This window comes from Collinsella aerofaciens, from assembly GCF_015670795.1.
Taxonomy (GTDB): domain Bacteria; phylum Actinomycetota; class Coriobacteriia; order Coriobacteriales; family Coriobacteriaceae; genus Collinsella; species Collinsella aerofaciens_Q.
In genome coordinates this window covers 1-86,286 of sequence record NZ_JADPCJ010000002.1, presented here as the reverse complement: position 1 = coordinate 86,286, position 86,286 = coordinate 1, and the positions used below count along the sequence as shown (strand labels likewise).

At 61.3% G+C, this 86,286-nt stretch carries 61 protein-coding genes and 1 tRNA gene; 46 read left to right on the top strand and 16 right to left on the bottom strand.

The features are described from left to right. Nucleotides 1-24 precede the first annotated feature (24 nt). From I4W09_RS01430 to I4W09_RS01420, 3 genes are all read left to right on the top strand, one after another. Nucleotides 25-1,572, top strand: a complete 1,548-nt coding sequence (locus tag I4W09_RS01430) for an LPXTG cell wall anchor domain-containing protein (RefSeq protein WP_196031379.1) — start codon at nt 25-27, stop codon at nt 1,570-1,572. Between the two features lie 56 nt (nt 1,573-1,628). Further along, nucleotides 1,629-3,242 (top strand): LPXTG cell wall anchor domain-containing protein, encoded by a 1,614-nt coding sequence (locus I4W09_RS01425; protein ID WP_196031378.1) that lies wholly within the window; start codon nt 1,629-1,631, stop codon nt 3,240-3,242. A gap of 205 nt (nt 3,243-3,447) precedes the next feature. Then, entirely contained in the window at nt 3,448-5,832 is a 2,385-nt protein-coding gene (locus I4W09_RS01420) for an LPXTG cell wall anchor domain-containing protein (RefSeq protein WP_196031377.1), read from the top strand. Between the two features lie 312 nt (nt 5,833-6,144). On the opposite strand, the gene gltA is transcribed toward I4W09_RS01420, so the two are convergent. The 6 genes from gltA to glmU form a co-directional block, all read right to left on the bottom strand. Beyond that, entirely contained in the window at nt 6,145-7,554 is a 1,410-nt protein-coding gene (gltA, locus tag I4W09_RS01415) for an NADPH-dependent glutamate synthase (protein WP_196031376.1), read from the bottom strand. Then, nucleotides 7,545-8,384, bottom strand: a complete 840-nt coding sequence (locus I4W09_RS01410; RefSeq protein WP_006235793.1) for a sulfide/dihydroorotate dehydrogenase-like FAD/NAD-binding protein — start codon at nt 8,382-8,384, stop codon at nt 7,545-7,547. Before I4W09_RS01410 ends, gltA begins: the two co-directional genes overlap by 10 nt. Nucleotides 8,385-8,756: 372 nt before the next feature. Continuing rightward, nucleotides 8,757-9,386, bottom strand: coding sequence for an aminoacyl-tRNA hydrolase (gene pth, locus I4W09_RS01405; RefSeq protein ID WP_196031375.1), 630 nt, complete (start codon nt 9,384-9,386; stop codon nt 8,757-8,759). Between the two features lie 351 nt (nt 9,387-9,737). Next, nucleotides 9,738-10,754, bottom strand: coding sequence for a putative endonuclease domain-containing protein (locus tag I4W09_RS01400; RefSeq protein ID WP_230318604.1), 1,017 nt, complete (start codon nt 10,752-10,754; stop codon nt 9,738-9,740). Between the two features lie 562 nt (nt 10,755-11,316). Beyond that, nucleotides 11,317-12,303: a ribose-phosphate diphosphokinase gene (locus I4W09_RS01395; RefSeq protein ID WP_055285377.1), complete on the bottom strand. Its 987-nt coding sequence runs from the start codon at nt 12,301-12,303 to the stop codon at nt 11,317-11,319. 192 nt (nt 12,304-12,495) lie between these two features. Beyond that, nucleotides 12,496-13,908: a bifunctional UDP-N-acetylglucosamine diphosphorylase/glucosamine-1-phosphate N-acetyltransferase GlmU gene (gene glmU / locus I4W09_RS01390; protein WP_196031373.1), complete on the bottom strand. Its 1,413-nt coding sequence runs from the start codon at nt 13,906-13,908 to the stop codon at nt 12,496-12,498. A gap of 205 nt (nt 13,909-14,113) precedes the next feature. Here glmU and I4W09_RS01385 point away from each other — a divergent pair, with 205 nt between their 5' ends. Genes I4W09_RS01385 through I4W09_RS01375 form a run of 3 tightly spaced genes read left to right on the top strand, consistent with a single transcriptional unit; the run spans nt 14,114 to nt 17,353 of the window. Continuing rightward, nucleotides 14,114-14,992, top strand: coding sequence for an energy-coupling factor transporter transmembrane component T (locus I4W09_RS01385; RefSeq protein WP_161144996.1), 879 nt, complete (start codon nt 14,114-14,116; stop codon nt 14,990-14,992). Further along, on the top strand, nt 14,992-16,635 hold the full coding sequence (locus tag I4W09_RS01380; RefSeq protein WP_196031372.1) for an ABC transporter ATP-binding protein: 1,644 nt from the start codon (nt 14,992-14,994) through the stop codon (nt 16,633-16,635). The genes I4W09_RS01385 and I4W09_RS01380 overlap by 1 nt, the downstream gene beginning before the upstream one ends. A gap of 4 nt (nt 16,636-16,639) precedes the next feature. Further along, nucleotides 16,640-17,353: a DUF6580 family putative transport protein gene (locus I4W09_RS01375; RefSeq protein ID WP_196031371.1), complete on the top strand. Its 714-nt coding sequence runs from the start codon at nt 16,640-16,642 to the stop codon at nt 17,351-17,353. Nucleotides 17,354-17,503: 150 nt separating this feature from the next. Here I4W09_RS01375 and I4W09_RS01370 read toward each other — a convergent pair whose 3' ends face one another. Further along, entirely contained in the window at nt 17,504-18,322 is an 819-nt protein-coding gene (locus I4W09_RS01370; protein ID WP_195239924.1) for an exodeoxyribonuclease III, read from the bottom strand. A gap of 135 nt (nt 18,323-18,457) precedes the next feature. Here I4W09_RS01370 and I4W09_RS01365 point away from each other — a divergent pair, with 135 nt between their 5' ends. The 4 genes from I4W09_RS01365 to I4W09_RS01350 all read left to right on the top strand — a co-directional run bounded on the left by I4W09_RS01365 (nt 18,458) and on the right by I4W09_RS01350 (nt 23,199). Next, the gene (locus tag I4W09_RS01365) at nt 18,458-19,210 is read left to right on the top strand and encodes an NAD-dependent protein deacylase (RefSeq protein ID WP_196031370.1); all 753 of its coding nucleotides are present in this window, start codon (nt 18,458-18,460) and stop codon (nt 19,208-19,210) included. A gap of 95 nt (nt 19,211-19,305) precedes the next feature. Next, nucleotides 19,306-21,048, top strand: coding sequence for a dihydropteroate synthase (gene folP, locus I4W09_RS01360; RefSeq protein WP_195239920.1), 1,743 nt, complete (start codon nt 19,306-19,308; stop codon nt 21,046-21,048). After that, entirely contained in the window at nt 21,049-21,750 is a 702-nt protein-coding gene (locus tag I4W09_RS01355) for a hypothetical protein (RefSeq protein ID WP_196031369.1), read from the top strand. A gap of 252 nt (nt 21,751-22,002) precedes the next feature. Then, entirely contained in the window at nt 22,003-23,199 is a 1,197-nt protein-coding gene (locus I4W09_RS01350) for an ATP-binding protein (RefSeq protein ID WP_196031368.1), read from the top strand. Between the two features lie 106 nt (nt 23,200-23,305). On the opposite strand, the gene I4W09_RS01345 is transcribed toward I4W09_RS01350, so the two are convergent. Continuing rightward, nucleotides 23,306-24,079, bottom strand: coding sequence for a type III pantothenate kinase (locus I4W09_RS01345; RefSeq protein ID WP_196031367.1), 774 nt, complete (start codon nt 24,077-24,079; stop codon nt 23,306-23,308). A gap of 196 nt (nt 24,080-24,275) precedes the next feature. Between I4W09_RS01345 and I4W09_RS01340 the strand changes: the two genes are divergently transcribed. The 9 genes from I4W09_RS01340 to I4W09_RS01300 all read left to right on the top strand — a co-directional run bounded on the left by I4W09_RS01340 (nt 24,276) and on the right by I4W09_RS01300 (nt 41,600). Beyond that, a tRNA-Met gene (locus I4W09_RS01340) sits at nt 24,276-24,352 on the top strand. 286 nt (nt 24,353-24,638) lie between these two features. Beyond that, nucleotides 24,639-26,669 carry a bilirubin reductase, long form gene (gene bilR, locus I4W09_RS01335; RefSeq protein WP_230318603.1) on the top strand — a complete coding sequence of 677 codons (2,031 nt, stop codon included), beginning with the start codon at nt 24,639-24,641 and terminating at the stop codon, nt 26,667-26,669. A 449-nt stretch (nt 26,670-27,118) separates the two neighbouring features. Further along, nucleotides 27,119-27,514 carry a helix-turn-helix domain-containing protein gene (locus tag I4W09_RS01330; protein WP_035136573.1) on the top strand — a complete coding sequence of 132 codons (396 nt, stop codon included), beginning with the start codon at nt 27,119-27,121 and terminating at the stop codon, nt 27,512-27,514. Nucleotides 27,515-27,799: 285 nt separating this feature from the next. Then, the gene (locus tag I4W09_RS01325; protein WP_196031365.1) at nt 27,800-30,682 is read left to right on the top strand and encodes a proton-conducting transporter transmembrane domain-containing protein; all 2,883 of its coding nucleotides are present in this window, start codon (nt 27,800-27,802) and stop codon (nt 30,680-30,682) included. A 12-nt stretch (nt 30,683-30,694) separates the two neighbouring features. Then, complete coding sequence (locus I4W09_RS01320; RefSeq protein ID WP_196031364.1) at nt 30,695-31,315, top strand: NADH-quinone oxidoreductase subunit B family protein; 621 nt, start codon at nt 30,695-30,697, stop codon at nt 31,313-31,315. Then, nucleotides 31,315-32,034, top strand: coding sequence for an NADH-quinone oxidoreductase subunit C (locus I4W09_RS01315; RefSeq protein WP_138113716.1), 720 nt, complete (start codon nt 31,315-31,317; stop codon nt 32,032-32,034). The genes I4W09_RS01320 and I4W09_RS01315 overlap by 1 nt, the downstream gene beginning before the upstream one ends. A gap of 5 nt (nt 32,035-32,039) precedes the next feature. Beyond that, nucleotides 32,040-33,128: a hydrogenase large subunit gene (locus I4W09_RS01310; protein WP_161178024.1), complete on the top strand. Its 1,089-nt coding sequence runs from the start codon at nt 32,040-32,042 to the stop codon at nt 33,126-33,128. 7 nt (nt 33,129-33,135) lie between these two features. Next, nucleotides 33,136-33,477: a 4Fe-4S dicluster domain-containing protein gene (locus tag I4W09_RS01305; protein WP_138113720.1), complete on the top strand. Its 342-nt coding sequence runs from the start codon at nt 33,136-33,138 to the stop codon at nt 33,475-33,477. Nucleotides 33,478-34,196: 719 nt separating this feature from the next. Then, nucleotides 34,197-41,600 carry a Spy0128 family protein gene (locus tag I4W09_RS01300; protein WP_196031363.1) on the top strand — a complete coding sequence of 2,468 codons (7,404 nt, stop codon included), beginning with the start codon at nt 34,197-34,199 and terminating at the stop codon, nt 41,598-41,600. A 576-nt stretch (nt 41,601-42,176) separates the two neighbouring features. Here the strand turns inward: I4W09_RS01300 and I4W09_RS01295 are convergent. Beyond that, complete coding sequence (locus tag I4W09_RS01295) at nt 42,177-42,806, bottom strand: response regulator (RefSeq protein ID WP_148332880.1); 630 nt, start codon at nt 42,804-42,806, stop codon at nt 42,177-42,179. Continuing rightward, entirely contained in the window at nt 42,803-43,948 is a 1,146-nt protein-coding gene (locus I4W09_RS01290) for a sensor histidine kinase (protein ID WP_161115233.1), read from the bottom strand. Before I4W09_RS01290 ends, I4W09_RS01295 begins: the two co-directional genes overlap by 4 nt. A gap of 199 nt (nt 43,949-44,147) precedes the next feature. Between I4W09_RS01290 and I4W09_RS01285 the strand changes: the two genes are divergently transcribed. The 6 genes from I4W09_RS01285 to I4W09_RS01260 all read left to right on the top strand — a co-directional run bounded on the left by I4W09_RS01285 (nt 44,148) and on the right by I4W09_RS01260 (nt 52,307). After that, nucleotides 44,148-45,086: an ABC transporter ATP-binding protein gene (locus tag I4W09_RS01285; RefSeq protein ID WP_152067463.1), complete on the top strand. Its 939-nt coding sequence runs from the start codon at nt 44,148-44,150 to the stop codon at nt 45,084-45,086. A 9-nt stretch (nt 45,087-45,095) separates the two neighbouring features. Then, on the top strand, nt 45,096-46,283 hold the full coding sequence (locus I4W09_RS01280) for an ABC transporter permease (protein WP_196031362.1): 1,188 nt from the start codon (nt 45,096-45,098) through the stop codon (nt 46,281-46,283). Then, nucleotides 46,270-47,475: an ABC transporter permease gene (locus I4W09_RS01275; protein ID WP_196031361.1), complete on the top strand. Its 1,206-nt coding sequence runs from the start codon at nt 46,270-46,272 to the stop codon at nt 47,473-47,475. Before I4W09_RS01280 ends, I4W09_RS01275 begins: the two co-directional genes overlap by 14 nt. A 128-nt stretch (nt 47,476-47,603) precedes the next feature. Next, nucleotides 47,604-48,317, top strand: a complete 714-nt coding sequence (locus I4W09_RS01270; RefSeq protein ID WP_230318602.1) for an ABC transporter ATP-binding protein — start codon at nt 47,604-47,606, stop codon at nt 48,315-48,317. Nucleotides 48,318-48,325: 8 nt separating this feature from the next. Beyond that, nucleotides 48,326-50,992: an ABC transporter permease gene (locus I4W09_RS01265; RefSeq protein ID WP_196031359.1), complete on the top strand. Its 2,667-nt coding sequence runs from the start codon at nt 48,326-48,328 to the stop codon at nt 50,990-50,992. Between the two features lie 109 nt (nt 50,993-51,101). Next, nucleotides 51,102-52,307, top strand: coding sequence for a DUF362 domain-containing protein (locus I4W09_RS01260; protein WP_196031358.1), 1,206 nt, complete (start codon nt 51,102-51,104; stop codon nt 52,305-52,307). 251 nt (nt 52,308-52,558) lie between these two features. On the opposite strand, the gene I4W09_RS01255 is transcribed toward I4W09_RS01260, so the two are convergent. Continuing rightward, complete coding sequence (locus tag I4W09_RS01255; RefSeq protein ID WP_196031357.1) at nt 52,559-53,524, bottom strand: alpha/beta hydrolase; 966 nt, start codon at nt 53,522-53,524, stop codon at nt 52,559-52,561. A 186-nt stretch (nt 53,525-53,710) separates the two neighbouring features. On the opposite strand from I4W09_RS01255, the gene trhA reads away from it, so the two are divergent. From trhA to I4W09_RS01215, 8 genes are all read left to right on the top strand, one after another. Continuing rightward, nucleotides 53,711-54,394 carry a PAQR family membrane homeostasis protein TrhA gene (gene trhA, locus I4W09_RS01250; protein ID WP_196031356.1) on the top strand — a complete coding sequence of 228 codons (684 nt, stop codon included), beginning with the start codon at nt 53,711-53,713 and terminating at the stop codon, nt 54,392-54,394. Between the two features lie 107 nt (nt 54,395-54,501). Continuing rightward, a complete protein-coding gene (locus I4W09_RS01245; RefSeq protein ID WP_196031355.1) occupies nt 54,502-55,875 on the top strand; it encodes a hemolysin family protein in 1,374 nt (457 codons plus the stop codon). Nucleotides 55,876-55,899: 24 nt separating this feature from the next. Further along, nucleotides 55,900-56,733 (top strand): cyanophycin synthetase family protein, encoded by an 834-nt coding sequence (locus tag I4W09_RS01240; protein WP_230318601.1) that lies wholly within the window; start codon nt 55,900-55,902, stop codon nt 56,731-56,733. A gap of 136 nt (nt 56,734-56,869) precedes the next feature. Then, complete coding sequence (locus I4W09_RS01235; protein WP_138113744.1) at nt 56,870-57,259, top strand: YtxH domain-containing protein; 390 nt, start codon at nt 56,870-56,872, stop codon at nt 57,257-57,259. After that, entirely contained in the window at nt 57,259-58,014 is a 756-nt protein-coding gene (locus I4W09_RS01230) for a PRC-barrel domain-containing protein (protein WP_196031354.1), read from the top strand. The genes I4W09_RS01235 and I4W09_RS01230 overlap by 1 nt, the downstream gene beginning before the upstream one ends. 72 nt (nt 58,015-58,086) lie before the next feature. Continuing rightward, nucleotides 58,087-59,493, top strand: a complete 1,407-nt coding sequence (locus I4W09_RS01225) for a polysaccharide deacetylase family protein (protein ID WP_230318600.1) — start codon at nt 58,087-58,089, stop codon at nt 59,491-59,493. 374 nt (nt 59,494-59,867) lie between these two features. After that, nucleotides 59,868-61,712, top strand: a complete 1,845-nt coding sequence (locus I4W09_RS01220; RefSeq protein ID WP_196031353.1) for a magnesium transporter — start codon at nt 59,868-59,870, stop codon at nt 61,710-61,712. Nucleotides 61,713-61,786: 74 nt separating this feature from the next. Then, nucleotides 61,787-62,983: an Nramp family divalent metal transporter gene (locus I4W09_RS01215; RefSeq protein ID WP_196031408.1), complete on the top strand. Its 1,197-nt coding sequence runs from the start codon at nt 61,787-61,789 to the stop codon at nt 62,981-62,983. 505 nt (nt 62,984-63,488) lie between these two features. On the opposite strand, the gene I4W09_RS01210 is transcribed toward I4W09_RS01215, so the two are convergent. Then, nucleotides 63,489-65,732: an acyltransferase family protein gene (locus I4W09_RS01210; protein ID WP_196031352.1), complete on the bottom strand. Its 2,244-nt coding sequence runs from the start codon at nt 65,730-65,732 to the stop codon at nt 63,489-63,491. Between the two features lie 186 nt (nt 65,733-65,918). Between I4W09_RS01210 and I4W09_RS01205 the strand changes: the two genes are divergently transcribed. The 13 genes from I4W09_RS01205 (at nt 65,919) to I4W09_RS01145 (ending at nt 81,568) form a co-directional block, all read left to right on the top strand. Beyond that, on the top strand, nt 65,919-66,881 hold the full coding sequence (locus tag I4W09_RS01205; RefSeq protein ID WP_196031351.1) for a ribokinase: 963 nt from the start codon (nt 65,919-65,921) through the stop codon (nt 66,879-66,881). Nucleotides 66,882-66,912: 31 nt separating this feature from the next. Next, complete coding sequence (locus I4W09_RS01200; protein WP_196031350.1) at nt 66,913-67,887, top strand: nucleoside hydrolase; 975 nt, start codon at nt 66,913-66,915, stop codon at nt 67,885-67,887. Nucleotides 67,888-68,114: 227 nt separating this feature from the next. Next, the gene (locus tag I4W09_RS01195) at nt 68,115-69,125 is read left to right on the top strand and encodes a LacI family DNA-binding transcriptional regulator (RefSeq protein WP_196031349.1); all 1,011 of its coding nucleotides are present in this window, start codon (nt 68,115-68,117) and stop codon (nt 69,123-69,125) included. 258 nt (nt 69,126-69,383) lie between these two features. Next, on the top strand, nt 69,384-70,784 hold the full coding sequence (locus I4W09_RS01190; protein WP_195535695.1) for an L-fucose/L-arabinose isomerase family protein: 1,401 nt from the start codon (nt 69,384-69,386) through the stop codon (nt 70,782-70,784). Between the two features lie 2 nt (nt 70,785-70,786). Further along, nucleotides 70,787-71,623, top strand: coding sequence for a transketolase (locus I4W09_RS01185; RefSeq protein ID WP_199576976.1), 837 nt, complete (start codon nt 70,787-70,789; stop codon nt 71,621-71,623). Beyond that, nucleotides 71,616-72,557: a transketolase family protein gene (locus I4W09_RS01180; protein WP_196031348.1), complete on the top strand. Its 942-nt coding sequence runs from the start codon at nt 71,616-71,618 to the stop codon at nt 72,555-72,557. The genes I4W09_RS01185 and I4W09_RS01180 overlap by 8 nt, the downstream gene beginning before the upstream one ends. Before the next feature lie 56 nt (nt 72,558-72,613). Beyond that, complete coding sequence (locus I4W09_RS01175) at nt 72,614-74,104, top strand: FGGY family carbohydrate kinase (RefSeq protein WP_196031347.1); 1,491 nt, start codon at nt 72,614-72,616, stop codon at nt 74,102-74,104. Between the two features lie 151 nt (nt 74,105-74,255). Next, nucleotides 74,256-74,744 (top strand): S-ribosylhomocysteine lyase, encoded by a 489-nt coding sequence (locus I4W09_RS01170; RefSeq protein WP_055252152.1) that lies wholly within the window; start codon nt 74,256-74,258, stop codon nt 74,742-74,744. Nucleotides 74,745-74,888: 144 nt separating this feature from the next. Continuing rightward, entirely contained in the window at nt 74,889-75,533 is a 645-nt protein-coding gene (locus I4W09_RS01165) for a DUF4867 family protein (RefSeq protein ID WP_196031346.1), read from the top strand. Between the two features lie 344 nt (nt 75,534-75,877). Next, nucleotides 75,878-77,308: a 6-phospho-beta-glucosidase gene (locus I4W09_RS01160; RefSeq protein WP_196031345.1), complete on the top strand. Its 1,431-nt coding sequence runs from the start codon at nt 75,878-75,880 to the stop codon at nt 77,306-77,308. 260 nt (nt 77,309-77,568) lie between these two features. After that, entirely contained in the window at nt 77,569-79,452 is a 1,884-nt protein-coding gene (locus I4W09_RS01155) for a histidine kinase N-terminal 7TM domain-containing protein (protein ID WP_230318599.1), read from the top strand. After that, nucleotides 79,449-80,948: a sensor histidine kinase gene (locus I4W09_RS01150; RefSeq protein ID WP_196031343.1), complete on the top strand. Its 1,500-nt coding sequence runs from the start codon at nt 79,449-79,451 to the stop codon at nt 80,946-80,948. Before I4W09_RS01155 ends, I4W09_RS01150 begins: the two co-directional genes overlap by 4 nt. Beyond that, entirely contained in the window at nt 80,945-81,568 is a 624-nt protein-coding gene (locus tag I4W09_RS01145) for a response regulator transcription factor (RefSeq protein ID WP_196031342.1), read from the top strand. Before I4W09_RS01150 ends, I4W09_RS01145 begins: the two co-directional genes overlap by 4 nt. Before the next feature lie 193 nt (nt 81,569-81,761). Here I4W09_RS01145 and I4W09_RS01140 read toward each other — a convergent pair whose 3' ends face one another. From I4W09_RS01140 to I4W09_RS01125, 4 genes are all read right to left on the bottom strand, one after another. Next, the gene (locus I4W09_RS01140; RefSeq protein WP_196031341.1) at nt 81,762-82,604 is read right to left on the bottom strand and encodes a hypothetical protein; all 843 of its coding nucleotides are present in this window, start codon (nt 82,602-82,604) and stop codon (nt 81,762-81,764) included. Nucleotides 82,605-82,685: 81 nt separating this feature from the next. Then, nucleotides 82,686-83,927, bottom strand: a complete 1,242-nt coding sequence (locus I4W09_RS01135; protein WP_196031340.1) for an SPFH domain-containing protein — start codon at nt 83,925-83,927, stop codon at nt 82,686-82,688. A 48-nt stretch (nt 83,928-83,975) separates the two neighbouring features. Next, the gene (locus I4W09_RS01130; RefSeq protein ID WP_196031339.1) at nt 83,976-85,298 is read right to left on the bottom strand and encodes a hypothetical protein; all 1,323 of its coding nucleotides are present in this window, start codon (nt 85,296-85,298) and stop codon (nt 83,976-83,978) included. A gap of 24 nt (nt 85,299-85,322) precedes the next feature. After that, nucleotides 85,323-86,060, bottom strand: a complete 738-nt coding sequence (locus tag I4W09_RS01125; protein WP_118271011.1) for a DUF4428 domain-containing protein — start codon at nt 86,058-86,060, stop codon at nt 85,323-85,325. Nucleotides 86,061-86,286 lie beyond the last annotated feature (226 nt).

Below are 86,286 nucleotides of genomic sequence, written 5' to 3'. Positions count from 1 at the left end.
ACCCCTTACGACAAGGAGGCTCACATGCGAACGCAAATCCATGACAACCCAATCGACCACGGCCGCGCGTGCGCGCTCTCCCGCGGAACGTGGCGTCGCGTGGGCGCTAAGCTTGCCTGCGCGGGGGCCTGCGCGCTCATGGCCGGCCAGCTGCTGCTGCCGAGCGTGGCGCTCGCCGCCGACTGGGTCAACGTCGGCGGCACGCAGTACGACGCGGGCACTGCCACCGGCGACGAGGCAGGGACCTGGTCCTGGGACGGCGCCGACGGCATGAAGCTCAACGGCTACGACGGCGGCTCCATCGGCGCCAAGGGCAACCTCACCATCGGCGTGACGGGCACCAACACCGTCACGGCCGACGCCGGGCAGAGCGCCATTGCTGTTAAGAACGGTAACCTTGCCATTACCGGCGACGGCACCCTGAATGCGACGGCCCAGAACGATGTAATTACAGCGATAGGCGACGGCAGGACCGGCGGCGATGTGACCATTGATGGCGCTGACGTTAACGTGACAGCCACGGGCGGAGCATATGAATCCATTGGTATCCATGCGGCAGCGGGCGACATAGCCATAAAGAATGGTGCCGACGTCCATGTCGAGGCAAAGTCGAACGCCGATGTCTTTGCAGTCCTTGCCGAAAATGTTCCTCCCAGGCATTCTGCCATCGAGGGTGCACAGGCCGAAGAGGCGGACTACAGCGCCAAACATGGTGGCTGTATCATGGTGGACAACGCTAAATTAAATGCGACGGCGGGTAATGCAGGGGGCATGTCGGTCGCTCTGTATTCGTTTGGTATTAAGACGGAAACATATTTGAAGATTGCCAACGGGGCGGATGTTTCGCTCGCGACAGGGAGCGCAGGAAAAATCTCGGCTGGTGTTTGGATACGCGTGCAAGACGGGGCGTCATGGATACGCGTCAGTCGCTCGAACCTCACGGCTCAAGGTGATGCCGGGACTGATGAGCTTGTAGGGGCAAATCGCAAAGATGTCTATGGAATTTTTTCACAGTCTGGCTCCCCGTCGGCTACCCCTCGAATTAGCTTCTTTCAATCAAATGTTGTGGCGTCGGGCTCGACGGCGGCAGTCTATGCCGTCAATATGGGGCCCTTCAGGGCCCCCTATATCAAACTTGAGGGAGGGTTAAAGATTGCGATTCCCGACGGAGGTACCGTGCGCGACACCGTTGGAAGTGGGCGTGTCATCGGCGTTCCCGGGTCGTCTGTCATCCAGGACATTAGAACTTCCGACGAGGTCGCCCGCAACGTGGTAATCAGATCTGGAGATGCGGCCGAACCCGAGCCCACCCCGCAGCCTGAACCCACCCCGGCTCCCACGCCACAGCCGGGCGGCGGCAGCGGGACCGACGTGTCGTCCGTGACGTCGACCCAGGCGAGCTCCACGGCCGCTGCCCCCAAGCCGGCCGCGCAGGTCGCCGCGGTCCAGAAGTCCGCGGGCGCTCTTGCCGCCACGGGCGATAGCGCCGCGACGGCGGCGGCAGCCCTCGGCATCGCCGGTGCGTCCGTCATCGGCGCCGGCTTTGTCGCGTCCAAGCACCGCAACCGCTAACGCAGGCTTCCGCAACATAAGACAGCGGAGGTACCCCTTACGACAAGGAGGCTCACATGCGAACGCAAATCCATGACAACCCAATCGACCACGGCCGCGCGTGCGCGCTCTCCCGCGGAACGTGGCGTCGCGTGGGCGCTAAGCTTGCCTGCGCGGGGGCCTGCGCGCTCATGGCCGGCCAGCTGCTGCTGCCGAGCGTGGCGCTCGCCGCCGACTGGGTCAACGTCGGCGGCACGCAGTACGACGCGGGCACTGCCACCGGCGACGAGGCAGGGACCTGGTCCTGGGACGGCGCCGACGACATGAAGCTCAACGGCTACGACGGCGGCTCCATCGGCGCCAAGGGCAACCTCACCATCGGCGTGACGGGCACCAACACCGTCACGGCCGACGCCGGGCAGAGCGCCATTGCTGTTAAGAACGGTAACCTTGCCATTACCGGCGACGGCACCCTGAATGCGACGGCCCAGAACGATGTAATTACAGCGATAGGCGACGGCAGGACCGGCGGCGATGTGACCATCAGCGGCGTCAGCGTCAACGCGACGGCTTTGGGTGCAGCGGAAAACGTGGCGGGCATTCGCGCGACGGCCGGCAGCGTGACAATCGATAAGGGCGCTGATGTCAAAATCGAGGCGAAATCGGCTGAAGGATCTTGGCGTCCAATGGAGATCATCTGCGGTATCCATGCTGATAACATTCCAAACAGACACGCTGCCCAGGAAGGCGAGCAGGAAGAGCCGGATTCCGCTTATGAGCACGGCGGCGATATCACCGTCGATGGCGCCAGTCTGTCGATTAAGACTGGCGATGCCTCGTGGGCTTCCATGTGCATCAATACGTTTGGTATCAAGAAGAATACCCTCATGAAAATCGTCAACGGAGCCGATGTCACGCTTTCGGCTGGTAGTGCGGCTTCGCTCTCGGCGGGTATCAGCGCACGCTCGCAAGCCGGTGCGGTGTGGATGCTTGTCGAGAAGTCGAACCTCACGTCTCGAAGCTTGTCTGCCGCAAGCGGCATCGACGCCGATCGCAATCAAAGTTTTGGAATCATGGCAGAGGCAAATACCAGGTTTGAAACGCCTCGTATCCAGATTTTCAAATCGAAGATTGAGGCTTCGGGCGCGACTGCGGGAATCTATGCGATCAACCGCAACGGCGCGAATGCGACACTGTTCCGTGCCGCGATGATCGATTTACAAGGGAACGCGATGATTACGACTCCGACGGACGGTGCCGTGCGCGATGTGAAGAAGGTTGTCGATACGGGGCAATGGTCTAGTTCCCAGAGCGGGCAGGTCATCGGTGTTGCCGGTTCGTCTGCGATTTCGGATATCGTCGGTTCTGCCGAGGTCGCCCATGATGTGGCGATTGATTTTGGAGACGGGCAGGAGCCGGACCCAACGCCGGACCCCGAGCCGGCTCCGGAGCCCGATCCCATGCCCAATCCCGAGCAGAAGCCTGACCTCAAGCCCGTAGATAAGGACGCAAAGACCACCACGGCGGTTACCAAGACCGTTACGACCAAGACTGCCGCCGGCGCCAAAAGCGCTTTCGGTGTTCTGGCCGCCACGGGCGACAACGCCGCGACGGCGGCGGCCGCCCTCGGCATCGCCGGTGCGTCCGTCATCGGCGCCGGCTTTGTCGCGTTCAAGCACCGCAACCGCTAACGCAAGCTTTCATAGCCATTTTCAGCCGCCGCGTGAGCACAAATGTCCTCGCGGCGGCTCTTTGTATTTCCGCAGGTAGAGGCCTAGGTTCGCATCTACGAACCTAGGCGTACGGAGTCATTTGGCACATCTTGGTGGTACAGGACCACCACAAAGGGGACAGACAACTTTGTGGTGGTATGTCCCTACGACCAAGGAGGCCGTTATGAACGAAAGTCACTTTGACAAGCAAGCTCAACGTGAGTCCACCTGCTCGCTGGTTCACGGTACCCGGTGTTGTGTGGGTGCCAAAATAGCTTGCGCCGGCGCGTGTGCGCTTATGGTCGGCCAGCTGCTGCTGCCGAGCGTGGCGCTGGCGACGGAATGCGCCGATCCCGCCGCTGGGACGGATGAAGTTGCCGCGGCTCCGGTGACGCCGACGGTTGCGGAGGATACGGCCGCAACGACCGCACCAGCCGCTTCGACCGTGCCTGCAGCCGATGCTGCTCCGGCGGCGCAAGCCACCGCTGAGCCTCAGCAGACGGCCCCGACTGGCGCCACCGATGAATCCAACGATGCGGCACCCGCTGAACAAAATACTCCCAGCGACAACGCCGCCACGCCGGCGAATGACGCCATCATGCCCTGCGGTGTGACCGATGTTGTTGGCGGCAGCGGCGTTAGGGTCAATATTACGGTGCGGAACAATTACACCGACATCAAGAAAGAAGAAACGATTGAGTATGTGAAGGGGATTGCCCTTGTAGATGGAGACCAGTCTGCTCTCGATGGTAGCGCTTTGACTTTTATCGGCCTGGGGGACTTGATCGTCCATGCGGCGTATGACAGTGCGAGCAATAAAACAACGCTTACCCTGGATATCAGCAAGATTCAGAGACAGAAGGAGGAGCAGAAGTACTTTACGGAGTACAAGGAGAATAAGTCCAAGATGACGACCACCTATGATGGATCCAAGCTTACGTATACGGGTACAGAGCCCGGGAATATCATCATCGGTGATCCGGACGACGCCTTTAAAGGAGATACCGAGGCGACCGGGAAACCCACTATTAACGAGATCCGGGATGACTACTACACCCGCACCCATGTCTACGAGAGGGCGTGCCTTGTTATCCCGGCAGCGGAATCAGAATCGGAATCCATCTCCTTTGCCAATGTTCAGAATACGAACTTCAATTGGCAGCTGGATACTGGTCCGCAGGCGACGGCAGGTGTCCCTAACTACGATGCAGATAAATACGAAATCGCTTATGAATGCTGGCAGGAATTTGAAAACAACGAACCCGTTGCTGCCTGGTATTCCGATAACGGCTCACATGGTTCCCTGCCGACTATTACAAAGTTTAAAAGCGGGAAAGAGTACGTGTATTCTCTTATGCTGAAGCCAAAAGACGGATATTCCTTCAGCGATGAAACCGTTGTTACCGTAAACGGGGAAACCGTAAAGTCGAGTCTAAGCGGAGAATTCCTGTATGTCCCTGCTATTAAAACAATTACGATGCCTGCTTCGTCGGAAAACGAAGCTCTTGAGAATCTAAACGTCAACGATGTGAAAACCGACTATGCGCCCGGCGAGGCGCCGCGTGCGACCGCGACGATTCCTGCCGCCGATGCCGATAAGTATGAGATCGCCTATGAGTGCTGGGAAGAGATGGATGGCAGCGACCCTGCGGAGCTCAAGCCCGTTGCCTTCTGGTATTCCGATCCCGCAATGTACACGCCGGGCATGAAGAAGATCGACCACTTCGAAGAGGGCAAGTTCTACATGTATTCCGTTGAGCTGAGGCTCAAGGGCGACAATACCGTGGCTGATGACTGCGAAATGAACGTCAACGGTCATTGGGCGCACCACATCAAGACCGCCAACGGCGTCTTCGCGCCACACGCTGACAATATGCTGTGCGAGCAGCCAATCGACGAATGGCGTGCCATCGACGTTATAGAGATCAACGGCGCCACGACCACCTTCAAGGCGGGCGATAAGCCGGTCTTTACGGCGGGTACTCCGGTGGATTCGAACTCCGTCCTTCAGTGTGAGTACTGGACGGGTAGCGACGGCAGCGAAGTGAACTCTCAGAAGTTCTGGGATCAGAACATCACGAACCACATCGACGCCTTTAAGCCTGGCGTGACCTATCGCTACGGTATCTACCTCAAGCCCGCGCGCGGATTCTACTTTACGCCCAACACCAAGCTGGTGATCAACGGCCAGGAGTGCGGCTACCAGATGGGCGAAGCGAGTGTAGCTGATCCCGAGAGCGGCTGTATCTTCACTCTGTGGCTCAACACCGATCTGACGTTTACGCCCGAGGCCACGCCGGCTCCGGTCGACCCCGAAAAGCCCGCGCCGCAGCCTGAGGTCAAGCCTGAGCCCAAGCCCGAGGTGAAGCCCGAGACCAAACCCGCGGCTAAACCGGTCACGACAACCACCACGGCCAAGACGGTTGAGAAAACCACGCAGGCCAAGAAGGGCGATGCTGTCCTGGCTACCACGGGGGATACCACCGCGATGACGGTCGCCGCTCTAGGCATCGCCGGTGCGACCGTCGCCGCTGCCGGCATCGCCGCGGCCAAGCGTCGCAAGCGCTAGGTTTTTGCGGCGGCGCCCATCCTCGTCTTTAGCAAAATCTCAATCTGTAACATCAGACTGTCCAAAACGGCTCTAGATGTTACAGATTGAGATGAACGAGCGGACGTTCGCACAATGTCTCAATCTGTAACAACTACGGGACTCAACGTGGCCTACCTGTTACAGATCGAGACAAACTGGCCGGTCAGGCCCCAAACCACCACAAAGGTGCCTGTCCCCATCGTGGTGGTGGGGCGGCCGGCATAGAAAAAGTCCCCGCCGGGCGTGTGCTCGACGGGGACTTTGCCGTTTGGTGGCTAGCGCTGTAGGTGATTACTCGCCCAGCAGGCTCTTGGTGATGGAAGCGGCGGCCTTCTTGCCGGCGCCCATCGCCAGAATGACCGTAGCGGCACCGGTGACGATGTCGCCGCCGGCCCAGATGCGGGGATCGGTGGTCTGGCCAGTCTCCTCGTCGGCGACGATGTAGCCCCACTTGTTGAGCTCCATCTTGCCGCCGATCTTCTTTGCGAAGGGGTTGGCGTTGGTGCCGATAGCCGAGATCGCGACGTCGCAGGGGATCTCCTCGATGGCGCCCTCGATGGGCACCGGGCGACGACGGCCGGACTCGTCGGGCTCGCCGAGCTCCATCTTCTGGACCTTGACGGCGCACACGGAGCCGTCTTCGCCAGCGACAAACTCGAGCGGGGAAACGAGCGGCAGAACCTCGACGCCCTCGGCCTTGGCGTGGTGCAGCTCGGCACGACGGCAGGGCATCTCGTCCTCGGTACGGCGGTAAGCGATGATGGCGTGCTCGGCGCCCAGACGCTTGGCGATACGGACGGCGTCCATAGCCACGTTGCCGCCGCCAAAGACAACGACGTTCTTGCCGTGCTTGGTGGGGGTGTCGTACTCGGGGAACTTGTTGGCCTTCATCAGGTTCACGCGGGTGAGGTACTCGTTTGCGAAGAAGACGTTGGGCAGGTTCTCGCCGGGGACGTTGAGGAACTTGGGCAGGCCAGCGCCGGTCGCCACGTAGATGGCGTCGAAGCCCTGCTCGAACAGCTCCTCGGCCGTGGCCATGTTGCCCACGACGGAGTTGTACTCAAACTTGACGCCCATGTCCTCCAGGCCGTCAATCTCGCGCTTGACGACCGCCTTGGGCAGACGGAACTCGGGGATGCCGTAGACCAGCACGCCGCCGCCGGTGAAGAAGGCCTCGAAGACGGTAACGTCAAAGCCGTTGCGGGCGAGCTCGCCGGCGCAGGTGATGCCGGACGGGCCAGAGCCGACGACGGCGACCTTCTTGCCGTTCTTGGGGGCCATCTTGGGCGTGGAGGCGAGCTCGGGGCGGTCACCCAGGAAGCGCTCGAGCTGGCCGATGGCCACGGGCTCGGATTTCTTACCACGGATGCACTTGCCCTCGCACTGGTTCTCCTGCGGGCAGACACGGCCGCAGATGGCGGGAAGCATGGAGTCCTCGCGGATGGTATCGAGAGCGCCGCCGAAGTCCTTCTCGCGGATCTGCTCGATAAAGCGGGGGATGTTGATGTTGACGGGGCAGCCCTCAACACAGAACGGCTTCTTGCAGTTGAGGCAGCGCTCGGCCTCGGCCAGCGCCATCTCCTCGGTGAAGCCCTTGTCGACGGGGCGGAAGTCGCAGGCGCGCTCGGCAGCCGGCTCCTCGTTATCGGGGGTACGGGGCGACTTCATATCGGCAACGAAACGACCGTTAACTAGTGGCATGCGCAGCTCTTTTCCTCATAGGCCTTGAGGGACTCGCCCTCTTCGGAACGGTAAGCGGCCTGGCGGGCACGAAGGTCATCCCAGTCGACCAGGGTGGCATCGAAGTCGGGGCCGTCGACGCAAGCGAACTTGGTCACGCCGCCCACCTCGACGCGGCAGCAGCCGCACATACCGGTGCCGTCAACCATGATGGGGTTGAGCGACGCGGTGATGGGGGTGTCGTACTTCTGGGCGGTGAGGGTCGAGAACTTCATCATCGGAACGGGGCCGACGCAGAAGACCTGGCTCACGGCCTTGTCCTGCAGCAGGCGCTCCAGCGGAGCGGTGACAACGCCCTGCTCTCCGTAGGAACCGTCGTCGGTGGTGATATGGATGTGGTCCTCGTCGAGGAGCTCGCGGAACTGGTCCTCCATGAGCAGGAGGTCCTTGGTGCGGGCGCCCATGATGGCGTGCACCTCGTGACCGGTCTCGACCAGGTGCTTGGCGACCGGGAAGGCAATTGCCAGGCCGACGCCGCCGCCAATGACGGCGCAGGGGCCCTCGGCCATCTCGGTGGGAACGCCCAGCGGGCCCACGACGTCGCGCAGCGACTCGCCGGCTTCGTAAGTGGACAGCATCTCGGTGGTCTTGCCGATCACCATGAAGATGAACTCGACCCAGCCCTCGTCACCGTTCCAGCCGGCCAGGGTAAACGGGACGCGCTCGCCCGTCTCGTTGGCGCGGACCATGAGGAACTGTCCAGCGTGCGCATGCTTGGCGATTGCGGGCGCCTCGATGCGGAACTTGAACACCTTCTCCGAGAACTGCGTCTTCTCCAGGATCTTATACATAGAACCCCTCTCTTGTTAGGGCCGCCGAACCGTGCCTCCACGGAAATGGACGGTAGCCCGAATAAAACCGTACGCGCACAGGCGTTGTGCAGACATACGGTGCAAATTATACCCTCATGGACATGTCACTTACGTGTGTCTTCGGCGGTTGGGAGCAGGGTTTATCCACTTCGACCTGCCAAAGGGGGAGAGGTTTATTTTGGCAGGTTTTATCAGGCAAAACGGCAAAGGGGGCCGGCCTCGCGCTTCGGTGAGGCCGGCCCCCTTTGGAGCGTTGCATATGTATAGCGGCACAGGGTTTATTGCGACGCAGCCGCCGCGGCGTTTCCGCAGATGAAACCTGCCAAAATAAACATCTCTAAATGGTAGGTTTTAGTGCTTGCCGTTGGCGGAAGCGGCGCCGTTTACGTGATCGCGGGCGTAGATTACGCCGTGGACGATGGCCAGACCGGCGACATCTGCGGCGCGGGCGCAGGTGTCCTGGAAATCCTCGGCTTCGCGGGCGCGCAGCTGCTTGAGCACGTAGTCTGCCACGGCCATCTTGCCGGGAGGGTTGCCGATGCCGGTGCGGATACGGCTAAAGTCGCGGCTGCCCATCTTGTCGATGATGGAGCGCAGGCCGTTGTGACCGGCATGGCCTCCGCCCACCTTAACACGCACGTCGCCGGCGGGAATATCGAGCTCGTCGTGGATGACGAGCAGCTCCTCGGCCTTGATCTTGTACTCGCGGCAGAGCTTGGAGATGGGCCCGCCCGAGGTGTTCATGTACGACTGCGGCTTGACCAGTACAATCTGGCGCTTGCCGTTCTCTTCCTCGGCATCGTTGATGTTGATGAGCGCGACCTCGGCGCCTGCTTGGTTTTTCCAGTACGTGACGCCGGCCTGACGGGCCAGCTCGTCGATCGCCTTAAAACCGGCGTTGTGGCGGGTCTCGGCATACTCATCGCCAGGGTTGCCAAGTCCGGCAACCATGCGAATCTTAAGCGGCTGTGCAGCTGCCATGTTCATCCTTTCGTTGATTTGTCGCCTGCTATGGTGAGCGACCCTGTTGCCGCTGTCAAATGGAGGGCAATTGAGGTTGTTTGGGGGCGTTTGGACGGCCGTCAAAATCCGAGGTGGACAGTTAGTTCAGATACGTATAAGTTCTGAGGACTCGAATTGCTCAATTCAATGCCGATACGTTGTTTTGGAACTTTAGTTAGTCCATATGACGCTGTTTTGAAGTCTACCCCGCTTTCAAATAGGGCGAATGGTATAGAGATAGCTGCAAAACAGCCTAATTCAATGTGTCTATTTATACGTATTTGAACTAACTGTCCAGCCCTGTTCGACGGCGCACGGGTGATTCGCCGTTTAGACCGGCGCAAGGCCGATTCCGGCCCGCAGAGCGTTGAGCCAAGCGGCCTGACGCTTGCGATAGCCCTTGATGCGATATCGGAATCGGACTCCTGCGAGTCGATGCATCGTTTGGGCGAAGGCTTCGAGTGCAACAAGGTCTTTCATTTGGTCGCGATTGATAACCAGGACGTGGATGCCCATTGCCTTGAGGCCATTATTTCGATTGCCATCGTGGATGCGAGCGTTTTGAAGCTCATGCCCAATTCCGTTGTATTCGTTGTCGACTCCGGCGGCCGGGCAATATAGGTCGCAGATGGCGTAAGGGATGCCGGAGGACATGTTAACCGCAAGAGTGTCGAAGTCGATTCGATAGTTGAGTAGCAGGCCTCCCATGGGCAGGCTGCAACATCCGAATCCGCCAAAGCGCATGGGCGCTCCGAGAACGGCTAACATTAGGGATTCGGCTGGGGATGCAGATCCGGGTCGGGCAAGCTTGACTGCCGTGCGAAACGAGGTGTATGAGCTACTTTTGGCGAAGCGCGCGACCGCCTCGAGATCTTCGATGGTCGTGGCGGGCTCGCATTTGTAGTGCGCCTGTTCGTAGCGGGTTTCGTTCTGCTGTTCGGTCGCCGACTGGTCGCCCCGGCAATCGAGGTCGTCCATCGCTTCGTAGTCATCGCCCTTGGGCCAGATGTCGTCATAGGCAATGGGGTATGTTGCCCCGGGAGGAAGGGAGTAGGTTCCGAGCAGCTCCATAAGGAGCATCAAGGTTTTGGCGACTGATTCATTTTTGGAACAAAGCATGGCTGTCATGGCAGGAGACGTTGCGTAGATGTCAGCCTCGACGTGCATAATTGCACCTTCAGGAAGAGGAGCGGAGAGAATATGCTGAAGAAGTCGCTTGTCGGGGCGTCTGTTGTCTTCGTTTGAAACGAGAAGATCGAGTAGTTCGGAATCATCTTCATTCCAGGCGTCGAGTATCGAAAGTGCGTCAAAGTCTATCGCGTCATTATTGGGAATGCAGCTAGCCAAGGCCTGTGCTTGCTGTTCACTATCAACGGAGTCCCAGGGTAGGGCAGAGTACGCCCGTCGTGCGCGACGAATTGCGCGGAGGGCGGAGAAATGTGAAATCACGGTCGTCATAGCTATAACGTACTAAGTTGGCGGCAGAATGCGACCGCCATACCGTTCTTTTCGCTCAGCGGGGCGCTGTGCGCCATGAACGGCTGGGTGTTATGAAATCGGTGGAATCGGTTGAGGGGATTGCAGGAAATTGAGCTCTGCCGCGAAGGTTGACGATAGCTACTGGACAGTTAGTTCAGATACGTATAAGGCGACGGGCATTCGAGGCGTTTCTAAGGGCCTTCGAGGGTGATTTGAGGGTAAATATGCGGCGGTTGTACTCGAAAACGATGAGCTTTGGGCGGCATGGCATCCGCCGGGGAGCTCAGAAGGCTCCGAACGGCCCTTTGGGGCTTTAAAAAATACGTATCTGAACCAATTGTCCAGGGAAGGTTGGCGAGGGATAGAAAAAGGGTCGGAAGCGAGCTTCCGACCCTTTAAAAGCATCAAAGATGATGCGATGCGCGTTGGACTACAGCGCGAAGTCGCCGCCGACGAGCGTGGAGACGGGCTCCTCGTGGTAAACGGCGGAGATGGCCTGAGCGAACTCCTCGGCGACCGAGATGGTCTTGATCTTGCCGCCGACCTCGACGGGAATGGCGTCGGTGACGAGGCACTCGACGATCGGGGCGTCGTTCAGACGCTCGATGGCCGGACCGGAGAAGATGCCGTGGGTGGCGCAGACGTAGATGTCGCCAGCGCCCATAGCCTTGAGCTCCTTGACGTTGGCGCACAGGGTGCCAGCGGTGTCGATCATGTCGTCGTTGATGATGCAGGTCTTGCCCTTGATGTCACCGATGATGCCCATGACCTCGGCGGCGTTGTGGCGCGGACGGCCCTTGTGGGCGATGGCCAGGTCGCAGCCGAGCATGTCGGACAGCTTCTTGGCGGCCTTGGCGCGGCCCACGTCGGGGGAGACGACAACCAGGTTGTCGGTGTCGAAGTTCATGGCGTTGTAGTACTGGCCAAACAGCGGCAGTGCGGACAGGTGGTTGACCGGGATATCAAAGAAGCCCTGGATCTGACCCTGGTGCAGGTCGAGGGTGATGATGCGGTCGACGCCGGCGCGCTCGAGCAGGTTGGCGACGAGGCGGGCGGTGATGGGCTCGCGCGGGCCGGCCTTGCGGTCCTGGCGGGCATAGCCGTAGTGGGTGATGACGGCGGTGATGGAGCGGGCGGATGCGCGCTTGGCAGCGTCGGTGGCGATGAGCAGCTCCATGAGCATGTCGTTGACGTTGCCGCCGGCCACGGACTGAATCAGGAAGACGTCGGCGCCGCGGACGGTCTCGTCGTAGCGGGCGTAAATCTCACCGTTGGCGAACTGCTTTAGCGTAAGGCCCGAAAGCTCGACCCCAAGGTACTCAGCGATCTTCTGAGCGAGGGGACGGTTGGAGGAACCGGAATACACGCGGATGGACTTGCGCATATTCTCCGACTTCTCGGGATCATTAATCGGCATTACCCTTCTCCTTTATACATCGAATGCCATATAGATGCCTTTTTGCATTGTAACCGTGCGGCGGGGTTAATCGGGTCTTGATAACGTCTTTACCGTCAACGGACACGAACCGACCACTCATCCGGTCGCGCAGGTCACGATAGAAAAAGGAGCCGTCCCCATGGAACAGCTCCTTTTGTGCTTGGTGAAACGTTATGCCTCGTCGTCCTCGTGCAGACGACGGCGATAATCGGCGGCCCAGCCCTCAATATTTACCTGACGGGCGCGGCCCAGACCGAGTGCGTCGGCCGGGACCGGCTCGGTGATGACGGAGCCGGCGGCCACGAGCGCACCGTCGCCAATCTGGGCGGGCGCGACCATCATGGTGTCAGAACCGATGAAGGCATCCTTGCCGATGACGGTCTTGTGCTTGTGGACGCCGTCGTAGTTGCAGGTGATAGAGCCCGCGCCTACGTTGACGCCGGAGCCCATGGTGGTGTCGCCGATGTAGGACAGGTGGGGCACCTTGGAACCCTCGCCGATCGTGGACTTCTTGATTTCCACGTGCGTACCGGCCTTGGAGCCGTCGAGCATGTGGGTGCCCGGGCGCAGGTAGGCGCGCGGGCCGCAGTCGACGCCGTTCTCGATGACGGCCTCGATGGCGATGGTCTCATCGATGATGCAGCCGCTGCCGACGGTGGTGTCGGTGAGGCGGCTGTTGGGGCCGAGCTGGCACTCCTCGCCCACGGTGACGTGACCGATCAGATGCGTCTGCGGCCACACGACGGTGTCGCGGCCGATGGTGGCGTCGGGACCGATCCAGGCCTGCGTGGGGTCGATGAACGTGACGCCTTCTGCCATCCAGTGCTCGTTGATGCGGTCGCGCGCGATGGCGGTGAGCTGCGCGAGCTGGATGCGGCTGTTGACGCCCAGGCCGTCGCGGTAGTCGTCGCAGTGGAAGATGGAGACTGCCTGGCCGTGACCCTTGAGGATTTCGAGCATGTCGGGCAGGTAGTACTCGGACTGCGCGTTGTCGTTGCCGATCTCGTTAATGTGGGCGGCAAGCTGCGCGCCGTCGAAGGCGTAGCAGCCGGCGTTGCACTCCAGCAGCGTGGCGGCCTGCTCGGGCGTGCAGTCCTTCTGCTCGATGATGCGCTCGATCTGACCATCGGCGCCCAGCTTGATGCGGCCGTAGCCAAAAGGATCGGGCGGGGTCATGGTCATGACGGTGCAGGCGAGCTCGCCGGTGGCGACGGTCTGCGCGAACTTGGCGACGGTGTCGGCGGTGATGAGCGGCAGGTCGCCGTTGAGCACGACGACGGGGCCTTGCGCGATGCCGCAGGCCTCGAGCGCGACCTTGACGGCATGGCCGGTGCCCAGGCGCTCGGTCTGCTCGACGCACTCGACTTTGGTGGCGCTGTTGGCGTAGGCGCCATCGATGAGGGCGCGCATCTCGTCGGCGTGGCTGCCGATGACGACCACGACGCGGCTGCAGCCGGCCTTGATGGTGGCGTCGACGATCCACTGAACCATGGGCTTGCCTAGAATCTTGTGCGAAACCTTGCAGTGGTTCGACTTCATGCGGGTGCCCTCGCCGGCGGCGAGGATAATTGCGGTTGCGTCCATGTGATCTCCTGTTACGTTATAGAGACGTGTGTTTGGAAACGATACACGGCGCAATATGATACCGCAGGCATATGATGAGCGCGTAACGATTGATGCGCGGCAGCTGAGGCTTGGGCCGGCGGTACGGCGTTTGCGCTGGTTGTGTATGGTGGCGGCGCTGCGGCGTTGACGTTTGAGCGAGGGGATGGGGATGCCCGTGGACACCATGCGAGAGGAATCGGGCAACGAACCCGTCGCGGCATTTTCGATGTCGCATCCGGCGGTGCCGGCGCTCTACATGGTGCTGACGTTGGGGCTCACCATGTTCTCGATGCAACCGGTGCTGATTGCGCTATCGCTTGCGGGCGGGTTGGCGTACGGGCTTGCGACGCGCGGTGTTGCGCGCACGTTGGGCGCGCTTCGCTGGCAGCTGCCGGTGATTTTGATCATTGCGGTGCTCAATCCGCTGTTTAGTGCATCGGGCTCGACGGAGCTGTTTCGTATTGGCATGCGTGCGGTGTATCTAGAGAGCATGGTTTACGGCCTGTGCATGGGCGGGCTGTTCGTGGCGAGCGTGCTGTGGTTTGAGGCCGCGGCGTCGATGCTCGAATACGACAAGGTACTTGCGCTTTTGGGCAACGCCGCGCCGGTGCTCGCGCTCATGATCTCGATGTGCATGCGGCTTATCCCGCAGTTTTTACGCCGCGGTCGTACGGTACTGGCGGTGCAGGATGCGATTGATGTGCCGGGTCGCGCGCCGGCCGATCCCGTGCGTTCGCGCCTACGGGCATCGAGCGTGTTGATGGGCTGGGGCATGGAAGATTCGCTGGAGCGCGCGGACGCCATGCGCTCCCGTGGATGGGGCGCCGCGACACGTCGCACGACGTACGCGCGGTATCGGCTGGGTCGCGGCGATGTTGCCGCGCTGGTTGGGCTTGCGGTGTTTGGTGCCGCTGCGGTGGCGGTGGCATGGACCGCGACAACGCAGTATTCGTTTTACCCGCAACTATCGGTGCCGGCGCCGTGGCTGGGCTATGTCGTGTACGCTGCTTGGATGATGCTGCCCTGCGTGTTGCATGCGATCGATGAGAAGAGGTTCGGCTGATGGCTCGGTTGGATAGGGGACCGGTGTCGGGCGCGGCATACGGCCCGGATATGCCGGCGATTGAGGTGCGGAGCCTGAGCTTTGCCTACCCCGATGCGGATGCTGCGGTGCTCGAGGGACTCGACTGGTCTGTTCCCCAAGGTGCATTTGCGCTGCTTGTCGGCGGTACCGGATCGGGTAAGTCGACGTTGCTGTCGCTACTCAAGCCCGAGATCGCTCCGGCGGGCGAGCGCACTGGCGAACTGCTCGTGCTGGGCGAGAACGTCGCCGACATGGATGTGCGGGCATCGGCGGAGCGCGTGGGCTATGTGTTCCAGGATCCCGAGAACCAGATCGTGTGCGAAACCGTGTGGCACGAGATGGCGTTTGGCCTGGAAAACTTGGGGCTAGCGCGTGATGAGATGCGCCGTCGCGTAGCTGAGACCAGCTATTTCTTTGGGCTGGAAGATTGGCTTCACCGCGATACTGACACGCTTTCGGGCGGTCGCAAACAGTTGCTGTCGTTGGCGGCCGTTCTGACGCTGCGCCCGCGCGTGCTGCTGCTCGACGAGCCCACGTCTCAGCTTGATCCGGTTGCGGAGAAGAATTTCCTGCACGCGCTGTTTCGTGTGAATCGCGAGCTGGGCTGCACGGTTGTTGTGGCGACGCATCAGCCGCGCCCAATGCTCGAATACGCGACGTGTGCGTACCGGATTGAGGACGGTCGCGTGCGCGAGGTGGCGGATATGGCTTCTTTGGGACGCCGAGAATCGCTGTTTTCCGATGACATGTTGGGGTGGGGTGCCATCCGATGTGCAAATAAAGGAGTATTCAGCAGGCGTGAGGACAATTTGGGCTCTCTGGAGCCGCCCGGGGACGTATCGAGCGCGAAAAAAAGTTCGGAATTGGACAAATCGTCCGAATTTGTGGCGCAAACGTCGCTCGAGAACGGCTCGGAAGCCTTCTCGCGCACGGATGGAAGCAGAATACTCCAAAAAATGCACGGCGGGTCGGCTACCACCCTGTCGGAAGGCTGGTTTCGCTACGATCGAGCGTCCGGCTGGGTGCTGCGCGGGCTCGATGCTTCGTTTTCGGCCGGTGCGGTGCATGCGATCGTGGGCGGCAACGGATGCGGTAAGTCGACGATGCTCTCGGTGCTGGCGAAGACCGCCACGCTGCAGCGCGGCCGCATGGTGCGCGGAGCGGCCTCGGCGGCGTTGCTGCCTCAGAATCCCAAAGCATTGCTGGTTGCCGAGACGGTGTGCGACGAGCTGATGGAATGGGCTTCAGCCTGCGGATATGACGAGACCGTGGCGCGGGAGCGCGCGGCGAGCTTGGGGCTGGACGGCCTGGAGACGCGCCACCCCTACGACCTCTCGGGCGGACAGCGCCAGCTGCTCGCACTGGCAAAGCTGCTGCTGATCGGCCCCGAGCTGCTGCTGCTTGACGAGCCCACGAAGGGCTTGGACCTGGAGAGTCGCCGCACCATCGCCCGTGCCCTGCGTGACCATGCGAAGGCTGGCGGCACCGTCATCATGGCTACGCACGATTTGGACTTTGCCGAGCAGGTAGCCGACGACGTCGCCATGATGTTTGACGGCGAGATTGCCTGCGTGGAGCCCCCGGCCGACTTCTTTGCCGACAACGTGTTCTATAGGGCGTGATGGGATGACGGACTGTCGTTTCTCGCGTTTACTCACAAAACTGGAGATTCCGCTGTTGTTGGCGGTGCCGGCGGTGATGGCAACGGCGTTGCTGGCGGGCGTTGAGCAGGCGGCGCTCGCCATGCTTGTCGTGGTGGCGCTGGTGCTTGCGCTGTTCTTTGCAGGCTACGAGGCGTCGCGACCGGGCCTGCGCCAGATTATGCCCACGCTGGTGCTGGCGGCGCTGGCGGCGGCGGGCCGCATCTTGTTCGGCCCCATTCCCGACTTTAAACCCGTGAGCGCCATCGCCATCATCGCCGGGGCGACGCTCGGGCGTCGCAACGGCTTCATGGTCGGCGCGTTGGCAGCACTGACCAGCAATTTCTTTTTTGGGCAGGGCATGTGGACGCCGTGGCAGATGTATGCCTGGGGGCTCGTGGGATACGTTGGCGGTGCGCTGGCGTATGCGGGTGCATTCGACCGCGCCGATGGCACCGTGCGTATGCCGGCGCTGCTGACCTACGGCTTTGCTTCGGGTTTGCTGTACGGCGTTGTGATCAACGCCTACGACATCATTGGTTTTGTACAGCCGCTTACTTGGGCAGGTGCCGTGGCACGTCTTGCCACCGCCGTGCCGTTCGATATCACGCACGGACTCGCGACCTGCGTGTTTTTGGCCGCCTTGTACAAGCCCTGGTGCCGTCGCATTAACCGTGTCGTCGTGAAATACGGGCTGTAAGGCATTTCGCGTTTCCTCACGAACTTGCGGTGGAATAGTTCTCGTTTTTGGCTATTTGCTGCCCAAACAGGAACTATTCCACCGCAACTTATAGGGGGAGAGGGGTCACATGATCTGTTTTCCTCTGTCCCCTAGAGGAATTACTTGGGGCTAGAGCTCTAGCGTGAGGGTGACGGGGCAGTGGTCGCTGCCGAAGATATCGCCGCGGATACCGGTGTCGCGCACGGTATTGGCGATTGAATCACTTACTAAGAAGTAATCGATGCGCCAGCCGGCGTTGTTCTTGCGGGCATTAAAGCGATAGCTCCACCAGCTGTAGACGCCCTCGACGTCTGGATTAGCCGTGCGCCAGGTATCGGTAAAGCCGGCGTTGAGCAGCTCGGTAAACTTGCCGCGTTCTTCGTCCGAAAAGCCAGCGTTGCCGCGGTTGGACTTGGGGTTCTTAAGGTCGATCTCCTCGTGCGCAACGTTAAAGTCGCCGCAGGTCACGACGGGTTTGCCGGTCTCGCACTCGAGCGCGTTCAAAAAGCCGCGGTAGGCATCGTCCCAGGCCATGCGCACGTCGATGCGCGCGAGCTCATTTTGTGCGTTGGGCGTGTAGACATCCACAAACCAGAATTTGTCGAACTCGAGCGCGCAGACGCGGCCCTCGGTTGCGGCTTGGGCGACGAGCACGGCCGCCTCGCCTTCGCCGGCGTAGGGCAGCAGCGCATCGGCGCGCAGTACGCGCAGCGGCTCCTGGCGGCTAAAGACCGCGGTGCCCGAATAGCCTTTACGCTCGGCGTAGCTCCAGGTTTGGTGATAGCCGGGCAGGTCAATATCGACCTGGCCTTCTTGCAACTTGGTCTCTTGCAGCGCCAGGATATCGACGTCGAGTTCTTGCGCGATCTGGATAAAGCTCGGGTCCTTTTTGAGCACGGCGCGCAGGCCGTTGACGTTCCACGAGGCGAAAGTGTAAGTCTGAGGCATGGTGTCCTTTCGGCGGGGTTGGCAGGCTTAAGATTAGCGCAACAGGGGCGGGGTGGGATCCGCGCATGCTGACTTAAAGGCCGCATGCTGGGACGTCGCTCAACGCTGCCCGACTAACAAGGACGGAGGACTCATATGACGCAGGCAATATCGGACCCCAGGCAGGCCTCCGCCGCGCTGGCGGATCTGTTTGACACCCACAAGCGCGTGGTCTTCTTTGGCGGCGCTGGTGTTTCTACGGCAAGTGGCATTCCCGATTTCCGCAGCGTGGACGGCCTGTATCACCAGCAGTTTGCCTATCCGCCCGAGACCATGCTGTCGCATAGCTTTTACGAGGCGCATCCGGCGGAGTTCTTCGACTTTTACCGCACCAAGATGATCGCGCTTAACGCTAAACCCAACCGCTGCCACACCAAGCTGGCCGAGCTGGAGCGCGCCGGCAAGCTCGACGCCGTGGTGACGCAAAATATCGACGGTCTGCACCAGGCGGCCGGCTCACAGCGAGTGTTTGAGCTGCACGGATCGGTCCATCGCAACATTTGCCAGTCGTGCGGCGCGGTCTATAGCGCCGAGTGGATTTGCTCGCGCGAGCACGAGGATGCCGCGGGCGTGCCTGCGTGCCCCGCGTGCGGTGGCCGCATCAAGCCCGATGTAGTGCTCTACGAAGAGCCGCTCGACGAGCATGTGTTGACCGGTGCCGTTGCCGCCATCGCCGCGGCCGATGCCCTCATTGTGGGCGGGACCTCGCTCGTGGTGTATCCGGCGGCAGGCCTTACGCGATACTTTACCGGCGATACGCTGGCTATTTGCAATCTTGCTCCTACCGATCAGGATGCAAATGCCGACCTGCTGATTTCTTGCGACATCGCGGCCGCGTTTGCGTTCTAGCCCGCGTGCGCGGATACAATAGAAAGACTGAGTGCAAAGCGACCCCGCCGCCAGCTCCCCAAGCTCGGCGGCGTGGGCATTTTAGGAGGATGTTCATGGCGAACGACAGCAAGACATGGCGGTGCGGAAAGTACGAGCTCAGCTTTGACCGTCCGCGCATCATGGGCGTCCTCAACGTGACGCCCGATTCGTTTAGCGATGGCGGGGAGCACTTCGACCCGGATGCCGCCATCGAGTACGGCCTGGCGATGCTCGACGCCGGCGCCGACATCATCGACGTGGGCGGTGAGTCCACGCGTCCCGGCTTTACTCCGGTCAACCCCGACGAGGAGGCTCGCCGCGTGCTGCCCGTTGTGCGCGCGCTGGCCAAAGAGGGTGCCATCGTCTCGATCGACACGCGCCACGTGGCGGTTGCCAAGGCGGCCGTGCGCTGCGGCGCCTCGATCGTCAACGACGTGACCGGCTTCACCGATCCCAAGATGGTCGAGTTTGTTAAGACGAGCACCTGCGGCGTCATCGTAATGCACGCCGGCGAGGTCGCCGCGACCGCACGCACGCACGCAACGGTGCAGCTCGATACCTCGGCAGCGGCGTTTGTTGCCGAGAAGGCGCGCGAGGCGGCTGCCGAGGCCGCGCGTGAGGCCGAGAAGCCGGCTCGCCGCCGTCGCGGCAAGTTGCTGGGCGAGCCTAAGCCGGAGGCCAAGCTTCCGGGCGGCGTGGTGCAGCCCTCGTTGCCGTTTGGCGAACCGGAGCCCACGTCCGAGCCTGCAAGCGAGCAGGAGACGCCGGCCGCCGAGCAGGCTGCTGCCGCCGAGACCGTCGCGCCCGCGCCCGAGGCCGCGCCCGCAGCCATCGAGGCCGCATCGGAGTCCAATGACCGCCTGGCCGCCATGATGCGCCGCAGTGCCCGCCGTGAGGAGGCCTATGTGCCCACCTCGCAGCTCCGCCGCTTTACCCTGCCCGATTCGGCGCCCATCATGCGCCGCGTCATGGGCTTTCTGTCCGACCAGGCCCGCACGCTCATCCATGCCGGCGTGTCGCGCGACCGCATCTGCATCGATCCTGGCCCGGGCTTTGGTAAGTCGGCTAACGAGGACATCGTCATCCAGCGCGAGACTGCCAAGATGGCGTCGCTGGGCTACCCGCTCATGTGCGCCGTGTCGCGCAAGCGCTTTGTGGGCGCCGTCTCTGGCGTGACCGAGGCCGCCGAGCGCGATGCCGCCACGTTTGGCGTGTGCCTGGGCGCCATCCAGGCCGGTGCCAACATCGTGCGCGTGCACGACGCCGCGGGTTTTGCGCAGTTCCTGAACGGTTACTGGGCGGTTGCCAAGCCGCAGCCGCGCCGCGCGTTTGTGGCCGTGGGCTCCAACCTGGGGCATCGCTGCGACAACATCCGCGCCGCACGCGAGATGATCGCCGAGATTCCACTCACCTGCGTGTCCAACTCCTCCAAGATTTACGAGAGCGAGCCGGCCTACGAGACGCGCCAGGACGCGTTTGCCAACGCCGTCATCGAGATCAAGACCGAGCTGGCGCCGCTGGTGCTGCTCGATGAGCTCATGAAGATCGAGGCCGAGCTGGGGCGCGACCGCTCCAAGAAGGCCAAGGCCAACGGTCCGCGCACCATCGACCTGGACCTGCTGTGGATGGATGGCGAGACCCACGGCGGCAAAAAGCTGCGCCTGCCGCATCCTCTCATTGGCGAGCGCGACTTTGTGCTGGTGCCGCTCGAGGACCTGATGCACGACCCGGCGCGGTTCTTCCGCTACAACGGTGTCGAGGTCAAGGAGCCCGAGGACCGCGTGGGCCATATCGTTGGCGAATTGGGGCGTATGTAGATGATCGAGATGAATGCTGTTGCTGCCGGCACCGAGCTCGACGCGGCGCGTAACGCGGGCCGCGAGGGCGTGTCCGCGGGCTGGTGCGCGTGGAGCGCGGGCGATGCTTCGCTGACGTTTTCGCTGGTCGTGCGTCCGGATGTGAATATGCACGCCTTCCACGGCCTGCCGTTTGTGGCCGCGATGGGCATGATGGATGCGCTTGTGGGCACAGTGTCGACGCCGGGCCTGGGCCTTTCCGGCAAGGTGGGTATCCGGTGGCCGAGCGATATCGTGTGCGGTGCGCCTGCGTTTGAGACGTCGCTCGCGCGTGTTGCCGTGAACGGCGGTGCCGGTGCCGCGGGCATGTTCGGTGCCGTGACGGTGGATATTGAGCGTTCGGCGCTGGGCGAGCTTGGTGTGGACGTGGCTGACGAAGCGCTGGTCGAGACGCTGGCCGCCGCCGTGCTGGCCCGCGTGGACGCTTGGGCGGTTGTTGCCAACACGCCGCAAGGCGCCGCAGGGCCGCTGGCTCCCGTGCTGGGCGAGTACTTCGACATGGTGCCGCTGCTGGGCCGCCAAGTTGCGGCGGTGTCGCCCAACGGCCTGCCGCTTGCGGTCGGTGTGTTTGCAGGCCTGGACATCTGGGGCCGCGCGACCATTAAGACCGATGCCGGCGAGCAGGAGTTTCCGCCTGAGGCCGTACGGATTCGCGGACTGTAACGCGAGGCGCCCGCGCTCAAAGACAACGATGACAACAAGATCTTCCTCGGCCTGTGCCGGGGAGGGTTTTGCCTATCTGGGGAATGGGCTGCCAGCGACCTATTCCTCAAAACTGAAAAATTTTCGTTTTTGAGGAATAGAATTAAGGCAGCTCGGTCTTTCGCGAGGTATATTCGCTATAGAGCCTATTCCTCAAAACTGAAAATTTTTCAGTTTTGAGGAATAGCGATAAAAGACCGCGAGGAGGCCCCGATGAAACTCATCAATAGAACGTCATATATGGACACGTTGACGAGCCTTATTGGCGTGCCGGACATCAAGGTCATCACGGGCATTCGCCGCAGCGGTAAATCAAAATTGCTCGAGGCCCTCCGCGATTACGTGGAGGCAAATCTGTCCAATTCGAATGTCATCCATATCAACTACAACCTCGATGAGTTCGAGAACCTGCTCGAGTATCACGCGCTGCTCGCCTATGTAAAAGGGCATCGAGTATCCGGCAAACAAAACTTTCTGCTTATCGATGAAGTTCAGATGTGCGACGGTTTTGAGCGTGCGATCAATAGCCTTCACGCATCCGAGCAGTACGACATATTCATTACCGGATCGAATGCCTTTTTGCTGTCGAGCGATCTGTCGACGCTCTTTACGGGGCGTACGTTTGAGATCGAGGTTTTCCCATTCTCGTTTGAGGAGTATCGTCTCTATGGCGACGAGGGCGAGGTCGACCGCGACTTCGATGAGTACACGAGAACCGGCGGTATGTCCGGCTCTTACCCTTATCCACTGCAGGAGCAGCGCTATCAATATCTCTCCAACGTCTTCAAGACGCTCATTGTGAGAGATATCGTGCAGCGGCATAACGTGAGAAACGAATCGGCGCTGCTGCGCATTGCCGATTACATGATGGACAACGTTTCCAGCATTACGTCGGCACGCAACATTACTGATGCATTAAATGCGGATGGGCTAAAGATTACGAACAAGACGGTCGGCACGTACATGGGGTACCTGTGCGATGCGTTTGCCTTCTATAAAGTTCGTCGGTACGACATTCGCGGCAAAAAATACCTTAAGAGCGGCGAGAAGTACTATCTGGCGGACCATGCGTTTAAATATGCGCTTCTTGGTACACGTGATATGGATTGGGGACGCGTATACGAGAACATGGTGGCAATCGAGCTGCTGCGTCGCGGATACGAGGTATACGTCGGCGTGCTCTATAAAAAGGAAATAGACTTTGTAGCAATCAAGCGGAGCGAGAAACTCTACATTCAGGTGAGCGACGACATCAGCTCGGATAAGACATTTGAACGCGAGATTTCGCCACTGCTGAGCATTGGCGATGCGTATCCCAAGATGATTCTCGCCCGCACGCATCACGAGGCCACGGATCGCGACGGAGTGCAGATCGTGGACCTGGCGAGGTGGTTGTGCGGCGAGGCGTAGCGGAAAGCCCTATTCCTCAAAACTGAAAATTTTTCGATTTTGAGGAATAGGGCTGATGCGTTGCCTAGTTCGCCGCTCGCGCCCGTGCTCGACTTAAGCCCCTGCTCTATCCCAGCTTCTGCATGCGGCGGTAGATTTCGCAGATGCCCTTGATGGTGAGTTGGCCGTCTACCACGTCGAAGGCATCGGTCGAGCCGGCGACGATGCCGGCGAGGCCGCCCGTGGCGATAACGGTGGCATCGTCGCGGCCCAGCTCGCGCTTCATGCGCGCGACCAGGCCTTCGGCCATGGCGGCGGCGCCCATCACGGCGCCGACCTTGATGCACTCCTCGGTATCGCGGCCGATGGCGTGCTCGGGCGCCTCGAGCGGCACGCTGGCGAGCTTGGCGGCACGGGCGGCAAGCGCGTCCATGGAGATGCGAATGCCCGGCGCGATCGCTCCGCCAATGTAATAACCGTCCTCATCGATGACGTCGATATTGGTCGCGGTGCCAAAGTCCACCACGATTGCCGGCGCGCCGTAGAAAGTTTCGGCCGCAACGGCGTTAGCGACGCGATCGGCGCCTACGGCTTGGGGACGCGCCGCGCGCAGCTTGGTCACCGCGGCCGTCTGCGGCCCGATGACGATGGCGTCCGCGGCAATGCGGTCGGCCACGGCGTGCCATTCGCGCGAGAGCTGCGGCACCACGCCGGCAAAGGCGATCGCGTCGACCGCGTCGAGCGAAAGGCCGTACATCTTAAAGAAACCCATCAGGCGCACATGGATCTCGTCGGCGGTATAGGAGCGGTCGGTGGGCATGCGCCACGACTGCACCAGCTCGTCTCCGTCAAACAGGCCCATGGCCGTCTGCGTGTTTCCCATATCGATAGCGAGCAGCATGTCTACTCCCAGTGTTGGCATAAAAGGACGCGCACCATTGTATACGCGTCGCCGACGGCACTCGGCTGCGATTCGTTTACGGTGATAGGGGCTGAGGGGTTTAAATATGAAGGAATTATGCTCCACGAGTTTTTCCTTGCCGTTTACCGAACTCCCGCGTAATATTCTTTCTTGCGCACATGAGGCGCCCAGACATTGCGGGGTGGAGCAGTCTGGTAGCTCGCCGGGCTCATAACCCGGAGGTCGTAGGTTCAAATCCTGCCCCCGCGACCAAGAACTTGCAGCTCGTCGGCCTAGCAGACGAGCTTTTTTGTTATTGCGGGTCAATGTTTTCGACCCAGCTCTCAACTTCCCAAACAAAATCTCAATCTGTAACATCTAGATCCGATTTGGGCGGCTAGGTGTTACAGATCGAGAAAAACCCGCTGTTGGGCTCATCCCATCCACCTGCCGCTACCTGCTGTCCGCCGATTTCCGTTGCGCTGCTGTATTCCCATGCCATATCCTCTAGATAACTACGCGGCATCATCGCCGCCGCGCCTACAAGAGAGGAATGTCCATGACCACACCTGCATCCAAGCTGCTCCAGCCCATTACGGTTGGCCCCCTTGAGCTCAAGAACCGCATTATGTTTCCGCCGCTGACCACCGGCTACGAGGAGCGTGACGGTTCCATCGGCGAGCGCAGCCTGGCTTTTTACGAGCGCTTGGCCCGTGGCGGCGTGAGCTACATCGTCATCGGCGACGTCGCTCCCGTCATGACCGCAAGCCCCACGCCCAAGCTGGCAACCGACGCCCAGATCCCCACGTTTAAGGCGCTGGCCGATGCCGTCCACAAGCACGGCGCCAAGGTCGCGCTGCAGCTGTTCCACCCCGAGTACGATGTGCCCGGTGTCGGCCGCATGGTCATGGGCTCCATGGCTGCCGCCAAGGCCGCGCAGGAGGCCAAGGCCGCCGGCGACGAGGAGACCTTTGCCGCCAAGATGGCCGAGTCCAACGAGATCCGCAACCAGGCCTACGCCAAGCTGCACCACGACATGCAGCACTTTGTGAACGAGGCGAGCGTAGAGCAGCTCACCCAGATCAAGGAGGCCATCGCCGCCTCGGCCGCCCGCGCGGAGCAGGCCGGCATCGACGCCATCGAGGTCCACGGCGACCGCTTGGTGGGTTCGCTGTGCTCGGCCATCCTCAACCAGCGCGCCGACGAGTACGGCGGCTCGTTCGAGAACCGCGTCCGCTACGCGCTGGAGGTCGTCGCCGCCATTAAGGAAGCCGCGCCGCAGCTGATGGTGGAGTACAAGCTCCCCGTGATCATGGAGAACCCCGACGGCACGCCGCGCGGCAAGGGTGGCCTGCAGCCCGACGAGGCCTGCGAGTTTGCCAAGCTGCTCGAGGGCGCGGGCATCGATATGATTCAGGTCGCACAGGCCAACCACACCGGCAACATGGGCGACACCATTCCGCCCATGGGCGCCATGCCCTACAACTGGACGCTGCCCGTGGCCGAGCGCGTCAAGGCCCTGGTCTCCGTGCCGGTGGCAACCGTCGGCCGCGTTGTCTCGGTTGAGGCCGGCGAGAAGATTCTGGAAGACGGCGCGGCCGATATCATCGCCTATGGCCGCTCGCTCATGTGCGACCCCGACATTGCGCTGAAGGCCGCCACGGGTGAGCCCATCCGCGAGTGCCTCAACTGCAACAAGGGCTGCGTCGACGCGATTCAAAATCGCAAGTACATCTCGTGCGTGCTCAATGCCGAGAACGGCGACGAGGCGACCATCGCCATTAAGCCGGGCGAGGGCGACAAGAAGATCGCCGTGGTGGGCGGCGGCATCGCCGGCCTGGAGGCCGCACGCGTGGCGGCCAAGCGCGGCTACGACGTGACCATCTACGAGGCGAGCGATCACTTGGGCGGCCAGATTGTGCTGGCGGCTGCGCCTCCGCGCAAGGACGAGATCATGCGCTCGGTCGAGTACTACGAGAAGATTCTGCCTGGCCTGGGCGTGAAGGTCGAGCTCAACCACGTCGCTAGCCCCGCGGACCTCAACGCCGCCGATGCCGCGATTGTGGCTGTGGGCGCGCACGACGTGGTCATCCCCGTTCCGGGTGGCGACTCGGACAAGGTCGTCTCGAGCTGGGACGTGCTGGCCGGCAAGGTGGAGCTCAGCGGCCGCGTCGCCGTCATTGGCGGTGGCCTGGTGGGCACCGAGACCGCCGAGTATCTGCTGCAGCACGGCTGCGAGGTGGCGATCGTGGAGATGCTCGACAAGATTGCCGCGGGCGAGTCCGAGACCATTCTGCCGCTGATTATGAGCGACTTTGCCGAGCACAACGTGGAGCAGCACGTGAAGACCCGCCTGACCGCCATTACCGACGAGGGCGTGGAGGCTGTTCGCACCACCGAGGACGGCGCCGAGGAGCCGGTGAAGATCGCCTGCGATTACGTGGTGATGGCCGTGGGCTCCAAGGCCAACGCGTTTGACCTGGATGGCGTGACGGTGCCCGTGACCTGCGTGGGCGACTGCTCGGGTGAGCGCACCGCCGACATTGCGAGCGCCATTCGCACGGCGTATCACGCGGCCAACGAGCTGTAGTTGAACATCGCGGCCAGGCGGGGCGGTAGCACGGATCCGTCTCGCCCGGCTGTGCCCCGTCGGGTGTCAACCGGTGCGGGGCCTGCAAGCGCAGCAGGTCCCGCCCTTTTTGTTTTGCTCCGGTGGATGGCAATGCGCGGTAACCATGAGGAGTGAGGACGTCTACTGCCTCGCAGATCACTCAAAATTATTGGGGGAGGGGTTAATAACTATATCCTCTATATCAAAGGACATAAAGAGATGCCAATTTTGTTGACAAGCGAATGACGATTAGCTGCGAGTCAGCTACCAGCGTAAATAATCGATAAAGAAATGTCGTAATTTGGTGCAAAATGCCCAGATAACGCCGCGTCTATTTTAATTAACTGCTTTGAGCAAACAGTAAAATGCTACTATCTAACTTGCACGTAAGAAAGCAGATTAACGGTTAAGGCTAAGAAGTGGCAGGTATGTCGGAAGCAACTAGGACTCGCACGCATGCGCCCGAGGTTAGGCAGCGCGCCGTCGAGATCCTCCAAGAGGGGGTCGGTCATCGCGCCCTCGCCGCGGAGCTTGGCATTCCCCAGGCCACGGCTCGTCAGTGGGCCCGCGCGTATGCCGTGGGCGGTGCCGACGCCGTTCTCAATGCCGGTTCGCATCATCACACCTACTCGTACGACGTAAAGCTCGCTGTGGTTAAGGACCGTCTGGAAAACGGCTTGACGGTTCGCGAGGCCATGATCAAGCACAAGATTCCCAGCGAGTCTTCGGTCAAGGCTTGGTGCCGTCAGTACCGCGAGAGCGGTGAGGCCGCACTGGTCGATAAGCCGCGCGGTCGCAAGCCGCGCGTTAAAAAGGCGGAATAGCAAACGGGATGGTGCGCCCATAGGGGCGCATTTTTCTTGCCGCGCCAACTTTTTGGACCGGCGCGAGCCTGTCGGGACATCCTCCAACGTGGCCAATAAACCGCGCGCAGTGGCCCGCGCGCCTGTCGCTGCGATAGGGGAGCGTCGCCCCACTGCTCCAAAGCGGACGTGCCCTTACCCCGTACGCCTAAAACTCCCCAGTTGACCGAAAACCTGCCGCCGCTGCTCCTCAATTGAGCTATAACGTTAAACAATTGCAGCGTTTTTGCATGGGGGAGTGATGGTATGACGCTACTGTATTTCCTTACCCTGTTTCCGCTGGTACCGGCGCTGAGCATGCTGCTCGCGCGCGGTGACCGCGCCCGCGATGCGGTGGGGCTCATAGGTTCCGGCATTATTATGGCGGTGACGGTTGTAGTCGCCGTCATGTTTTTTGGCACGGGTCCGCAGAGCTTTGAGGTTGCCCCCGGTACATCGCATGTGCTCTCGATCATCAGCTCCGTCATCGACGTCATCCTGTGCGCCGTCATCCTATACAACGCGTACAAATATAGGAACGCGCTCACCACGGTGCTCGGCATAGTCCAACTGGTGGGCTCGCTCGCCTTTGCAGCCATGACGCTGCCCGCGACCGAAGCCGTCACCGCAACCCCGCTCTACCTGGACTACATGAGTGTGATCATGGTGCTCGCCGTTGGCATTGTCGGCAGCCTTATCTGCGTGTATGCCCTGGGCTACATGAAGGACTTCCAGGCCCATGACGAGCACGAGGCCGCGCTGCGCGGGCAGACCGCGCCCGACCGTCGCCCGCAGTTCCTGGCGCTCATGTTCCTGTTCCTCTCGGCCATGTTCGTCATCGTGACGAGCGACAACCTTGAGTGGCTGTTCTGCGGCTGGGAAATCACCACCGTGTGCTCGTTCCTCATGATTGGCTACACGCGCACGCCCGAGGCCATCAAAAACGCCTTCACCCAGATCATCCTCAACATGCTGGGCGGCATCGCGTTTTTGGCGGGCCTTATGTTTCTGCACGTCAACGGCATGCCGCTGACCATCTCGGGCATGATCGAGCTTTCCGGCGCCGGTACCGCGCAGTCCGCACTGCTGGTGATGCCGGTCGTCCTGCTATCGCTCGCCGCCCTTACCAAGGCCGCACAGATGCCGTTCCACACTTGGCTGCTGGGCGCCATGGTTGCCCCCACGCCCACGAGCGCCCTGCTGCACTCGTCAACCATGGTCAAAGCCGGCGTGTTCCTGATGGTCAAGCTGAGCCCGCTCTATGCCATCTATCCCGTGACCGGCTTTATGGTCACGAGTGTGGGTGCCATCACGTTTTTGCTCGCTGCCCTCATGGCCATCTCGCAGAGCAACGCCAAGCGTGTGCTCGCGTACTCCACCATTTCCAACTTGGGCCTCATCAGTGCCTGCTTGGGTGTCGGCGCGCCCGAGGCCGTATGGGCGGCCATCTTCCTGATCCTGTTCCACACGGTGGCAAAGTCGTTGCTGTTCCTGTGCGTGGGCACGGCCGAGCATCATATCGGCAGCCGCAATATCGAGGACATGGACGGTATGTTCAGCCGCATGCCGCACCTGACGCGCCTGATGATGCTGGGCATCATGGGCATGTTTGTGGCGCCGTTTGGCATGCTCGTGTCCAAGTGGGGCGCCCTGGTGGCGTTTGCCCAGACCGGCAACGTGCTCATGATCATGGTTCTGGCCTTTGGCTCGGCCGCGACGTTTTACTTCTGGGGCAAGTGGCTTGCCAAGCTTTCGGGCGTCGACCCCACGGCTCAAAACGTTGAGGTCAATGTTCATAAGACCGAATGGATGGCCCTCAACACCATCGCCGCGCTGCTGATTCTGTGCTGCGTGGCGTTCCCGGTTATCTCGAGCGGTCTGGTGTCGCCTTACTTGGCCATGGTGTTTGGCCGCGTGCCGTACGTTATCGGCAAGGACGCCATGTATCTGATGGTGGTTATCGTGGCGTTTATCGCCGTGGTGCTGCTGACTTCATTCCGCGTGAGCAATAAGCCGCACGTCAACGTGTACCTTTCGGGCGTGGGAACCGATAAATATCGCCATTTCCGCGGCTCGATGGGACACGAGGTAAAGGCTGAAAAGCGCAATTGGTACTCGGAGGACGCCCTTGGCGAGAAGCGTATTGGTCCCGCGGGTAGCGTCGTGTGCTGCAGTATTATCTTGTTTGCGCTGCTGTGTTGCGCGTGGATTGGGCCCGAGCGGCTTGCCATGAGTGCGCCCTCGGTGCTGCGCGGCAAGTATTTTGAAGGCTCGGGCGTCGTGGGCATATTTATTGGTACCGTGGTGTTTGCCCTGCTGGCGCCTTTGGTTGGTGGCCTGATCGACGGCGTTGACCGCAAACTTTCGGCCCGTATGCAGGGCCGCGTGGGCCCGCGCCTGCTCCAGCCTTTCTACGACGTTGCCAAGCTGCTGCGCAAAGCCCCTGCCAGCGTAAACACCATGGACGATACCTATATGGCGTGCGCGCTCATCTTTACCGTCGTGGGCGGCGGCATCTTTGTGTCGGGCTCTAACACGCTACTGTGCGCTTTTATGGTGACGCTCGCCGCGATCTTTGTGGTGTTGGCGTCCGCCTCGACGCAAAGCCCGTTTGCCCAGGTTGGCGCCGATCGTGAGTTACTGCAGGTTATGAGTTACGAGCCCGCCGTTTTGCTGATGAGCGTGGGCCTGTACCTTGCCACCGACAGCTTTGATTCCATCGCCGTGACGGGGCAGTCGGCCCCCATCATCGTGTACAGCGCGCCCATTTTCCTGGCGCTGCTCGCGGTGCTTACCATCAAGCTGCGCAAGTCGCCGTTTGACCTTTCGTACTCGCATCACGCGCATCAGGAGATCGTCCAGGGCGTCGCCACCGAGATGAGCGGCGGCACGCTGGCCAAGATGACCCTTATGCACTGGTGCGAGACCGTGCTGTTTTTGATGTGGGTGGGCATGTTCTTTGTTTGGGACAACCCCGTGAGCTGGGTTGTAGCCCTGGTCGTGATGGCCGCGACGTATTTTGTCGAGGTCCTGATCGACAACACCTTCGCACGCAGCACCTGGCGCAGCTGCTTTAGGCTCGGATGGGGCGTGGCGCTGGTGTTTGGCCTGCTCAACCTTATGCCCATCCTCGTTGACGTGTTTATTTAGGAGGCGGCATCCATGGATCATAAAATGTCGCGCTCGCCGTGGGTTATTCATTACGACGGTTCGAGCTGCAACGGATGCGATATCGAGGTGCTGGCCTCGCTCACGCCGCTGTTCGATGCGGAGCGCTTTGGCGTGGTCAACACCGGCAACCCCAAGCATGCGGATATCTTTTTGGTGACGGGGTCGGTCAATGCCCAGAACCTGCCCGTCGTGCGCCAGATTTACAACCAGATGCTCGAGCCCAAGTGCGTGGTGGCGTGCGGTATCTGCGCGTGTTCGGGCGGCGTATTCCGCGATGCCTATAACGTGATCGGCGGCGTGGACCGCGCGATTCCCGTGGACGTGTACGCGCCCGGGTGTGCCATTCGCCCCGAGACGGTGATCGATGCCATCGTGGAGGCGTGCGGCATCCTGGACCAGAAGGAGGCCGTGATGCGCGCCGGCGGCGACCCGCTTACCGTGGGCGGTGCCACTACTTGGGACGGTGGCGTTGAGCTGGGCGAGGACGGGTTTGTGGCTGCAGCTGGGGCCGGGGCTGACGGTGCCGGTGACGCGCCTGCCGAGAAACCCGCAGCGCCTGCCGCTGGTGACGCACCTGCTGAGACGCCCGTCGCTGCAAAGGAGGCCGAGTAATGCAAAAGGCTATCTATACCACCGTCGGGCTCGACGAGCTCCTGCCGCATGTGCAGGCGCTCAAGGGCGTCGGCGCGCGCTTTGTGCAAATGCACGCCGAGCGCTGTGTGGACGACGGATCGTATCGCCTGGTCTATACGTTTATCAACGTCCGTGCTGCTCAGGAGCAGATTGCGCAGGACGGCAGCTATGCGATCGAGAACCTGGTGGTTGAGGGAATTAATCAGTACCAGGAGATTCCGTCCATCAGCTCGTACTATCCGGCAGTATTCCCGTTTGAAAACGAAGCGCACGACCTGTTTGGTTTTGCCATTACCGATATGCAGATTGACTTTAAGGGCTTTTTCTACCAGGTCTCGACTGCCGAGCCCATGAGCGTTATCACGCCCGAGGTGAAGGCCGCGCGCGAGAAAGCCATGAAGGTCCGTGCCGCTGCCGAGGCCAAGGCGCGCAAGGCCGCGGCCGAGAAGGCTGCTACTGCCACGGCCGCTGCGGGGGAGGGCACTGCGGGCGCTGGCGATGCTGCGGGCGCTGCCGTCGCTCAGCCCGCTGCGGCTGCCGGCTCCGATGCTCAGCACGATGAAACTGCTGCGAAGGCCGCGCTCAAGGCTGCCGAGATGGAGGCAAAGCTCGCCGCCATGGATCCCGAGAAAGCGGCCAAGGTCCGCGCGGCGCTTGCCGCCAAGGCCGCCCGCGACAAGCAGAAAAAGGAGGCGTAAGGTCCATGGCACATCGCTCCGTTATTCCGTTTGGCCCGCAGCACCCGGTGCTGCCCGAGCCGCTTCATCTGGACCTGGTAATCGAGGACGACCGCGTCATCGAGGCAATTCCGCAGATCGGCTTTGTGCACCGCGGGCTCGAGAAGCTCACCGAAAAGCGCGACATGCACCAGTTTGGCTACATCGCCGAGCGCATCTGTGGCATCTGCGCCGTGGGCCACAGCTACGGTTATGCCAGCGCCTGCGAGCGCATGCTCGACATCGAGGTGCCCGGCCGCGTGCAGTATATCCGCACCATTTTGCACGAGCTTTCGCGTATTCATTCGCACCTGTTGTGGCTGGGTCTGCTCGCCGACGCCTTTGGCTTCGAGGCACTGTTCTATCGGTCGTGGACCCTGCGCGAGCAGATTCTCAAGATCTTCGAGAGCACGTGCGGTGGCCGCGTGATTCTGTCGATTAACGAGATCGGCGGCCTTAAGCACGATATCGAGGACTCCGAGCTGGCCGGAATTGTCCAGACGCTCGATGCCATGCGTCCCGACTACGAGGCCCTGGTGCATACGTTTTTGGACGATGACAGCTGCGGCGAGCGCTTGCATGGCGTGGGTGTGATCAGCAAGAAAGATGCGCTGGATCTGTCGATGGTCGGCCCGTTTGGGCGCGCCTCGGGCGTGGATTACGACGTGCGCATGTTTGGTGACGGTGCCTATGCGGATTTGGTTGCGTTTGAGCCCATCGTTGCTACCGATGGCGATTGCTATGCCCGCTGCCAGGTGCGCTGTGCCGAGGTCACGCAGGCCATGGACATCATTAAGGAGCTTGTGGGCAAGATTCCGCACGACGGGATAGGCGGGCGCACCAAGCTTACACCGGCCGACGGCGCACGCGGCGAGGTTGTGATTGAGCAGCCGCGCGGCGAGGCGTATTACTATGTGCGCGGTAACGGCACCAAGAACCTGGACCGCTTCCGCGTGCGCACGCCGACGTCGCAGAACCTGGCGGGTCTGACACATGCGCTGCAGGGCGTGCTCCTTGCCAACGTGCCCATGATTATCCTGACCATCGACCCCTGCATTAGCTGCACGGAAAGGTAGGCGCGGCATGAGTTTACTGACATTTGCCAAGACGGCCTTAGGTTCTATGGTCAAGCAGCCGGTCACGGTGCGCTATCCGCAGGAGAAGCTGACGGCACCCGAGCGCTTGCGCGGGCATATCGTCAACGACATGGACGTGTGCATCTGCTGCGGCATGTGCGCGCGCCGCTGCCCGGCGGGCGCGCTCGCGGTCGATCGCAAGGGCGGTACCTGGTCGATCGACCCGTACGCTTGCGTGGTGTGCGGCGAGTGCATCGAGAGCTGTCCTAAACACTGCCTGACTATGGACACTGCCCGCACTCCAGTCGCGGCGGACAAGACTCCCACGGTAGAAACCAAGCCGGAGTAACGCTGGGATAGAACTGGAATAGGGGCCGGTGGGGCAATTTTGCCCCACCGGCCCCGCACTTAAACGCGCGGTTGGGCCGCCACGAACAAAACTATGCCGGATTACGGGGCTGGATAGCGGACCCTCGGCCATACCGAAAATCGCAAAAACAAAACCGCAGGTAGATAGCCTGCCGTTTTTCAAAAAATGAGGGTATGGATGAGGGTTCCGACTTTAGCCCCGTAATCCGGCATAGTTTTGAAATGGCACCATATCCATAACAGCCCTTGATCTCCCGGGGACGGAGGAAAACGGGTCATTTTGGCCTTGCGAGGGCTGCCACGTGACCCGTTTGCCACGAAATGGGCCCATCTACTACGTTTAGGCTGCTACCCTCAACCATGGCGAACAACGCAAAAACAAAACCGCAGGTAAATTGCCCGCGGTTTTTCATGAAACGCGGCTATGGTCAGGGGTATCGGGTCAAACGTAGTAGACGGGCCGGTTTCGTGGCGAGCGCCATCGACTGCCCCCTTTGGGGACGGAGGAAAGCGGATCATTTTTGCCTGATGGCTCCGAGTCGCACCCGTTTTCCTGCGAAAACGCCGTGTCTCAACTTTGGTGAGACATTTGTCTCACGCCCAAAACAGAATCTGGAACATGTGTCACCTGCCCAAATTGTGTCTCATTTCGTAACTTTAGGCTGTTGCAAGGTCTGAGACCGCGAGAAGGGAGACGCGATGAGTAAGTACACGAGGGGTCTCTTGGCGGTGATACTGGCCGTGGTGCTGGTGTTGCCGGCTGCAGCATTTGCCATGCTGCCCGAGGCCAACGCCAGGTCCAGCACAGGAATGGACGGACCGACAGCGACCGGGACGGTCGTCGACCCCGACACCAGCAACCACTGGAAGTTCTGGGCCGGCGGCTATGACGGCAAAGAAGTAACAACTCAAAACGTCGGCCGAATCTGGACCGACAAGACGGTCAAGGCGGTCGAGAACGGAGATTCGGATTTCCTGACCACGTTGTCGGCCATCTCTTCGACATCCGATACGACGATTTCCGGAAAACCGCTCGATATTGTGATGGTGTTGGATGCTTCTGGCTCGATGAGTGATCCTATGGGCGACGGAGGCTCCACCAAGCGCATCGATGCGCTGAAGACGGCCGCCAATCGCTTTATTGACACCATCGCCACGCAAAACCAAAGCATCACAGATGAATCCAAACAGCATCAGGTTGCCATCGTTAAGTTTGCAGGCGATAAGACTACTGAGGTTGGCAACAAAACATATCGCGATGGTTGGTGGGGACCCACCTGCAACTATTCGCAGACCATGAAGAATCTGACGCCCTGCAAGGACAAAGGTGCGGAGAGCCTAAAGAGCACGGTCAACTCTATCAGTCCTGACGGTTCCACGCGCGCCGACTATGGCTTGGAGCTGGCTGATGAGCAATTTTCGCTCGGTCGCGCCGACGCCAAGAAGATCGTCGTCTTCTTCACCGATGGCTCGCCTACGAGTTACAGCGACTTTGAGAACGAGGTGGCAAATAGCGCCGTCAACACCGCCAAGAAGATCAAGGATAAAGGTGCCGACATTTATACGATCGGTATCTTTAGCGGCGTAAACCCCAGTGCCGTCCCCACGGCTGAAGGCACAAGCAGAGAGAATAAGTTCATGCATGCTGTGTCGAGCAACTATCCGAGCGCCTCGTCAAGCATTACTTATGAGGGCCGCCGTGAAAAGTGGGTCATCGACTATGGCACACGTGCGGAAAACTCCGATTACTACAAGTCGGCAACCAGCGCCGACGAGCTCGAGAAGATCTTCGAAGAGATCTCGGGAAGCATTATCCAGGCTGGTTACCCGACAGAGGTCCATGGCGGTTATGGCGAGCATGAGTCCGGCTACATTACGTTCACCGATAAGCTGGGTGACTTTATGCAGGTCGACAACTTTACATCTGTCGTGTACAACGGCGAGACGTTTGACGATCTGAAAATGAAGACCGAAGGCAACGTCGATACCTATACATTTACTGGTGCCGCCGCGAACCTGGTCATCACCGTTCAGCATGCCGAAGAAGGCAAGTCTCAGACCGGCGATATCGTAACAGTCAAGATTCCCGCGTCGCTGATTCCGCTGCGCCAATTTAAGATCACCGATGGTGTTCTTACGGTCGACAATACTGAGCCCATCCAGGTGAACTACACCTCGAGCGTTAAGAAAGACGCGCTCGATAATCTGTTTACGCCTGAGCAGGTAGTGGGGCTTAAGGACTACATCAAGAGCAATACGATCACCGCGGAGGACGGCTCCAAGACCGTTAACTTCTACGCGAACAAGTGGAATGGCGGCACGCTGGGCGATACGATTGCGAACTTTGAGCCCGCCGATTCCAACCGTTATTACTATTTCCAGAAGCAGACTCCCATTTATGTGGATAAGAACTGCACAACGCCTGCGACGGGCTCGCTGGCTGCCGAGGGCATCTATTACTATAAGGATGAGTTCGAGGCGAAAGGCACAGACAGTAAGGTCGAGCCCCGCACAGCTATTATTGAGTTTACCGGTGGACATGCCGCGCAGTTTGAGGGCGCAATCGTGCGCGATGCGAGCGGCAACCTGTCGTTTAGTGAGGGAACCGCGCGACTAGCCTTTATTGACGAACTTCATACCACCAAGGAACTCGTGGGCGGCAACCCTACTGGTACCGCGGCCGACGTGCTCAATCCCAAGTGGAACAACACGTCTGCCAAGTCGGACGCCACGGAGGTTGACGTTCACCTGGGCAACAACGGCAAGATCAGCTTTAACGTGACGCCGGCAACGGTGGATACCAAGACGAGCTTTGGCCTGACCAAGGCGCTCGAGGGCCGCGACTGGACGGATACGGATGAGTTTAAGTTTGAGCTCTCCGCGACGCCCAAGAATGACGCTCCGATGCCTGCATCCACGGACGCGACCGTGCACAAACCCGACCCGGACGGCAAGGGCAAGGCTGCCATTGACTTCGGCGAGATCACCTTCAACAAGCCGGGCGAGTACACCTATGAGGTCCGCGAGGTCAAGGGCGACGCCGGTGGCATCACCTACAGCGATAACGTTGCCACGTTCAAAGTGACCGTGACGGTTGAGGCCACGGGTGGGCTTAAGGCTGACGTTGAAAAGATCTCGGGCGAGCGCGAGTTCAAGAACACTTATAGCGCCAAGACGGAAACCCCGCTGACTCTTGAGGCTACCAAGACGCTCTCAGGGCGTCCGATGGCCGATGACGAATTCAAGTTTGCACTGAGCTATGCGGGGCACGACGAGGTTCTGTTGAATGCAACCAACAAGGGTGGCAAGGTTGAGTTCGGTCCGCTGACGTACACGACCAAGTCGCTCGCCAAGCTGGTCGAGGAAGGCAAGGCATCGCTTGATGCTAGCTCAGACAAACCGACGTGGACCATTCATTACATTGCTGCCGAGCAGACCGGCAAGCTGCATGCGGGCGTGAGCGCCACCGTGTCGGCAATTGACGCATGTGTAACCGTTGTCGACAACGGCGATGGTACCCTGACGGCGACGGCTGTCTACGGCGATGCCGGCAACGAGTTCGTGAACACCTACACTGCCGCGCCTGCCGAGGCATCGCTTGTGGGCAAGAAGAATCTGCAGGTTCCTAATGGCCTGACCCCGGCTGACATTGCCGGCAAGTTCACCTTTACCGTGACCGGTGAAGAGGGCGCACCCATGCCCGCGAACGCGAGCGTGACCAATGATGCCAAGGGCAAGGTCGACTTTGGCAAGATCACCTTTACGCTCGACGACCTTAACAAGGCTCTGGGCGAGAAGCCCGAGAAGCGCGAGCACACCTTTACCTACACCGTGACCGAGTCCGGCGAGGTCGCTGGCGTGACCAACGACGCCAAGCCTCCGCGTACGGTTTCCTACACCGTGACCGATGACAGCAAGGGTAATCTGCGCGTATCCCGCAAGCCGGACGGCGATGCGGCATTTACGTTCACCAATGCCTATAACGTGACGCCTATCGAGTCTCGTGTCACCGACCAGATCACCGCGACCAAGGTCCTGACCGGGCGCGAGCTTGCTGCCGACGAGTTCTCCTTCGAGCTCGTCGAGGGCGAGGGCGCCGAGGTCGTCGCCACCGGCAAGAATGCCGCCGACGGCAAAATCACGATGAGCACCATTGAGTACACCAAGGTCGGCAAGCACACCTACACGCTGCGCGAGGTCCCGGGCGACGCCAATAACGGCATCACTTACGACGGCAAGACCTACACCATAGAGACCGCCGTCAAGGACAACGGCGACGGCACGCTTGGCGTAGAGCACAAGCTGAAGGGCGCCGACGAGGCGAAGTTCACCAACTCCTACAGGCCTGGCTCCAAGGACTCCAGCGTCACCGACCTGATCAAGGCGACCAAGTCACTGACCGGGCGCGACCTCAAGGCCGGCGAGTTCCGTTTCGAGCTCGTCGAGGGCAATAGCGCGGTCTCCACCGGCACCAACAATGCCGACGGCAAGATCGTGATGGACCCCGTCACCTACACCGCGGCTGGCGAGCACACCTACACGCTGCGCGAGACCAAGGCCGGCGCCACCGAAAACGGCATTACTTACAGCACCGCTGAGTACACTATTGTGACCATCGTCAAGGACAACGGCGACGGTACCCTCAGCGTGGAGCATAAGCTGCAGAACGTCGAGAAGGCGATCTTTGAGAACGCCTATAACGTGACGCCCAAGAGCTTCAGTGTTACTGATCAGATCACGGCGACCAAGGTCCTGACCGGGCGCGACCTCAAGGAAGGCGAGTTCTCCTTCGAGCTCGTCGAGGGCGAGGACGCCAAGGTCGTCGCCACCGGCACTAACGCCGCCGACGGCGAGATCACGATGAGCAAGATCATCTACAACGAGCCCGGCAAGCACGCCTACACGCTGCGCGAGGTCCCGGGCGACGCCGGCAACGGCATCACCTACGATGGCAAGACCTACACCATCGAGACCACCGTCACCGACAACGGCAAGGGCGAGCTCAAGGCAAAGCATGAGCTGAAGGGCGCCGACGAGGCGAAGTTCAGCAACAGTTACAAGCCGAATCCTGGCGAGTTCAGCGTCACCGACCAGATCACTGCGAACAAGGTCCTGACCGGGCGTGAGCTCAAGGAAGGCGAGTTCTCCTTCGAGCTCGTCGAGGGCGATAAGGTTGTCGCTACCGGCACTAACGCTGCCGACGGCGCGATCACGATGGGCAAGGTCGCATACGACAAGCCCGGCAAGCACGCCTACACGCTGCGCGAGATCAAGGGCGGAACCACCAGCAAGGGCATCACCTACAGTGACGCCAAGTACACCATCGAGACCACCATCACGGACAACGGCGACGGCACCCTCAAGGCCGAGCATGTCCTGAAGGACGCCACGGCTGCGACTTTCAAGAACACCTACAGCGTGGCCCCGCTCGATGCGGAGCTCGACTTTGACCTGAGCAAGGTCATCAGCGGCCGCGACTGGACGGATGGGGACGAGTTCAGCTTTACCATCACCGCCCCCGAAGACGCCCCACTGCCCGATCCCGCAACCGTAACCGTGAGCAAGAAGGACGCGAAGGACGGCATTGCCGCCATCAAGTTCGGCAAGATTCACTACGCTGCCGCCGGAACCTATAAGTACGAGATTCGCGAGAACGCGGGCAGCACGGTCGGCATGACGTATGACGCGCATGTCGCAACCGCCGAAGTGACCGTGACCGAGAACGGCGATGGCAGCCTGACCGCCAACGTCACCAAGAAGGAAAACGGACGCTTTACCAACACGTACCGCACTGAGCTTAACTACACCGCTGCCGGCGGTCTGTGGCTCAGCAAGTATCTGGATGGCCGCCCCATGACCGAGGGTCAGTTCACCTTTACCGTGACACCTGCTGACGACGCTTCGGCTCGCGCGCTCGGTCTGCTGCCCGGGGCTAATAGCTTCAAGTCCCCCGCAGCGGCAGAGGCAACGGTCGGACTGATCGACATTCTGGCTGGTCATGAGGTTATATTTACGCAGGCTGACGCCGGCAAGACCTTTACGTACACCGTGGCCGAGAAGAACGACGGCCAGCCCGGTTACACCTACGACGACGCCGTGCGCACGGTGACGATCGCCATCGCCGACGACACCGCCGGCACGCTCACTGCTACGACGACCGTTTCCGGCGGTCCCGAGGGCACGCATGAGACGGTCCACAAGAGTGGCGAGAACAAGGTCGAGAAGGCCCTGGTGCCGTTCCACAACAGTTACAGCGCTACGACCAACACGCCTGGCGGCACCGCCGCTCAGGTCGTTGCCACCAAGACTCTGACCGGCCGCCCGATGGCCGACGGCGAGTTCTGGTTCGGCATCGCCTATCAGGGTGAGCTTGTGGCATACGAAAACCTCAAGCCCAATATCGGCGGGCACGTGAGCTTTGATACGCTGCACTACGACACTAAGATGCTTGCTAATCTTGAGGCTGCTGGGCTTGCTTATCGTACCGATAAGGACGGTAAGCTCGCCTGGACCATTAACTACACGGCCTACGAAGATTTATTCGGGCTGCCGAATGGCGTTTCCGCTACAACGTGGAGCTTTGGCTTTAAGGTTATCGTCGTCGACAACGGTGACGGTACCCTGACGGCAACGGTCGACTACGGCGGCGTCGAGCCCTTGTTCGAGAACGTCTACGGCGCCGACGCCGTGGATGCCGCGCTCACCGGTACTAAGAAGCTCCAGGTTGCCGAGGGCCTGACCCCGGCCGACATCACGGGTAAGTTCACCTTTACCGTGACCGCCGACGAGGCAGGTGCCCCGATGCCCGAGCGCACGACCGTAACCAACGACGCAGCCGGTAACGTGGACTTTGGCAAGATCCACTTTACGCTCGAGGACCTCAACCGCGCTCTGGGCGTGAAGGCCGATGCTTCTGACGACGCATCGAGCGATGCCGAGGCCAACGCCGACGAGGCCGAGGTTGACGCCGACGCTGCCGACACCGACGAGTCCAACGACGAGTCCGAGCCTGCGGCCCCCACCGCTCCGCGCTCGCACACCTTTGCCTATACGGTGACCGAGACCGGCAGCGCCCCTGGCGTGACCAACGATGCCAACGCCACGCGCAAGGTTTCCTATACCGTGACTGACGACGGCGCCGGACATCTGAGCGTCAAGCGCGAAGGCGACGACGGTGCTGCCTTCACGTTCACCAACACCTACAGCGTGACGCCTACCGATTCGTCCGTGACCGATCAGGTCAAGACGGTCAAGCGTCTGACCGGCCGCGACCTTGCAGCTGGCGAGTTCACGTTTGAGCTGCTCGAGGACGGTGCGGCTGTCGCTAGCGGTACCAACGACGTCAACGGTAACGTTACGCTGAGCCCGATCCGCTACGAGGCACCCGGTACGCACACGTACACGCTGCGCGAGGCTTGCCCCAACGCGCTCGGCCTGTACAAGGGCGTCACCTATGACGGCACGACCTACACCGTCGTGACCACCGTCTCCGACAATGGTGACGGCACGCTGACCGCGACGCACAAGCTCGAGGGAACTACCGAGTCGGCTGGCTTTACCAACAAGTATCACGCCATGCCTACGCAGGTTTCCATCGGCGCCATCAAGGTGCTCGAGGGACGCGAGCTCAAGAAGGACGAGTTTAGCTTTAAGCTCGTTGGCGAGGACGTAGAGTCTACGGTTACCAACGATGCCGACGGCAAGATCAACTTTGACAAATTTGAGTACAGCGAGCTCGGTACGTACGTCTACACCATCAGCGAAGTCAAGGGCGACGAGGCCGGTATGACCTACGACAAGTCCGTCTTTACCGCGACCGTCAACGTGGTCGATGACGGCGAGGGCAACCTCAAGGCGAACGTCGCCTTTACCAAGGGCGACAGGAGCGTCGAGGGTATCGTGTTCAACAACACGTACAAGAAGCCCGAGACTCCTACGCCGACACCCGATCCCGGCACGCCCAAGACCGTGACGAACATCGTCAAGACGGTCAAGGGTTTCCTGCCCACCACGGGCGACCAGCAGGCTGCCGCTCTGCTTATGGCATTTGTCATCGCCATGGCCGGCGTCGGAGCCCTGGTCTGGGGTATCCGTAAGCGCTAGGCACGCTGGCAGCGCCCGGGGCCAGAAGGCCCCGGGCGGCCGGCGGGGAGCCAGAACATAGCCCCACCCCCAGCCCCAGCCGCCACGGAGGTATCTCCCTCCTCCGTGGCGGCGCTTTTGTGCGTAGGCGAGAAGGGTTCGCCACGAAACCGGCCCATCTACTACGTTTAGCCCCTTACCCCCAACCATGCCGAAAAGCGCAAAAACAAAACCGCAGGTAGAACGCCTGCGGTTTTGTTCAAAACGAAGGTATGGTCAGGGGTATCGAGTCAAACGTAGTAGATGGGCCGATTTCGTGGCGGGCGGTTTCGGCTGATCCATTGGGGACGGAGGAAAACGGCTCATTTTGGTCCCGCGAGGCTGGCGGAGACACTCGTGCAGGGCCGCCCGAACAAAACTATGCCGGTTTACTACGATGAATCCGAGATTCCTGACCACACCCGCATTTTTGCAAATATCGCAAGTGTTCTACCTGCGGTTTTGTAAGTGCGCAATTTGCCGTGGTCGGAGATATGCGGTTCATCGTAGTAAACCGGCATAGTTTTGAAATGGCATCAAATTGGCGGCAGCCAGCGGCTAGCCTCGCAGATAGGCGATGGCGATTTGGGTGCGGTTGCGTAGCCCCATTTTGGCTAGGATCGAGCTGATGTGGTTGCGCACGGTGCCTTCGCCCATATAGGCGGTGGCAGCGATCTCCTTGTTGTCGAGGCCGCGGGCGATGAGCTCGGCGACTTCGAACTCGCGGTCGGTCAGGCCGGCAAAGGCGGCGGGCCGGCGGGTCGCGCCGGCCTCGACGTCCGCCCCATCAAAGTTGATATCTTCGATCGCCTTGCCCTCGAGCACGCGTTTGCCGTCCATGACCTGCGCCAACGCCGGCGGAATGGCAGCGACATCGGTCTTGATCAGGTAGCCGCGGGCGCCCAGCTTGAGCGCCGACACAATGTACTCGTCATCCGAGAACGTCGTCAGAAACACCACGCGCGCCGCAGGGTCGTGCTCAAGGATCTCGCGCGCGGCCGAAAGGCCGTCGCGTCCCGGCATCTGGATGTCGAGCAGCGCAATATCGGGTGCGTGCTCGGCGTAGAGCGCCACCGCATCGTTGCCGTTGGCACCGGTGCCCACCACTTCGATCTGCGGCTGGGCGCCCAAGATAATCTTGAGCGAATCGACCACCAAGCGGTCGTCGTCGACAACGATGAGCCTCATCGGCCCTCATCTCCTTGCTGTTTGGGAACGGTGGCAAACACACGCCAGCCGCCGGCGCCGGCACGCGGGCCGGCGGTGAAGGTGCCGCCAAGCGCCTCGATGCGCTCGCGCATGGAGGCGAGCCCCATGCCCTCCGCGGTGCCGCGGCCGCTTGCTTGGACCTCACCCACGCCATCGTCGGTAACAATGAGCTGGTAAAACGACGGATGCTCCATGCACCGTACGGTGACGGTCTGGGCGCAAGCGTGGCGTATGGTATTGGAGAGCGCTTCGCGCAGGACCGCTGCAAAGCAGTTGGCGACGTTTGCGGGCGCATGTTCGGCCATAACTTCAAGCTCAATCTGCGGGCCGCCGTCCGAGCGTGTGCCTTCGACAATGCGTTCGAGCTGCACGGAAAGGTCGACGGCGTTGTCGTTGAGCGCGTGGACGCTGGCGCGCACAAGCTGGAGCGCCTCGTCAACCGTGCGTTTAACGTCGGCGAAATCGGCGGCGACGCCAGGCTCGTCGGCGTGGACCACGCGTAGGGCTTCGGCCTGCAGTGAGGCGCGCGTGAGCTGGTGCCCGACGTTATCGTGGATCTCGCGCGCGATGCGGGCGCGTTCGGCGAGCGTCGCGAGCTCGACTTCGTAGTCCTGGCGATCGGCAAGATCGCGGTTGCGCGCCTCGAGCGCGAGGGCTCGTTCCTGCAGCTCGTCGCGGGTGCGGCGCATGCGCCGCTGCTCGCGCTCCAACTGGGCGGTGCGTAGCGATAGCAAGGTGGCGGCAACCGAAAGGATGGCGGTCAGCAGGAGCGTTCGTGCGGTAAGCGCATCGGCGCGAAGGTCCGCGACGAGCGCAAAGGCAAAGACGGAGCCAATGCCCAACGCGACCCAGGCGTGCTCGCGGCGCACGCGTCGCGCGATGTCATAGAGGGCGAGAGGCGCAAACGGCACAAACGGCGGCACGAAGACAGCCGCGATGATGCAGGCGTAGCTCGCTGCCTCGCTTGCGCGTCGGGTGCGTTTCCCCTGTGCGACCTCGGCCAGCGAGGTGGCAATAATGCCAAGGCAAAACGCCACAACCAGACGAGCGTCCACGGCAAGACCCATGGCGGCCGCAATACAGCACGCCAGCACGATCGATTTGTCGAAAAGCCTGTTCATACGGGTATTGTACGCGAAGCTGCGCGTGGTGGAGGGGCCGCCTAGCGCAACCGTGACATTCCTCCCGCACGGTGGGGCGGTCGCGTCAGCGGGCCACGCGACCGAGCCCCCGCACTCGTGACAAAGCTCACTGGTGCGCGCCGTCCGCTCCTGCGATGATGCAATCGTACCGGGCCGCAATCAACAGAAGGGCCGCCTCATGACAGACATCGTCCACGTCGAAAACCTCGTCAAGCGCTACGACGACCTTATCGCGCTTGACCACTTTAACCTCAGCATCGCCCCCGGCGAGATCTTTGGCCTGCTGGGCCCCAACGGCTCGGGCAAGACCACGTCCATCAACTGCATTCTGCAGCTGCTCGCCTACGACAAAGGCACCATCGAGCTGTTCGGCGAGCCCATGACGCCCGCCCGCTACGACCTCAAGCGCCGCATCGGTGTGGTGCCGCAGCAGGTGGCGGTGTTTGACGAGCTTACGGTGCGCGAGAACATCGACTATTTCTGCAGCCTTTACGTCAACGACCGCAAGCGCCGCCGCGCGCTGGTGGACGAGGCGATCGACTTTGTCGGGCTGGGCGACTTTACCAAGTTTCGCCCCGGCAAGCTCTCGGGCGGCCTGGCGCGTCGCCTCAACATCGCCTGCGGTATCGCGCACAAGCCCGAGCTCATCTTCTTTGACGAGCCCACGGTGGCGGTCGACCCGCAGAGCCGCAACGCCATCCTGGAGGGCATCTGCCGCTTGCGCGACGAGGGCGCCACGGTGGTGTATACCAGCCATTACATGGAGGAAGTCGAGCAGATTTGCAGCCGCATCATGATCATGGACGGCGGACGTGTGCTGGCGCAGGGCACCAATGACGAGCTCAAACGCATGATTCAAATGGGCGAGCGCGTGACTGTCGAGGTCGGCGCCGTCGAGACCGCCACGGTCGAGCGGCTGCGCGCCCTCGAGCACGTGCTTTCGGTTGAGCTGTCCGGCGGCGAGCTCGTCTGCACCTGCGAAGCGAGCCCGCACAATTTGGTCGACATCCTCGACACGCTGCGCGCCGCCGATGTGGCGCTCGGCCGCGTGTGGAGCGAGCCGCCGACCCTCAACGACGTGTTCCTCGAGATCACCGGCCGCGAGCTGCGCGACTAGGGGGCAGTCATGTTCAACACCATCATCACTACGGTCAAGACGCTGCTGCGCCGGCCGAGCACGTGGGTCTGGGGCGCTCTCTTTCCCATCGCACTTTCCACGATGTTCATGTTTATGTTTGCGAATCTGAGCTCTGACGGCACGGTCGACCAGGTACCGGTTGCCGTCATAGCGGACGAGGCCTGGGACGCCTCGACCTTTAAGGACGTGGCGACGTCGCTTGCCAAGGAGAGCGACAATCAGCTGCTCGAGATCCACGAGTGCGACGACGCAGCCGATGCGAACCGTGTGCTTAAGGCCGGCGAGGTCGCGGGCATCTATACGGTCGACGACGCGGGCGCACCCAAGCTCACACTGCTATCGAGCTACGACAGCTCGCGCGCATCATCGGTGCTCACCGATCGCAGCATCCTGGAGACGGTGGCAAGCTCGTATACACAAAATGCCGAGCTCATGTCCCAGATTGCCCAGGACAACCCGGCGGCACTCGCCGACCCCGAGGCGGTTGCGCGCGCCCTGTCGCTCGAGGGCGGCACCCGTCGCGTGAGCCTTACGCGCACCACGCCCGACGGCACGGTCATCTACTATTACGCGCTTTTTGGCCTGGTCGCGATGATGTCTGCCGAGTTTGCCGCCTTGAGCGTTGTCGACCTGCAGCCCAATCTGTCGGGCCTTGGCGCGCGCCGCTGCGTGGGCGGCCTTTCCAAGACGGCGTCGCTGGCCGGCATTTTTGTCGGCTCGTGGCTGGTCTCCTTTGCTTCGATGGTGATCGCGATCGGCTACGTGCGCCTAGTCGTGGGCGTCGACTTTGGCGGGCGCGAGGGGCTGTGTTTGGTGGGCGGCGCCGCTTCCGCGCTTGCCGCCACAGGCCTGGGCCTTTTTGTGGGCACGTTTCCCGTTAAGGGCGGCAAGGCGTCCAAGTCGGGCATCCTCACGGGCTTTGCCACCACGTGTGCCCTGTTCGCCGGCCTCTACGGCGAGCCGGCGATGGCGCTTGCCGACGACGTCGCCCGCGCCTGCCCGGCCGAGTGCTGGCTCAACCCCGTCAAGCTCATCTGCGACATGTTCAACCGCCTGTATTTCTTTGAGGACCTGGGTCCCTTTGTCATCCGTGCGGGCGCGCTGGTCCTCATGACGCTGGTGTTTGTTGCCGCCGCCACGCTGATTTTTGGAAGGAGCCGCTATGAGCACCTTTAAGACTGCGCTGCGCATGGCGCTCGCGCATCCGTTCTACCTGCTCATCTATACGGTGTTCATATCGCTGATGGGTGTGTTCATCGCGGCATCGGTGAGCTGGAACTCGTCGCAGCTCACCGAGTACAAGCCCTACGACGCCAATGTGATTGTGGTCGACCGCGACGACAGCGATCTTTCGCGTGCGCTTACCAAGCATCTGGGGTTGCGCTTTGACCTGGTCACGGGTGTTGGCGACGACACGTACGACCTTGCGGACGCGCTCTCCAAGAGCAACAGCGCCAAGGGCAGCGCCGACTGCGTGTTCTTTATCCCGGAGGGGTTTGAGGACGACCTCGTTGCAGCCGCCCGCGTGGGGGAGTCCCTGCCCAAGCTCGATGTGACCTACGGTGCCGGCACCATGGCGGCGGCGCTGTCGTCTGCCGAGGCCTCGCGCTGGATCTCGCTCGCGGGCGCTGCGGCGGCGCTTGAGCCCGCTGCTTCTAACGGCGACGTTGCCAAGGCCGCCGAGCATGCCGCTGCAAAGCGCGCGGAGGTCCAGATCGAGCGGGTCAAGGTCGACTCGGCTGCTGCTGCCACGCTCGAGTCGTATTTCAACTTTGGCGCGTATGCGATTATCTCGTCGGTCATCGTGTCGGTGGGGCTGGTGTTCTCGGGCATGAACGAGCCCGAGCGCGTGCGCCGCATGGATGCCAGCCCGGTCTCCGAGCGTCAGCGTTCGCTTGCCGTGTTTGCGGCCGCCGCCGTGCTCACCGTCTGCATTTGGCTCGTGTCGAGCATGATGGGCGTCGTGGGCTTTGCCGGCGCGGTTGCCGAGGTCGGCGCGGGTCGTGTGTGTCTGGCGCTGGCGGTGACGTTTGCCCTGGCGTGCACGCCTCTGGCCGTTGGCTTTGCCCTTTCGAGCTTGGGCGCGCGCGAGGAGCTGCTCAACGGCGTGGGCAACTTACTCGGCATGCTCATGACGTTTTTGGGCGGTGCCTGGATGCCGCTGTCGCTGATGGGCTCGGCCGTGCAGACGGTGGCGCACTTTGTGCCGACATATTGGGTGAACGACGCGATCAGCAAGGCGCTTGCCTCGGATTTGACGTCTGCCGTGCTGGGCGACATCGCCTGCGACCTAGGCGTCACGGCGCTCTTTGCCATGGCCATCGCCGCCGTGGGCCTCGCCCTCGCACGCGCCAAATCCCGCGCCTAGCCACCTAGTCATTTAAGAGCGTCCCCAATGACTAGTCTGAAACAAATCCCCACTCTCGCCCAAAAATAGTTCGCCAAGGTTTACTATTACGTTCATAAAGTAGTACGAGGTTAACAATGGGGGATACCATGGCAACGCAGAGAGTCTACGTCCAGGTTAAGGATCTCAAAAAGCACTACGGCGATGGAGATGCACGCCTGACGGTGCTCGATGGCATCGACACGTCCATCAACCGCGGCGAGATCTGCGTCATGCTGGGGCCCTCTGGCTCGGGCAAATCGACATTCCTCAACCTGATCGGTGGCCTGGAGGATGCCGACGCCGGCTCTATTTTGGTGGACGGCTGCGACCTTACCACACTCAAGGCCGGAGACCTGGGCGAGTACCGACGCCGCGAGCTTGGTTTTGTCTTTCAGTTCTACAACCTGGTGCCCGACCTCACCATCAAGGAAAACATCGAGGTCACGGCGCACCTGTCCAAAAACCCGCTCAATGTCGACGACCTGCTGCGCTCGCTGGGCCTTTACGAGCACCGCAACAAGTTCCCGCGCCAGGTCTCGGGCGGCCAGCAGCAGCGCTGTGCCATCGGCCGCGCACTCGTCAAAAACCCGGGCCTGCTGCTGTGCGACGAGCCCACGGGCGCGCTCGACTATAAGACGTCCAAGGAAATCTTGCAGCTCATGGAGGATGTCAACCGCACCTACGGCTGCACCATCATCATTGTCACCCACAATGCCGCCATCGCGCGCATGGCCAATCGCGTGCTGCGCCTGCGCGACGGGCGCATCGTCGAGGATGAGCTCAACGAGTCGCCCGTCGCGGCCGCCGAGCTCGATTGGTAGGCGGCGCCATGACACCTCTCGCAAAACGTCTCCCGCGCGAGCTGCGCCGCAATATCGGCAAGTACCTGGGCATCTTTTTGCTTATGTGCGGAAGCATCGCTCTTACCTCGGGCTTTTTGCTCGCGGCGCATTCCATCGGTTGCCTTATCGACGACATGCGCGATGCGTACACGATTGAGGACGGCCGCGTGACCACCTCCTTCGAGGCCACCAACGAGCAGCTCAAGGCTGCTGAAGATGCAGCCGGCGACGTCGGCGGCGTCACGCTCTACAAGAATTTCTCCATCGACGCCATCATCAAAAAGACCGCCGGCGACGACGGCACCAAGCGCACGCTGCGCACCTATACGCACCGCACCAAGGTCGATATCGCGTCCTACTGTGAGGGCAAGCAGCCCAAGGCAGATGACGAGGTGGCCATCGACCGTGTCTTTGCCACCAATAACAACCTGTCCGTGGGCGATAAGGTCGAGCTTGAGGGCCGCACCTACACCATTTGCGGCATCATGACCCAGCCCGATAGCCAGGCGCTGTTCCTCAACAATTCGGACTTTACGGTGAACACCATCACGTACGGCGTGGCCGAGGTCACCGATGCCGGCTTTGCCGCGCTCGAGGATGCCGGCGGCGCGCCTGCCTACACCTACTCCTTTACCTTTACCGATCGCGATCTCTCCACCGCGGATCGCATCGATGCCGAACAGGATATGGTCGAGGCGCTGACCGATGCCGATGCACGCGTGGATGACCTCATCGACACCGATTCCAACCAGGGCATTGGCTATGCGCGCGACGACGTGGACGGCGACTCCATGATGTGGATGACGCTGCTCGACATTATCATCGTGATCATGGCGTTCGTCTTTGTGGTCCTTACCGACGCCACCATCGAGGAGGAGAGCGCCATCATCGGCACGCTGCTCGCCAGCGGCTATCGTCGTCGCGAGATTGTGCTTCACTACCTGGCACTTCCCGCCATCGTGGGTGTGGCCGCGGCGCTTTTGGGCACCGCGCTCGGCGTTGTGTTCTTTACCGAGCCCATGCGCAGCCTCTATTACGGTTCGTACAGCCTGCCGCCCTTCCAGGTGTACTGGAGCTGGGGGATCTTTGTGAAGTGCGCCGTGGTTCCCGCCGCCGCGCTCATCCTCATCACGCTGGTGGGCCTGCTTCGCAAAATGGGCAAGACGCCGTTGCAGTTCCTTCGTCACGAGGCGAGCGGCAAATCGGGCACCAAGCGCGGCTTGCAGTTGCCGGAGCGCATGGGTTTTGTCTCGCGCTTCCGCCTGCGTATCTTCCTGCGCAACCTAGGCAACTTCGCCACGCTCTTCGTGGGCATTGCGTTTGCCTCGCTGCTGCTGCTCTTTGGCCTGGCGATTCTGCCCACGATGACGCACTACGCGGACAACCTCGAGACGAGCCTGGTCGCCGAGCACCAGTACACGCTCAAGGCTCCGCTGGAGCTCGAGGGCACTGCCGAGGAGCGCGAGCAGTGGTCGGCACTCGAGCGCTTGCAGTCGTTTGACGGCGCGCTGCTTTCCGCCGCCCAGGATGCCGATGACGAGCTCGATGACGCATTCGATGCGGCGCAGGCGGCGACCGATGCCGCGACCGCATCTCCGTCTGCCGAGAGCCTGACCGCAGCGCAGGATGCGCTCGCCAAGGTTCAGGACAAGAAGGATGCGCTTTATGCGCGCCTCGATGACCTTGCCGATGCCCTCGGCTGCAGCCGCGACGAGGCTATCGACCTGATCGATAAGGCCTCTAAGATTGACACTGACAACGACGATATCCACCCGGTCAATACGACCGACAACGGCGCGGGCGCAATCGCGCAGGCCGAGAAATATGCCGTTTACCAGCTGCAATACGACCGCGGCGATGGTAATGGACAGGAGACGATTTCCGTTTACGGCATTTCATCCGATTCGCGCTATTGGAAAGACCTCAACGTCGGCGACGGCCGCGTCGTCTTTGGCGGCGGTCTGCTCGATAAGTTTGGCTGGAGCGAGAGTCAGAAGGTCACGCTCAGCGACAAGTACGAGGGCGAGTATTATTCCCTTGAGTATGCAGGCAAGGATTGTACCTGGGGCTCAAAGTCGGACATGAATATCTATATGAGTATCGATGACTTTAACGAGCTGTTCGACAACGATGCGGCCTACTTTAACGGCTATGTGAGCGATGAGAAGCTCGACCTCGATGCGCGCTACTTTGCCGGCGACACCACGCCCGACGACATGCGCGCCGTGGGTGACCAGTTCATCGGCATGATGAGCAAAATGATCGGCATGATGGTTGGGCTCGCGGTGTTTATCTTCCTGCTGTTTATGTACCTGCTGACCAAGGCTGTGATCGACCATAGCGCCCGGTCGATTAGCTACATGAAGGTCTTTGGCTATCGCGATAGCGAGATCTCGCATCTGTACATTCGGTCGATCACGCTGTGCGTGGCGGCGTCGCTCGTGCTGAGCCTGCCGGTCATTATTGGCTCGCTCACGGCCATCTTCCGCTCGATGCTGCTTGCCTACAACGGCAATATCGAGATCTACGTGCCCGCTTGGTCCATGGCGGCGTGCGTGGGCATTGGCTTTGCGACCTACCTGGTCGTGGCGCTGCTACACACGCGCTCTATCAAGCGCGTCAGCCTGGCCGAGGCGCTGAAGGTGCAGGAGTAGTCATTTAAGTCTGTCCCCAATGACTAGGTGCCGTACTTGACTTTAACTCTGCTTTAACTGGTACCATCCTCTATGTCTGTAACGCCATATAGACCGAGGGGATAGATCTATGACCGCAACTGCACCCGCAGCACCCGCTAAGGTGTACTTTACCAACCTGCGCACGCATGCTCGCGAGAGCCAGCTCGACAAGCTCAAGCGCCTCATCCGTCACGCCGGTATTGAGCAGATCGACTTTGAGAACAAGTTCGTCGCCATTAAGATTCACTTTGGCGAGCTGGGCAATCTGAGCTTTTTGCGCCCCAACTACGCTCGCGCCGTCGCGGATGTCGTGAAGGAGCTGGGCGGCAAGCCCTTCCTCACCGACTGCAATACGCTCTACGTCGGTAGCCGCAAAAACGCGCTCGAGCACATCGATACCGCTTATCAGAACGGCTTTACCCCGTATGCCACGGGTTGCCAGATCATCATCGCCGACGGCCTCAAGGGCACCGACGAGGCGCTCGTCCCGGTCGAGGGCGGCGAGTACGTGCGCGAGGCCAAGATCGGCCAGGCACTCATGGATGCCGATATCGTGATCAGCCTCACCCACTTTAAGGGCCATGAGCAGGCCGGCTTTGGCGGTGCCATGAAGAACCTGGGCATGGGAGGCGGCAGCCGTGCCGGCAAGATGGAGCAGCATGCCGCCGGCAAGCCGAACGTCGCGACCGAGCACTGCGTTGGCTGCCGTGCCTGCGAAAAGATCTGCGCTCACGACGCTATCTCGTTCGACGACACCCGCGAGCGCGAGCTTGCCAACGGCAACACCCGCACGGTTCACGTCGCCGCTATCGACCACGATCGCTGCGTGGGCTGCGGCCGCTGCATCGGCGTGTGCAACCAGGACGCCATCAAGCCCGGCTATGACGCCGCGGCCGACGTGCTCAACTACAAGATCGCCGAGTATACGAAGGCCGTTGTCGACGGACGCCCGAGCTTCCATATTTCGCTTGCCATGGATATCAGCCCCAACTGCGATTGCCATCCCGAAAACGACACGCCCATCGTCAACGATATCGGCATGTTCGCGAGCTTCGACCCGGTCGCCATCGACCAGGCCTGCGCCGATGCCGTCATGGCATCCGAGCCGCTGCCCAACACCGAGCTCACCGATAGCGCGGCCAAGATGGAGCACAATCACGAGCATCTGGAGGGCGAGCAGGCCAAGGATCCCTTCTGCATCACGCATCCCGATACCGACTGGCGCGCGTGCATCGCGCATGCCGAGAAGATCGGCCTGGGCACGAGCGAGTACGAGCTCATTGAGGTCAAGTAGCACCTGTCTATTGGACATATCAAGCGCTTTTGTGGCGCAACGTTAGCAAAAGCCGCCCGTGAGCACAGTGTCCACGGGCGGCTTTTCGGAAGTATGCGGCAAATTTCGAGATCGCCGAGCACACGACATTTTTTGGCAACAAAACACCTGATAAATTGTTGGTAAAACTGCGGTCTGGTCGGCAGTTCCGGATTTTGCCGCATACTTCCGAAAATAGGGGGTTAGATAAATTCCCAGACGCCGCTTTTTCCCTAAAAATACTCGTCGAGGAAGTTGTCGACTGTGTTCCAGTAGAGCTCGGGGTCAACTTGCGCACTCTTGGCGTGGGTGGCGCCATGGATGGTGAGCTTTTGCTTGACCTTGCTGGCGCACGCGTCGTAGTTTTGGTCGAGCATGTCGTACGGCACAAAGGTGTCCTGGTCGCCGTGGATAAACAGCATGGGAATCGTCGCGTGTTTGAGTTGCTCCACACTGCTCGCCTTATGAAAGTCGTAGCCCGCGCGCACGTTGCACACCAAGTTTGCTACATCGAGCAAGGGAAAGCTGGGCAGGCCGAACACGTCCTTGAGCTGCAGAGAAAATTCGTCCCAAACACTCGTATAGCCGCAGTCCTCGATAATGCATTTCACGTTTGCAGGCAGAGATTCCCCCGCGACGTTCATGGCGGTTGCCGCGCCCATCGACTCGCCAAAGACCAGGATGCGCGCCTCGGGGTCAGCCTGAACGATTCGCTCGATCCATGTGACGATGTCGAGGCGCTCGGGCCAGCCCATGCCGATATAGTCGCCGCCGGAGCGCTCGTGGGCGCGGGCGGCGGGTGCGAGTACGTTCATGCCGCGGTCATGGAATCGTTTGGCGTATCGGGCCATACCGATGGGCTCGTTGGTATATCCATGCAGGCAGACGGCGTAGTCGTGCGTGCTCTCCGAAGCAGCAAAATACCAAGCGGCAAGCTCGGTTCCGTCATCTGCGGTGAGGCTGCTGCTCTCGCGATTCTCTTTAAACCACGCCCGCGCCTCGGTGTCCTCGGCATCCGGCTGCTCACCTTCTTTGTCGTTCTTGCTATCCTGCATCATCTTCATGGTGTACGGCGCTTGGGGGTTCAGGGCAAAGTCAAACAAAAAGTTGCCGGCAAATCCGAGCAGCGCAACGACAACCACCAGCGCAACGATGCCGGCTATCTTGAGCTTTCGATGGGAACGTGCGTTTTGAGCCATGCGGTATTCTCCTATAAGATGTTAATACATCAACATTTAATGCAAGCGCATTATGGACGTTCGCCGTTGATGCGTCAACAGGCAAAGAATGGGTAAACAAAGGGTCACGTATGGTGCAAATTTCGCACGTACCCAGACGCTTTGATATAGTGTTGAGAACTCTTTACGTTGGAGGATGTAACCGGCATGTCCGATTCGAGCGACAGTTCTAAGCCGCGACCCAAGACCGCGGCCGTTCCACACTACACGGTGGGCGAGGAGATCATGAACTCCGTCACCCATGGCGTCGGCTGCCTGCTGGGTATCGCTGGCTTGGTACTTCTGATCGTATTCGCTGCCCTGCGCGGCGGAGGCCCGGCCCACATGGCCGCGGCGATTGTCTATGGTGTCAGCATTATTCTCGAATACCTTGCCTCCACGCTCTACCATGCGATTCAGCCCGCGGGCGCCAAGCGCGTGTTTCGCATCATCGACCACAGCTGCATCTACCTGCTCATAGCCGGCAGCTATACGCCGTTTTGCCTCATCACGCTTGCAAACGACGGCGGCCCTGCGCTGTTCTTTGCCGTATGGGCCATCGCCGTCATCGGCATTGCGCTCGAGTGCTTCCTACGCGAGCGTCAACCGCACTGGGTAAGCGGCCTGGTCTACCTGCTGATGGGCTGGCTCGTCGTCTTTAAGCTGCCCGAGCTCGTGGCGCTGCTCAACCCCGTCGCGCTTGCCCTGCTCGCCGTCGGCGGCGTGTGCTATACCGTGGGCGTGCCGTTCTATATCGCCAAAAACGTGCGCTATCTGCACAGTGTTTTCCACTTGTGGGTGCTCGCTGGCAGCATCTTCCAGTTCATGGCGGTGATCCTCTTCGTAATCTAGCGACCGCGCCCACGGCCCCGCTCGCGCGGGCGACCGGCGCAATTGCCGTATCCGCCATCAACGTTTTACCTTAACGTCCCGAATCTTGGAGGTTCGAGAAACTCCCGATGGACATAACCATCTCCCTTATTACCACGCTCGTCCTGACGCTTATCAACGGCTACTTCTCCATGTCCGAGATGGCTCTCACCACGGCTAAGCGCGCCGTGCTGGAGCACGATGCCGAGGAGGGCGATAAGCGCGCCGAGCGCGCCGTCCAGCTCGCCGCCGACTCCGATCAGCTGTTGGCCACCATCCAGGTCGCCATCACGCTCGTGGGCTTCGCCTCGTCCGCCGTCGCCTCGACGAGCCTGTCCGACCCGCTTGCCACGTGGCTCATGAGCTTTGGCATCGCGCCGCTTTCCGCCATCGCGCGCGGCCTGGCGCCGGTCATCATCACCGTCGCCGTCGCCTTTGTGTCCATCGTGATCGGCGAGCTCGTGCCCAAGCGCATCGGCCTCGCTAACGCCGAGGGCGTATCCAAGCAGGTCGTGGGACCGCTCTCCGTGTTCCAAAAGATCGCCCGTCCGCTCGTGTGGCTGACCGGCGCTTGCTCCGATGGCCTGGCCCGCATCCTGCGCATCAAGAGCGCCGATGATCGCCAGAACGTCTCGGAGGAAGAGATCAAGTACATGGTCTCGGAGCAGGACGACCTGCTCGATGAGGAAAAGCGCATGATCCACGAGATCTTCGACCTGGGTGACACCGTGGCTCGCGAGGTCATGGTGCCGCGCGTGGACACCACCATGTGCGAGGACGACGAGACGGTCGCCGACGTGCTGTCCACCATGCGCCAGACCGGCTTCAGCCGCATCCCCGTCTATCACGAGGACCCCGACAACGTCGCGGGAATCGCGCACATCAAGGACCTGATCCAGCCCGCGCTCGACGGCAAAGGCGACCAGCCCATCGCCGATTATCTGCGCGACGCCACTTTTGTGCCCGATACCAAGGACATCCTGCCGCTGCTGTCCGAGATGCAGACCTCGCACGACCAAATCGTGGTGGTCGTGGACGAGTACGGCGGCACGGCCGGCATCATCACCATCGAAGATATCGTCGAGGAGATCGTCGGCGAAATCGAGGACGAGTTCGACCCCGACAACAAGTACCTCACGCGCCTTTCGCGCCGCGAGTGGCTCGTCGATGGGCGTTTTTCGTGCGATGACGCGATTGAGCTTGGTTGGCCGCTCGAGGAAAGCGATGATTATGAGACCATCGCCGGCTGGATTTTGGAGCTTTGCGACTCGGTGCCCGACATCGGAGAGGTGTTTGAGGTCGCAGGGTACAAGTTCAAGGTACAGTCGATGCGTGGCCAGCGCATCTCGCTCATTCGCGTGATCGCTCCGGCTGAAACCGATAAGAAGGATTCCGAGTCCTCGGCAGAGAAGCCGGCGGCGTCGGGTGCGGGCTCTGTGGATCCGCACGATGGCGACGAGTAGGGCAAGGAAGAGTAGGGGAGAGTTATGGCAGGCCTGTTCAACATCCTTAAGGTCACCGTCAGCGAGGACAAGATTTGCGCGCACGTGCTGGTGAACCCCGGCATGCCGCTCATGACCTCGGAGGATATCGAGGCCACGGCGCGCGTGTACTACCTGGTGCCCGCGATTGCCAAGCATCTGTGCCTGGGCGATTCGGGTCGCGAGTTCCAGGACTGCATGGGTCAGACCGAGCTTTGCCACCTGCTGGAGCACGTGACGGTCGAGCTCATGAACGAGACCGGTCTTGCCGGCAGCATCTCGTGCGGTCGCACCCGCGTGAGCGAGCATGACGAGCGTGTCTTTGAGGTCGAGCTTTCGTGTCCCGACGATGCGTTGGCCATCGGCGCGCTGTCGTCGGCGACCTTTATGATGGACTGGGCGTACCTGCATGCCGATCAGCCGGCCCCCGACGTGGAAGGCACGGTCGCGGGCCTGCGCAACCTGGTGCTGGGCATGCGTGCCGAGGCCGAGGGCAAGGACCCGCACGAGGCCGTTGCCGCTGCGAACGGCGAGGACGTGGCCGAGGATGCGCCCGAGGGCGACGCTCCTGCCGATGCCGACACTGAACCTGTTGCCGAGGCGCCTGCTGAGCCCGAGCCTGCGGAGCCCCAAGGCGTCCCGAGCTTTGACGACGAGCCGCAGATGCCAATCGATACCGAGGGTGCGGTCGCCGAGAACCACGAGGCCCCCGCGGCCGTCTTTGGCGGTGCGGCAACGGCCCCGTCCGGCTCGGCGCACGAGGGCAACCTGCCGCTCGTCGATGGCGCCGGCGAGAATCCGGCCGCCACGGTCGCCATGCCTGCTATGCCGCAGGAGTAGACTCACTCGCTTATCACCATCATGTACCTGCGCTTTTACCGTACGCAGATGAGCGCGACGGCAAGTGTTGCGCTGCGGGTATAATGGACAGCATTCAAACGGTGGGCATCGAGGTGCCCGCAGGAGAGGAATGATCATGGGAAAGACTTTCAGCTTTGTTTCCGGTGCGCTCTTTGGTGCTGCCGCCGGCGCTATCATCGGCGTTGCTCTGGCCCCGCGCTCGGGTGCCGAGACCCGCGCCATGGCCGCCGATATCGCCAACGACGCCTGGGACAACATGCGTGACACCTACGAGCACAGTGCCGAGGAGGCTCGTGCCGCGGTCAACGACTTTGGTCCGATGGTCGACGCCAAGACCGATGACCTGCGTGCCAAGGTCGACCTGGCCCGCGAGCGCATGGACCAGCTTCGCGAGCAACTCAACGACGCCATCTCGGGTGGCAACGTGACGCCCGCTGCCGACGTCGTGGTCGAGAACGTCACCGAGGCCGGCACCGAGGCCACGGAGTCCTCGACCGAGGCATAATGCGCGCAGGGGATTTTGTCGGCGTCAAGGTTTATCGTAAGCCTGCCGAAGACAAGCGCACCAAAAAGGACGGCACGCCGCGCAGCCCTAAAAAGCTCGGCAAGATTCACTTTCCCGTCTTTACCCCGGGCGGCACGCGCGTGGTGGGCTTTATGGTCCGCCAGTCCGATATCGCGGGTATGATCGAGCGCCCCGACCGATTTGTGGCGCTCGATGCCATCGGCGTCTACGAGGGTGCTGTCGCGGTCGACGACGTCAAGGGCACCTACGATGCCGCCGCGGCCAAGCGCCTCGATATCAACCTAGACGATTGCATCATCTGGGTTGGCATGGACGTGCGCACGGAATCGGGCGATGTCGTGGGCTACTGCTCGGACGTTGAGTTCAAGCCGCGTTCGGGCATTGTGCAGACGTTCTATGTGACCGCCAGCGCCGCATCGAGCATGTTGGTGGGCGACACGCAGGTGCCGCCGACGATGCTGCGCGGCTACGAGAACGGCGCGATGATTGTCTCGGACGAGGTCAAGACGCTTGGGTATTCGGGCGGCGCGGCCGCTAAGGCTGCCGAGGCCAGTGTCGTGGTGGGCGATAAGGTCAAGAAGGGCGCCAAGGTGCTCGATGACAAGGGGTCGGTCGCCGTGGACAAGGGCAGCCGCGCACTGGGCAAGCAGCTCGGCAAGACGCGCGGTATGTTCAAGGCCTTTAAGGACGAATATCAAAAGGCGAGCGGGGGCTCGTCAAAAGCTAGCAAATAGCGACGTACCAAATGATGGGAGGCGAGCCGGAGACATGTTGCTCCGGCTCGCTGTGTTTATGGGGGAGGGCACATGCGCCAAAACGGATCTAACTTAAACAGGCGCTCGGGTGCGCGTCCGACGGCGCGCCGCGACCTGGGGCAGCTGCCCAGCGGTCAGCGTCGACGTCGCCGTAAGCCCGGCGCGATGTACCTCAACCATAGCCGTGGGTTTAGCGATCTCAGCGCGCGCATCGGCAACGGGCGCTCGCCGCGCCGACCGTCCCGCCTGCCCTATGCGCTCATCGCCGTGGGTTGCGCGCTCGTACTGTTTATCGCTGCCGTCGTGGGCTACGTCAACCGCAGCGTGGACGTGGAACTCAACGGGCAAAAGACCGCGGTGCGCGTGGGCTCTACGTTGCAGAATCTTATCGACGATCAAAGCCTGGCCGAAACATACGACGCCGGCGATCTGCTGGCCGTCGACGACAGCGTGCTCAAGCGCCATGGCGGTGAAAAGCTGTCGGTGAAGGTCGACGGCAAGCGCGTGAAGCAAGGCAAGTGGGATAGTCGCGAGCTTACGGGCGGCGAGAAGGTGACGGTCAAGGACGGCCGCAACGTGTACGAAAAGCACGAGGTCCAGGCCACGACTATCGAGCCAAAGCTTAAGGTCGAGGGCACGGGTGCCATTGAGTATGTCAAAACCTGGGGCGTTCAGGGCCGCTCCGAGGTATGGGTCGGCGAGCAGTCGGGCAAGACGCAGGACCGCGGCGAGGTCGTGCCCGCCACCGACTGCGTAGTCGAGTGCGCAAGCGTAGCGCCCAAGGGCAACGAAAAGTACGTGGCCCTGACATTTGACGAGGGTCCGAGCGGCGCGACCAAGCAGATCTTGCAGGTGCTCAAGGAAAAGGGCGTCACGGCGACGTTCCTCCTTTCGGGCGATGCGGCCGAGGCCTCGCCCGCTACTGCCAAAGCGATTGTCGATGCCGGGTGCGAGGTCGGCTCCAACAGCTACAGCGATGATTCGCTCAAGGGCGAGGATCGCGAGACGGTGCGCAAGCAGATCACGAAGGGTACCGAGGCGATTAAGTCGGCGACCGGCGTCGAGACGATGTTGCTTCGTGCCCCCTACGCCGCGTTTGACGAGCAAAACTGGATCGACTCGATGGACCTGGTGTCCGCCGTGGTTTCGTGGAATATCGATTCGGGCGACTGGCTGCTCAACGGCGCCGACGAGCAAGTATCGACCGTGCTCGACTCGATGACGCCGGGCAATATTGTGCTGCTCACCGATAGCGATGAGTGCGCCGAGCAGACGCTCGAGGCGCTGCCGCAGATTATCGATGGCCTTGTCGCCGACGGCTACAAGATCGTGACGCTCAGCGACCTGGTCAAGACGGACACGGCGTTGAGCAAAAAGCTCACCTCGCTCACCAAGGTTTCCATGCCCAAAAACGCCGTGTTCCCCCAACTCCCCGAGGACGACGACACCACAGAGTAGCCATTGGGGACATGCTTAAACGACTGGTTGTTTAGGACGGTTTTAATCGCTTTGTCCCACCGTGCTCATCCGGCTCTATGTCACGGATACGTCAGCGTTTGGTATGCCTGCAATGTGCAGGGCATAAATTCGGTGCCGCAGCGCGATGCTGATGCTATAGTTACTGCGGTTAATGAGGGTCAAGAGAAAGGTTACAGGTGAAATCCAAACCTCGACCATACAGTCGATGACCCCATGCAGGTGCTTTCTGCGCGTGCACGGGGTGTGAGCGCCGAGCGGTGTGCCGCCCGCGCATGCGTATACATATCAAAAAGTCCACGGATTGCGTGCCGGCATGGTCGCGCGGTCCGTAGGAATAATGATGGGGAGCACCATTGAATTATCTGAGTGAGATGCTCAAATTGCCAGTCTTGGACGTCGACGGCGAAAAGCTCGGCGTGGTTAACGATTTTGGCATTGCAACCGGCGAAGTTTTTCCGCACGTGACGTCGCTCGCGTTCCGCGGTCCCGGCAAGACGCCGTTTATGATCAGTTGGCGCAAATGGGTCGACCGTATCGACGAGACGGGTGTACACCTTAAGACGTCGGCCACCGAAATTCGTTTTTCGTACTTGCAGCCGACCGAACTCTTGCTTGCCCGCGACGTGCTCAACAAGCAGATTGTCGACACGCAGGGCATGAAGGTCGTGCGCGTCAACGACATCAAGTTTTCCATGTCGGGTGAAAATCAGCTGCGCCTGCTGGGTGCCGAGGTCGGCGCCCGCGGTCTGCTGCGTGCAATCAGCCCCACACTCGAGCACGTCGTCGAGGGCTTTATGAAGCACCTGGGCAAGCCGCTCAGCGAGGACATTATCGCCTGGTCCTACATGGACCTGCTCGACCGTTCGACTAAGAACATTCAGCTGTCGGTGTCGCACAAGACGCTTGGCGAGCTGCATCCTGCTGATATTGCCGACATTATCGAGCAGCTCGACCCGCGCCTGCGTGCACAGGTGTTCGCGCAGCTCGATACTGCCCAGGCCGCCGAGGCCATCTCGGAGTTCGATGACGACGAACTTATGACCGAGATGCTCGAGGGCCTGTCCGACACCGATGCATCGTCGATGCTGGCCATGATGGACCCGGACGACGCCGCTGACCTAATCGACGAGCTCGATTACGAGAAGGCCGAGAAGCTTCTGCGCCTGATGGGCGTCAAGGAGGAGAAGGCGATTCGTAATCTGCTGGGCTATGAGGACAACACCGCCGGCCGTATCATGACCTCGGAGTTTGTCTCGCTGCCCGCCACGGCGACAGTCGGTGATGCCATCGAGGCGATTCGCAAACTCGACGAGGACTTTGAGAGCGTCTACTACGTCTATACCGAGGATCCGAGCGGCATGCTCACCGGCGTGCTCTCGCTGCGTACGCTGATCGTGGCCGACCGCGACGCCACGCTGGGCCAGCTCGCCTATCGCGATCTGGTCTACGTGTCGCCCGACGAGGACCAGGAAGACGTGACGGACGAGATGACCAAGTACGACCTGGTTGCCATCCCTGTCTGCGACGAGAACCGTCATATCTTGGGTATCGTGACCTTTGACGACGCCATGGATGTTATCGCCGAGGAGCACCAGGAGGACCTGCAGATCGCAGGCGTTGGCTCGGGCGATAGCGCGTCCGACGATTCGACGAATGTGCTCAGCTGGTTTGTGCATCGCCAGTACTGGGTTGTCGTGTGGGGCATTGCCTCGTGCATCATGGCAACGGTGCTTGGGACGGCGCTGGGCTCGGCGCATCTGGTGGTGTTCCCCATGTGCGCCATGCCGCTCGTGCTGCTGGCTGCCTCGCGTATGGTGTCGTTTGTCAAGAACTACTTCTTGGAATACGACGGCCATGACGATGAGCCCAAGCCGTATCTGGGATTTTTCTTCCAGAGCACGGGCATGGGCCTGATTCTGTCGCTCGTGACCTACCTATGCGCCCAGCTGGTGCGCACCGCCGCATTCCTCGACGCGCCCATGTTTGAAGAGCAGCTCTTTACCGGCTGCTTTAACATCGCGGCCATCGTCTGCCTGATCGGCAACATGAGCGCCGTGATTTACCTGATGGTGTTGTTCTGGCGTGACGAGCACGACCTCAATACGTCGGGTACCGCCATGAACGTCATTGCCGTCATGATCTCGTGTGTGGCGTACTGCATCGCCGCGGTTCTGCTCACCATGTCAGTCATGGGTTAGGTGGTCGCGTGCAAAACACGAAGCAAAAGGCGAGCACCAAGCAAAAGCTGACCATCGCGGCCATCTTTGGCGCCATGGGCCCTGGCCTTCTGGCGGCGCTTTCGGGCAATGACGCCGGCGGCATCGCCACGTATTCCAGCGCCGGTGCCAGCTATGGCTACAAGATGCTGTGGATGCTTCCCGTCATGACCGTGCTGCTTATCGTGACGCAGGAGACTGCGGCGCGTTGCGGCTGCGTCACAGGCAAGGGCCTGGCGTCGCTCATCCGCGAGCGCTTTGGCGTGCGCAGGAGCGTGCTGGCCATGGCGGCGCTGCTGATCGCTAATACGGCCGTGACCATTTCGGAGTTTGCGGGTATCGCGAGCGGTCTTGCCCTCTTTGGTGTGCCGGCGAGCATCTCGGTGCCGCTGGTGGCGCTGCTGGTGTGGATGCTTACCATGTCGGGCAGTTTCCAGCGCATCGAGAAGATTTTGCTGCTGGTAAGCTGCGTGTTCGTGACCTACATCGTCGCCGCGTTTATGGCCGGCCCCAACTGGGGCGAGGTCGCGGTCGACTTGGTCGTCCCCAATATTCAGAACGATCCCAGCTACGTGTCGCTCGTGGTCGCAACGATCGGTACTACCATCGCACCGTGGATGATCTTCTTGGCTCAGAACAACGTGGTCGATAAGAATGCGGGCGAGGACGACATCGTGCTGCAGCGTATTGATACCGTGAGCGGCTCGATCGCCGCTGATATCATTGCTGGCTTCATTATCATCACGACCGGTACGGTGCTGTTTCCGGCGGGTATTCAGATTAGCGATGCCGCCGATGCCGCCCGCGCGCTGGAGCCCATCGCGGGTCAGTGGTCCACGGTGTTGTTTGCCTCAGGTCTGGTCGCGGCGAGCTTCTTGGCCGCCTGCGTGCTGCCGGGCGTTACGTCGAGTGCTATCTGCGAGGCATTTGGTTGGGAGCGCGGCGCCGACCGCAGCTGGGACGAGGCCCCGGTTTACCGCGGCATCATTACGGCTATCATTGGCATCTCTGCCGTGTTGGTGCTCATGCCTGGCGTCGATTTGTTCCAGATTATGATGACCTCGCAGGTCATCAACGGCGTGCTGCTGCCCGTAGTCTTGGTATTCCAGGTGGTTATCGCGGCGGATCGCCACATTATGGGCGCCAACCGCAACGGCCGCGTATGGAACGTGCTCACTTGGGCGACTATCGGCGTGATTACGGTGCTGACGGTCGTCATGTTTGCGCTGCAAGCGATGGGCTACGGTGCTTAACGCTCACTTTTGGTTCTTAACAGGCCGCCGCCATGGGCTGCGGCCTGTATTTTGTCTGCTATAGAGTGTTAGTTATATGGCAGTGGGCAAAAAATGCCAAATATGAGTACTGTTGCTAAGTGAATAGCATTTACATCCAAGAAGATAATGAACATAACCCATAGTATGTTCATTAAATTGGCTCCAATACGCCTTAAACCAGTCAGGTTGGCTGCTTTAGGGGGTTGTAGGGGATGCTCGGACGTCTTTTTGGGTGGTTTTGCCTGCGACTAAAATGGTAACAGTACTCATATTTGCCCTTTTTTGCCCACGGACCTTTGAGGTCGCGGCGAAAAGGGCTTGTTTTGATTGTTTGGGGCAGGCGCGAGGCGCGGAAACGATGTCTGGAGCGGCGGAGCGGCTTGGAATTCATCCGCAGAGGTCTTCATTGGCCGCGCCAGGAGTGCCTCCAGGTGCCGGTAGTTAAGGAGCGCCCCCTGCGGGTGTAAACAGATTATGCTGCGCGTTACTTGTCGGTGCCCAGCTTGCGCGGCTTGTAGGCGAGGGCATTGACGAGTGCGTCGGCGGCGGACTTGACGGCTGCCGGCTGCGGATCGTTGACGTGGTCCTCGGGGTGCACGGGCAGGTCTTTCTTGACTGCATCGTGGATCAGGTTGAGGTACTCGGTCACGCCGGTAGTCGACAGGTGCGTGCCGTCGCCATCGAACAGGTCGTTGCGGTTGGCGCTGTGCCCGTACCAGTCGATAACGCGTACATTCTTGTAGCGCGTGGCGGCGTTGGCGATGGCCTGGTTCGTGGACCCGACCCACGGCTGCGGGCTACGCGTGTTTACAAACACGACGATACGCTGCTCGCCGGCGTCGGCCATGATCGCGTCGACCTGGGCGTCCGTTACCAAACCGTTGGTGCCCAGGGCAAAGACCACGATCTTGCCGGCAAGGTTCTGCTGGATATAGCCCTCAAATGTCGCGCGGCCCGCATCAAACTGGCGGCCCTTTTCGGCATCGATATGGCTGTGCGGGAACACGCCGTCAAAGGAATCAACGGCGCGCAGTGACACGGAGTCACCGATCATCAACAGGTCGTAGGAGCCATCGGGGAAGCCGTCGTTGTCCTTGTCGGTGTCGTCGGCCGCCTGCTGGTCGGTGGGCGCGGTGTTTTCGGCTTCCTTGTTCAGAACTTCGGCGCCCTCGCCGCTCAGCGCAGACGTCTCGGGCACAAAGATCAGACCGCCCAGTGCAACGACCAACACGACAGCGCAGGCTGCGCAGACAGGGACGTGCGCGCGTGCCCAGTTGGCGGGCGTGGTGGTGCCATCGCGGAATTCGGCGACGGTGCGGCCGAAGGCACCCTTCCTAAATGGCGTTTCGATAAAGCGATAGGAACACTCGGCTACGGCGACCACCAGCAGCACCTGCAAAATGTACTGCCACCAGGGCGTATCGTTGATGTTGGCGACCGGGTTCATGAGCAACAGCAGCGGATAGTGCCACAGGTAGATGCTGTACGAGCGCTTGCCAACCCACACGAGCGGCTCGGCGGACAACGCGCGGGCAACCATTCCCTGGGGCTGCACACAGGCCGCGATGACCATGAGCGTGAGGATGGAGCATAACAGCGTGCCGCCGCGATACTGGAACGCGGTGTAGCCGTTGGTGAGCGCGACCATGGCGGCAAGGCCAACCAGACCCACGACGCCCAACACATCGATGGATGCGGGCGAGGACCAAAAGCGCACGAGGGCGCTCGGCTGTGCCGGGGCGGTCTCGGCTGATTCGTCGGCCTTCTCGCCGGGCTTGCCCTCGGCGTTCTTGCCGTGCTTGGCGGCGCCAGCCAGGCGATTGAGCCCCAAACGATGTGCGAGACGCACCGGCGCCAGGTCGCGATCGGGGATAAAGGCCATCCAGGCACCCAGCAGCAGCGAGAACACGCGGGTGTCGGTGCCGTAGTACACGCGGCTGGGGTCGGCGGCAGGGTTGTAAAGCACCATCATGGCGAGGGCGGAAACAGCGGCAAGGCCCAGAACCACGCGGCGCGTGTTGGGCTTGCTCACATGCATGGATACCATGGCAAACAGCAGTGGCGGCCAAATTAGGTAGAACTGTTCCTCGATGGCAAGCGACCAAAAGTGCGTGAGCGGCGAGGGGTCGCCCAGGGCATTGAAGTACGAGACGTTTTGGGCAATCTGCCACCAGTTGTTGAAGAACAGCAGCGACGGCAGGATGTCGGGACGCATCTTGGTGAGCATCACGTGGTTAAAGATGGTGCACAGCGCGCAGGTCACGAACACTACCGTTACCACGGCGGGGACCAGGCGACGGATGCGGCGAATCCAGAAGCTCTTAAGGTCGATGCGGCCGGTCTTAGCGACTTCGTTGAGCAGCAAGCGCGTGATCAGATAGCCCGAAAGCACAAAGAAGATCGTGACGCCGAGCAGGCCGCCCTGAGCCCACGTGAGGTTGAGGTGATAGAGCACCACCGCGACGACGGCGAGCGTACGCAGGCCGTCGAGCGCAGGAATGTAGCGGGACTTGGGACGAGCGGGTGCCTGCTGGTCGGTAGCGGACGAGCGTGTGGCGCCGGTGTTGGTCTTGGCTGCATAGGCGCCCTTGTTGGTGGGCGTTCGATGCGGGCTCGGGCCGCGTCGCGACTCGTCGGCGCGGCGGTCGGTGCGCGGGCGTTCGTGCGGCGCCTGGTTATCGGGCGCGCGGCGCGGGCCGCGTGGGCTCGATGGTGGGAATTGTTCCATAAAACATCATCCAATGACGAGAATAATCAGCACATATTCATTGTAGCTGCCTGCTCCTGTGAATGCTTGCTGCTGGCGCAACCTCAAGGGCGCGTTCACATCAAAGTGAACTAAAGTTATAGAGGTGCGAGGGCGCACGATCGACGGCCGACGGTGGGCATAAGGCCCGCAGATGAGGAGGTTCCCATGGCAGATCGCGGCATCGTTGCGGTGTTCGGCAGCATGAACATGGACCTTTCGGTGGCGTGCGAGCGCATGCCGCGCGCGGGCGAGACCGTCGGCGGCAGCGGTTTTATCACCAACGCCGGTGGCAAGGGCGCTAACCAAGCCGTTGCCTCTGCGCGCATGGGTGCGCGCACGTGCATGATTGGCGCGGTCGGGCGCGATGCGTTCGGTGCATCGCTCGTGGCGGGGCTCCAAGATGCTGGCGTGGGCGTTGAGTTTGTGGCGCGTCGCGATGACGTGGAGACGGGCGCGGCGACCATCATTCGCTGCGAGGGCGACAACCGCATCGTGTTGTCGCCGGGCGCCAACCATGCACTCGCGGGCGAGGACGTTGCCTGCGCGCTGAGGCACCTGGTGACCGATGGGCTCGACGGAGACGCCAGCGATATTGCCCCGGCTGCCGGAAGCGTCTTTATCGCCCAGGGCGAATGTGACCTTGCAGCGACTGCCGAGGCGCTTGTTTGCGCTCACGAGCTGGGGTTCTATACGGTCTTTAATCCAGCGCCTGCCTGTGAGTTGCCTGCGGAGGCCTGGTCTGCGGTCGACTTGGTCTGCCCCAACGAGACCGAGTGCCAGGTTCTGACGGGTATCCTGCCCAAGGACGATGAGAGCTGCGCCGCTGCGCTCAACGCCCTGCTTGCTAAGGGCGCCGGCGCTGCGGTCATCACGTTGGGCGGCGCCGGGTCGGTTACGCTCGGCGATGACGGCGAGCCGCTGCGTATGCCGGCACTTTCGAGCACGGTAGTCGATACCACGGCCGCCGGCGATACGTTTATCGGTGCGCTTGCCGCGGCTCGTCTGGAGGGCTTGCCGCTCTTTGAGTGCATGGCCGCGGGTGCTCGCGCCTCGGCGGTGACGGTGTCGCGCCTGGGCGCTCAGCAATCGATTCCCACGCGCGCCGAAGTTGAACATTGGTTTGGTTAAACGATACAAGACGGAGAAGCGGAGTAGAACAATGGCAATCAAGAAGCTGATCCTTGATCTGGATATGGGTGTGGACGATGCGATGGCGCTTGCCTATGCCATCGCGAGCCCCGAGGTGGAGCTCGTGGGCATCACCACGTGCTTTGGCAACGTGCGCGTCGAGCAATCGGCGCACAACTGCCTGGCAGTGCTCGATCTGCTGGGTCGCCCCGAGGTGCCGGTGTACCTGGGCGCCGATCGTCCCATGAAGGCGACTGAGCCCTATACACCGCCGGCGTCCACCACGCTCATCCACGGCAAGAACGGCATTGGCGGGGCGAGCGTGCCCGCGTCGCCGTACGAGCCGGTGGGGGCGACGTCGGCCGACGGTAACGCGGCGGTCGATTATCTGATTGATGCCGCGCGCACCTATGGCCCCGATCTGATCTACGTGGCGACCGGCCCGCTCTCCAACCTGGCACTTGCCTTGGAGCGCGATGCGGCGGCGATGATGTCTATCGGTCGCGTGGTCGTGATGGGCGGTGCGCTTACCGTGCCCGGAAACGTGAGTGCGGGTGCCGAGGCCAACATGGCAAGTGATCCCGAGGCGGCCGATGCCGTGCTGCGTTCGGGCCGCAAGCTCACTATGGTGGGTCTGGATGTGACGCATCGCGTGGTGCTCACGCGTCGCGACATTGCCGGCTGGACGGGTTCGGGCACCATGGCCGGTTGCGCGTTTGCGAGCATGGTGGAGCACTACATTGGCTCGTACGAGATGAACGCCCCCTACCTGGGTGGCTGCGCGCTGCACGATCCGCTTGCCGTCGCTGTGGCGATTGACCCCACGCTCGTGGGTGCGCTCGGCTGCAATCTGCGTGTTGATCTGCTGGGCGAGTATCGCGGCCGCACCATTTGCGACGAGCGCCGCCTATCCGATCCGGACAAGAGCGCGCTTGTGGCGCTGACCGTGGATGCCCCGCGCTTCCTGTCCGAGTTCAAGGCGCGCATGGCCCATGTTCTTGGCTAGATGATTTCCGTGCCCCGCCCCATGTAGTCAATTTGGGACGGGGCTTTTTTAGCTACCGAGCAAATGTGCCCGTTGGGGGAATAGTCGCGCCACTTTGCTTGACAACAGGCTAAACTAGCTAATAAACATTTACTCTTCTGTTTAGATTGAATTTGCGGTCGTTTAGTTGCCGAGCCACGGGGCGGTCAAGCCACGATGCTCGGCCGCGACCGATGCTAGGGGGAACGATGGCTAAAGCAAGCGTCCGCGAGATCAGCCGCATTACCGGCTTTTCGCCCGCAACCGTGTCCAACGCGCTCAACCGCAAGCGCAGCGTGAGCGAGGAGACCGCCAAGGTCATCCTGGAGTGCGCGCAGTCGCTTGGCTATCAGCAGTCGACGCAGCTCGAGAGCATCCAGTTTGTGCTTGCGCGCAAGACGGGCGCCATCCTGGACGAGAGCACCTTCCATCCCGCGGTTATCGAGGGCGTGGAGCGCCAGGCGCGTCGCCACGGCATGAGCACGAGCTTTGTCTCGCTCGACTTTAGCGACCTGGACGCCGTGCGCCCGCAGGTCGAGGGCCTGATCGCCGACCCGTCGGCCGCCATCGTGCTGATGGGTACCGAGCTGGGCGAGGAGGACTACGCCCTGTTCGCCGACGCTGCCGCCCACCTGATTGTGCTCGACGGCTGGAGCGATCGCCAGTACTTCGATGCCGTAGTCATCGCCAACACCGATTCGGTGCTGCGTGCCGTGGATTACCTTATCGAGAAAGGCCACAGGCAAATCGGCTATCTGGCGGGCGACCTTCGGATCCGCAACTTTAAGGACCGCGAGCGCGGCTATCGCCAAGCGCTTGAGGACGCGGGCCTCGAGGCCAATCCGGCATGGCGTGTCACGTTGGGCACCACGCTCGAGGGTGCCTATCGCAACATGGGCGTGTGGCTCGACAACGTCTCGCGCGACGATCTGCCGACGGCTTTCTTTGCCGAGAACGACGTGCTCGCCGTGGGCGCCATGCGCGCGTTCAACGAGCACGGTATTCGCGTGCCCGAGGATGTCTCGATCATCGGCTTTGACGACCTGTCTTTGGGCGCCTTCTCCAACCCGCCGCTCACCACGGTGCATGTTCCCAAGCACGAGGTGGGCGAGATCGCGGTGCGTCGCCTGGTGGGCAACATCCGCAACCCCAAGAGCTATACCTGCAAGACGGCCGTGTCGACCTACTTTGTCGAGCGCCAGAGCGTGTGCGAGATCTAGGCGAAGAAAACGCCGGGGCGCAGGGCGGCAAAGCTCGCTAAGGCAGCCATATCTAACGCTACTAAGAGAGGGTCCTTCGGGGCCCTCTTTTTGTTTCCCTTGTATGTTCAGTTTGTTTACATACCGTTTAGGCTGATTTCTCTACCGTTTACGGGACTTTCGCGCTAGACTATTAAACAAAAGAGTAAAACATTTAGTAAACAGAACAAAACGAAACATGCGTCTGTTTACTGAACATGTGATTAGGGGAGGACGTACATGGACAAGATCAAGCTCGGCTTTGTGCCCACGCGCCGCAGCATCTTTAGCGCGCCGGACGCAATCAAGTATCGCGGCCTGACGGCTGATCGCCTGCGCGAGATCGGCGTCGACATCGTGGATATCGACGACATCAATGACGAGGGCCTGCTGTTCGACGACAGCCACATTGAGCCTATCGTCAAGAAATTCCGCGCCGAGGGCGTCGATGGCATTATGCTGTGCCACGCCAACTTTGGCACCGAGTACGTTTGCGCTCGCCTTGCCCGCGAGCTCGGCCTGCCCGTGCTGCTGTGGGGCCCGCGCGACGAGCGCCCCGAGCCCGACGGCACGCGCCTGCGCGATAGCCAGTGCGGTCTGTTCGCCACCGGCAAGGTCCTGCGCCGCTTCCAGGTTCCCTTCACCTACATGACCAACTGCCGCCTGACCGACCCCGAGTTCGAGCGCGGCGTTTGGGACTTTTTGGCCGTTTGCAACGTGGTCAAGACCTTCAAGCACACCCGCATCCTGCAGATGGCCACCCGTCCATTCGACTTCTGGTCGACCATGTGCAACGAGGGCGAGCTGCTCGAGAAGTTCAACATCCAGCTTTCGCCTATCCCCATGACCGAACTTGTCCAGGCTGTGCGCGACGCCCAGGCCGACGAGCAGGCCATGGCCGCCATGCTTGCCCACATCAACGACAGCTTTGAGATCTGCATCCCCGAGGACAAGGTCCCCGCGGTCGCCGGTCTTGCCATCGCCATGAAGCGCTTGGTCGAGAAGTATGGCTGCAACGCCGGTGCCATTCAGTGCTGGAACGCTCTGCAGGACGAGCTGGGCATTATGCCCTGCGCCGCCAACGCCATCCTCAACGAGATGGGCATTCCTATCGTATGCGAGACCGATATCCACGGCGCCATCACCGCGCTGATGGTCGAGGCCGCCGACCTGGGCCGTCACCGCGGCATGTTCGCCGACTGGACCGTGCGCCATCCCGATAACGAGAACGGCGAGCTGCTGCAGCATTGCGGCCCCTGGCCCTGCAGCTGCGCGGCCGTCAAGCCCAAGCTCACCTACCCGCTGGCTTTCGATCACCCCGGCGCGCTGACGGCCGAGGCCAAGCACGGCGACCTCACCCTTGCCCGCTTTGACGGCGACAACGGCGAGTACTCGCTGCTGCTGGGCAATGCCCGCGGCATCGACGGCCCGGCCGGCATGGGCACCTACCTGTGGGTCGAGGTCGACAACCTCAAGCGCCTCGAGGCCAAGATCGTCGAGGGCCCCTACATCCACCACTGCGTCGCTATTCACGCCAACGTGGTGCCGGTGCTCTACGAGGCGTGCAAGTACATCGGCATTGCCCCCGACCTGTACGACCCGATTGAAGAAGACGTCAAAGCCTACCTGCGAGGAGAGTAGAAATGGCAACTATCGAAGAGCTTGAATCCCTGCGTTGGGACCTTCGCCGCGATTGCGTCGATATCATCATGGCTGGCGCCGGCGGCCATATCGGCGGCGACATGTCGGTGATCGATGCCCTCATGACCCTCTACGCCAACCATCTCAACATTTCGCCCGAGACCGTCGACGATCCCAACCGCGATCGCTTCGTGCTCTCCAAGGGCCACGCAATGGAGGCCTACTATGCGGTGCTCTGCCACGAGGGCTATCTGGATCTCGATGACGTCAAGGCCCGCTTCTCCAAGTTCGGCAGCCCCTACATCGGTCACCCCAACAACAAGCTCAAGGGCATCGAGATGAACTCGGGCTCGCTGGGTCACGGCCTGCCCGTGGCCGTGGGCATGGCGCTCGCCGGCAAGATGGACGGCCGCGACTATCGCGTCTACACCATCATGGGCGACGGCGAGCTTGCCGAGGGCTCGGTCTGGGAGGGCGCCATGAGCGGCGGCAACTACCAGCTCGATAACCTGTGCGCGCTCGTGGACCGCAACCGCCTGCAGATCAGCGGCAGCACCGAGGACGTTATGAAGCAGGACTCGCAGGAGGAGCGCTGGGCAGCCTTCGGATGGAACGTGCTCTCCATTCCGGGCAACGACGTCCGGGCCATCGACGCCGCGCTGACGCTTGCGGCCGAGACCTGCGGCAAGCCCACGGTCATCATCCTCAACACGGTGAAGGGCTATGGCTCGCCTGTTATGGAGGACAAGGCCGCCTGGCATCATCACCTGCCCAATGATGAGGAATATGCCCAGATCATCGCCGATTTCGCTGCCCATAAGGAGGCCATCAATGGCTAACAAGATCGCCAATCGCAAGGTTATCTGCGACACGCTGCTCGAGGCCGCGAAGACCGATAAGGATATCGTCGTCCTGTGCTCCGACTCCCGCGGCTCCGCATCGCTCACGCCGTTCTTTGATCAGTATCCCCAGCAGTCCGTCGAGGTCGGCATTGCCGAGCAGGACCTGGTGAGCATCGCTGCCGGCATGGCTTCGTGCGGCAAGAAGGCCTGGGCCGCCTCGCCGGCGTCCTTTGTGACCACGCGTTCGTATGAGCAGTGCAAGGTCGACGTTTCGTACTCCAACACCAACGTCAAGCTCATCGGCATCTCGGGCGGCGTGTCCTACGGCGCCTTGGGCATGAGCCATCACTCCGCGCAGGATATCGCCGCCATGAGCGCGATTCCCAACATGCGCGTGTATCTGCCGAGTGACCGCTTCCAGACCGCCGAGCTCGTGCGCGCCCTGGTAGCCGACAACAAGCCGGCCTACATCCGCGTGGGGCGCAACCCGGTCGAGGACGTGTACGCCGAGGGCGAGTGCCCGTTCCAGATGGATCGCGCCACCTGGGTGCGTCGCGGCACCGATGTGACGCTCGTCGCCACCGGCGAGATGGTCCGCCACGCCGTGGACGCCGCCGATCTGCTGGCCGAGCAGGGAATCTCGGCGACGGTGCTCGACATGTACTGCGTCAAGCCGCTCGACGCCGAGACCGTGATCGAGGCCGCCGGCGCCACGCGCGCCGTCGTGACCGTCGAGGAGCACAGCCCCTTCGGCGGCCTGGGTTCCATGGTCGCGCAGGTGGTGGGCGAGCATTGCCCACGTCCGGTCAAATGCCTCTCCCTGCCCGACGCGCCGGTCATCACCGGCACGAGCCCCGAGGTCTTTGCGCACTACGGGCTTACCGGCGAAGGCATTGCCAAGACCGTCGCCGAGTTCCTGCCCGCAGAGTAACTGGAATGTGACAAAGGGACCGTCCCTTTGTCACATTCGTTTTGAAAGGGGTGGCCATGGGCCGCTACATCATCGGAATCGATCAATCCACGCAGGGCACCAAGGCGCTGCTGGTGGACGAGGGCGGCCATTTGATTCATCGTGCCGATCGCCCGCATCGCCAGATTGTCAACGAGGCTGGCTGGGTGAGCCATGATCCAGCCGAGATCGCCGCCAACGTGCTGGCCGTGGCGCGCGCCGTGGTGGAGGAGACCGGGGTCGATCCGGTCGACGTCGCCGGCATCGGCATCTCCAACCAGCGCGAGACCACTGTTGCCTGGAGCCGCACGACGGGTGAGCCGCTGTGCGACGCCGTGGTGTGGCAGTGCGCCCGCGCCCGCGAGCTGTGCGACGAGCTGGCCGCGCGCGAGGGCGTGGCCGAGCTGGTGCGCGACACGACGGGTCTAGTGCTCTCGCCCTACTATCCGGCGGGCAAGATGGCTTGGATCCTCGCGAACGTTCCCGCTGCTGCCGAGGCCGCGGCGGCGGGCGAGCTGTGCCTGGGCACCATCGATGCCTGGGTGGTCTGGACGCTCACGGGCGGCGCGGAGTTCCGCTGCGACTGGTCCAACGCCAGCCGCACGCAACTCTTTGACCTGCGCCGTGGCTGCTGGAGCGAGCCAGTGTGCGAGGCCTTTGGCGTCGACGTGGCCTGCCTGCCGCAGGTGACCGATTCCGATGGCCTGTTCGGCATGACGGACCTGGGCGGCTTTTTGCCGGCGCCCGTGCCCATTCACGGCGTGCTGGGCGACAGCCACGCGGCCTTGTTCGCGCAGGGCTGCCACAGCCGCGGTATGGCTAAGGCGACCTATGGCACCGGCAGCTCGGTCATGATGAACGTCGGCGACGAGTTCGTTGCCAGCTCGCACGGGCTTTCGAGCTCGGTCGCATGGCGTATGGACGGCGTGACCGAGTACGTGCTCGAGGGCAACGTGAGCTACGCCGGTGCTGTCAAGACGTGGCTGCGCGACGATCTGGAGCTCATCAATAACCCCGAGGAAGTTACCGACCTGTGCTACGCTGCCAATCCGGCGAGCCGCGTCTACTTTGTGCCGGCGTTTACCGGTTTGGGCGCGCCGCACTGGGCGAGTGACGCCGAGGGCTGCGTATTTGGCATGACGCGTACCACGGGTCGCGCGGAGTTCGTGAAGGCCGCCGACGAGTCGATCGCCTATCAGATCTTTGACGTAATTGACGCAATGGTCGAGGATTCTGGCGCGGCACTTGCCGAGCTTCGCGTTGACGGCGGCCCCACGCGCGACGCGTACCTGATGCAGTTTGAGAGCGACTTGGTTGGCTCGCCCATCCGCATCGCGAGCAATGACGAGATGAGCGGCCTGGGCGCGGCCTGGGCCTGCGGTATTGCGCTGGGCATGTACACGCGCGATGTCGTCGACGTCTACGGCGCCCGCGGCATCGTGGAGCCGTCGATGCCCGCCGACGAGCGCGCTAAAAAGATCGCCGGCTGGCGCCACGCCGTGAAATCAACGATTGCCTACACAGCCTAGAATGGTTTTTCTGGGACGGGGATTAAAAAATCATTGGTCCTCGTCCCAGGTAGTCAATTTGGGACGGGGCTTTTTTGACTGGTATGATTGGTGCGACCATTCGAACCAGCTAAAAGAGCCCGTCCCAATTTGACTATCGAGAGGATCTGCCATGGAGCGCATCGCGAGCTTTTCCGTTGACCATCTGCTGCTTGAGCCCGGCGTGTATGTGAGCCGCATCGACCGCGATCCGGCGACCGGCGCCGCCGTCACCACGTTTGACCTGCGCCTGACCACGCCCAACAAGGAGCCGGTCATGAACACGGCCGAGTGCCACACCATCGAGCACCTGGGCGCGACGTTCCTTCGCAACCATGCCGAGTGGTCGAGCCGCATTGTCTACTTTGGCCCCATGGGCTGCCGCACGGGCTTTTACCTCGTCGTGTTTGGTGAGGTGACGAGCGAGGAGATTCTGTCGCTCGTGCGTGAGCTGTTCGAGTTTGTCGCCGGCTTTGAGGGCGATGTCCCCGGTGCCGCTCCCGAGGAGTGCGGTAACTATCTGGACCAGAACCTCCCCATGGCAAACTGGCTCGCACGCCGCTACCTCGACCGCGACCTGGCCGATATCGACGAGAAGCACCTGCATTATCAGCAGGCGTAAGGGCTTTATCGCCTAAAACGCACGGATTGGGCGCCTTCGCTTATGCGGGGGCGCCTTTTTGTTGAGTGGTCAGGACGAGCGTTCAAAATCGCTCATGTTTGTTCTAGAATGTTCGTATAGTCACATTTACGAACAGGAGTGAACATGCATATCTACTCTGTCTCTGATCCCGAGTTCAAGTCCTATGGCCGCGTGTGGGATGACGTTCCGTCCAGCCTGACCGCTCCACTCGTCGAGGCACTCGCGGCTACGCCCATCCCCGAGGGCAGCAAATACGTGGCCTCCGCGCCCGAGCTCGAGCAGGTTGAGGGCGCCGACACGCTCGGCCTGCTCATGTACGGCGGCCGCCCCTTCCAGCTCGGCTGGTGCAACGGCCACAACACACGACTCAACTGTCTGGAGTATCACCGCGCGAGTGAGTTTAACCTGGGCACCCGCGACTTTATCCTGCTCGTGGGGCATCGCTGGGAGATCGAGGACGGAAAGCTCGATACCGCGTTCGTCAAGGCGTTCCGCGTGCCGGCGGGCAAGGTTGTCGAGGTCTTCAACACCACGCTCCACTACACGCCGTGCATGGTCGATGACGGTGGCTTCCAGGTGATGGTCGCACTGCCGGCAGGTACCAACGGTCCGCGTCCCGAGGCTGCGGCCGACATGCCTACCACCGGTGACAGCTACTGCTATTGGAAGGCCGACAAGTGGGTTCTCTGCCACGCCGACAGCCCCAAGGCAGCCGAAGGCGGCTACGTGGGCCTCATCGGAAAGAACCTCGACATCGCCTGCGACTAGAATCTTCTGTCTCGATCTGTAACATCTAGCGGGCTAAATCGCCTCTACCTGTTATAGATCGAGACAAACTGCAGGGGACAGGCCGAACAATCTCAATCTGTAACACCAGGCCCGGTTTTGGCGGCCTAACTGTTACAGATCGAGACAAACGGGCCCCAGCCATCACAAAGGTGACTGTCCCCTTTGCGGCGGCTGGGGCAGGTGGGTATCAAAAAGTGTCAGACGGGGTGGTTGCCGGGCGCCTGCACGCGAAAAGAAGTATCGGCCTGCGCCGTTGCCGTTGAGCGACGCGTTGTTTGCAGGGATACTGAGCCTATGACAACAGCGTGCGAAAGGATTGATGCATGGCTTTCCGTAATGACTTCCTGTGGGGCGGCGCGACGGCTGCCAACCAGTGCGAGGGCGCCTACAACGTGGACGGCCGCGGCCTTGCCAACGTGGACGTGGCTCCGCACGGCCCCGAGCGCTATGCGGTGGTCTCCGGCCAGCGCAAGATGCTCGACTTCGAGGACGGCTATTACTATCCCGCGCAGACCGGCATCGATTTCTATCACCACTACAAAGAGGACATTGCTCTCTTTGCCGAGATGGGCTTTAAGACCTTCCGTATGAGCCTGGCTTGGACCCGCATCTTCCCCAACGGCGACGAGACCGAGCCCAATGAGGCTGGCCTGGCCTTCTACGAGGATGTATTCCGCGAGTGCCAAAAGCAGGGCATCGAGCCGCTCGTGACCATCACGCACTTCGACTGTCCGATTCACCTCATCAAGGAGTACGGCGGCTGGCGCAACCGCAAGCTCATCGACTTCTACAAGAACCTCGCGACCACGATCTTTACCCGCTACAAGGGTCTGGTGAAGTACTGGCTCACCTTTAACGAGATCAATATGATCTTGCACCTGCCGTTTATGGGTGCCGGTCTGGTCTTTGAGGAGGGCGAGAACAAGGAGGCCGTCGAGTACCTGGCCGCCCACAACGAGCTCGTCGCCAGCGCTTGGGCAACCAAGATCGCTCACGAGATCGACCCCGAGATCAAGATCGGCTGCATGCTTGCCGCAGGTAGCTACTATCCCTACAGCTGCCGTCCGGGCGATGTGCGCCAGGCGCAGATTGACAACCAGAGCAACTATTCCTTCGTCGACGTCCAGAGCCGTGGCTACTACCCGGCCTATGCCGTCAAGAAGCTCGAGCGCCTGGGCATCGATGTGGGCATGACGGACGAGGACCGCGAGATCCTGGCCGCTAACACCGTCGACTTCATCAGCTTTAGCTATTACAGCACCCGTTGCTCTGCCGGTGCCGATAACCCCGATGTCGAGCGCACCCAGGGCAATGCCTTCGCCGGCGCCAAGAACCCCTACCTGCAGGAGAGCCAGTGGGGCTGGGCCATCGATCCGCTGGGCTTCCGCATCACCCTTAACGACCTGTACGACCGTTATCAGAAGCCGCTGTTTGTGGTCGAGAACGGTCTGGGCGCCAAGGATGTTGTCGAGGAGGATGGTTCCATCAACGACGACTACCGTATCGACTACCTGCGCCAGCACATCCAGACCATGCGCGACGCGGTGACCGAGGACGGCGTTGACCTGTTGGGCTACACCACCTGGGGCCCGATTGACCTGGTGTCTGCCGGCACGGGCGAGATGTCCAAGCGCTACGGCTTTATCTATGTGGACCGCGATGATGCGGGCAACGGCACCCTCAAGCGCTCCAAGAAGAAGAGCTTCGACTGGTACAAGAAGGTTATTGCTTCTAATGGTGAGGACCTGTCCTAAGGGCGCTGAGGCGCTCAACCTTGGGGCTCCAACCCTCCTCGCGTACCTAAGTACGCTTCGTCGGGCTTGTCGCTCCCAATCTTGAGCACCTCAGGCCCTTAGGGGGCGGGCCTGACCGCTGTGGATTTCGCGTGCTCATCCTCATAGCCTCCTAACCAAGGCGCCCGGCGAGTATGTGTTCGCCGGGCACCTTGCCGTCTGCGGATTTTGGGACATGTGGCCCGCTTTTTGGGCCCGCCTGTCGGTACACTAAAAGCACTATGGGTACCCGCACGCGACATATCGGCCACGCGGCCGCCCGATCCGCTCCCGTGGCGGATCCCAGGGGCGGCACGCTCTTTGCCATGCCGCGATTCCTTGTTGGCATAACGCATCAGGCGTATCGTCACCGCGTCTTTGCTATCGCCGGCGCCATCACCGCACTGTTCCTCATGCTTTTGGCAGTCTTGCCGGCGCTGTTCGCCTTCGACCCCAAACTTTCTAACGCCGCGCCCGCCTATAGCGAGGTGTCCAAAGAGGTCGTGGATGCGCTCGTCCATTCGAGCTCTCTCCCGCTGCTTGTTGCCGCAATTGCATTTTCGATTTGGGGCGTATCGGTCTATCTGCGCTGTTTGGACTATGTGTTGCGCCGCCGCCTTGTTGCCATCGCCACCATCTGCGCCCTGTGGATGATCGAAGTCATTCTCAAGTACAAGTCGTTCACGCCGTTCTATGCCACCGTGCTGTGGTACCTGTACTACGTGCCCATGACGCTCATTCCACTGCTCTACCAGTTGTGTGGTCTGCGCCTTGCGGGCCTGGAGCAACACCGCCTGGGTCGCCGCTACTGCGCTGCGCTGTGGATTGTGGCCATCCTGCTTATCGGATTTGTGCTCACCAACGATTTTCACCAGCAGGTCTTCCGCTTTGACCGTACAAGCGACACCTGGAGCAACGACTACACGTACGGCTGGGGATATTTCGCCGTCCTCGTGTGGACGGCCTTTAACTTCGTGGCCTTTTTTATCCTGGTTGGCCGGTCCTCGTCCTTTCGCATCCAGCGTTTCTCGGGCACGGCGGCGCTCGTACTGCTGGGCGGCGCATTCTTTGCCATCTCGTATGCTCTGCGCGTGCCCTGGGCATGGAGGCTCAACTTCTCGCTCGTCTATTGCGTCTTGTGCGTGGTGGCGATGGAAATCTGTCTCGATTGCGGTGTCATTCCGTCGTATCACGACATCGCTGACATCTTCGACACCTTGCCGCTCGACCTCAAAGTTCTAACGCGCGACTTGCAGGAGGCCTATGCCACGCCGGTGTCAAAGCCAATGCCGGTAGGCGTGCGTGAGGAGTTGCGGACCCAGGAGCACGGGCGCGCCCATGCCTTTGCCGTGGCGTCCGATCCCGATGTAATGTATCGCGCCTTTCCGCTGCTGGGCGGATCGGCCCTGCTTGCCCAAGACGTATCGGAGTTCACCGAGCTTAACCGTGAACTGGCACATCGTCGCATGGAGCTGCAGCGTCAAAACGAGCTGCTCGCCGCCGACTACGACCTTAAGACGCATTTGGCAGATCAAGAGGCCGAGACCTTGCTGGTCCAAGACGTGGACCAGGCGCTTGCCCGCGCGCTCGAAGGGATGTACGACCTCCTGAGCTCGCTGCCGCCGTTGACCGACGAAGCGTCTTCGCACGAGCGTTACCGCATGTTGCAGCGCGCCAAGATGCTTGTCGCCTATTGCAAACGCAAGGGGTCGCTCACGTTGGCACAGCACGGGGAGAGCGGTTTTGATTGCGACCGCATTCAGCTCATTGCCAACGAGCTCGCAAGTGACCTGCGCACCATCGATATCGATTGCGCCTCGATTATCGCCATACGGCGCCCGTTGCACGCCAGTACGGTAAGCGCTCTGTACGATTGCGTGTATGACTTTGCGTTTTTTGCCTACACCACCGACCATCCGGCGCTTATGTATCACTTGGGCGACCATGACCGATGCAGTGTCGAGCTGCGCGCCACGCTTTTTTCCAACGATGATGCAGATCTTTCGCAGACGCCCGCTGCGCAAGAGCTCGAAAGCGCTCTGCAAGGGCGCAACGTGGCATACCGCCTTGAGGGCGAGCCCGGCCAGCTGCGCATGATCGTCTTGATGCCGAGGGCGGGTGAGTGACGATGCAGATTTCGCTCATCCTTCCCCAAATCGTTGCGCTCGATGTCGTCTTTGCCCTGGCTGCGTGTCTGCAGACGATCCACGTCCCGCTCATCGCATCGCGCCGCTCGTCCTATAACCGTAAGGTGATTTGCGCCTACGAGGCGAGCCTTGTGCTTCACCTGATGATTTCGGCGCTCATCTTATTCGCGTCGTCTGGCTCGTATCTGGTGGCGCCGCTTGACGTTTGCGCCAGGGCAATGGGCGGAGCGTTGTGGCTTAATGCCGCGATCTTTGCCTATGGTGTGGTACTTATGGTGCACTACCGCCGCCCCGTCATGTTGGCCGAGTTGCTGCTCGTTGCCGCCGTGACACCGCCGGTGGTGCTTGCCATGGGCTCGGCGTGGACCGTTGTCCTTATCGCAGAGGGAGCGTTCTTCCTGTTCCGCTCCATCGCGGCGCTCTTGATGGACGTCCGTAACCGCCAAGAGGATATCACCATGTTCTCGACGATCGAGACCATCAACGTGATTCCCGTGGGCATCCTGTATCTGGACCCGAGGGGCCGTCCTCTGCTCATGAACCGCTGCATGCGCAAAAACCTGGTGGAACTTCATATGCCCACCGACCTAGGCGACATGAGCAGCACATGGAACGACCTGCGCAAACTGAGCATGCAAATGCCCGAAAGCAGCAGGAACCGTGTGCGGATTAATCTGGACCGCTTTGGTGAGGCGCGTGCGGTGGTCGAGGTCTCTCCCGCTGAGATTCGCCTATTTGTGCGCGATCGCGTTATGGTTTCGGGACGTTCGTTCGAGCGCATTATCGGTCTTGATGTGACAGAGTACGCGCATGCTCATGACCGCTTGGCGCAAGCCAACCACCTGCTTGAGCTTGCGGGCAAAGAACTCCAGGCACAGATCGAAGAAGTCAAAAAAGTTGCTGACAATGCGGCCTACCTACGTATGCGCGCTCGCGTGCACGACGTGATCGGGCAGCGCCTGTCCGTTCTTCATCGCTATTTGGAGGAGGGGCGTCTGGACGATGAGTCGATCGAGCAGATTGATCCGTTGCTGCGCTCAATTGCTGCCGATCTGCGCGGTGACGGTGCCAGCGAGCCTGCAGAACAGCTGGGTGATATCGTCCATGCTTTTGGTTTGGTGAGTGTGCAGATCGATGTTGAGGGTGCGCTGCCTGAGGACGCGCGTGTCGCCACCGCATTTTTGCAGATTATCCGTGAGGCCTCGACCAATGCCACCAAGCATGCGCAGGCGCATCGGGTCCACGTGCGTCTGTGGCAGGAGGGGGCGGATGCCGGCGCCGTCGCGCGCATGACGATTTCTAACGACGGGTCCCCGGCCCCCGTATCGTATCGCGAGGGAACGGGTATCCCCGGTATGAGGCATGTCGCGCAAGATCTGGGTGGCAGCCTAGAGGTCCACGCCGCCCCGCCCTTTACGCTTGCGGTGTCCATCCCGCTTACGCCCAACGCTGTTGTTCGGAGGAGAAGCTCATGATTCGCGTCCTTATAGTCGAAGACCAGGCCATCCTGCGCGAGAGCCTGGCGCGCTCCGTTGGCGACCAGCCCGATATGACCGTCGCCGCCGCGATCGCCGACGCTTCCGAAGCCCTCGATGTCGCGCTCAGGGAGCGTCCGGACATGATACTGATGGACGTATGCACCGAGCATGATTCCAACGGCATCGTGGCGGCGGCGCGCATCAAGGAGCAGCTGCCCGAGTGCCGCATCATTATCATGACCGGCATGCCCGAGATCACCTTTGTCGATCAGGCCCGCGAGGCGGGCGTCGATAGCTTTGTTTACAAGAACGTCGGTATCGACGAGCTGTTCGCCGTGATGCGCTCCACGCTGGCGGGCTATTGCACGTTTCCCAAGCCGCCCGAGAGCATTTTTTCGGGTACGGCGGCGCTCGACGATGTCGAGCTGTCGATTTTGCGCCTTGCCTGCGAGGGCAAGAGCCGCCGCGAGATCGCGGCCGAGCTGTTTATGAGCGAGGGCACCATCAAGCGCCGCATCTCGGAGATCCTAAGCAAGACCGGCTACGACAACATCATGCGCCTTGCCGTGCATGCGGTGACCGAGGGCAGCATCGTTCCCAACATGGAGCGCCCGTAATCGACGCGCTCACCCGTGTTCCGGCGCCGTAAAGATAGGCCGCCCGCCGTTTTGCATCAGAAAACGGCGGGCGGCCTGCTTGTGCGAGCGGTGCTGTCGGCGCAAGGCGGCGGGGCCGCGGGATCATTTCCTGCGGCCCCGCCTGACATGTGCGCGGATGTGTCCGCCAATCCGCGGCTGATGTTACGTGCCGTTACGCGATGGTTGCGGTGTAAGAGGCGACGTCCTCGTAGGAATCGGTCAGATAGGCGTCGATGCCGATGGTCGTGTTGACCAGGTCGTCAAGGCTGTCAAGCTCGCCGTTCGAGAACGTGAATTCCTCGGTGGCGTTGGTACCGGGCATCAGGTGAGCCGAGAACCAGGGGTCCTTCATAGTGCCGTTGACATTGGTCTTGCCGGAGGGGGCGTAGAAGGTCAGGTCCTTGTCGCTCTTGTTGGTGATGTTAACGACAAAGCCGATGTCGCCCCAGTCGTCCTTGAACTTCTCGGTGATGGTGATGGTGCACAGGTCGTCATCGGCGACGGTGACGGCGGGGGAGATTTCGATGCTCTGGACGTCGTCGTCTTCGACGGCCTCATCGATCTCATCTTCCTTCTCGGCGTTCTCGCGATCCTTCTTTACCGTACCGGACAGATCCTTGTCGGACTTGGTAAAGACAAGATTTCCGTCATCTTCTTCGAGGATGAGTTTGCCGTCCTTGAGCTTCATGTCATACGACTCGTCTTCGGCGGTGAGGGTTACGGTGGTGGCGTCCTTTGCCTCCCATTTAAGGTCGACGACTTCAAGGAACAGGTCGAGGGCACCTGTACCGTCCTCATCGAGAATCAGGACGCAGTGGACACCCCAATCCTCGAGCATCTTCATGTACTCATCGGTCAGCTCTTCGCCATCCACGGTTCCACCCGAGAGTTCCCAGCTGCCGACGAAGTTGGCCTTGGGGTCTTTGCCGCCGCCGCTGCAGCCCGTCAGGGCAAAGGCGAGCGCCAGGACGCATGTCAGAAATGCGAGTGCGGACTTTTTGAACGTTGTCTTCATGGTGTCCTCCTTTATCGAACGAAACCCATAGAAGCAAATGCGGGGGTGGCGGACCTCCCCGCCAATTACCGGATAGAGGGGCTAGGGCCTGGGCGTTCCGCAGTTGCTGCAGAACTTGCCGCCGTTTTCGCTGCCGCAGTTGGGGCAGAACCACTTGGCCGGTGCCGGGGCGGGTGCGGGACTGCCACACTCGGGGCAGAACTTGCCGGTGTTGGTGGCTCCGCAGCTGCAGGTCCACGTGCCGGCCGCGGGGGCAGCGGCAGGAGCCGGTGCGGGGGCGGGTGCCGGAGCTGGCTGTGGGGCAGCCTGCTGCTGTGCCTGGCCGGCGGCGAACAGCTGGCTGGCGTTCATGCCGCCCATGCCGCCCGCCATGCCCATGCCCATAAAGCCGGCCATCGCGCCGTTGGGGTTGGCGGCTGCTGCGCGCATCGCATCGCTCTGGCCGCTGGCGATGTTGGCGGCCGCCATGGTGGGATCGCGCATGACCGCGGCCTTCTGCAGGTCCTTGATCATCTGCTCGTCTTCTTGCGAGGCGGCGATGGAGTTGACGCCAAAGCTCACGATCTCGACGCCGCGCAGGTCGCGCCAGTCGGCCGAGAGGACCTCGTTGAGCGCGCGGGCGAGCTCGGTGGTGTGACCGCGGATGGCACTGTAGCGGATGCCCATCTCCGAGATCTTGGCAAAGGCGGGCTGCAGGGCGGTGAGCAGCTCGGACTTAAGCTGGCTGTCGATCTTATCGCGCGTGTAGCTATCGGTCACGTTGCCGCACACGTTGGTGTAGAACAACAGCGGGTTGGTGATGCGGTACGAATACTCGCCGTTGCAGCGTACGGAGATGTCGACGTCCAGGCCAATGTTGTTATCGACCACGCGGAAGGGCACGGGCGAGGCGGTGCCGTACTTGTTGCCGATGATCTCCTTGGTGTTGATGAAGTAGACGCGCTGGTCCTTGCCCGCGTCGCCGCCAAAGGTAAAGCGGCTGCCGATATTGGCGAAGGTCTCCTTGATGGAATCGCCCAGGTTGCCGCTAAAGACGCTCGGCTCGCTGCCGGTGTCAAAGACAAACTCGCCAGGCTCCAGCGCGACCTCGATGATCTTGCCGTTTTGCACCACGAGCATGCCCTGGCCGTCGTTGACGGCGATGACCGAGCCGTTGGAGATGACGTTGTCCTCGCCGCGCGTGTTGGAGCTGCGGCCGCCGGTGCGCTTGCTGCCCTTGCAGGCTAAGACGTCAGCGGGCATCGATTCGCAATAGATAAATTCTTTCCACTGGTCGGCCATGACGCCGCCGGCAGCTCCCAATCCAGCTCTCAAGAGTCCCATGGTGATCTTCCTTTCTCGTCAAAGGCCGGGTGGTATTGGTCAGAATGGCTAATCGTCCTTGTTGTCCTTCATGACAACGGTGGTCTCGGTGTGGCTGAAGGTGTCGTGCTTCTCGGTCAGGTCGAGCTCGCCACAGTAGCAGTCGGCGTGGGTGGCCTCGTTGGCCGTCTTGAGCTGGCCTACCAGTAGCACGTCTGCGATGACCACGATGATCAACGGCGCGACGATGTTGATGAGGATGCCCTCGACATCAAAGGTGAGGTAGTCCGGATCGAAGGCATTCCCACCCATAAAGAGAATCTGGGAGAGGACAAACCCGATCACAAAGAACAGCACCGAGGCGATGGCGAGCTTGGGCTTGGAGCAGGGGAGCTCGCCGACCATGCGACCGGTCTGGCCGTTCATGGCAAACAGATAACTCTTGCCGTTCCACGAGGTGGAAAGCATCCACACGGGGAACAGGGCGTAGTCGCTGTCTTCCCAGGTGTAGTCGAGCTGCTTGCTTTCGACCGTGGCGTCGTCATACTCGTCGACGACGGTCTCGCGCAGGGCCGAAATCGTACTTTCTTCCATACGACGCTCGGCGCGCGCCTTGCAGGTCTCGCAATCCTCGTCGTAGCGGTTGGCGATATAGCCGGGCATATACGCGACCGAAAACGGGCGCAGCGCGTCGTAGTCAAACGGCTCGATGGCGTCCATGTGGCCGTCGGGCATCTTGGACGATCCGTCGACGGGCACGCGCTTAAACGAGATGTTTCCCTTGCGGTAGGCATCGTAGTGGTCGGTGGTCGTGACGGTGCGGTCGGATTCCTCGGTTACGGTCTCGTTGGTCGCATCAAAGCACACCTCGCCGTCCACGCGGGCGCCGTAAAGCCAAAACGGCACGTAAACGCCTTGGACTTCGTCGATATGGTTGCCGGTGACAAAGCTCTTGGGCAGCAGGATCTTGCCCTTGTAGTGGTCTTTGAGCGCGGCCATGACATCGTCGCGCCCGAGCTTAAACGGAATTACCAGGTCGGGTGAGAAGTCGCCCGAGAGCTGGCCGGGGGCCACGGCGGAGTTGCCACAGTACGGGCAGGTGGTAACGGCGACGGTGCCATCGGACACGAGCTCGGCGCCGCACGACGAGCAAATGTAGCCGGCGTTTTGAGCCAGCTCCTGCACGGCATCGTCGACAGCAGGCTTGGGGGCCGCGGCTGCCGCATCGGCTTTGGCATCGGCCTTGTCCTGGCGCTCGCGATAGAGGGCCTCGACTTCTTCGACTTCAAAACGCGAATCGCAGTAGTCGCAGACAAGCTTTTGCTCGGCACTGGCAAAGTGAAGGGGGCCGCCACACGCGGGGCACTGATAGTTGACGCTCTCGAAGGCCATGATCGGTCCTTTCCGTGCCGGAGGCTATGCGCCGATGGCGCCACCGCAGTATTCGCAGCGCCCGCTGGCATCGGGAATGGTGGTGGCTCCGCAGAAGGGGCAGGTGACCGCGGTCTTGGGGGCCTTAGCGGCCACGACGCTGTCGCGCGTTTCCTGGCGCAGCTGCACCAGCGCATCGCGGACCTCGGTTGCCTGGCGCTTGGCCTCGCGGTATTCGATGGAACCGCGCTGATCGATGGTGGAGTCGTTTACGCGCAGGTTGATCTCGGTAAAGTACGGCGTGTTGACGTGAATGGTCAGATTAAAGTCGTAATCCAGGTCGTAGCGCGGCGGGTTGTAGCTCTCGCGCTCGCCGTCCTTGGTCTCGCGATAGATCTCGGTCCGATGCTCGTCGATATCCATATCGCAGCCGAGTACCTGCGAGAACTCGATGATGTCGGGATTGGCGTCGCGCCAGCGGCTCTGCGAGGTAATGATCAGCAGGCCCGCGTCCTCATCGAGCATGATGTTGGTGCGCCCGGCAGAGAGCGTGCGCGTGGGGTTGAACGAGGCCAGGCGCTCGGCGTTGGCCTCGCGGTAGGCGAGCTGCTCACGGATATCGTCCGCGGTGCTGGAGCGATAGCCGCCAAAGAAGGGGGAGAGCTTGCCGACGCACTCTTTGCACAGGTAGCCTTCGTTGATCTTGGTCTTTCCCAAAAGTCCCAGCTCGGTACCGCAAATCGCGCACTCTTTCTTCTCGAACATCTTGTCAAAGAAGCCCATGGCTGCCTCCCATCAACAGGTAGCGTGTGTCACTTTTGATGATGGGGGAGTGCGCGATCTTTCACGATACCCAGACGGCTCAACGAGTCTCCACAACTGGGACACATGGCCCATTTTTGATTAGTCGCCGGGGACACTCTTCGGCCACTCATTGGGTGTTCCTATAGTTTTGTCAACCGTCGGGGCTACTCCCGGTAGGGCACCCGGTCGCGCATCACGGCGTATA

Excerpts from the sequence above, each read along its gene's own strand:
- I4W09_RS01430 (WP_196031379.1), top strand. The coding sequence starts at position 25 with ATGCGAACGCAAATCCATGACAACCCAATCGACCACGGCCGCGCGTGC.
- I4W09_RS01425 (WP_196031378.1), top strand. The coding sequence starts at position 1,629 with ATGCGAACGCAAATCCATGACAACCCAATCGACCACGGCCGCGCGTGC.
- I4W09_RS01420 (WP_196031377.1), top strand. The coding sequence starts at position 3,448 with ATGAACGAAAGTCACTTTGACAAGCAAGCTCAACGTGAGTCCACCTGC.
- gltA (WP_196031376.1), bottom strand. The coding sequence starts at position 7,554 with ATGCCACTAGTTAACGGTCGTTTCGTTGCCGATATGAAGTCGCCCCGT.
- I4W09_RS01410 (WP_006235793.1), bottom strand. The coding sequence starts at position 8,384 with ATGTATAAGATCCTGGAGAAGACGCAGTTCTCGGAGAAGGTGTTCAAG.
- pth (WP_196031375.1), bottom strand. The coding sequence starts at position 9,386 with ATGGCAGCTGCACAGCCGCTTAAGATTCGCATGGTTGCCGGACTTGGC.
- I4W09_RS01395 (WP_055285377.1), bottom strand. The coding sequence starts at position 12,303 with ATGCCGATTAATGATCCCGAGAAGTCGGAGAATATGCGCAAGTCCATC.
- glmU (WP_196031373.1), bottom strand. The coding sequence starts at position 13,908 with ATGGACGCAACCGCAATTATCCTCGCCGCCGGCGAGGGCACCCGCATG.
- I4W09_RS01385 (WP_161144996.1), top strand. The coding sequence starts at position 14,114 with ATGCGAGAGGAATCGGGCAACGAACCCGTCGCGGCATTTTCGATGTCG.
- I4W09_RS01380 (WP_196031372.1), top strand. The coding sequence starts at position 14,992 with ATGGCTCGGTTGGATAGGGGACCGGTGTCGGGCGCGGCATACGGCCCG.
- I4W09_RS01375 (WP_196031371.1), top strand. The coding sequence starts at position 16,640 with ATGACGGACTGTCGTTTCTCGCGTTTACTCACAAAACTGGAGATTCCG.
- I4W09_RS01370 (WP_195239924.1), bottom strand. The coding sequence starts at position 18,322 with ATGCCTCAGACTTACACTTTCGCCTCGTGGAACGTCAACGGCCTGCGC.
- I4W09_RS01365 (WP_196031370.1), top strand. The coding sequence starts at position 18,458 with ATGACGCAGGCAATATCGGACCCCAGGCAGGCCTCCGCCGCGCTGGCG.
- folP (WP_195239920.1), top strand. The coding sequence starts at position 19,306 with ATGGCGAACGACAGCAAGACATGGCGGTGCGGAAAGTACGAGCTCAGC.
- I4W09_RS01355 (WP_196031369.1), top strand. The coding sequence starts at position 21,049 with ATGATCGAGATGAATGCTGTTGCTGCCGGCACCGAGCTCGACGCGGCG.
- I4W09_RS01350 (WP_196031368.1), top strand. The coding sequence starts at position 22,003 with ATGAAACTCATCAATAGAACGTCATATATGGACACGTTGACGAGCCTT.
- I4W09_RS01345 (WP_196031367.1), bottom strand. The coding sequence starts at position 24,079 with ATGCTGCTCGCTATCGATATGGGAAACACGCAGACGGCCATGGGCCTG.
- bilR (WP_230318603.1), top strand. The coding sequence starts at position 24,639 with ATGACCACACCTGCATCCAAGCTGCTCCAGCCCATTACGGTTGGCCCC.
- I4W09_RS01330 (WP_035136573.1), top strand. The coding sequence starts at position 27,119 with ATGTCGGAAGCAACTAGGACTCGCACGCATGCGCCCGAGGTTAGGCAG.
- I4W09_RS01325 (WP_196031365.1), top strand. The coding sequence starts at position 27,800 with ATGACGCTACTGTATTTCCTTACCCTGTTTCCGCTGGTACCGGCGCTG.
- I4W09_RS01320 (WP_196031364.1), top strand. The coding sequence starts at position 30,695 with ATGGATCATAAAATGTCGCGCTCGCCGTGGGTTATTCATTACGACGGT.
- I4W09_RS01315 (WP_138113716.1), top strand. The coding sequence starts at position 31,315 with ATGCAAAAGGCTATCTATACCACCGTCGGGCTCGACGAGCTCCTGCCG.
- I4W09_RS01310 (WP_161178024.1), top strand. The coding sequence starts at position 32,040 with ATGGCACATCGCTCCGTTATTCCGTTTGGCCCGCAGCACCCGGTGCTG.
- I4W09_RS01305 (WP_138113720.1), top strand. The coding sequence starts at position 33,136 with ATGAGTTTACTGACATTTGCCAAGACGGCCTTAGGTTCTATGGTCAAG.
- I4W09_RS01300 (WP_196031363.1), top strand. The coding sequence starts at position 34,197 with ATGAGTAAGTACACGAGGGGTCTCTTGGCGGTGATACTGGCCGTGGTG.
- I4W09_RS01295 (WP_148332880.1), bottom strand. The coding sequence starts at position 42,806 with ATGAGGCTCATCGTTGTCGACGACGACCGCTTGGTGGTCGATTCGCTC.
- I4W09_RS01290 (WP_161115233.1), bottom strand. The coding sequence starts at position 43,948 with ATGAACAGGCTTTTCGACAAATCGATCGTGCTGGCGTGCTGTATTGCG.
- I4W09_RS01285 (WP_152067463.1), top strand. The coding sequence starts at position 44,148 with ATGACAGACATCGTCCACGTCGAAAACCTCGTCAAGCGCTACGACGAC.
- I4W09_RS01280 (WP_196031362.1), top strand. The coding sequence starts at position 45,096 with ATGTTCAACACCATCATCACTACGGTCAAGACGCTGCTGCGCCGGCCG.
- I4W09_RS01275 (WP_196031361.1), top strand. The coding sequence starts at position 46,270 with ATGAGCACCTTTAAGACTGCGCTGCGCATGGCGCTCGCGCATCCGTTC.
- I4W09_RS01270 (WP_230318602.1), top strand. The coding sequence starts at position 47,604 with ATGGCAACGCAGAGAGTCTACGTCCAGGTTAAGGATCTCAAAAAGCAC.
- I4W09_RS01265 (WP_196031359.1), top strand. The coding sequence starts at position 48,326 with ATGACACCTCTCGCAAAACGTCTCCCGCGCGAGCTGCGCCGCAATATC.
- I4W09_RS01260 (WP_196031358.1), top strand. The coding sequence starts at position 51,102 with ATGACCGCAACTGCACCCGCAGCACCCGCTAAGGTGTACTTTACCAAC.
- I4W09_RS01255 (WP_196031357.1), bottom strand. The coding sequence starts at position 53,524 with ATGGCTCAAAACGCACGTTCCCATCGAAAGCTCAAGATAGCCGGCATC.
- trhA (WP_196031356.1), top strand. The coding sequence starts at position 53,711 with ATGTCCGATTCGAGCGACAGTTCTAAGCCGCGACCCAAGACCGCGGCC.
- I4W09_RS01245 (WP_196031355.1), top strand. The coding sequence starts at position 54,502 with ATGGACATAACCATCTCCCTTATTACCACGCTCGTCCTGACGCTTATC.
- I4W09_RS01240 (WP_230318601.1), top strand. The coding sequence starts at position 55,900 with ATGGCAGGCCTGTTCAACATCCTTAAGGTCACCGTCAGCGAGGACAAG.
- I4W09_RS01235 (WP_138113744.1), top strand. The coding sequence starts at position 56,870 with ATGGGAAAGACTTTCAGCTTTGTTTCCGGTGCGCTCTTTGGTGCTGCC.
- I4W09_RS01230 (WP_196031354.1), top strand. The coding sequence starts at position 57,259 with ATGCGCGCAGGGGATTTTGTCGGCGTCAAGGTTTATCGTAAGCCTGCC.
- I4W09_RS01225 (WP_230318600.1), top strand. The coding sequence starts at position 58,087 with ATGCGCCAAAACGGATCTAACTTAAACAGGCGCTCGGGTGCGCGTCCG.
- I4W09_RS01215 (WP_196031408.1), top strand. The coding sequence starts at position 61,787 with ATGGGCCCTGGCCTTCTGGCGGCGCTTTCGGGCAATGACGCCGGCGGC.
- I4W09_RS01210 (WP_196031352.1), bottom strand. The coding sequence starts at position 65,732 with ATGGAACAATTCCCACCATCGAGCCCACGCGGCCCGCGCCGCGCGCCC.
- I4W09_RS01205 (WP_196031351.1), top strand. The coding sequence starts at position 65,919 with ATGGCAGATCGCGGCATCGTTGCGGTGTTCGGCAGCATGAACATGGAC.
- I4W09_RS01200 (WP_196031350.1), top strand. The coding sequence starts at position 66,913 with ATGGCAATCAAGAAGCTGATCCTTGATCTGGATATGGGTGTGGACGAT.
- I4W09_RS01195 (WP_196031349.1), top strand. The coding sequence starts at position 68,115 with ATGGCTAAAGCAAGCGTCCGCGAGATCAGCCGCATTACCGGCTTTTCG.
- I4W09_RS01190 (WP_195535695.1), top strand. The coding sequence starts at position 69,384 with ATGGACAAGATCAAGCTCGGCTTTGTGCCCACGCGCCGCAGCATCTTT.
- I4W09_RS01185 (WP_199576976.1), top strand. The coding sequence starts at position 70,787 with ATGGCAACTATCGAAGAGCTTGAATCCCTGCGTTGGGACCTTCGCCGC.
- I4W09_RS01180 (WP_196031348.1), top strand. The coding sequence starts at position 71,616 with ATGGCTAACAAGATCGCCAATCGCAAGGTTATCTGCGACACGCTGCTC.
- I4W09_RS01175 (WP_196031347.1), top strand. The coding sequence starts at position 72,614 with ATGGGCCGCTACATCATCGGAATCGATCAATCCACGCAGGGCACCAAG.
- I4W09_RS01170 (WP_055252152.1), top strand. The coding sequence starts at position 74,256 with ATGGAGCGCATCGCGAGCTTTTCCGTTGACCATCTGCTGCTTGAGCCC.
- I4W09_RS01165 (WP_196031346.1), top strand. The coding sequence starts at position 74,889 with ATGCATATCTACTCTGTCTCTGATCCCGAGTTCAAGTCCTATGGCCGC.
- I4W09_RS01160 (WP_196031345.1), top strand. The coding sequence starts at position 75,878 with ATGGCTTTCCGTAATGACTTCCTGTGGGGCGGCGCGACGGCTGCCAAC.
- I4W09_RS01155 (WP_230318599.1), top strand. The coding sequence starts at position 77,569 with ATGGGTACCCGCACGCGACATATCGGCCACGCGGCCGCCCGATCCGCT.
- I4W09_RS01145 (WP_196031342.1), top strand. The coding sequence starts at position 80,945 with ATGATTCGCGTCCTTATAGTCGAAGACCAGGCCATCCTGCGCGAGAGC.
- I4W09_RS01140 (WP_196031341.1), bottom strand. The coding sequence starts at position 82,604 with ATGAAGACAACGTTCAAAAAGTCCGCACTCGCATTTCTGACATGCGTC.
- I4W09_RS01135 (WP_196031340.1), bottom strand. The coding sequence starts at position 83,927 with ATGGGACTCTTGAGAGCTGGATTGGGAGCTGCCGGCGGCGTCATGGCC.
- I4W09_RS01130 (WP_196031339.1), bottom strand. The coding sequence starts at position 85,298 with ATGGCCTTCGAGAGCGTCAACTATCAGTGCCCCGCGTGTGGCGGCCCC.
- I4W09_RS01125 (WP_118271011.1), bottom strand. The coding sequence starts at position 86,060 with ATGGGCTTCTTTGACAAGATGTTCGAGAAGAAAGAGTGCGCGATTTGC.